Origin of the sequence: Gaetbulibacter sp. M235, assembly GCF_043876835.1 — a bacterium.
In the GTDB taxonomy this organism is placed as follows: Bacteria; Bacteroidota; Bacteroidia; order Flavobacteriales; family Flavobacteriaceae; genus Yeosuana.
This window is the reverse complement of record NZ_JBAWJZ010000001.1, coordinates 1-115,343: the sequence shown is the minus strand read 5'-3', so window position 1 is coordinate 115,343 and position 115,343 is coordinate 1. Positions and strand designations below refer to the sequence as shown.

Genomic DNA, 115,343 nt, shown 5'->3' with positions numbered 1-115,343 from the left:
TTCTTTGTCATATGGAGGTAATATCTCATCTGAAGGATGACCCGAAAGTAAGCGATTTGGATCAGGGATAGGTCCTCTTTCAGTCATAATTTTAGGAGAATGACAATGGTGACATCCACCAAAATCAACAAGGTATTCACCTCTCTTAATCATGTTGATCGAGTCTGGTGTTGCGGGTTCATAAAACGTTTCGTTATCTTTTTTCTCGTTATGAGAATTGCAAGAGTAAACAAAAATGCTTACTAGAATGAGTAATAAAATTTTGGTTTTCATTGGTTGGTTTGTTGGTTATTAATTAGTTAACTGCACTAAAATTAGTGAATTATTTGATTAAATTTTAAATTTGTTAAAAAAATTGGATTGAAGTACAAGTTCTGATATTCTTGTAAACAAAGGATTAATTGGTTTTGTAATCAATTATTTTTTTAGGCCCTTCAAGTGTATCCCGTATTATTTGTAGGGTGCCATCTTCTTTTGTTGAAATTTGCCATTTAATAAGTGTAATTTCACCATTTTCAATTTCTATACCAGTAATACTCCTAGGGTGCACACAACTGCCATCATTAAAAAAGGCAATCTCTCCTGGTTGAGAAAAACGTGGTCTATGTGTATGTCCAACAATGGTTATTAAATTATTGTTTTCAGCAATCCATTTTTTTGTTCTGCGTTCTACTTTAATAAGTTCTTTGTAGTTTTTAGCAGGACTTGTTGGATCTGCAATTCCCATAACATTTAAGGGTTTCCATAGAATTCTTACCATAAACCGGCTCCACTTCCAGAACAAATAATTCCACCAGTCTGCTTGATGCCCATGAGTTAAAAAAATTTCTTGTTGTGTTTCTTTATGTTTTAAAATGATACCTTCATGGTATTGGATGTTTTTAAATAACTCAACATCTTCACCAGTTTTTTCATCAAAATATGTTGATAAATGTTTGTTTACATAATTTGGGTTTTTATAAACCATATCATGGTTTCCCCATATTAAATGCAACCGGTTTTCTATATAAAATTGCTTCATCAACAAATACACATTTTTGTGGGCATCAAAAATGGAAGTAAATGAAAGGTTTTCCCATAGCTCATCACCATCACCAATTTCACAATATATAAAACCGTTGTAGTAATAATGCTTTAAAGCATGAAAGTAAATGTTTCGGTTATTAGCAAAATCATCAGCAAAACTGTTATCACCTCGATGGCAATCACTAAACAAAATAAATTTTGAAGTATCATCAAACTCAACAAGTTTGGCAGTCTTGTAAGCGTTATCTAATCGTTTTTTTGAAGTAAGCATAAAGTAAATGTAATAAAAAAAGTGGGTCATTTTTGAACCACTTTTTTTATTTATAAAGTATGAATTAGTTAAATATAATGCTATTTAAAAGCATTTAATCCGGTTATATCTAAACCTGTAATTAGTAAGTGAATGTCATGAGTGCCTTCATAAGTAATCACACTTTCTAAGTTCATAGAATGTCTCATAATGCTATATTCTCCAGTAATTCCCATACCGCCTAACATTTGTCTGGCTTCTCGAGCAATATTAATAGCCATATCTACATTGTTGCGTTTTGCCATAGATATTTGTGCTGAAGTTGCTTTACCATCATTACGTAAGGCTCCTAATCGCCAAGTTAGTAATTGCGCTTTTGTGATTTCGGTAATCATTTCTGCTAATTTCTTTTGTTGTAACTGAAATTGTCCAATTGGTTTTCCAAATTGCATACGCTCTTTGCTGTACCTAAGTGCTGTATCATAGCAATCCATAGCTGCACCAATGGCACCCCAAGCAATTCCATATCTGGCAGAATCTAAGCATCCAAGCGGCGCGCCTAACCCTGATTTGTTTGGTAATAAATTTTCTTTAGGCACTTTTACATTATCAAAAATAAGTTCTCCGGTTGCACTGGCACGAAGCGACCATTTGTTATGAGTTTCTGGAGTAGTAAAACCTTCCATACCACGCTCAACAATTAAACCATGAATACGTCCACTTTCATCTTTTGCCCAAACAATAGCAATTTGCGCAAATGGCGCGTTTGAAATCCACATTTTAGCACCATTCAACAAATAATGGTCACCTTTGTCTTTAAAATTTGTAACCATGCCTCCTGGATTACTACCATGATCTGGCTCTGTTAACCCAAAGCAACCCATCCATTCGCCACTAGCTAATTTTGGTAAATATTTTTGACGTTGAGCCTCATTTCCATATTTCCAAATAGGATACATAACCAAAGATGATTGCACAGAAGCCGTACTTCTAACACCAGAATCTCCACGTTCAATTTCTTGCATAATCAATCCGTACGACATTTGATCTAAACCAGCTCCACCATATTCCATAGGAATATAAGGGCCAAAAGCTCCAATGTCTGCTAAACCTTTAATTATTTGCTTTGGAAATTCTGCTCTTTGTGCATAATCTTCTATAATAGGAGAAACTTCGCGTTTCACCCATTCTCTGGCTGCATCTCTAACTAATTTATGTTCTTCAGTTAAAAGGTCATCTAAATTGTAATAATCAGGAGCTTCAAATAAATCTGGCTTCATAAGTTTGTTTTTATTGAAATACAAAAGTAACTAAAACGTTTGCGAGTAACAATATTTAGTTACATTTTCAAATAAAAATCTTTGGTAAGATTAATGTAATCTTGTGTGTATTGATGTCTTTCGTTTTCAATAATAAGCTCACTCATTTTTATATCACTTTCGCTGAAAGAAAATTCGATAAGGCTTCGCTTAATTTCTGAATTTGGATTCCCTTTTATTCTAAGAATGCGATTTGGATAAAGATTAATGAGACTCGCTTCTTCAATAATATTTTTTTCTTCTTTAAAAGGTGTCACAATGGAAAACTTGCCCTTTTTTGAGAGAAAATAAGCAACTGCAAAAATTATATGTTCTAATGGCATAGCATCACTAAAACGCGCTAAATTTCTTGCTTTATCATGAGTTTTATAGTTTTCTGAGTAAAAAGGCGGATTGCAAATGATGAGGTCGAACTTTTCATTAACAGCTTCAATATATTCTAGTATAGAGGCATGAAAGCAAAAAAGTTTGTCGTTCCAAGGGGAGTTTTCAAAGTTATCCACGCATTGTTCATAGGCTTCATCGTCAATTTCAATGGCTTCAATTTGCAGCGCATGGCTTCTTTGAGCAATCATTAAACTTAAAATGCCTGTACCAGCACCAATATCAAGGGCATTAAATGGATTGTGATTAACAGAGGTCCAAGCCCCAAGCAAAACGCTATCGGTACCAATTTTCATGGCACATTTGTCTTGCTCAACTGTAAATTGTTTGAATTTGAAGGGGTTCAAAATTAAAGGTATAAATCAATCAAACCTTCAGGGGTATTTACTAGAATGGTTTTTTTAGATCTGTCAACTTTTACAATAAATTGATCGTTTAAAGGAATTAGAATTTCTTTTTCATCCTTTTCAACTTCAAATAAGGCTTGTGCAGTTGAATCATTTATGGCTGTAATTGTTCCTACATGACCATAATTTACATCATCCATTCTAAATCCAATAACTTCATGAAAATAAAATTTATTTCCTTCAAGTTTAGGTAAAAACTCAAGAGGCAAATACACGTCGCTTTTTAATAATGAATCAGCTTCAGCCTCGGTAGTGACGTCTTCAAATTGCACGCGTAATAAATCTGATTTATGAAATTGTGAACTTTCAATAAAAAAGGGGATAAATGTGTTTCTGTAATCAATAAAAACAGCATCTAAGTTTTCGTAGAGTTCTGGTTGGTCTGTGTCTAATTTAATGAGTAACTCACCATTAAAACTATACTTTCGGACTATTTTGCCTAAATAAAAGCAATCTTCAATTTTCATCTGTTAGAATTTATTGTTTTAGAAGTCAGATAGAATGCCTTTGCAAAAAAAATTCGCAATGATTATCAAATTTACTATTGGGCATTTCATAATTTTTGAAATAAAAAACTCCGATAAAGCTATCGGAGTTTAAAAGTATAAAAAATATTATTTTTATTCTTCGTCTTTTGTTTCAGTAGTTTCTTCAACTGCAGCCTCTGCAGTTTCTTCAACAACGTCTTCAGTAGTTTCTTCAGCTGCAACTTCGGCAACTTCTTCTACAGTTTCAGTGGCAATAGCAGCTGCTGCTCTTGCTTCGTTAACTGCTTTTTCTGCTTCTAAAGCTTTAGCTTTAGCATCAGCTTGAGCCTTAGCTAAACCATCTGTTTTAGCAACAACTTTAGAACCTTTTTCTTCTAACCAAGCATTGAATTTTGCTTCAGCTTGCTCTTCAGTTAAAGCACCTTTTCTAACACCACCAGCAAGATGGTTTTTTAATAAAGCGCCTTTGTAAGATAAAATTGCTCTTGCAGTATCTGTTGGTTGTGCACCGTTTTGTAACCAAGTTACTGCACCATCAACGTTTAATTCAACAGTTGCAGGATTTGAGTTTGGATTGTAAACACCTAATTTTTCTAAGTATTTACCATCTCTTTTTGAACGTGAATCTGCTGCAACGATCCAATAAAAAGGTTTTCCTTTTTTACCGTGTCTTTGTAATCTAATTTTTACTGGCATAATAATTAATTATTTGAGGTTCTCGACCTCGGTTATTAATGAGAGCGCAAAGATACTATATTTTTTTTATTTGCAACATATTTTTTTATAACGAAAATTTGTGTGTAAAAGATTTGATTTTTAGAATAGTAAACATACAGGAGTAGGGGCTATAACTGAGTTTAAAAATGATAGCATTCCTGTTTTTGGATTTATTTTAAAAACAGAAATATTATCACTTTTTTGATTGGCTACCAATAAGAATTTTCCAGTTGGATCTATAGTGAAATTTCTTGGCCAATCACCATGAACTGAAATTGACTGGATTTTTTCAATGGTGCCATCAAGTTTATTTCTTTTAAAAACCACTATTGAATTTTCACCTCTGTTTGATCCATATAAATAAAGTTCATTCTTTGATAACTGAATTTCAGCACAAGCATTAGAACCTTTATAATCTTCGCTTAAAGTTGAATCATAATCAATTTGCTCAAAACCATTTTCTGTTTTTTTAACCGAAGTAACAGAATTGCCATATTCATTGATTATATATATAAATTGACCGTTTTTTGTTAAAGAAAAATGCCTTGGCCCAGGATTATTCGGCATTTCAACAATATTGGGCGATACAAGTTCATAATTGTTATTTTTTAATTTGTATTGATAAACAGAATTCATTCCTAAATCTGAAACAAATAGGTCGTCATTAAAAAACTGTGCAGAATGAGCATGAGATTTTCTGTCAGGTGAATTGTACTCAAAAATTTGAGATGCCTCACTAAGTTTTCCGTCTCTTGAAATGTTGTAAATAGAAACAGAACCACCGCCATAATTTGACACAGCCGCTTTATTCCCCAATTTATTTAAAGATACATGACAAGGCCAGTCACCATTACTGCTTACTTTATTTAAAAATTTTAGCAAGCCATTTTTTTCAGTCTTAAAAGAAGAAACACTTCCACTGCTTTCGTTTACAGCATACAAATATTGTTTATTACGTGAAAAAGTAATAAACGAAGGGCTTTCACTAGACGCTGCAAATTGTAAATTGCTAAGTTCTCCTGTATTTATGTTAAATTGAATTCTGTAAATGCCTTCGCTATTGCCATCGGTATAGGTTCCAATGTACATTGGTATATTTTGAGCTTTAGTATTAAATTGGCTTACCATAAGGCATAAAAAAAATAGTTTAAAATTCATATCATGGTTTATTTAAGTTATAAAAGTATGATATTTTAAACTATTTTTTATCTAAATAAGCTTGTGACCTATTTAATTTTTCAACATAGAAATTTCATTTGAAATTAAGTTGTCTATATCTTTTGAGGTTATTGAAATTTTGTTTTTAATCATTATTTTTTTCATCACTTGATTGGTTACCATAGTTACTTGAGAATCTTCTATGGTATTTTCAAAACGTGTTTTAACCTTATTGCTTATTGTTATTTTAAACTCTGCTAAAAGAGCTCTTAATGATGCACCTTGAAGCCATTCATTATAAGCATCAATTTCTTCTGAAATAATCAAATAAACTTCATCTGTTGCAGCCAATCGGTGCTCTTTAGTTTCTTCAAGTTCTACCGAAATTGAATCTAAATCATGAAAAACAATATGATTTTGATTGGCTAATTTTTTGTCGATGTTACACGGTACAGCTAGATCAATCAGTAATGTTTTTTTATTTGATTGAGGTATATTTTTAATCAAATTCGGGCAATTACTTGCAGCACTGATAATCACATCAAAATCATCAAAAGTATTATTTAAAATGTTTTCCCATGCATAGGTTTTACATTGATTATTTTGTGCTAAGATTATGGCTTTTTCTAAACTGCGATTTCCAATAAATATATTATTGAAATTAAATTTCGAATTATATTTAAACAATTGTTTTACAATGTCGCCGGCTCCAACAAACAATATTTTTTTCGATTTTACAGTATCTCTATCAAATGTTTGTCTTATAACTTTTAATGATTTATAAGCTACAGAAGTAGTTCCGTCTCTAAAATCTGTTTCGTTGCTAATTCTTTTGTGTGTTTTAAAAACTGCTTGTAAAGCACGCTCTAACAATGAACCTTGTAGTTGATGAGCCATTGAAAATTGATGTGCCTTTTTTATTTGAGATATAATTTCAGCATCGCCAAAAACGAGCGATTCTAAACCAGATGAAACTTCCAATAAATGTTTTATACTGCTTTTGGTATCATTGCTTAATTGAAAGATTTCTTTTTCAGTTGGTGAGTTTTTTATGGCTTTAAACTCAATTAAATAATCTATTATTGAGTTTGTTGATGTGGTAATAGATTCAAAATAAATCTCTGATCTGTTGCAAGTAGCCAAAATAAACAAACCTGAAATATCTTTAAAAGCTTCACAAATAAGTTGAGTTAATTGTTTTTTTTCTTCTTCTGAAATATGATATTTTTCTCGTTGTTCAGTATTTGCCGTTTTATGGGAAACACTTATATAGCGCAATGTTTTATTCATAAGTAGCTTAACTCTAAAGTCTTTAAAAATTATATAACTAAATAGATATAATGTCAAAGGTAGTTACAGAACATTAGATAGATAATGACTTTTATCATATTTTGTAACATATGTTACATTAAGAGATTTTTAAAAAAGTGAAGAAATTAAAGCTCAATTTAAGAATCTGTTTATTTTTCATTTTATGACTTTTGTCATATGATATTTGTATAAAATTAGATATGTTTGAAATAATTCATTATAAATATCCTTCCAAATTTTTGCCCAGTTTGTAATGTTATTTTATTAATTCTTATAAATGGAATTATAGCATTTACATGTGTTATACATTTTTGACGGGTTTTATTATTGTTGTTCTTAAAAGGTTTTTCTGAAAATATTCTTAAGAATGGCAATTAATAAATATGTACTCTTATTCAAAGGGTTTGTTTAGCCTAACAATGGCCACTTTAATTTATATAGTTGAAAACAGTCTATAAATACCTCCTATAGATTTATGTTTTATTTCAACGAGGACTAAATTTTTAAGACATGCCAAAAATTATTTTTCGATTATTACTTTCTTTCATCGTTTTTGTTACCATTTTTATAGTAATAAGGCAATTAGTGATACCTATTTCGTTTGGTGATTACGGCCATTATAGAGCTAATTCCATTGAGGACAATAAAGGAAGAACACTTTATTTTAAAGGAGATGAAAAATGCATTTCATGTCATCAAGATCTTGATGATTTAATAAATACAGATGTACATTCTGAAATAAGTTGCGAAACTTGCCATCCTCCAAAAATTGATGCAAATACAGATTGTAAAGTAAATCCACCAAAAGTTGAAGGAACCATTGAATTTTGTGCACAATGTCATACAAAGAATGCTGCAAGAGAAGCTATAGGTTTTCCAAATTTTGATATTAAGGAACACAAAGGAGATCAAAACTGTATTGAATGTCATAATCCACACGCGCCATGGGAACTAAAAGAATAAACAATAATAGAAGGAATTTTTTTAAAACTTCAGCAGCTTTTATTGGTGGAACTATTGCATTTTCAATTGTGAAACCTTTTGAGCTTTTAGGACAATCAAAAGTTGAAGATAAAAGCGATGATAAAGCTATCAAACCATTATGGGGAATGGGTGTTGATATAGAGAAATGCATTGGTTGTGGAAAATGTTCGGAAGCTTGTAAGATTGAGAATAATGTGCCAAAAGAACCTTTCTATTTTAGAACATGGGTTGAGCAATACACAGTAAAAAAAGATGGAGAAGTTAAAATAGAATCACCTAATGGGGGCATTGGAGGTTTAAAACAATCAGTGCCGGATGAGGATATTTTTAAGTCTTTTATGGTGCCTAAATTATGTAATCACTGTACCGATGCCCCTTGTGTACAAGCTTGTCCAGTAGGTGCTACTTTTATCAGTCCAGAAGGTGTTGTTTTGGTAGATGAAACCTACTGTATTGGTTGTAGTTATTGTATTCAGGCATGTCCTTATGGCGCTAGATTTATGAATCCGGTTACTAAAGTTGCCGATAAGTGTACATTCTGTTATCACAGAATTAGCAAAGGTTTGGAGCCTGCTTGTGTAGAGGTTTGCCCAACTAATGCAAGGGTTTTTGGAAATTTAAGAGACAAAAAAAGTGACTTAGTTAAGTTTTTGCAAAAAAATCCAACCGAGGTTTTAAAGCCTCATTTAAATACAAAGCCAAGAGTTTTTTATAACGGATTAAGTTCAGAAGTTAGATAATTATGGAAGAGCATTTTCAACATTTATACGAAGCCTTATCACAAGTTGATGGATATATTTATCCTAATGAAATAGACTTGCATTGGGGATTAATGATTGTATTGTATCCGTACATTACCGGATTGGTTGCAGGAGCTTTTATTTTAGCATCACTGGAGCGCGTTTTTCATGTTAAAGTATTAAAACCTACTTATGGGTTAGCTCTATTAACGGCATTAGCTTTTTTATTGGTAGCAACCATGCCTTTAGTAAGTCATTTACAACACCCTCTCAGGGCTTATGAAATTTTTATGACACCAAACTCAACCTCGGCAATGGCCATTTTTGGATTTGTGTATTTATGGTACTTAATGGTGGTTTTATTATTAGAAATTTGGTTTGATTATAGAAGAGATTTTGTTATTTGGTCTAAAACAAGCAAAGGTTTCAAAAAATATTTTTATAAAATAATAACCCTTGGAATTAATGAAACTGATGCCAAATCAGTAAAATTAGATGATAGATTAGGTTACTTTATTACTGTAATAGGAATTCCATCAGCCTTTTTGCTTCACGGCTATGTAGGTTTTATTTTTGGCTCTATAAAGGCTAATCCTTGGTGGTCAACAGTATTAATGCCAATTATATTTTTGTTTTCAGCAATGGTATCTGGAATAGCTTTGGTAATGGTTATTTATATGATAGTTAGTTGGATAAGGAGAGTGAAAATTGACATGAAATGTTTAGATACCATAGCCAGATACTTACTGTTTATTTTGATAATAGATTTCACCTTAGAATCCTTGGATCAAATCCATCGAATTTATGAGGCTGAAGAATCTTTTGATATTATTAAAGTATTAGTTAGTGGTAAACTTAACCTTACGCTATTTATAATGCAAATTGGTTTAGGAACGATAATGCCTTTATTCTTTTTAGGAATATTTCAATTTTATAAACCAGCTGAAAAAATTAGAAAAGCAGTTTATCTTTTTGTAGGAATATTTGTTCTTATTGGTATTTTCTTTATGAGATGGAATGTTGTAATTGGTGGTCAATTGTTTTCTAAAAGCTTAAGTGGTTTTACATCCTTTAGAGCTGTTTATTCTGGTTTAGAAGGCTATTTTATGGCATCAGTTTGGCTAATACTACCTCTCATTATTTTAACCTTTTTATTATGGTTAATGCCTCCTTGGAAAAAGATAGACGAACTTAAATAATAAAAAAAAGCCGAACATTTTGTTCGGCTTTTTTTTTATTATTTAAAAACGTTTAGTACTATTCTTTTAAACTTCTCATATAGTTAACAATTAACCATCTGTCTTCATCATCAGGTATTTTTTTAGTGTATTCTGGCATGTCATCTCTACCAAAAGTAGTTTTATAAAATAATTCGCCATCAGTTTGATTTTGGAATTCTTCAGATGAAAAATCACCTAAGTCACCTTTTAATCCAGCAGATTTCGTTCCATCTCCATAACCTTCTTTTCCATGACATGATTTACAGTGTTTGTCGTATAGAGCCTTACTGGTTGATACATCAGCTTTAGGGTCTGTTGGGTTCTTCATGGTTTTATACTTTGCAGGAACTACCCATTTGTCTTGTTCTACTTTTGTAAAAGCTACAAGTGCAATACTTATAACTCCAATAATCATTATTAGTTTAAGTGTTTTCATTATTAATTAATTTTGATGTTTATTTTTTAATTTTAGCATTAAGTTCTGCGCCCTCTTTTTTTATTTTGAATAAGTTTATTATGCTGTAAGCATAATTAGCCCAAACGCCCAATAATAAAATTGAAAGGACAACATACATCCAGATAGGAGCTACTTTCGACCAAAGTTTATAAGACTCTGTTTCTATTTTTTTATTGATTCCCCAATGGATGTTTTTTTTCTGAATAACATTACCAAATTCATCATTGTCTAAAATAGAAGCGATAACATCTACATTTCCGTTTATGTCTCCAAAGATATTTTCAGGAAATTCAAATTGAAATTCACCATTCTCAATAGTGCCTTGTTGTATTGGTCTGTTTGAAATAAATCCAGGAATAGAGAATTTTATTTCTGTTTCTTCAAGTGGTATTTTTGTGTTTAAGCTATCTAAGGTGTAAGCATTTAATAAAACTGTTTTTACACTATCAATTTCCTCTAGGTTTAGCTCAAGGATAACATCTCTAACTGCTAATTCTGCTTCTTCATAATCTAAACCATCAGTTCCGTCAAAAACAGCTTTTAAATTTATGTACCCTTCAGAGTCCGTAATATATTTTTGATTAGCTGGCACTGTTAATTGGGCAGTACCTTCTTTATCGGTTTTTGCTGTTCCTAAAAGTATTTCTTTATCATCTGCTACATTAAAAAAATTAATAGCGGCATCAAAAACGGGAACTCTGTCTTTTCGATCCTTCTTGTTGGTTGCAATGAAGCTTGTTTCTAAAATACGCGAATTATCAGGTTGCTTAATGTTGTTTAAACTAAAGCGAACTTTATAATTTTTTAAATCATTTTCTTGAGCAAAACTTTTAATATTCATTAAAAGTCCTATAGCTAATGTAATTACTAAAAACTGAATTATTTTAGTTCCCATATTGTTTAATTTTTAATTGATGCATCTTCTTTAGTTTTTGTTTCTCTTTCATGATTAATAATTTCAGACATAGAGATGACTGGAACAAATCTCATTATTAAAAGAAAGAATAACAGGAAAGCTGCTATACCAGTAAAACTTAATGCCCATTCTATCCAAGTAGCATTGTAATGAATGAATTCTGGTCTTGTGTCTTGAATTGGTATGTAAGGGGTTTCTAAAGTTGGTACTACTACTAAATATCTGTTTAGCCATAATCCTGAAACAGCTATTACTGCTGCAAATGAAATAGACTTTATAGTCCTTATTTTTTTTATTGATAAAATGATTAAAGGAAGTATAACACCAATATAATTGGCGAAAATGAATTGCCAGAAATAGTGACCGAATAAAGTGTTTAATAAATTTACATCAGCTGGTTTATGGCTGAACCATTTTGCGAAGTAATCACTAAATGTAAAATACCCGAATAGTAAGGATAACACTAGTAAAACATACCCAGCCATTACAAAATGTGACTGAATAATGTATTTTTCTAGTTTATAATACCTTCTAATGAAATACATGGCTATGATTATAACCCCTACTCCTGAATACAAACCTGAAAAAATAAAATCGGGTGCAAAAATGGTGCTATTCCAACCAGGTTGTAATGTTAAACTAAAAATCCAAGCAAGAACGGTGTATGCTACAATAGCCATTGCAATGACCATTTTAGACATGATACTAGTTATTTTATGCAGTCTTTTACGTTGTTCAGTTGTATCCTGGTAATTAATTGCTAAAAATTTGTATAATTTTTTTCTCCATTTAGGAATCTTTAAATTAGGGCTATCTCTTAAAATAGCAAAATCAGGGATGAATGTAAAATACAAGTATATAAAACATCCTACAAGGTCTGTGATAATTGCTATAATATCCCAGGTTATTGGAGACTGTATTCTTGGGTACATAAACAGATAATATATTCTGTCTAGTCTTCCAATACATAATAAAATAAATATAGGGCCAATCACTATTGAAAGAACAGTCATAATTTCAACTATTCTTGTAACAGAATTTTTCCAAGGAGTTTTAAAAAAATGTAAAATTCCAGAAATAAATGCTCCGGAATAACTCAACCCTACAAAAAAGATAAAATTGATGATATATACACCCCAAACAACATTATCTCTCATCCCTGTAATTTCATGACCATTGATTAATTGTAAATAAAAGGCATATAAACCAACGGCAATTATTGCAATTAATATTAATATCCAAACATTTGAGAAGAAACTTGATTTCTCTATCATTGGCGAAAATTCTTTAACCAATTCTTTTTTTCTACTATTTGTATCCATAATTAAGAGTTGTTAAGGTTAAATTTTGCCTTGTTCTTTTAAATTTTTAACGTATGGGACATTTAGGTATCTATCAATGATATCTTCATCAACATTGAAACCATCTTCTAATGGAACTTGTCTGTTTACTGCTGGTAAATAATACACGTTAGGTTTTGTTCCTAAATGTTCTAAATGTCGATAACCACCGCGATTATTAATTAGTTCAGAAAAACTAACTGTTTCTTCTCCATTAGTTACAATATCCTCATTTTTGTCTCCAAAATATATGACTCCCATTGGACAAGCTTGTGCGCAATGTGGAAGTTTGCCTTGTCTTAATAAGTCTGGACAGAAATCACATTTCATCACGGTGCCTTCTGCTGCTGGAACTTGAGTTTCTGGAGAATAAGGGATGTCTTTATTGTCAAACTTATCTTTGTGACCCCAATTAAAAATACGTGCAGAATAAGGACAACTTGTAATACAGAATTTGCATCCTATACAACGCTGATTGTCTATCAATACAATACCGTCGTCACGTTTAAAAGTAGCACCAGTAGGGCATACGGTTACGCATGGTGGTTCATCACAGTGAAAGCAAGGTTTTGGCATCCAGTGAGGAGCAACATTTTCATTGTCTTGAATTAGTTGGATTTTTAAAAACTCCTGATTATGATCCAATTGATGTGCTTTTTGGCAGCTTTCAACACATTTTCTTGCGTTTTTGCACTTAGCCAAATCTATAACCATTACAAATTTCCTATTTGGAATTCCTATTCTTGATTCGGCAGGAGTCACAAGAGCCTCAGGATATTTATTAATATTTGTGGCATCAACTTCTACCATTTTTCCGTCTGGTGTTAGAAGTCTTATTTTTTCTCCTGACGGTTTTTCTTCTTCTGAAGCAATGTTTTTAATTAATGTAGTACCTGCTAATGCCGTTACGCTTGACATTAACCCTAATTTCAAGAATTTCCGTCTATTGTTGGTACTATCTTTTTCAGAGTTGTTATTATTCATAATGTAAAAAATATAGAGCTAGTTTATATGCTAAAATCTATAATAAATGTATGCACCTACACTAGGTTATCCTATGACAAAAGTCATGTGGATTAAATATTTTTTACAAAAAAATAATGATAAAGTTAGTAACAATTGTTACATAAAATTGTAGTTATTTTTTGAATGTTTTTTAAAGTTTATTAAAAAAAAAGGCCGAACAATAAGTTCGGCCTTTTTTATAGAATTAGTTATAAAGATTACTCTTTTAAAGTTCTCATGTAGTTTACTATTAACCATCTGTCTTCATCATCTGCTACTTTTTTAGCAAACTCAGGCATATCATTTCTACCAAAAGTTGTTTTGTAAAATAATTCTCCATCAGTTTGTTTTTGGAATTCTGCAGTTGAGAAATCTCCAAGATCGCCTTTCATTTCTGCTGCTTTTGGACCGTCACCATAACCTTCTTTACCATGGCAAGATTTGCAATGTTTTTCATATAATGATTTACCAATCGCTGCATCTTGTTTTGCTGGTACAGGGTTTTTCATGCTGACATATTTTGCTGGAACAACCCATTTGTCCTGCATAATAGTGGTGAAAGAGAAGAATATAAAAGAAAATATTCCTACGATTGTAAAAATTTTAATTGTTTTCATTTTTTTTACTTTTTAAATTACGATTTTTTTAACTTGATTAAATTTAATATTAAATATATAATTATACCCCAAATCCCTAAAATTATTAAATTAGGAAATATTAGTAGGAATAAAGGTGTTTTGTTTCTTGGAGACCACATGGTTCTTTCATCAAAAGTTGATTCTTCAACTATTGGTACACCAATTGGAGCATTAACTAAGGCTTTCACTGTTCCAAAGTCATCACTGTCTTTAAGAACAACTTCAAATGTTAACTTTCCATCTACACCAGGTATTCCTTCTTCAATAGGTACAATAATAGTGCCAGTTTCATCAGTGCTATTAAATTCTTCACCAATTCTTAAGGGTCTGAATAATCGTTGCACTTGCACTCTTAGTAGTGCATCACTAACCACACTGTCTGTAGACTTATCTATTAGGGTTGCTGTTATATAATTAATACTATCTTTTGTAATTAACTTTGCTTCAATATTAGCATTTTTAAAGCTAATGGTTTTTGAAACTCTAGAAAAAGCATCGTTTCCATCAAACGAAATTTCTATATTATAAATATTTGTTGAATCAGGTTTTATGGCATTTATATCTTTTAGGATAAATTTGCTTTCACCATTCATATTGGTTTTGGTTTTACCTAATTCGATTTGATCGTCTACAACATTGTTATAAAGTGTTAACTCTATATTTGAAACATCAATATTTTGATTATCTACTTTTGAGGTGGCTTTTATGTCAAAATAAATTTCTGCATTCATTATTTTAACATACTCTGCTTTTAATCTAATCTTGTCTTTTTTTGCTTTTTGAGCAAAACCAGAAGTGCATAAAAAAACACTTAATACAACAAGAAAAATTTGGTGTGCTATAAATTTATTTTTCATGATTTAGTGTTTTTGTTTAATTCTAATTCTTCTTGCTCATCAAATGTTCTTTGAATTGGTATAACAGGTAAGTACCTAACTAATATTGTTATAATCAGTAAACACATAGCTAATGTAGCAAAGGTGATTAACCATTCGTGTACACTAGGAAAGTAATGATGCCAAGCTTCTGGAACTCCTTGAATTGGTAAGAATGGATGTAAAAGCGTTGGAGTTACAATTAAGTAACGTTTCCACCAAGAACCTAAAACAACTAGTAAACCAATTAAAAACATAGAAAGAGGTTTTCTTCCTTTTTTGAAAAACAAAACGATTATTGGAATTATTAAACCACCAACAATAACAAACCAAAACAATGGAGCATACTCACCTGTAACCAATACATTTAAATGTGTTATTTCTTCTTTTTTAGAAGTAAATTCAGGTATTAAATATTCATTAATATTAAAATACAGGTAAAGCAAACATGCCAAAGCTAAAAATTTACCTAATTTATCAAAATGAAATTCAGTTATGTAGTTTTCTAAATGGTAAGCTCTTCTAATTATATAAACAACAGCAACCAAAGCGCCTATGCCAGCAACAGCAGCTCCTGAAATAAAGTACGCACCCATATTTGTACTATCCCAACCAACCCTAAATAGGGTTGAAAATAACCATGCGTCTACGGTTTGCAACATAAACCCCGCTGGAATAATTAGAATAGAAATTAAATGGATGGCTTTAATATGAATAGATTTTTGTTTTTCACTTCCTGTCCAATTCAAGGACAAATTTCCATACCATTTGCTGAGTTTAGGTTGTTTATCTTTGAAATATTCTTTAAGAAGTGCAAAATCAGGAATTAATGGATAAAATAATAATAATAGCGCTATGGCCATAAATGTTGGTATTATTATAACATCCCAAATAATTGGTGATTGCATTCGACCATAAATAAATAAATTCATCAATCGGTCTGGTCTACCCATGTCAATCATAATGGTCAGTCCAGCCATGATAATAGCTGCAACAGATATAATTTCTGCAATTCTAACAATAGGAGTTCTCCAAGCATTATTTGTAAGTCTTAAAACGGCTACTGTAATTGTACTAACAAAACTTGTTGCAACAAAAAACACAAAGTTTGAAATATAAACACCCCATAAAGCATAATCACTCATATTGGTTACAACTTGACCTTTTATAACTTGATCAATATAAGCAATAATACCAGCTATAATTACGACTATTAATGCGGTAGTCCAAATAACACCTTTTTTTCCAAATTTTTGTGGTGCTAAATCATTAAGTAATGCATCGTAATTTTTCATGATTCTTCTTCGTTTTCAACAGATCTGAATTCTGTATAATTTTCTAAACCTTCTTCAAAATTTACTAATCTGTTTACTGGAGGTAAGTAATAAACACTCGGTTTTGTTCCTAGACCTTCCATAAGTCTATAACCATCTTTATCTTTCAATAATTTACTTAATCGAAGTGTTTCATCTCCATTTGTAACAGTATCTTCATATTTGTCACCAAAATAAAATACGCCGTTTGGACATGCAGTAACACAATGAGGAAGTTCTCCTTTGTCAATGGCGTGAGGACAAAAATCACATTTATCTACAGTACCTTTAACACTTGGTAAACCTGCAAATTCTGGAGAGTAATGAGTTTCTCCTTCCATATGCATATCCATACTCATGTCACCTTGGTCTGGATCATCCCAATTGAATACCCGAGTTGAATATGGGCAAGCCGCCATACAAAAACGACATCCTATACAACGCTCATTATCAATTAAAACAAGTCCATCTCTACGTTTAAATGTAGCGTCAACAGGACATACAGTAACACAGGCAGGGTGGTCACAATGCATACAGGTAGTTGGCATCCAATAAGGAGCTGTATCTTCATCTTCTTGCATTTTATAAACCTTAAGCCATGCATGATCACCTGTTATGTAATGGTGTTTGTTACAAGCACTCTGACATTTTAAAGCATTTTTACATTTAGCCAAGTCAATAACCATAACAAATTTTCTGTTAGGCATGCCTTCTCTAACGTTATACTTTGGATCTGTGTCGTGTGTGTGTTCAACTTCCACAATTTCAGATGAATCTACCTGAATTAAAGTGCCGTCTGTAGTCATTAATTCTACAAATTCACCAGTACTATTACTGGATTTTGCACTTAACTTGGAAATTTTTGAAATGGCTAATCCACCAACGGCGGCAGCTAACCCCAATTTGATGCCCTTATCAAGAAAATTACGTCTTGATTCATTATTTTTTTCTTCCATATTTATTGTTGGTTAATAAGGATTATAATTTTTTGTCAAGCCAATTAAGAAATGAAGAGTTTGATACGTTTTTCTTAACTACTTTCGACTTTTTTAATGCACTTACTTTAACCTTTACGGTAGTTCCGTCTGGTTTCAATAATGTTTGGTATTCTTCATCTTGAGGCGATGAAGTTTCATTATCTTCATTTTTTCCAAAACCTAGGAAGGGAATTAGAAATCCACTTCCTAGTATTGGTAAAATACTTCTTCTTGATATTTTTTTTTCGTTTCCAGATGGTTGGTCTTTCATGAATTTATTATTTATTAGGTTAGAAATTATATCTTCTTGTTATGTTGAATCCAATTAACATTCCTTTATGAAAAAAATCATTGGTATTCTTCATGGCATTCATTTGTGGAACGATTCCATTGTAGTTTGTTAAGAAAATTTGGAACGCATGGGCAGATGTTGAAAACTCTGCACCTATACTAATTCCAGGATTGTCATAACTAAGTCCTGTAGTAGGATCATCTTCAAAGCTAGTTATTGGCTGACTATAATCTAATATAATTGAAGTTTGTGGACTTATTTTATATCGTCCCCCAAAAGCTATTGAAATACGATCATTTTCAGTTCCATAATCTACAGCATTGTAGTGAGCTAAACTTGGTGCTATTTGAAAAGAAAAGTTAGGACTGAATCTTTTAGCAATGATTAATTGGTGGAAATAAGAATATCTATCTTGTTTTGTTAGAAAAACGCCATCATTGGCTTCTCCCGAACGACCATCTATTCCTACGTTTCCAAAATAAGTAACACTTAAAGGAATGCGCCCTGAACGGGTTTGATTTAAAAGACCAACTTTTAAGTTGAAATCGCTAATTCTATTCTTTTTAGTAATTCCATAACCTACAGTTACCCAATCTAAAATTGAGTATGATAATGCAATTCTAATGTTTGAATTTGCTCCATAAATACCAGCTAATGAATTTTCTTCATCTATTAAACCAAATCTATGTTGCATCATAACTTCTAAGGTGTTTTTATTAAATAACACGTTAGTTTGATTGTCAACAAGGCTTGAACTTTCAAACGCAGGACGTTCCGGTTTATCTACAATTGAATCCTTAGTTTTTTGTGAAAAACCAATTATTGGAACAATTAAGAAAGTAAACAGTAATATTTTATAATTTTTCATTTGTAACGTCTTTAAATTAGTTGTTTTCTGCACCGTCATCAATCCACTTTTTAATTAATGCAAGAGAATTTGCATCAACATTTCTGTGTCCATTAACTGCTAATTGAGTGTATAATCTACTACCGCTAGAATTGCCTGCTGATACATAAGCTGGAACCAGTGCGGCATATTCACTACCTGCAGTTAAATTTGGACTTTGTCCGCCAGTGTTGTGGCATTGAGTACAATTGTAAGTAACAAATATTGGTGTAATGTCATCTGCAAAAGAAATAACGGTATCTGGTGGAATCACTACTTCAACTTCTTCAGGAAATTCATCGTAATAACATGAAAAAAACAACAAAGTTATACTGCTAACGAGAACTATTTTTAATAGTTTTTTCATTTTGTTTTATTTTAATTTTGAACTTTTAACTTTAAATTTCTAATAGAAATTTTGTTAGCTATTTAATATACTAGGATTTGATTTTAAATAGCCCAGAAGTTTTACCTCCTGAGCTATTTTAAAATATCTAGCTATTAATTTTGTAAGTATTCAAGTGAATTTTTAAGTAAAGCAGTTGCATATTTTGGGTTATGCACACCATTACTTTTATCTTCTTCTAAAGTTTTATAGTTCCAAATAACTTGTGCATCTTTTACAGAATAAACACCAGGATTTGAAGTGCTAGCACGAGCTCCACTTGCTCCTAAAATATATCCACTTTCATCTATATATCCTTTGGCAACCAATAAATTATGTAAAGCTGTAAAATCTGTAGTAAATCCGGTTACTTCTGTAGGAGCGCCATTTGTATGGCAAGTAATACATGCTTCTTCATTTGGTGCCCAAGTATGTCCACCTTCTGTAGCAACTGTAGATTCTCCCATATGACAAGCAACACAAGATGCACCTTTTCTGTGACCTGAATCGCCATTAGCTCCAATTCCAGGATAAGCTGTTGATCCTGCAATGTTAGCGCCCATAATACCTTCAAATAAGGTAGATTGTGGGCCATGGTGAGGTCCATATCTGTAACTTGTTATAGTTACATCTTCAGTACCTGTTGGAACAGGATAACTAGGTCTAGGTTGGTGACAAGTCACACAAGCATTACTTAAGCCTAAAGGATCATTTGCGTTAGCTAAGTCAACAGATACTGTTGGGTCAATAACTAATTTAACAGGATCGATGTTTCTTAATGCATAATCATTTCCATCATTTTCAAAATCAAATGATCTGTGTGCATCATGACATCCAGTACAATTAATTGGGTTTGAAACTAAATACCCGTTTGGATTTGGCATTGGAATAGGATCTCCGTTAATGTCTAGAATTAAATCACCAAAATCAGGACTTGAAGGGTCTGTGATTGTTTGATAAAAATTACCAGACAAATAATCTATGTGACCTTCATTGTTGTGACATTGTGCGCAATCAGCACTTGTTCCTCTTGCCCAAGAAGTTCCAGTAGCGTGTCCAGAAGTTGCATAAGCGTTAATAATAGGGTCACGATGAGTTGATGAGTGACATGAAATACAAAGAGCGGCATTGGCATCAGAACCATCAACGCCGTCTACACCGTCAACACCATCTTTTCCGTCTGCTCCTGCGATTGGAGTATACTCACTGGTACATTGGAAAAACATAAAACTTGATGCTACTATGACCAAGTTTATTATTAATTTGAAATTTTTCATAATAACTGTATTTGATATTTTATTTAAAATCTTGGTGTAAAATTATGTAACATATGTTACTCAAAATATGATTTTTGTCATATATGAATTTATTTTAAAAAAACTTAAAAAGAGCAATTTTTAAAGAACTTTTTGTTTATAAATGATGATAAATTTAAAAAAATTAAATGCTTATAATTAGTAATTTTATCAATCCTATTTTGAGCTAAGAATAAATTTATGTATTTAATTTTTGATACCGAAACCACAGGTTTGCCTAAACGTTGGGATGCCCCCATTAGTGATACCAATAACTGGCCTAGATGCATACAAATAGCATGGCAATTACATGATGCTTATGGTAATTGTATAGAACATCAAGATTATTTGGTTAAACCAGATGGCTTTAATATTCCTTATGATGCAGAGAAAATCCATGGTATTTCAACAGAGTTGGCTCAAAAACAGGGTATTTCATTAATTGAGGTTTTACAAAAATTTAAAGAAACTTTAAATAAAACAAAGTTTATTGTTGGTCAAAACGTGAAGTTTGACTTAAACATTATGGGCGCTGAGTTTTTTAGAGAAGGATTAGATAATGTGTTGCAAGAATTACCTGTATTAGACACTTGTACAGAACATACTGCTGCTTTATGTCAAATACCTGGTGGGCGTTATGGTAAATTTAAGCTACCTACATTATCTGAATTGCATGAATTTTTGTTCGAGGAACGTTTTGTAGAAGCTCATAATGCTACTGCCGATGTAGAAGCAACAACACGTTGCTTTTTTGAATTGATTCGTTTGAATGAATTTACAAAAGAGCAATTAGATGTTGAGCAAGATTATTTTAAAGAATTCAACACTTCCAATCCAACAGAAATTCAACTTTTAGGTTTAAAACACATCAACCTGAAAAATGAAAGTGCGAAAATTCGCGAACAAATAAAAAAAGCGGTTTCAACAACAATCTCATCACAAGAGATTAAAGAAAACATAGCAGAATTAGCCGATGTCGATTTTGTTCATTTACATAATCACTCACAATTTTCCATTTTACAATCCACAATAAGCATTAAAAAATTAGTGGCTTCTGCAGCAAAATATAATATGCCTGCTGTAGCATTAACAGATCATGGAAATATGATGGGTGCTTTTCACTTTGTGAAAGAAGTATCTTTTCATAATAAAGTGGTAAAAACAAAAAATGAAGAAGCCATAGCGAAGGGAGAATTGCCAACTTTAAATGAAATTAAACCCATTTTAGGCTGTGAGTTTTTTGTTTGCGAGAATCATTTAGATAAATCTAGAAAAGATAATGGCTATCAAATCGTGCTGCTTGCAAAAAACAAAAAAGGGTATCATAATTTGGCAAAATTATCTTCAATAGCTTATACCGATGGGTTTTATTATGTACCAAGAATTGACAGAAAATTAATTGAAAGGTATAAAGATGATTTAATTGTACTTACGGGTAATTTATATGGAGAAGTGCCTAGTAAGGTTTTAAATATTGGAGAAAATCAAGCTGAAGAAGCTTTGTTATGGTGGAAAGAACAATTTAAGGATGATTTATATGTTGAAATTATGCGTCATAATCAAGAAGATGAAAAACGCGTAAACCCAACCTTAATTAAGTTGGCAGAACAACATAATATTAAAATCGTTGCTACAAATAATACCTATTATGCGGAGCAAGAAGATGCCAATGCACATGATATTTTATTGTGTGTTAAAGATGGCGAAAAACAGGCGACACCTATAGGAAGAGGACGTGGTTATCGTTATGGCATGCCAAATAAAGAGTACTTTTTCAAGTCTTCTGACGCCATGAAAAGCTTGTTTAAGGATTTGCCTCAAGCCATTTCAAATATTCAAGAAGTAGTAGATAAAATTGAGGATTATCAATTATCACGTGAAGTCTTGCTTCCTAAATTCGATATTCCTAAAGAATTTGTAAATGAAGAAGATAAAGTTGATGGAGGAAAACGTGGGGAAAATGCCTATTTACGTCATTTAACATATAAAGGAGCAGAAAAACGTTATGCCGATTTAACATCTGAGATAAAAGAACGTTTAGACTTTGAGTTAGAAGTTATTGAAAAAACAGGCTATCCGGGATATTTTTTAATTGTTGAAGATTTTATTCGAGAAGCCAGAAATATGGATGTGTCTGTTGGTCCGGGTCGTGGTTCAGCAGCAGGTTCGGTAGTGGCATATTGTCTTTGGATAACCAATATTGATCCTTTAAAGTACGACTTGCTTTTTGAGAGATTTTTAAATCCAGACCGTATTAGTATGCCCGATATTGATATCGATTTTGATGACGAAGGTCGTGGGCGGGTTATGGAATATGTGATTAAAAAATATGGTAGCAATCAGGTTGCACAAATTATTACTTATGGTACTATGGCTGCTAAATCCTCTATCAGAGATACAGCTAGGGTTTTAGATTTGCCTTTGTTTGATGCCGATAGAATTGCGAAGCTAATTCCAACCATGTCTAAACTGAACAGGATTTTTGGTTTAAGCGAAAAGGAATTAAACAGCACGTTCAGGGCTGAAGATTTAGAGAAAGTTAATCAACTATTAAATATTTCTGAAGGAGAAGATTTAGAAGCTGAAACTATAAACTTAGCCAAAACATTAGAAGGATCATTAAGAAATACGGGTATTCATGCTTGTGGAGTTATTATCACGCCAAGCGATATTACCGATTTTGTGCCAGTAGCTACAGCAAAAGATTCAGATTTGTATGTCACTCAGTTTGACAACTCTGTGGTTGAAGAGGCCGGATTACTTAAAATGGACTTTTTAGGATTAAAAACTTTAACCTTAATTAAGGATACGGTAAAAATTGTAAAAGCAAAGCATGGCATACTATTAGACCCAGATAATTTTCCTTTAGATGATGAGAAAACGTATGAATTATTCCAAAAAGGGGAAACAGTAGGAGTATTTCAATATGAATCTCCCGGAATGCAAAAACATTTAAAAGATTTAAAACCAACGGTTTTTGATGACCTAATTGCAATGAACGCATTATATCGTCCGGGACCAATGGAATACATACCAAGTTTTGTTAAGCGTAAACATGGTGAGGAAACCATTGATTATGATCTTCCGGCCATGGAAGAATACTTAAAAGAAACCTATGGCATCACAGTATATCAGGAACAGGTAATGCTCCTTTCTCAAAAATTAGCAGATTTCACAAAAGGTGAAGCCGATGTTTTGAGAAAAGCCATGGGAAAAAAGCAAATAGCAGTTCTTGATAAAATGAAACCAAAATTCATTGAACAAGCAGGAGCTAAAGGTCATGATAAAGATAAATTAGAAAAAATTTGGAAAGACTGGGAAGCCTTTGCAAGTTATGCTTTTAATAAGTCGCATTCCACTTGTTACGCTTGGATAGCATATCAAACGGCGTATTTAAAAGCACATTATCCTGCAGAGTATATGGCTGCGGTGCTTTCAAACAACATGAATGATATCAAACAGGTTACGTTTTTTATGGAAGAATGTAAGCGAATGAAATTAAATGTACTTGGGCCAGATGTTAATGAATCATATTATAAATTTTCAGTAAACAAAAACAATGCCGTGCGGTTTGGTATGGGTGCTGTAAAAGGTGTTGGTCATGGAGCAGTTAGAACCATAGTAGATAACAGAAAGGAAAACGGTCATTATAAATCCATTTTTGACTTAGCAAAACGTATAGATTTACGAGCAGCTAATAAAAAAGCTTTTGAAAATTTGGCTTTAGCTGGAGGTTTTGATTGCTTTACTGAAACTCACAGAGCTCAATATTTTCAAGATGAAGGTGACGGAATCACTTTTTTGGAAAAAGCTATTCGATATGGTAGTAAACATCAGGAAAACGAAAATTCTGCGCAGGTGAGTTTGTTTGGAGATGCCAGTGATATACAAATAGCAGAACCACAAGTGCCACCATGTGAAACATGGGGAACCATGGAGAAATTAGCAAGAGAAAAAGAAGTGGTAGGCATTTATATTTCAGGACATCCATTAGATGATTTTAAAACGGAAATGAATACCTTTTGTAACTCAAGTCTGGCAATGTTTAAAGATTTAGAAGCTTGTGTAAATAAAGAACTCACCTTTGGAGGTGTAGTTACAGATGTGCAACATCGTGTTACAAAACAAGGAAAAGGATGGGCCATATTTACTGTTGAAGATTATACTGATAGTTTTGAGTTTCGCATTTTTGGTGAAGAGTATCTTAAGTTCAGGCATTTTTTATTAAAAAATAGTTTTGTGTTTATTAAAGCCTTTGTGAGAGAAGGTTGGGTTAATAAAGAAACCGATAAGAAAAGCGATCCTCGATTGCAGTTTAATAATTTCCAGTTGCTGCATGATGTCATGGATAGTTATGCTAAAAAATTATCAATACAACTTAATATTAAGGATATTCAAAAAGATAAAATTAGTGCTCTAAATGAATTAATAAATATGCATCCTGGTAGTCAAATACTTAATTTTGTTGTTTATGATAATGAAGAAAGTATTAAGCTTAATATGCCAAGTAGAAAGAAAAAAATAAAAATATCTCAAGAGCTATTAGGAGAACTTGAAAATCAAGAAGTTTACTATAAGTTGAATTAATTTTACTTTTTTAGGTAGGAGATTTTATCATTTAAATGTTATATGTATAAACAACATATTACAAAATCCCATATCATGAAAAGTTTTAAAATTTTATTGTTTTTAGTTGCTTTTGGTTTTATTTCTTGCCAAAACGATACTGTATCAGAACCAATTACAAGTGAAGCAGCTGTTTCTGCTGAAGCCGTTATTGAAGAGTCAGAAAGTGTTTTAGATGATATTTCTATATACTCAGAAAGCTCTTTTGGAGTTGATATGACAACATCTGTAACTGGTAAAGATGCTACTTCAAAAAGTGAAACCGCCAGTAAATACGGACACTCTGGATTTTTTGGAGACTGTGCAGACATAGCAGTTTCAGTAGATGGAAACACAATTACAGCCACAATTACTTTTACAGGAGATTGCTTGGATAACGATGGAAATGTCATTACAGGAACTATTACTAAAGTTTGGTCGCTTACAGATACGAATGCAGAAAGAACCATTACTGTTGATAATTTAAGTATTAATGGTTACATCATAAATGGTACAAAAACCTATGTATTTACTTCAAGTAATGAAAATGGAAACCCTGAAATGACAGGTACTGTTGATATTACTGTTGAAACCGATGAAGGCACTTTTTCAAAGGTTGGTACAAGAACCGTTGAAATAACAACGGGAGGAGACACAGATTCTTGTTATGATGATGAAAAAACTATTTCGGGCTCTTTCGTTTATACAGATGCAAGTGGCGCTACTTTTAGTGTTGAAATCACAACACCACTAGTTAAACTAGCAGAATGTTTATATATAGCTTCTGGAGTTAAAGAATATACTACAGTTGAAGGAACTACTACTTTAGATTATGGGGATGGTACGTGTGATAATATTGCAACCAAAACTGCTCCAGATGGAACAGTTACAGAAATTGAATTAGGAAGAAAAAGACATCACTAATAAATAGCCCCATGTCTTTTTAAAGAGCTATCACATCCCAATGATAGCTCTTTTCCATTATTTATTAATCAATAATAAAATCAAACAATAAGATTATAAGTAAAACAAATTGCAAGCTTGTAAGCTTTAGAGAATTTTTTGACTAATTTTGCATAATATCTAGAAGTAAAACACAATTAAATTAAATATTATGGCATTAGAAATAACAGATGCATCTTTTGAAGAAACTGTTTTAAAAAGTGATAAACCTGTAATGGTTGATTTTTGGGCAGCTTGGTGCGGACCTTGTAGAATGGTAGGACCTATCATTGAACAAATAAGTGAAGAATACGCTGGAAAAGCTATAGTTGGTAAGGTAGATGTTGATGCAAATCAAGAATTTGCTGCAAAATATGGTGTACGTAACATACCTACTGTTTTAGTTTTTCAAAATGGTGAAGTAGTAGGTCGTCAAGTTGGTGTAGCACCTAAAAATGCTTATACAGAAGCAATTGATGCGCTTTTATAAAAAGTAAATGAAAAAGAAAACAAAAAGGTTTGCTGTAATGGTAAACCTTTTTTTATTTTAGTTAAAAATTAAATAGAATGAGTAATAAAATAAAAATTCAAGATGCTATTGATGCCAAATTTATAGAACAACGTAAAGTATTTCTTTGGGGTCAAGTTGATGATAAATCTGCAAAACATGTTATAGATAGACTTCTGTATTTAGATTCATTAGGCACAAACGACATCCAATTATACATAAACAGCCCTGGTGGTTATGTAACTTCAGGATTTGCCATTTATGATTGTATCAAGTCATTAAACAGCCATGTCTCTACAATATGTACAGGTTTTGCTGCTTCTATGGGGTCTATCATACTTTCTGCTGGAGAAAAAGGGAAAAGATTCATTCAACCTCATGCCAGAGTTATGATTCATCAACCTAGTGGAGGTGCTCGTGGTCAGGCCAGTGATATTGAAATTACAGCTAAAGAAATTATATTAACCAAAGAGTTAAGCGCTAAAATATTGGCTGAAAACTGTGGTCAGACATTTGATAAAGTAATGAAAGATTTTAACCGCGACCATTGGATGGGTGCAGAAGAATCTGTTGCTTATGGCATTGTTGATGGAATTATGTAAGGTTTAAAACAACTAAATGAATATTCAGCAGGAACTTAATAAAGTCAGTGGCTTTAAAAATCTTGAATTGCTTGCTAAACAAGTAGTTGAAGGTTTTATTGCTGGGATGCATAAAAGTCCGTTTCATGGTTTTTCTGCTGAATTTTCAGAACATAAAATTTATAATCAAGGAGAAAGCACAAGACACATAGATTGGAAGTTATTTGCAAAAACAGATAAGTTATACACCAAACGATATGATGATGAAACAAATTTAAGATGTCACATCATTATAGATAATAGTAGTTCAATGCATTATCCTAAAATGGAAACTATTAATCTTGATAATCTTAATAAAATTGCTTTTTCTGCACTTGCTGCTGCTTCATTAATGCATATTTTAAAAAAACAGCGTGATGCCATTGGGTTAAGTATTTATAGTGATACATATGACTACTATGCTCCAGAAAAAGGGAGTGAACGGCATCATCAAATGTTGTTAAACCAACTTAGTGAAGTGGTTGTTTCAAGACCATTAAAAAGAAATACAGACACTTATAAGTATTTACATGAAATCGCTGAAAAAATTCACAGAAGGTCGTTAATTTTTCTATTTACTGATATGTTTCAATCCTCAGTAGAGGAATCGAAGTTATTTGAAGCACTTCGCCATTTAAAATACAATAAACATGAAGTTGTTTTATTTCATGTATTTGACAAAAAGAAAGAACTAAGTTTTGATTTTGATAATAAGCCCCGACAATTTGTGGATGTTGAAACAGGTGAGTACATCAATATATATGCTGATACAATTAAGGAAAATTACAGTAAAGCGGTGAACAATTATTTTGAATCCTTAAAATTGAAATGTGCTCAATACAAGATTAAATATGAAGAGGCTGATATTAATAATAATTTTAATAACATTCTCACAACCTACATGATAGAAAGACAGAAATTCGCTTAGAAAAAATATTATTTAAAAAATAGCAAAAAACGTTTGACATATAAAAAAAGGCGTGTATATTTGCAACCGCAATAAAGCAACGGTCTGGTAGTTCAGTTGGTTAGAATGCCGCCCTGTCACGGCGGAGGTCGCGGGTTCGAGTCCCGTCCAGACCGCAAGATTGCTAAAAGCTCTAAGAGATTAGGGCTTTTTTTGGCAAGTTAAAGAAGTTGTGTTGTCTGATAGATGTAGTAGTCTATCAGTGGTTTAAGTAGTTAAACCGATGGAAAGCTTTCCTTTTTTCTTCGCAGAAGATTGGGATGCTTTTTTGCTTTGTAGATACATGCACTAACTACATTATGTATATTTTATCTTTCCAAAAGACCTTAAAATAGTTTAGTAGAATTATTGTTTAGTCTGTCATTATTATTCAGGGTATATTTAAAACAAAATTAATTAGTCTTTTAAAAATATGATTTTATATTGTGTAGATATGATCAATATTCAATCCTTCTGGAAGTGAACTATCAATAATAATAAGAGTTTTCTTGTTTTTCAGAGAGTTTAAGATTCCTTTAAAGTGGGAAACCGTTTCGCTATTAAGACCCTTAAAAGGTTGATCAATAATTAACAATGGTTTATTGGTTAGGAGCGCTCTACAGTATAATAATATTTTTTTTTGTCCATTTGTAAGTTTACTTCCTAAATCACCTATGGAATCATTTAACTCAAGTCTGTTATTTATATCTTCAAATTTTTGAAGCATTTTTAAAATTTTAAAAGCTTTCTCTTTTCTTTTTTCATTTCTGCTAAAAACTATAGCTTCATAAACTGACTTGCCATAAAGAGGTAATTCACTTGATATAATTGCTATATTTTTTCTGATAGTCTTTTCAGATAGTTCCTTGTGATTATGTTTCCCGTAATAAATATTGCCTTTAGTTGGTGAATATATCTTAAGTAATAGTTTGATTATGGTATTTTTACCAGAGCCTGAGTTACCAATTATAGCAGTTATTTTTTTTGGTAAAATAGTAATGTTTAAATCATTGAAAACAAAAGTTTTGGTATCTGGGTATTTAAAAGAAACATTATTTGTGATTATTTTTTTATTAGATAAATTTATTTCTTCAAAAGAGAGATTGTTTTCAGTTTCCAAATCAAAAAGCTTGAGTAATTTTTCAAATGAAATATTCCCTAATTTCCAAATAATGCTAACCCTTAAAGTGCGTCTTAGAATTGGAAGAAAAGAAATGATTAACAAAATTAAAATCAATATGGTAGACTTGTTAAAAGTAGCATTACTATTTATTTTTAAATAGTACACATACCACATTAGCAATCCAATCATTAAATAAGTTAAAAATGGAATGATAGATTGGATAAGACTAACTACTTTCTGGTATTTTTTACCAGCTGTATATAATTTTTCTGAACGTTTAATATATCTTTTCTCTTCGGGGCTATATTTATTAAATGCTTTTATAGATAGAATCGCCCTTAAACGTGTATTTACAAAAGATAGCATTCCAGACCTTTGATTTCTTCGGTTAACTGATATGGAATATAAAATAGTGTTAATAAAAAATAATATAAAAATGGTAAAACCAATGGATACTGCCACTATTGTGCCTAGTTTAATATCTATATAAGCTATAATAACAATTAAAAAAACAATTAAAATTAGGTCTTGCGAGAACAGAAATAATCCTTTAGTAATATAATTTTGAATACTCTTAAGGTCTCCACTATATCTAAGTAAATATTTTCCAATACCTTTTTCATCATATATAGAGCTGCTTATTTGAAGTTGGTGCTTAAACAGATCTTCTCTAAGAGATTTTGCGAATTTCTCTCCTATAATAGCAACAGAATACTTGTTGATATATTCTAAAGCAAAGCGAAAGAATATAAGTGCAATAAAAAATAAAAGGAATGATGAAAATCCCCTAATATTAATAAAAGGGACATCGCCTAACAGCTTTAATCTATGAGAAGAAAAGCCAAAGTTAAACTCATAAAACCTCCCAAGACTTATTGGAACTAATAATGTAAAAATGTTATAGAATAACCCACTTAAAAAAGCAACTATTACAAGAAATTTCTTTTGTCGTATAAAACTAACTATTAACTGCCATTTTGTTTTCAAATTTCAAGTATTTTAATTTTTTTTCTATAGTATTGATTATTTTCTTCGACATCAAATCTTCTCCAATTAAGACTGTGTAATCAGATTGTTGCTTAACTTCCTCAACCAATAATGGACTAGTTGTAAAAAGTCCAGTTACACCTATTACGTTGCATTTTAACTGTGACAACATGTTAGCCCCTGCTATGGCACTCATGCTATCTGCTGAAGAAAACAAAGCTCCAGAGACGTTGTTCATGAACTTGTTGTTGTGAATCAGGGCATGTGTTTCTCGTTGTAGAAGGCCGTCTGCTATCTCAATTATAATATAATCTGGGTTGTAAGGGTTTATTCTTTCCATCATTTTCTCATATAAATCTATAAGTTCATCCGTAGAGCACATATATGTTGATGGAAAACCAAAATCTGAAAAATCAAGTGAAACATTTGCACCATAGTCACGTACCATCCTTTTGTCTTTGGTATAAACAGTTCCTGTTAATTTAGTGAATGCCACCTTTTTTCTGGCCAGCTTTAATCCTCTTGCAAGAAATGCCGCAGAAGTGGTCTTTCCACTGTCCATGCTAGTCCCCAATGATAATATTATTTTTGGGTGTTTATTAACTGGAATGGATTTATCCAATGTAATCTCTTTATTTGAATTTTTAGTATTGATAACATGAGCCTCTTCATCAACAACATAACCAACCAAACCAAGCTTGGTAGGCCCAATAAGTTCAAATTTACTATGTATGCTTTTAAGTATGCCAATAGCACCACCTTGTCCTAAAACATGATATGTGGAATGATAAGAGTCAGGTACATAGCCTTCCATTTGTTCAGTTGCATATCTATTGCCAAAGGCGGCCATAATCAAATCTCCTGGCAAAATGTATTTATTAGTGCCATTGGTGGATTGGATAGACGTGTGCTTTCCAATTTCTTTTACTTTAAAAATGGCAACATCACCTGCTTTGGGTACGTAAAATTTCTTGATTTGCTTATTAATAGTTGTACTATTTACATTTTTACAAATGATAGTTTTTTTTATCCTGCTGGAATTAATTTTAGTTAGTATCATAATGACTTGGAGTTTATGTTATTAGGTTGATTATTTTATTTTAAACGACAAATTTGTTCCAATAACTGAATAATCATTGTCTGGTAGCTGATCTGTCTTAAATTCGTTTTGGTATATATAATAAATGGAGATTCCCATTGAGGAATTTTTGATAGGTTTAAAACTTATACCTGGTTTTAAACGGAATCGTTTAATTCCATTCGAAATAATACCTCCTTGATAATAATAAAACATACTTTCAATATAGGGAGACAAACTAGACCTTTTCACATTATAGCCCAACCTAGTTGAATATGTGGTTCGGGTTTTATATTTATCTAAATCAGGGAAGAAATACTGAAATTCAATTTCATGTGACAATGATAGACGCTTAACCAAGTCGTGCTTAAAAGAAAAACTCCCAGAAATACGGTCTACGGCCAAGGTGTTAAACCAACCAGAAGTTGCACCCTGATTTCTTAAAGAGTTAGAATCGTTAAAAAGACCTCTAACATATCCGCCCTCTACATAGATCCTTCTCTTAATTTTATATGATAAGGAAAGCTTTGTCTGGGAAAAGCTGTAGGTGGTAGGAGATGCATTAAAAGCAAATAGTTGGCTTAGTTTTCCAGTTAGGTTGTCATTAATGCCATAAGATACGTTTACACCTGACCATAGTTTTAAATTATTGGTAAGGTCTTGAGAGTTCATTGATAGGCTAAAAAATGAAAACACCACAATCGTGATTGTTTTTTTAATTTGAGATTTAGTTAAGTTCATTTAGTTTAATTTTTAGAATTACAAACATTCAAAGGCTTTTTAAATGCTTGGTGAAATACGTTTATTTTCTACAAAGTGAATTTTATTATAATATTTGAGATGATTTATTATATAACAACTTAATTCGCGAAATTCCTACTTTCAAAATAAAATTAATAGTTGTTTGCTTGTTTATGGTCATTTTAAGCTGTTCAATTAGGATAAAAAACTTGTTGGCTTTTTTTGGCAGTTTAGTACTTAATCAAAGGTTAGTGCAGTTTTGCTAACTTCTGATTTTCCTTCGGACACGAATGAAACGAACTGGCGAAGAAAAATCCTCAAATGCAAATACGCCTTTCCATATACATAAAAGTTGTACACCAGCTGAAAAAACAACAGAAATAAATGAAAAGTATAGAATTTAAAGTTGGAATAGTTCCAGAAACATCTGAAATAATTGAGGTTTATGATAGCTCTGGAATAAAAAGACCGACAAAAGATAGTGACAGAATAAAGAAAATGTATGAAAATTCTAACCTGATAATAACTGCGTGGTTGAATAATGAACTGATTGGAATATCTCGCTCGATAACAGATTTTTGTTATGCCTGCTATTTATCCGATTTAGCTGTGAAAAGTGAATATCAAAAAAAAGGCATTGGAAGTCAACTAATAAAATTAACAGAAAAAGAAATTGGAAAACAAACTGCAATAATTTTGCTTTCTGCACCATTAGCAATGGAATACTATCCGAAAATTGGATTTGATAAAATTGAAAATGGATTTATAATTCGTCGAACTGAATAATTACATTGAATTGAATTTAGAAAAGCAAAAAACCTGATGCATAACATTGTAAAAAAATAATTGCTCAATTTTGGCCTTAAACAAAGGTAGTAGCAAGTTTATTGTCTCTGATCTTCCTATGGAAATCCTCGCACATAAAACTACTACTATTCTACTACTAACCCATTGGACCGAGTAGAAAAAGAAAAATCATAACATTTAATATTTGGGAACTGGATAAAAGGGAGATTTTTCTATATATTTTAATGAATTTCAAAACATCAAACCGAATTAAAAGAATTGATTAATGATTCTTCTGATTTATTAGATAAAGGAGACATACTTCTTATCTAGTCAATAAACTTGTTGTCGATAAATTGGAAGCAGTATTCGATATTATTATAAGCCATGTGCTAAGACATCTTAATCAAGTCAAATAGGTGTTGAAAAATGACATTTTTTTTTACAGATCTAAAAAATTAGGGCTTTTTTGGGCAAGTTAAAGAAGTTGTGTTGTTTGACAGATATACTATTCCTTTTTTCTTTACAGAATGTTGGGAAGCTTTTTTGTTTTGGGAGTCTATTTTTAATAGTTGAAACACATTTTTGTTATTAAAAAAGGTGTTATCAAGCATATTTTTTCATTTCTGTGGTAATCATAGTTAACGCTTTTTCCCAGGCAATTATTAATTGGCCACTATAATAGTCGCCAAGTTCTTCTTTTATGGTTTCCAATAGACATGATAAAACAATCGGGTAATGCGCTTCGAGTACGCCATACCGTGCATGGCTTTCTCCAAGTAATTTCAGACCCAAAGTTAAGTGTTCTGGTCTGCTCATGGAGTAAACAGTACCTCCTAGCATATGTGTTAAAAGTTTGCCTTGAGAGGTCATGTTATTTTTAAATAGGGTTCTTACTTCAGGAGATTTTTCAAAGACCCGCGTATAGAATTTATTTGCAAAGTCTTCTTCATTTCTTAATAAATAATCAAGTGAACGTTGCAGTTCAAGTTGAATATCCATTTCTTTAAAACCCTTTAACTCGTATAGTTTTGTTTGATGCTCATGGCCTGCCATTTGGCTACTGAATTTTTTTCCTATCTCAATGGTGTTTTCTGGCATTCCTTTTAAAACAGAATCTGAAATTAAAATACTTGTCTCGGCTATTTTATTATAAGATTGAATTCTACTTGCCGTATTAACAGGATCTCCAACTACGGCAAACTGTTTATGCTTCGGATGTCCTAAATGACCTATATATGCTTTTCCAAAATTAATTCCAATCCCTAATTTAATTTTAACATCAAAGGCTTCCAGCTCCAAATGATTAAGCCTTTCAATGGCATATTGCATGCCTAAAGCAGCTCGCACAGCATCTTTGGAAGTTTTATCTCGCATGCCTCCAGAAACTCCAAAAAGACCAATAATTTCATCTCCAACATATTGATAAATAATGCCATTATTAGCTAATATAGGATCGCCAAGAACAGTATAAAATCTATTTAAAATATGCGCGACATCAAACGAACTGTTTTCTGATGTCATTTTAGTGAATCCACGAATATCACAAAATAGGATGGCAATGGCTCTTTCTTCGGCTGTGCCTTCTGGTAGTGTTTCTAACTGTAGTTTATTAATTTCAGAACTTGTCCAGACTAGGCGTTGGATACTCACATCGCCTTTTGCATAGCTTTGACAAGCTAGCCTAATAGACGGATCCCATTTTCTGGCACGAGCAATTTCTTGCTCTTTTACAGTTCTAGGATTTAAATTATGATGACCTTCCATAACCCGAATTCGACAGGTTGTGCAGAGTCCATTTCCTCCGCATTCATGAATATGAGGTATCTGGTTAGAGATAGAACAGTCCAGCAGTGTTGCATCTGGGTCATCATGTTCTACTTGTTGATTAATGCCAGTATATGTAATAATAGGTATTTTGACTTCAGGCATATTATTTTTTTATGGATATAGTATATAAAGTTAAAAAAAATAGGATAAATGAATTTATTAAAATGGAACAATTCAAATTTTCTTCATAGAATATTGGATGCTTTTTTGTTTAGGTTAGTTTTTGTTAATATTGTATTGAGCAAAATGTAATTTAAACCAATCGTTATGAAATTTAAATCTTCAATTTTAAAAAAAGCCCTAGCTTTTTTGTTATTAGTCTTAGTCTCTTCCATGTTTCAGTTTTGTAAATCTTCAAAAGCCGTAACAACCAATAGTAAAGAAATAGTAATATCTTATATTAAGAATATAGCCCCAATTATAGAAAGAAGTTGTTCTCCATGCCATTTTCCTGAAAATGGTAAAAAGAAATGGTTAAACACTTATGATGCTGTTAAGAATAATATTGAAGATATTTTAACTCGTGTTCAGTTACCTGCAACTGATGAAAAATTTATGCCTTTTAGAAATAAAAAACCTGCGCTAACAGAAGAAGAAGTTGCTTTATTTAAAAAATGGGTTGCACAAAAAATGGCAGAATAATTTATAAAAAAATTTTTGCAAGTTGATTTGCATTTGAAAAGTGTTTTTAAAAGTGAGTTTTAAATACTCAAATTAATCATGTAATCTTCTTTTAATTTTTTTCTGTTTATTTTTCCAGTATCATTCTTTGGAATATCTTCAATGAAAATAATTTTAGAAGGTATTTTAAACTTTGCTAATTTATTTTTACAGAAGTCTAACAACTCTTGTTCGGTAATTTGGGATTTCTTAACGATGATGGCTACTCCACATTCTCCCCATTTTTCGTGAGGAATACCAAATACTACAGCGTCTTTAACATCTTCATGTTGTCGTAAAACTCGCTCTACTTCAACTGGATAAACATTTTCTCCGCCACTTATATAAATATTCTTTTTTCTGTCAACAATATATAAATATCCTTCTTCGTCTAATCTAGCAACATCACCGGTTTTAAACCATTCTCCATCTTTAGACTCATTTGTTGCTTCAATGTTTTTCCAATAACCAGGTGTTACCATTGGCCCGGAAATTAATAGCTCTCCAGTCTCATTTGTTGCTGAATTTTTTCCTTTTTCATCAACCACTTTAATCTTTACATAAAAGTTTGGCTTTCCAATGGAACCTTGTTTTCTTTCTGCGTCATTTTGATGAAGTGACGTAAGATTTGGTCCCACTTCAGTGAGACCATAACCTTGACGTATGGGAACTCCTTTGTTATGGAATAACTTTATTAGATTTAAAGGCATGCTTTCTCCGCCGACAATAATATAATTTAGGCAACTAATATTTGCTTCAAGAAATTCGGGTAACTCAACCATCATTTTCAACATGGTTGGTACAGCCATGAAAAGATTTAATTTTTCCTCTATAATACAATTCAGTGTTTCTTTTGGGTCGAATTTTTTAAATAAAATTAAAGTGCCTCCATGATGTAATACAGGAGTTAATAACACGTTCCATCCCCCGGTATGAAACAAAGGCATGCAATTAAGAGTTACTGTATTATTGGTTATTATTAAGCTTAAAGACGTGTTTATGCTATTCCAAAATAACATTTTATGAGTGTATATTGCCCCTTTTGGAAACCCGGTTGTTCCACTTGTATAAAGGATGAAAATAGGGTCTTCTTCATTAAGATTTTCTGAAAACCCTGGTTTTGAATTTTCTTGTAACTGTTTTAATGATTCTATAGGTTCATAAAAAGTTTTATAGCTTAGAGTACTAATATCAAAACTTAAGCCATGACAATAAATTACTTTTGGAGTTGAATCGTTAAGCATATAATCAACTTCTTCAGGAGCCAATCTGTAGTTGATTGGAACCAAAATAAAACCCCCTTTTTGAGCAGCAGCAAAAAGAAATATCTGTTCTATATTATTTTCAGAAATTATACCAATTCTATCTCCTTTTTGTAGCTGAAATTTATTTTTTAAATGATAAACCAAAGTATTAGCCTTTTCATTTATATACTTGTAAGTTAGTTTTTCACCACAAGAAGCATCCTTAATCGCTATTTTCTCTGAATCATAATCAGCCCATTTTTTAAACCAGTCAAAAGTATTAATCATCATAAGTTAAAGTTACAATATAAAAGAATTAGCTGCAAAAGCAAGACCTCCACCAGAGCCTATAAAGAAAAGTGTATCTCCTTCTTTTATTTTATTTTGCGCCCAGGCTTCATGAAAAGCTATAGGAATGCATGCAGAACCAGTATATCCATATTGATGCATGATTGTATGAGCTTTGTTTTTATCTACTTCTAATATTTTTAGGGTCTCATGAATAGCATTAATGTTAATTTGTGTCATTAAAAACTGATCTACTTCAACAATATCCATTTTCATTTGTTTAGCAAGTTCAATGCTAAGGCTGCTCCACATTTGAGGGTTCAGTTCTGGAGGAAATTTTTTAACAAATTTCAGTTTATGATCATTGTTTTTAAGAACCGTTTCATTTAAAGGGTATTTGGTTCCTCCTGCATAAATTCCCATCCATTCGGCATATTGACCTTTCGAAATTAATTTACCTGCTTGATGTCCTTTGTTTTTTTCGTTGGTGGCAGTAAGAACTACAGCTCCAGCACCATCTGCAAATAAAGTTACCGTTTTTTTGTCTGCTTTATTTAAGTATTTGCTCATTCCATAGGCACCAATAACCAATGCGTTTTTAATGCCTCCACTACGGATAAAATGAGTCGCCGTTTCTGTAGCTGTTACAAAACCTGCACAAGCCGAATTTAAGTCGAAAGTACCGGAATTGATTGTTCCAATTCTATGTTGTAAAACAGAAGCTGTTGAAGGCGAAATGTATTCAGGTGTATCGGTAGCAACTATTAACAAGTCTATATCTTCTGCTTTTAATCCGGCATTTTTTAATGCTTCATTAGCAGCTTTTTCACATAAATCAACAGTAGATTCATTTTCATTGCACCATCGCCTGTTAAAAATCTGAACGTTTTCTCTTAACCACGTGTCAACATCTTCACCTAATAATTCGTTGAAATATGAGTTAGGTATTATAGTCTCGGGGACATACATCCCCGAGGAAATTATCTTTGCATTTGTCATGCGATATGTTTTTAGTTCAATATTTTTTAACTTAATCTAAATGAATTTTTGCTTCTAATAGATATAAAGCTCCTGTTGGTGGAGAAGCTGTGAATTCTCTCATTTCTGTGTTGAATAAGTTTGTGGCAGCAAATGATAGTGTAAGTGTATCATTTACTTTATAGCCAAAGTTTAAATCGAAAGTTACAAATCCACCTAAAGGACCGTAATTCCATGAATCTCCACTACGAGTGTTTTCTACAATTGGTAAACCGCGATAAGTGTATCCTGGCAAGGTTTCTGATGCAATTTGGTAGCTTGAAAAATAATTATATTCTTGTACCCATCTGCTAAAAATTGATCCGAAGAAACGGGTTCCTCCATAGTTAATTCCCAAGCCTCCTTTGTTTTTTGGCGCATTAACAAGAAAATCTAAAAAGTTAACTTTACCATCTTTATTAAAGTCGTTTTCGGTATTGTCTTCATCAAACGAATAGTCAAAATATGAATAGTTTGCTGTCATACTTACTTTTGGAGAAAAATTGTAGGTTAAACTAATGTCTGTACCATAAGTGTTCACTTTTCCAAAATTGATATAAGTAGCAACTAACCCATGGTAAAAGGCATAACCACTTTGTACTTCAGATATTGGAGTGTCTCCTCTTTCAGTAGCTACACCAATAACGGTTACTGGACTTAAAAAGTTTTTGTTAATGTTGTAGTAAGCATTGACATCTGCGTATAGGCTTTTAGATAGATTTCCGCGATAACCAACTTCAAAAGAATTTACCTTTTCAACATCTTGTGATTTTACTTTTGTGCCGTCTACAAGAGTAAATCCTTCGGCATTACCTAAAATTAAGCCAGAAAATAGATTGCCATATAAGTTAAGAATGGTTGGTGAAGCAATTCCTTGTCCGTAAGTAAATCTATAAGTTCCCGAATCAGTTTTTTTCAATAAACCAAATTTTGGAATAATGTTAGTTCCATATATTTCATGATTATCTACTCTGGCAGCTCCAAGTACTTCAAAACCTTTGCCCAAATCGTATGTTAAATGAGCATAACCGCCTATTTGATTTAGGTTGATATAACCATTATTATCAAGTAGATAACTTCCGTTACTGTTTGCTTTATCTAACTGCCATTGCACACCGGTTACAAATCCTAATTTACCAAATGTATTGTTGTATTGTGCTTCTGCATTCCACCTTTTAGAGTTGTCTTCAAATCTAGCAGCACTTGCATAAGAGAATTCTCCTGCCGCTTCTTCAGGTGTCATGCCTGCATCAATTCCTCTGTAATATTGTTTTGTTCTCTCATCAATAGAGTAAGTGTCGTCTGTTTTACTTGTTGTATAGTAAGTTTGAGCAAAGAAATGCTTGGTTTTATATTTAAGTTGGAAGAAGCTAATTCTCCAATCAACGATTTGGTTTCTACCAACGTTAGTAGGAGATAAATAAGTGCTGTTACTGTGACCGTAAGTTGCAATTAAATCATTACCAGCTTTTGGTGAAAAATAAGCGCTAACTTCAGTTTTAAAAAATTCCACTTTATTGTCTAATTGAAATTCTTCATAACCTTCTTTTACACCATCGGTTCCAGGGTTGCCATTGGCATCTTTTCTATCGATATATACAGAGTCCGCATACTTAAATTCGGTTGCTCGAGTATATTCGCCAGTAGCTTTGACTGCCCATTTTTCATTTAATTTTTTGGCAAAACGAATTCTGCCAGAATAGAAACCTTTGCCATCGCTATTAACACCTAAGTTAGTTGCTATTGTAGTTCCTTGGTATTTACGAGGGTCTTTTGTAATGGTGTTGATCAATCCGTTGTGAGCATTAGGTCCGTAAAGAGTTGCATTAGGACCTAAAATAACTTCCATTTGTTCAATATCTTCCTTGATTGCGGTAGTTAATGGACCCATTGGTAAACCAGTGGCGATAAGAGACGAAAGTCTGTCGTCAACAACTTGTAAGTTTTTTGAGTTAAAGTTTGAGTTAAACCCTCTGATATTGAATGCTGGTGTTGCAATTCCAGCTCTAAAGTAGTCCACTCCTTTTTTTCGGGATAAAAGTTCAGCTGGATTTCCTGCATACTCTTCTATTTCTTTAGGGCTTATAGCAATAACTGTGGATGGTGAATCTGTTATTTTTTCAGCTTTTTTAGAACCTGATACAATCATCACTTCACCTAATGAAACACCTGGTTCTAAAGAAACGTTTAGAGTTGTTTCTCCTTCTGTAATAGTTACCGATTGAGAGCTAGGGCTATATCCAACATAGGATATTTTTACTGCGTGATTTCCAACTGGTAATTCCAGTTTATAAGTACCATCTAAATCAGTTGTTGTACCAATTCCGTTTTCAGCAACATATACACTGGCTCCAGAAAGAGGTTCGCCCTCATTATCTGTAATTTTTCCAGTTAAAAAACCGTTTTGTGCATTTAATGTAAAAATGCCCAAGAACATTAGCATCGAGGTAATAAAATGTTTCATAGTTTAGAATGTGTTAATTAGTTAGTTAATTTTTAATTTCGTTGATAATAATAGTATTTATAGCCTCACTTTTGTCCCATTGTATAAAGTGGCCAGACTTGTCTAGTAGAGTGATTTCTACTTTTGGATAATCATTTTTTAGTTTGTCGGTAAGGTCAGTAAGTGTGGGATTTGGATGGAGTATTTTATTTGGAATAAGTAAATCATTTTGACCAAATATTACCTGTACAGAAACATTGATCGATGATATTTTATCGTAGATTGGTTCGTTAAGCATGGCATGTATGCATGTAACAATTGTATTGCAGTATTGTTTGTATTTATCTTCATTTTCTTTGATAAGCAACCTGTCTTCAAGCATGAAATTTGCGTCTTCAGGTAATTGTGCGCCGTAAAAGTTAACGTTGAAATTTTGTTTGATTTGTTCGTTTGTGAGATTCAAATACAAATCATTTGTTATTACTGAAGAAAACCAAGTTTTGTCACTATCAGAAAATGTTTCTATTCCTGCAGGAGAAAGTAATATAACGCTTTTTAGCCATTTAGGGTTTTCATTTATTGCTAAGGTTGCTACAATTTGTCCTCCCATGGAATGCCCAACTAAAATGACATTTTTAAGTTTTTTTTCTATTGCAAATTGACTAATTACAGATGCATAGTTTTTCATTCCTGGGATGAATCCTCCTAATCCAGATTCTCCAAAACCAGGTAAATCTATAGCAAACACATTAGCATGCTTAGCTAACTCATTAATATTCTTTAAGTATGCTTTTGAGTAACTTCCTAAACCATGAACCAGAACTATAGCTTGATTGTTTTTTTGATTTTCACTAGCCAAATAATGTAATTCTATATTATTGTTTGGAAGTGAAATAAATTCAGATTTAATGTCTTGTGCCATAGCCGAAAATGTAATCAATAAGATAAGACACAAGAGTCGTGTTTTATACTGTGTCTTAAATTGTGTTGAGTTATTAATTTGTAACCACTTCATTTTTTAAAGGTTTTATTAGATAAATAATGAGACCAACAGTAGTAGAAACAATAAGTGCTAAAGCAGAAGCTATAGCTGGGTTTTTAACATTTGTATTTTGCATATAAGGTGTTAATTCTAAATAGTAAACACTAAAGTGAGTAAGTACAGCTACAATTGAAGCTGTAATAGGGATCCATTTGTTTTGTGTTGAAGTAAAAATGCCAAAGAAAACTGGAACAAAAGCTGCTGAAAAAAATGCGTAAACTCCATTTTGGGCAAAAATACCAACACTTAAACTTGGACTTACTAATTGTTGATGTGATAGTATAATGGAAATAATTGCAACCAATACAGTCAAGGCCATGTTAATCTTAATTATCTTATAATTTTTTGGATTGATTTTATTTAAAATAGGAACAATTAAATCGTTTGTGATAGTTGTTGGAATTGATTGAATTAATCCTTCTAATGTTGAAAGTCCGGCCGCGAATAAGCCTAAAATAACTAGTATGCCCATATAAATAGGAAATCTTTGTACAACATAGGCAGACATGATCCCATCCATTTTTAAAGGAACTCCATTAAACATGAGGTCAGGAAAACCCAATCTCGCATAAAAACCGGTAAAAACAACCGAGAAGAATAATATTAAAATAAGTATTGTGTAAATTAAAAATCTATTTACTTGCTCTTCTTTTTTGATTAACAGTGATTTTGTTAAAATATGGGGTTGACAAACTATTGCGATACCTACAATAGCATTACAAATAAACACTTCAAAGAAGTCTCTGAAAAGCGGACTTTTATCATTGAAAGGTTTTATAAGTTGAGGATCAATGCTTTTTAATCTTTCAAAAAAACCAATATCATTATTAATTAAGTATTCTGATCCAGACCAGATAAGTATTAATGCAACTACCACCATTAAGATTGCTTGAATAGAATTGGTGTAAACCATGGCGTTAGCTCCACCAATCATCATGTATGAAAACACGATTACTACTAATGAAATTAATACGATCAATTCATTTACATCTAGAGCTTTTGATATCACTTTAGTAATCCCAACACAGATAAGAACAATAAACGTAATTAACAGAATGCTTAGAAAACCAAAAAACAGTTTTAAGAATTTAGAGTCGTAACGTTTACCGAGCCAATCTGCTATTGAAATAGATTTAACATTCATGCCGTACCTTCTAAATCTTTTTATAAAGATTACTAAAGCAAAGAAAATCGCCGTTGGCATTACAATACCAAAAGCTAAATAAGCACTTAAACCATATAATGAAATAAAACCTGGATTTATAATAAAGGTAGCTGCACTTGTTAAAGAAGCTGCTAAAGACAAGCTTACAGACAAAGAAGAAAATGATTTGTTTCCTACAGCATAAACTTCAATGTTATTTTCTTTTACCCTTGACTTAAGGGATAAATAAAATAGAATAGAAATGAAGAGTATTAAACTTAGAAAAGTAATAATGTTATAAATGTCTGTCATTAATTTGTTAGTTGATAATATTAGTGTTATAAAAGTGAGTATTTGTAAATATTAATACCAATTTTATGAAAAGCCCATAAATCAATATTAAAACAAACAATGTCTAAGAATTAAATTTAATTGAAATATTTTGATGTTGACTTTTTTGTTTAATTTTTTTAAAACTCCTAATTCAGATACTAAAAAATTGTTTTTTTATGAAAATTTTACTTTAAATTTTCTTATTTAAACATTTTAGGATAAAAAATATGAATTACATATTATTTAGTCAATATATTATAATATTTATGTAAAGTATAGTAAATCAATATATTATTAATATTTAAATATAAAAAGTCAATAGTATTAGATTTAATTTTATTAACTTTAGTTCGTTTAATTAACAATAGCTTTGATAAAAGATAAAAAATCAAAGTATGAACAGATTAGCCAATAAAGTCGCAATCATTACAGGTGGCGCTAAAGGAATAGGTAAGGCAACAGTAAAAACTTTTCTAAATCATGGAGCCACAGTTATCTGTTGGGATATTGATGAAATAGCTGGAAAGAATTTGCTTGAAGAGTATAAAGGTGAATCAATTTCTTTTTATAAAGTAGACACGACTAATAAAAACAATGTTAGTTTGGTTGTAGAAAGTATTGTTGAAAAGCATAAAAGAATTGATATTCTAATTAATAATGCGGGAATTACAAGAGATTCAACACTTAGTAAAATGACTGATGAACAATGGCAAAGCGTTATTGATGTTAATCTTACAGGTGTTTTTAATTGTACTCAATTGGTTTCAAAAGTTATGGTAGAGCAAGGTAGTGGTAGTATTGTTAATGCGGCATCTATTGTTGGTTTGTATGGAAATTTTGGACAAACAAATTATGTGGCAACAAAATCTGGAGTAATAGGCATGACCAAAGTTTGGGCTCGTGAGTTGGGAAGAAAAGGAATAAACGTGAATGCAGTAGCTCCAGGCTTTATAGCAACAGAAATGGTAAACACAATCCCAGAAAAAGTAATAAAAGACTTAGAAAGCAAAACGCCGCTTGGCAGATTAGGAAAACCAGAAGACATAGCAAATGCTTATTTGTTTTTAACTTCAGAAGAAGCAAGCTATGTTAATGGTACCGTACTTAGCGTTGACGGAGGTTTAGTGATGTAAATAAAATGAAATTAAAGAAGTTTATAAAATATACCGAATCCCTTTTACCACACGAAGTTGAATTATTAAATCAATTAAACCAATTTCAGGATGACGATAGGATCGATGTTTTTAAACGAATTTATCACAACACTTTAAACCAAGAAGAGAATAAAGATTTTGACGAAGGAATAAATAAACGAAAATATTCCCATCTCATGAATTGGATGCAGTCAAAATTGGATTCATATTGTACTGATAGTTATTATAAAAGGCTCAATTATTACGACAATAGAATAAAGACAGACACTATTTCTTCAGAAGAAGAAAATGAATTGTTGTCGTTAATAAAACATTACTCTGCACATCATTACCATTTTATAAGATTCTACGAGGTAGTTAAAAACTATCTCGTTTTTTTATTGGTTAGAGTAAGGCTTAATGATTATGAATTAATCAACCAATTTATCCATCAATATCACGACGATTATATAAGGTGTAAAGAAGTAAGTAACAGGATGACACAATCTGCTTCAGATATTGTGACAGATTATCACACTAATAAAACTTCTTTAAACTCCATGAAGTGGTTAAACTGGCTAAGACGTTTATATGCCGATAAAAGTCTTGATGGATATAACAGGTACCAGGCTCTCATTCTTCTTTCATACATTTCATTAACAGAAAATTCGCTTTTAGAAGAAGTGCTTTCATATTATAAGGATCTTGAAGAATATTTAATCGATGGAACATATTATTCAAGAAAATTGCTGCTGAACTATTATGGAAACAAGCAGTTAATACTTATGAAACTTCATAAATACGATTTTGCTTTATATTATGGTAAACTTTCTATAAGTGATCAAGGACATGATTATGTGATGTATTTAAGTAATTATTGTTTTAACCTTTTAAAGTTGGGCGAACCTAAAAGAGCTTTAATTCTGCTTAAAGAAGCATTGCCATTTGCCAGACAAATGTCGAATAAGTTTAATCGTACGCTATACATTTCATCTCTTATGAAATGCTATATAGATAATAGTCAATATAATAACGCCAAGCAATTTGCTGAAAATCAATTGGCATTACACGAAAAAGATATTATTGAGCATAATTGGAATAAATTTTTCAGGACGTATCTGGAATCTTTACTTCATTTAAGGGAATATTCAAAAGTTAAAAGAATTATTAAACGTTATAATCTGATTGAAAAGGAAAGCAGCTCTCTTAAAAACTATATTACTTTTCCATATTTTAAATGGTTTTTGGCTTTAGTAAACTTTAAGGAAGGAAACATAAGTCAATTTAAATTTTCAAGCTCAATTAAAAGGGAAATAGAAAGTCTGTCTAATACCTATAATATAAAACCGTCTGGAAAGATTATGTCGTTAATTGAAGATGCTGTGGTTAAATTGGTATAAAAAAGCAACCATAAAACTTCCTTTTTCTTTTTTAAAAATAAAACATAAACCTTTTTATAGTTCAATATTTATTGGAAATCTTCCTCAAAATGATTGAATTAAAGAAATTAGCTTTGATTTATGTCGATTTATTATATTTTTATTTGCTGTCACTTAAAATAAAACATATATTTATAACCATAAAGTTTAACCAAACCTAAAAGATAAAAAATTATGGAAGGATATTGCGTAAAATGTAAAGACAAAAAAGAAATTAAGGATGCTGCTGAAGTAACCATGAAAAATGGTAGAAAAGCCATGAAGGGTAAATGCCCAACATGTGGTACGGGCATGTTCAGAATTCTTGGAAAGTCTTAGTTTAAAATTGAATACATTATAAAAAGTATTGATAAGCTTTAGCTTATTATTCTTTAGTAAATTAAAAGACCGTTCTCTTTTTCTTTATAAGAAAAAGAGAACGGTCTTTTTGTTTTATTAGGATAATAAATATAATTAAATAAAAATAAGAAAAAGAATACAAAAAAAAAGTAAACATGCATTTTATCTATAAAACATGCATTTAAACGATAATTTTTATTATATTGCAGCACTTTTGAAATTAAATCAAGGATACTGCTGCATGAATGAAGTAAATTATCAGTACGTCAATTTGCAATCTTTAAAAGAGGATACTTTTGGTGATGAATCCATTTTAAAGGAAATTATGGGGCTGTTTATCGAGCTTATTGATGAATATACTTCCATTTTAAATAAAGAGTTACCACATAAAAATTGGCAAGCTTTGTTTCAAGCCACTCACAAAATAAAGCCAAACATTTTCATGTTTGGAATTTCAAGTTTAGAGAAAACCATTTTAGAATTAGATCTTAATTTTAGAAATGAGGTTAATTTAGAAACGGTTGATTGCCTTGTTGATTATGCTATATTGATTTTAGAAGAAGTAAAAAATGAATTAATAACTGAACTTAAATTAATGACTGATGAGTAAAAAGAAAATTGTCTTAGCTGAAGATAATACCACCCTTTCATTACTGTTGAAGTTTAGGCTTGAAAAGGACGGTTATGAGTTGTTTATGGCCACCGACGGTAAAGAAGCTGTCGAGCTTATTGAAAATCAAATACCGGATTTGATTTTAACCGATGTAATGATGCCTTTTATAAGTGGGCTTGAAGTGATCAGTCATGTTAGAAATAAGTTAGAATTAAAAACACCAATTATTGTATTTTCTTCGGCAGGACAAGAAGAAATGGTGCTGAAGGCTTTTAATTTAGGAGCCAATGATTTTATGGGAAAACCCTTTAGTCCTAATGAGTTGGTTATACGAGTAAAACGATTATTGAATATGTAACTGAACAAATTTTAATCTGAAATTAATTTTGCCCCAATGATTGATTACCAGAATATCTATGAGTATTACAATAGTTTTCCATTGCTAATTAAATTAGTATGGGTTTTAATAGGTGTATTAAGTTCTATTATACTTATACTCATTATATACCTTAAATTAATTCGCTTAACCTTAAGGAGTAAACACACAGAGGACATAAAGTTTAAAAGAGAATATGAAGCACTTTTGGTGCAATATTTATACTCAGGTGATGAAACGGAAACATTAACAAATCCACAAAATGAAATCATAAATCAATTAAAAGCCTCCATAAAAACGAAAGCAAGACGAAAAATAATTGTTTCGGTTTTATATGAGTTAATGAATGAAGTTTCTGGTGAAATGTCTGACTCCATTAAAATATTTTATAATGAAATAGGTCTTGTTAATTATGCTTTTGAGAGACTAAAGAGTAAAAAATGGAATGTTATAGCTAAAGGAATTGGAGAATTAAGGCGTTTTGGAATAGATGAAGCAAGCCATAAGATAGCACCATTTATCAATCATCCTAGGAGTGAGGTGAGAAATGAAACCCATATTTATATGGTTAATTTATTTCTATTTGAGGGACTTTCTTTTTTAGATGAGTTGAAGACAATTCTTTCCGAATGGATTCAAATACAGTTACTGGAAACATTACAAAAGTTTGATAATCAAGAAATATGTGATATCCGCCCATGGTTAAAATCAAAAAACGATTCTGTTGTGTTGTTCGCACTTAAACTGGCACAAATATATAATCAGTTTGAAGTTAAAGGAACCTTAATGGAATTGTTGTCTCATGCAAATAAAGAAGTAAGGGTAAATGCCATTGATGTATTGTCACATTTATACGGTATAGAAGCCAAAGAAATGCTTAAGGCTAATTTTAGAAATTTGAGTTTAGAAGAGCAAATTAGCTTCTTTGAATTATTGGAGAAATTAGTAGTGCCAGACGACGAACCTTTTGTGGAAGCTCACTTATTTCATAAGAATTTTGAAATTCAATTATTAGCACTTAAAATATTAAAAGAAATTAATATTGATAAATATATGGGACTAACAAAATTGTCTGAAGAAGAGAAAAGTCCCGCAATGATTAAATCGATAAACGTCTTATAAAATGAATACTAGTTCAGTTGATATCATATTACAAATATTGCATTACATATTTTTTGGGTATGCTTTTGCGGCAATTCTATCATATATTATTTTATCAGTGATTTCTGGAAAGGAAACTATTGAGTATATAAAAAAGAAGAGCTTTGTTAATTACAAGGATATTTTATCATCAACCATGTCGCCCTCAATAACTATCATAGCACCTGCTTATAATGAAAGTTTGAACGTGGTTGAAAATGTAAGATCCTTATTATCAAATCATTATGTAAATTATAATGTAATCATTGTAAATGATGGTAGTAAAGATAACAGTTTAGAGCTTCTTATTGAAGCCTATGATCTAGAGAGGGAAGACTACATTATAAACGAAAAAATAAAAACAAAGCCTTTGAGAGCTGGGATTTTTAAATCTAAAAATCCGGCCTTTGAAAAATTGATGGTGGTTGATAAAGAAAACGGTGGGAAAGCAGATGCCTTAAACATGGGGCTTAATATTAGCACTAACAAATATGTAGCATGTATTGATGTTGATTGTTTGCTACTTGAAGATGCACTTCAAAAGATGATTAAACCATTTTTGGAAGTTACAAGCTCAAAAGTTATCGCAACGGGTGGTGTTATTAGAATTGCAAATTCATGTGAAATAAAAGGAGGAAAACTTATAGATGTTAATCTGCCAAAAAACCTGCTGGTACAATCTCAAATTTTAGAATATTTAAGGGCTTTTTTACTTGGACGTATGGCATGGAGTAGGTTAAATGGCCTTTTGGTAATTTCTGGTGCCTTTGGGATTTTTGATAAAGAAATAGCTATTGCTGTTGGAGGATATGACACTAACACGGTTGGAGAAGATATGGAAATCATTGTCCGAATGCGTCGGTATATGGAAGAAAAGGGAGAAAAATATAAAGTCTCATATATTCCGGATCCATTGTGCTGGACAGAAGCACCCGAAAACTATAAAATATTTATTTCTCAACGAAACCGGTGGACACGAGGAACTATTGAAACTTTAAGAAAACATAGAAAGATAGGATTTAACCCAAAATACGGTTGGTTTGGCACGTTAAGTTATCCGTATTGGCTGATTTTTGAACGCTTAGCTCCAATTATTGAAACTGTAGGGTTACTGTATTTTATAATTTTAATGGTTTTAAGAGAGGTGCGTTGGGAATATGCCTTATCATTTTTTATTCTAGCCTATTTATTTTCTGTATTGTTTTCTATTACCGCATTATATTCTGAAGAGTTAACATTTCATCAATATAAAAAGAAGGGAACTGGCTATAAGCTAATTTTATTAAGTGCCATAGAGCCATTTGTATTGCACCCATTTATTTTGTATGCGGCGATTAGAGGAAATATTGACTATTATTTCAATAAGAATAAGAAATGGGGAGATATGGTTAGAAAAGGACTAACAACAGTATGATTTTTAAGTGTATAAATTATTTTAAATGAGATTTAAGTTACATAATAATAGTTATCAATATGCTTATTTAACATTAGCTTTAATTTGTGTCTTTTGGTGCATAAGTATTTTTGATATTATTCTTTCGCAAACTTCAGGGGTTATTATTTCCAACATTGGATTATCTATTTTATATAAATGTATTAATGATTTCTGGGCTGGTTTGATAATAGGATTATTGTTATTTCCATTTTACCTTTTACTCGATGTGTTTTTTAAAAGCAGAGCACTTCTTGTTATTAATATCCTTTTTGTGTTAATCGTTATTGCTCAATTTTCACTCGTTAAATACAGCTTAACAACTTTGGTTAATCTTGGGTCTGATATTTTAGGGTATTCTTTAAATGATATTTATAGAACTATAATGGCATCAGAGTCTTTTTCGGCTCTTTATTTTTTACCATTTATTGTGTTTCCTTTGTTGTTCTTTGTTTCCTATTCAATCATTAAAAAAAATGTAAACGGAAGAATGCTAATCGGGGTTTGGGTGGTTTTTGTACTGCTATTAGGAAGTTTAAAATTAATTGTTTCACGAGTTTCTGAAATTGAACAACAAAATAAATTAGCTTATTTAGCTGAGGATATTATTAAATTTCAATCTGAGAAAAACAATCTATATGGAGACAATCTGTTCAACAGAGAAGATTTTCCATTGATGAAACCATTTAGTGATTCACACGATGTGTTGGCGCCATTTTTTAATATAAATGAAGAAAAACCAAATGTAGTTATAGTAATAGTAGAAGGTTTAGGTAGTGAATTTATTGGTGATGAAGCCTATAGTGGTTTTACACCTTATCTGGATTCGTTGATTTCAAAATCGTTGTATTGGAAAAATTTTGTGAGTTCGGCAGGAAGAACCTTTGGAGTTTTACCATCATTATTAGCCTCGTTACCCTTTGGAGAAACAGGCTTTCTAGAGCTATCAAAAACACCATCTTATGTATCCCTAATTAGTGTGTTAAAAGCCAATGGATATACTACATCATATTATTCTGGAGACCAATCAAGTTTTGATAAAAAAATCAATTTTTTAGAATATAACGATATTGATGATGTCATTGATGAAAATAAGTATGGTTCAGAATATACTAAAACGGAAGCTAATTCAGGAGGTTTCTCTTGGGGATATCCTGATGCTGAAATTTTCAAAAAAACATTATCTACTTTAGATAACAAAAAAGAACCAAGATTGGATATTATAATGACACTTACCAATCATGAACCATTCACGTTTCCAGAAAAAGAACAATACGAAGCCAAGGTAGACAGTTTATTAAACTCAAATCAAAAATTTGATATTTCAAAAGAAGATATTTTAGCTAACAAAAGTATTTATGCAAGCTTAAATTATACAGATAATTCTATTAAAGATTTTATGAACGCCTATGCTAAGCGTAAAGAATACAATAATACCATATTTATAATAACAGGAGATCATAGGCTTATACCTATAGCTCAAAAAGATAAGTTGTGTAGGTATCATGTGCCATTGTATATTTTCAGCCCCATGTTGAAAAAACCTGAAACATTTAAGTCTGTGTCATCACATTGGGATATAACCCCAAGTTTATTGGCATTTTTAATGAACAATTACAAGTTTAATAAGCTTGAAGAAATAGCTTGGATGGGAGAGGGGCTTGATACAGTAAGACAATTTAGAAATATCCATAAAATACCCTTAATGCGTTATAAAGGCAGTATAAGTGATTTTATGTTTAAAGATTATTTGTATTCTGATGGAGAACTGTATAAGATAAATGAGAATTTTGGCACCTATAAGGTAAAGGAAGACGAACTTAAAGAAATCATGGCAGATTCTTTATTGAAATTCAAAAGGCTTAATGCTTATGTAACCCAAAGGAATAAGATTTACCCAGACTCATTAAACATCTACATTAAGCCAAAAGTAGAGTTTTCAGAAACCCAACAAGAAACAATTAATAAGCTAATAGAAGGATTAAACTTTGATCAATCTTTTCAAATAGCAAGGGAAGAGGCATTTAAAAAAGACTATAAAATAGCAAGACTTCTTTGTGATTATATTTTAAATGAATTACCAAATCACTCAGATGCCCGTACTTTAAAAGGAAGAACATTAGCTTGGGAAGGTGACTATATAAATGCTGAAACTGAGCTCCTTAATGTTATTAAAAGATCACCATATTACTATGACAGTTATTTGGCATTGTTGGATTTGTATTGGTGGTCAAATCAAGAAGAAAAATCTGAACAAGCATTTAAAAAAGGGTTGGCAAATGGTATCCAAGATCCAGTGTTGGGATTCAAAATGGCAAAAGCCTATGAGCGCATGAAAAAGGTGGTTAAAGCCAATCAAATTATGGATAGTATCATTAAAATATATCCAGATAAAAAAGAATATGTAACATTTAAAAATACTTTAAATTAAAGTTACCCAATAAGATGGAAAAACATATCTACATAATTATTTTTTTATTAAGCTTTTGCTCCTACGGACAGCAAATAACTTTTAAGGGTGATCCTGATAGAGCCTTTGAAGTTGCTAGAGAATTAGCTTTTAATGGGAAGCGTAAACAAGCACAGGATACGTTGCTATCAATACTTACAAAATATCCTAATTATAATGATATTCGATCTTTTTTAGCAAGCACATATTCTTGGGATGGCGACTATAAAAAAGCCAAAAAAGAATTTGAGAAAGTATTAAGAAACGATCCTGATAGACTTGATACTTGGGAGGCAGCTATTAAAAATGAAATGTATAGTGAAGAACCATATAGTGCTTTGGAATTGGTAAATAAGGCACTGAAAAGTTTTCCAAATGATGCTGAGATACTTTATTTAAGAGCTAGTGCAGAAGAGAAATCAAACAACAAGGAAGAAGCTTTGTTAACATTAGAGACTATTTTGAAATCCAATCCCAACCATGAAAATGCCTTATCGTTTAAAGAAAGTCTTTTAAAAGATTTAAGGCAGAATGACATTGGATTTAAAGCATCCGTTGATATTTATTCAGAAGTGTTTGATCCTATGCAATATTATTTGATTAAGTATAGTAGACGAACAAAATTTGGTAGTTTTCATACTAAAGTCAATATAAGTAACAGATTTAATTCTACAGGAGTGCAATTTGAGGTTGACCTTTATCCTAGAATTACGAAAGGTTTGTATGCCTATGCCAATTTTGGGTTAGCCAATACATTTTTGTATCCTGATATGAGGTATGGTGCAGAATTATATAAGTCTTTACCTTTTGGTCTTGAAGTTTCAACAGGGTTCAGAGCTTTAAAATATAGTTCTACAACAACCATTTATACAGGTTCTTTAGGCTGGTATACAGGAAATAATTTTTGGTCATTTCGTACGTATATAACACCAAGTGATTCTGGCTCAAGTAAATCAGGAACTCTAGTTTATAGAACATATAGAAGTGACTCGGAAAATTATTTTAGTATTGATGCCGGAATTGGATTTTCTCCAGAAACATATAGGTTTGAGTTTGAAGGTAAAGAAAATGCTATTGTTAAACTAAAATCACAAAAACTAAATTTCGGGTATTATTTTACTACTAAAAATAACAAAAATGCATGGGGTATCCAAACAGGAGTGTCACATCAAGAAATCAGCTTTGATCCAGGTGCTTATTTTTGGATTTATTCTCTGTCATTATCTTGGGATATGAGATTTAGATAATTTTTTCATAACATTTTAAATTGCTTACTTTTATGTAAGATGAAAAAAAGTTTACAAAATATTTCTTACTAAGTAGCTAATAAAGAATAATTTATTTAAAATCGTTAAAATTGAACAACTCTGTTATTAGTTTTTTGTTTTTAACAGGGATAATTTAATTAAATAAAGAAAAATAATGTAAAAAAATACATTTAATCGATTTTTTTTGCACTTTATCGTGATTATTTAAAATATTATATTACATTTGGAGGGTAAATTGTTTTAAATACTCTCTATAAATGAAGCATCTATTCCTTTCAACCTCTATTAAGATTGTTTATGCCTTAATTTTTTTGTTCTTTAACTTTATTGGCTTTTCGCAAAGCGACATACAAGTTGAAATTATTGGAGGCAACACGGTAGCTTATAATTCAACAATAGAAATTACAGCTGGAAATTCAATTTCGTTTAGAATCACTAATATAAGGACTGACTGTGATTTAGTAAAAATTGATGACATAAGCATCACTAACACAACTGATTTTAGCTTGTCTAACGACAAAGTGCCTAAACATGTGTACACAAATGATTGTAAAGGAAATCCTAAAAACATTGATTTTACAATTACCAACATAAGTGGTAATTGTGCAGCATTAACAGATATAAATATTGAGATTAAAAAAGATCCTAATTTTATTTTTACATTTTCTATAGAAGGATCGCCTGAAATAAATGTTTTAGGTGGTAGTCCTTCAGCAGATATTTTAGATGGTTCTACTACTACATCTTCAACAAATGGCACTTATTTTGGAGTTGTTGATGGAGGAGCATCAGTAAATAGATATTTTATTATTGCAAATACAGGTAGTTGCCCTCTTGATATCTCTTCTATAACTAGTTCGTTGAGTGATTTTACAGTGCCACCATATGTTTTGTTGCCAAATTACACACCTTCTTTTTTTACAACAACTATAGATGCAGGAACTTATGTTATATTGCCAGTTACATTTTTGGCCCCAATAGGCGGGTCTGGCACTTTAACATCAACAATAACTGTTACAAATACAGCAAATACAACTTTTACTTTTGATGTGAGTGCTGAAATGTTCAATTATAATATACCAGGGCCTGGTGGTATTACTGCCGATTTTAGACTTTGGTTAAAAACTACCAGAGGTATAACAAAAGATGGAAGTTCAAAAGTTTCTAAGTGGGCCGATATTGGTACCAATGCTAAAGATGCTATAGCAGATTCTGGTAAAGAACCAACATATCTGGACAATGTGGCTTCTAACATCAATTTTAACCCAGTTATTAAATTTGAAAACGATGGAAGTACTTTAAATCAGTATTTATATAATAACGATAATGGTTTTTATAGTCAAGATATCTTTATTGTAATGAAATCAGATGTTGATGTTACTTCATCAACTGGAATGACAATATTTTCAGGATCTATTTCTGACATTATTGCTTCAGAAAACTATGTAGATGATGTGAACGATGTTACAGGTATAGGTATGGGAGACTTTACTTCTAATTTAACAGGAGAGCTTTTGTGGTACAATCAAGGTTCTTCAGCATCAAATCCTTATTATGCATTGCCTGCATCATCAAGTAGGACATATGATACTGCTGGGATTGTTAATGCTGGAAATAAGACAAATACAGTGTCTGATGGAATGAGAATACTCTATAATAGTATTGACGATGCTTTATCTTCAACCAAAAACATATCAACTTTTGAAAATGTGGGTTATGTTGACACTGTTCCATATCCAGATGTAATTTATGGAACACCTTATATAATAGGTAAAAATGCTAACGCCACATTCGGTAATCTTAATGGAAGTGTTGCCGAAATTTTTACGTTTGCTGAACGTGTTTCTGATGCTGATAGACAAAAAATAGAATCCTATTTGGCAATTAAATATGGTATAACGCTAGGAGGTTCAAATGAAGCTGAAAAAGATTATATTAATTCGTTTGGAACCAAGATTTGGGATATTTCGGCGAATTCAGGATATAATTATCATGTTGCTGGTATAGGTAGAGATTCTATCTCAGATTTAAACCAAAAGCAATCAAAAACATTAAATACTACTAACGAGGTAACAGTTGGGTTAAATGGCATATTTACAACCAATAGCTCAAATACTAACGAGTTTAATGAAGATGGAGACTTTTTAGTTTGGGGTTCTAATAATGCTTCCTATACAGGGTTAAATACAAACACTGTTTCAATAGCTTCTGGAATTACAACATCATTAACAAGAATTGATAGAAAATGGAAAATAGTAGAATCCAAAGAATCAGTTTCAGGAGGCGATGTTGGAAATGTCTATGTTTCAATTCCAAGTGATGCTTTTAGTGGTTTTTCGTTGGGAACAGATGAAGAATATGTTTTGATTGTTGCTGATAACGATGGCTTTGGAAATAATGATATTATAGATGTTTTACCATTAAAATCTTACAATGGAACTGATTTACAAACTTGGTACGATTTTGACGGTACCAAGTATTTTACATTTGGTAGAGCCGCAAAACTGAATCAAGTACATAGTATTAATATAGCTTCTGGAGATTATTTAGTTGGTGAATCAGCATTAAATTTAAATATTAACGATTTTACAATTTCTGCTTGGGTTAAGAGTGCTTCAAATGCTAGTACAAGAACAATTATGGCTAAAGGAACCAAGTTGCAATTGAGGTTAAATGTTTTTGATCAAGTAGAAGTTATGGTAGATGATGATATAACACCAGAGTTTACTTCAACTATGGAATTGAATGATGGGAAATGGCACCAAATAACCTTTGTGTATAATAGTGGAACAATTTTCTTGTATGTAGATGGTGTATTAGATAAATCTGAACTAAATGTTGTAGCTCCCTCTCCAAATTACAATAATTTTTCAGTTGGTGCTTTGTATGTTGATAAGAATACTATTACTAATCCTTTTATGGGTGATATAGATGAGGTTTATGTATGGGATCAAGGTTTAGATGAAAATCAAGTGCGATATCTGATGAATCAAGAAGTGGAAAAAGGAACAGGCGATTTCGTAACTGGTAAAATTATTCCACAGTCTTCATTGAGTAATGAAGTAGCAACGATTCCTTGGAGTAAATTAAGAGCTTATTATGATTTTAACTCATATTGTGGGTCAACTGTTGAAGGTTTGTCAGACAACAATAACTTTTTAAGGATAAAATATTTAAATAAAAACAAAGAGATTGTTGAAGATCAAACAATAGCACTTCCATATATTTCAGCTTCTAACGGAGCTTGGGATGATGCTGGAACTTGGATGTATGGTACAGATAATGTTTTGCCTAATTCACTTAGCTTAGATGGTGTTACTTATATAGATTGGAATATTGTTGAAACAAACCATGATATTTATTCTGGAGATAGGGATATTACACTTCTAGGATTGATAAATAATTCAGGAACTATAACTATTGCCGATCCATTGCCATCTCCACAAGATGAAACAAATTCAGGTCATTCATTAACTATAACAAACTATTTAGAGTTGGATGGAGTAATAGATTTGGTGGGTCAATCTCAATTGATACAAACCGAAGGGAGTATTTTAGATGCCGATAGTGGTGGATATATTGAAAGGGATCAACAAGGAACGGCTAATGGTTTTAATTATAATTATTGGACATCGTCAGTAAGTCCTATTTCTGGCAACTCATCTACTAATGGTATAGGTGTTTCCAGCTCTAATCCAAATTATACTATTTCAAGTGTTTTATTTGATGGAACATCATCATCTTCTTATCAAACCATCACATTTAATTCAAGTTCCAAGGCTGCCGATTCAAATACACCTACAAGTCCTATTACGATAAGTACCTATTGGATGTATAAATTTTATGGCCCTACCAATAACTACAATTCTTGGATTAAAATTAATCAAAACACGTCTCTTAAAGCTGGAGAAGGTTTTACAATGAAAGGAAGTTCTGGCTCTGCAGTAATTTCAAGTGATCAAAATTACGTATTTAAAGGTTTGCCTTATAATGGAGACATTAAACTAAAATTAAATAAAAGTTCTGGTGAAGTTGATCGTTTAATTGGAAATCCATACCCATCAGCAATTGATGCGACCGAGTTTATATTAGATAATTTAAGTGTAGATGATGGTGGAAACAATACAAGTGGAACTGTTTTTAATGGAGCTCTATATTTTTGGGATCATTTTGGTCAAACAAACACTCATGTTTTAAATGGTTATGTAGGAGGTTATGCAACTAGAAACTTAACAGGAGGAGCTGTTGCAATATCAAATGATAGTAGAATTAATGATAATCTATCTACAGGAACAAAAATTCCTGGTCAATACATACCTGTAAATCAAGGTTTCTTTGTGTCAACTGCTCTTGACGGTTTTTATAATGATAATGATCCTCCAACAGAAATATTAACTGTTGATGGGGGTGATATTATTTTTAAAAATAGTCAACGTGTTTTTGCTACTGAAGATGGTTCAACATCTGTATTTATGAAGTCTTCATCAAAGAAAACATCAAAAACAACAACAGAAACAAATAAAAATGATAATCCAGTAATTTGGTTAATGTATGATTCACCATTGGGCTATCATAGGCAAATTACTATTGGTGCAAATGAAAAGGCTTCAAAGGGATTTGATTTAGGATACGATGCGTTTATGGCCGATGTTAATGAAGAAGATATGTATTGGAATTTTAATGGAGGTAAGTTTGTGATTCAAGGAGTTGGTGATTTTAGTGATACACAGGAATTTTCATTGGGTCTTGTCGTAAAAAAAGGTGGATTAGTAAGAATAAAGTTGGATGCTCTTCAGAATATTGATTCTTCTAAAGCAATATATATTAAAGATTCAATAACGGGAGAAATCTATCAAATTAACAATGAGCCTTTTAGTATGCATTTAGATGCTGGTAAATATAATGATAGATTTAAACTTGTTTTTAAATCTTCTTATCCTAATAGTAAAAATTTGCTACAGACTAGCAAACCAGATTTAGCTAAATTAGCTTCTGTTTTTTATAAATTTGAGTCTTCTAGCTTAACCATTAATATGAAATCAGGAACGATAGTTTCAGAAGGAGTACTAATTAATTTAATGGGACAAAAAATAGCATCTTTTAATGGATTTTCAAATACACTTTCAATACCACTTCACGTTAGTACTGGAGCCTATATTATCCAATTAAAAACAGATATGGGAATTATTAATAAAAAAATCATAATTAAATAGAGTAATTATATAGTTATGTAACAAATGTTACACAACTATATAATTGTTAATTTTAATTTTACAACTTTAATTCTAAGTTTAAGTATTATTAAGATTAATAGCTAAAAAAGTGCTTCTTTTTAAAGAAGCACTTTTTATTTTTTTTAAATAATTTTCTTCAAAATAAATTAATTTTAAACTTTTACTTTTCTTATTTATAAACTAGGTTTTTTAGTAAATTGCGGGTATTAAATCAACGTGTTAATAGTATGGTAACCTTAAAACAATTAGCAAAAGAGTTAAATGTCTCAATATCCACTGTTTCAAAAGCATTAAATAACAGTGAAGAAATTGGAGAAGAAACTGTTAAACGCGTAAAAGAGTTAGCGGCTCTTTACAATTATAAGCCTAACAAAGTAGCGTTGAGTTTAAAGCAAAACAAAACACAAACCATAGGTGTTATTATTCCAGATATATTAAATCATTTTTTGGCAAAAGTTTTGTTTGCTATAGAGCGAGAATCTACAAACAATGGGTATAATATTATTACTTGCATATCCAATGAATCGTTGGAAAAGGAAATAAGTAGTTTGCAATTATTAGCAAATGGAAGTGTTGACGGATTTATTTTAGCGGTTGCCCAGGAAACTCAAATTAAAAATGAAACGTCTCATTTTGTTAAAGCAATTAATCAAGGTTTGCCAATCGTTATGTTTGATAGGGTTGCAAATGATGTGTTGTGCGATAAGGTTATTGTTGACGATTATGAAGCAACCTATAATGCAACTAAAAGTTTAATAAATGAAAATAGAAAGCATGTAGCCTTTTTTAGCAGTATTGACGATTTAAGTGTGGGTAAGTTAAGGGAGAAAGGCTATTTAAAGGCAATAGCAGAAGAATCTAATATGAAGCCTTATATTTTAAGAGTTAGTAGATTTGATGATATTCAGAAAAAGATAAATGAATTTCTAAAAGAAAATAAAGATATTGATGGTGTGATATCTGCCGATAGTTCTTCAGGTGTTATTGCGATTAACGTTGCTTTAAATATTGGGCTTAAAGTTCCAAAAGATATTTCGGTTATTGGGTATTCTAGTAATGCAATGTCTAATCACTGTATTCCAAAATTAACGACTATACGTCAGCATGCAAAAGATATTGGAGCATGTGCTGCTCAGCTACTTATAAAAAGACTGACAAATAAATCTCAGAGTGAACAAGATTTTTCAACTAGGATAATAAAAACTAGTTTAATTAATGGAGGTTCTACGCTATCTTAATGTTTTTTAAAAGTGCATTTCGTCGATTATTTTACGATAATAAATGATTAAAAATACATTTTATCGATAAAATAATACATTTAATCGTTTAAATTTTTGTTTGCTATGTATTTTGTCCTATATTAGCAGTCTTAATAAGCGCAAAAATTATTCCCTAAGTTTATTAAGAAAAATTAATCCATTTATAGGCAGCAATGTCAATCCCTCAAAAAATATTTTATAAAAATCTGTATGTGCTTTTGTGCATTCGATTTTAAATTAATTATCCATTTTCCCTCTGTTAAGATTTTGATTTCAAAGTCTTTAGTGTATTTAAATTATTTAAAAAAAATTTTTTAACAGAAAAATTGTATAACCTTAAAATTGAATAGATATGAAAGCCCTAAAAATTACCTTAATCTTAGCTGTTGTTTTAGCAACTCTTTCTTCATGTACAAAACAAGATTTAAATGAAGATGATGTATTAATAATTCCAACCGATAACACAACTACCTTTACTGGAGGTGGTATTGATGAAACAGGAAGATAATAATTTAACTTATCAAAATATTTTAAAAAGCTCTTTACAATAATGTGAAGAGCTTTTTATATTTATAAAAATTAAAAAATTATAGATACATTTGAGATTATATATTAATTGAAAGTCATTGAATATAAAATCTCCTTTTTTAATATTACTAATTTGCAGTCTAGCTTTTTTGTCTGTTCATGCTCAATCCAAGCTAGAAGCGGACAGTCTACAAACATATCTTTTAAAATCAAAAGACGGGGACAAATATAGTAATGAAGATAGGTTGACATATATTTTAAAAGCTAAACAAATTGTATTATCTAATAGAATAGATTCTTTAATTATAAAAGTTAATTTACAATTGTCTTCAATATATTATGAAAATAGACAACTTATTTTATTTAAAAAGATTAATGATGAAAATTTAAAAGTTGCTTCTAAAATAAAGGATTCTTCAGCATTGGCTGAAATAAATTTTAATTTAGGAGATTACTATAAACTTTTCAACAAGAGTGATAGTGCTTATTATTACTATCATAAGACTGAAAAGTTGTTTAAATCATTAAAAGATGATTATAACACAACAATGGTTTTATTAAATATAGCCGTTCTACAGAAAAATGAAAAAGACTTTATAGGTAGTGAAGTAACCTCTGTTGAAGCTATTTCCCATTTAAATCAATTAGAAGAAATAAATAGTGTTATAAAGCTTAAATCGTATATATATAATAACCTCGGATTAGTTTTTGATCAACTCGAACAATATGATGAATCTATAAAGTACCATAAAAAAGCTATTGAATTAAAAAAGAGGTTAGAAGGAGATAATCAGGCAACTATTGAGAACTCATTAAATAATTTAGCACTTGCTTATAAAAGTGCTAGACAATATAAATTAGCTTTAGAAAATTATAATCAAATTTTACAAAATAAAGATTTAGTAAAAAGCAGGCCAGATGTGTATGCTACAATACTTGATAATTATGCAAATACTTTATACTTATCAAAAAACTATAATGAATTACCAGGTCTATATTTAAAAGCTTTAAAAATATGTGATAGTATAGGTGCAAGTTATAATTCCATTATAATTAACCAACATTTGGCCCAATATTATGATGACTATAATAAAAAAGATTCAGCTAAATATTATGCTTATAGAGCTAAGGATATTTCAAAAGCCTACCATAATGATGATTTATTAAAATCTCTTCTATTACTTTCTAAAATAGAGGATGATAGTATAGCAGTAAAGTATTATAATGAATATATAAAGCTTAATGATAGTTTGGTTAAAAACGAACGAACCATTAGGAACAAATTTGCTAGAATCCGTTTTGAGACCAAGGAAATCGAACAAAAAAATATCCAGATTGTCAGAGAAAAACTATGGCTTACAGTCATCTCGATTATTTTATTGATTTCAGCTTTATTGATTTATATAATCATCACACAGCGAGCTAAAAACAATGAGCTGAAATTTGTGCAAAAGCAGCAAGAAGCCAATGAAGAAATTTATAACCTCATGCTTACGCAACAAGAAAAAATTGAAGAGGCAAGGATTTTAGAAAAGAAAAATATCTCTCAAGAATTACACGATGGTGTTTTAGGTCGCTTATTTGGTACTAGATTGAGTTTAGATAGTTTGAATATGGCTTCAAGTGAAGAGGCTATAAAGACAAGAAGCAGATACATTCAAGATCTTAAAAATATTGAAAACGATATTAGAAAAGTTTCGCATGAATTAAATACAGATTTTATATCAGGATCGGGCTTCTTGGATATCGTTAAATCATTGTTAGAAACTCAAACCAAAGCATATGAGTTAGACTATGAATTTGATTGTAAAGATTCAATAAATTGGGATGATGTTTCCAATAAAAATAAAATTCACATGTATAGAATAATACAAGAATCATTGCATAATATTTATAAACATGCAAAAGCATCTTTAATTAAAATTTCGATTGAACTGAAAAATAATGTAATTTTATTATCGATAAATGATAATGGTTCAGGCTTCGATGTTAATAAAGCAAAAGCAGGAATAGGTTTAAAAAACATGAACTCTAGGGTCAATGAAATTAATGGAGAACTTAGTATTGAGTCTAAAAAAGATGAAGGAACTATGGTTCAAATAAAAATCCCAACCTAACTTATTAATGGCAATGAGTGAAACCATAAGAATATTAATGATTGATGACCATCCAATGATTATTGAAGGGTATCAAAACACATTGCAATTCACCAAAAAAGAAAGTCAGATTTTAGATATAGACATTGCAAATAATTGTGATGAAGCCGTTGCTTTTATGGATAAATCTGTTAAAACCAACAGACCATATCAAGTGCTTTTTGTAGATATTAGTTTGCCACCATCAAAAGACGGACTAATGAACTCTGGTGAAGATTTAGCAATTTATGCTCGAAAAATTTTGCCAAAAGCAAGAGTAATCATTTTAACTATGTTTGATGAATCTTATAGAATTCACAATATAATAAAGACTATTAATCCTGAAGGATTTTTAATAAAGAGCGATTTAACTTCCAGTGAATTAGCAAGTGCATTTCAGGCAGTACTCCATAATCCACCTTTTTATAGTGGTACTGTAAACAGTCATTTAAGAAAAACCAATGAAAGTGATATTGTGATTGATGACAAGAATAGAAAGATACTTTATTTATTGTCGCAAGGAGCGAAAAATAAAAGCCTTGCAGCTCATTTAGATATCTCTTTAAGTGCCATTGAAAAACGAAAAAAACAACTCAAGGAAATTTTTCTTATTGACGATGGTCAGGATGAAACACTTATAAAGGAGGCCAGAAAAAGAGGATTTATTCTTTAAAAAATCAAAATTCTTAGCGTACTTATTACCTTACAAATATTTTCAATTAAAATGTTTGGTTACGGTTTTACCGTACTTTGAATTGGAATAAAAGGTTTAATTTTGTAAAGTCAACACTTCAAATTAATTAATCCCTCAATTTATTGTTGGCAATAGCAATTTACATTGACCCTGTGGAGGTGAGAGACCCACAGGGTTCCTTTTTTTAAAAAGTAAATATACTTTCTCTATATTCCCAGATAGTATTGATGTAAATTCCTAAAAAAATTATTGAAACAATAAATTTTATAAATGTTGATGCAATAAAACCTATGAATGATCCAAAGGCAGCTTTAATTGCTGATTTAGAATCATTTTTATTTATCATCTCACCAATAAACGCTCCAATAAATGGGCCTAAAATAATTCCTCCTGGTATTGGACTTACTAATCCAACAACCAATCCAATAGATGTGCCAATCATTCCTGCTTTACTGCCGCCAAACTTTTTGGTTCCTACAGCAGGTATAATATAATCTAAAACAAAAATGATAATAGCTATAATTCCTGTTATTATCAACAAAGTAGTATTCATTTGAACCGCTTTAGTAAGATGCAGAATTAATAGGCCTAACCAACTTAAAGGTGGTCCGGGAAGAATTGGTAAAACACTTCCAAACAATCCTAGTAAAATAAATAATGCTGAAATGATAATAAGAATAATATCCATGTAAAATTTAAAATGTTGCACCTATTGGTCTAAGGTATTAAATGTTTGTTACAGTTTTTAACTAAAAAATTAGTTTAAACTAAATATTTAGTTATATTTGAATAATTAAACTAAAAACTTAGTTGAATAGATGTTGAGATTTATTCAATGATTTCAAAAGCAAAAAGTATCAAATGATAAATAGAATTCAGGTAATATTAATTACTGCCCTTATTGTTTTTTTCCAACAAAAGGCGAGTGGACAAGCAAGCAAGCATTATTTATATAAAGTTGGTGTTTTGGATAGCTTATACTCAAAAGTGCTAAAAGAATCAAGAGAAATTTATGTTCAAGTTCCAACTAGTTACAACCCTGAAAAAAACCAAAAATACCCTGTAGTTTTTATTTTAGATGGCGAAATGTTTCTGCCCACTGTTAGCAATGTACATGATTATTACAGTGGTGGATATATGCCAGAAATGGTACTCGTTGGCATTTCTAATGTTAAGAATAGAACGAGAGATTTAACAACATCTACTATAACAACTAAATATGGGATGCCATTTAATGAAGTTAATGGGGAAGCTGCTAACTTTAGTAAATTTTTAGAGAAAGAACTAATTCCTTTTATAGAAACCAAATATTCTGTGACTAATTTTAGAACTTTAATCAGTCATTCTTATGGTGGTTTATTTGCTATTTACACTTTAATCAATAAGCCAAAGTTATTTGATAACTATTTGGTAATAGATCCGAGTTTGGATTGGGATGAGCAAAAATTATTAAAACAGACTGAAGATTCACTTGCAACTATGAATTTTGAAAACAAAGCAATGTTTATGTCTTTGAGTGGGCAGTTACATATGCAAAATTCAAAAATCACTATAGAAAATGTAATGCAGGACACTACTGATTTTACTTTGTTTGCTCGATCAAATATTGCTTTTTCAAATGCGGTTAAAAGCAATAAAAAAAATGGATTGTCTTTTGAATGGAAATTTTATCCTAGAGATATACATGGCACTATTCCTATTCCATCTATTATGGATGGTTTAATTTCTCTTTTTCAATGGTATCAAATGGAGAATACCGATAAAATAAATTCATTTGATACTCCAAAAGAGGAGTTGTTAAGTATAATAAATTATAGAGCAAAAAAGCTTAATGATCATTTTGGATATCAAGAGCCTCCATATCCAGAGGAACTACTAAACATGTCCGGGTATATGAATATGGATATGGAACAATCAGAAAAAGCAAAAATGTACTTTGAAAAGGCCATTCAATATTACCCATCAAGTGCCAATGCCTTTGATTCAATGGCAGATTTTTACGAATCTCAAAAGGATATTGAAAAAGCATTACAATTTGTAACAAAGGCTTATGAATTGAGTGGAAATGATATTTATAAAAAAAGAATGGAAGATCTTAAAAATAAATAAAAATGAAACAACTTACAAAAGCAGAAGAAGATATTATGCAAATACTTTGGCAACTTAAAAAAGCCAATGTAAAGGACATTATAAAAGAATTTCCAATACCAAAACCAGCTTACAATACGGTTTCAACAATTGTTAGAATTTTAGAAAGCAAAGGGTTTGTAGGTTATGAAAAAGAAGGGAAAGGGCATATTTATTTTCCATTAGTTAAACAACAAGATTATAGCAACCAATCCATAAATAAGTTGGTAGACAATTATTTTCAAGGTTCTTTTAAAAGTATGGTATCGTTTTTTGTAAAGAAGAATGACATTAGTTTAAACGAGATGGAATCCATATTAAAAGAAATCAATAAAAAAGAATAAGTATGCTACATTATATTATACAAACCATAGCCTTTCAGATATTCTTTTTATTAGTGTATGATACATTTTTAAAGAAAGAGACTTTTTTTAATTGGAACAGATTATATCTTCTTTCAACGGCTGTATTATCTATTGTGCTGCCTTTTATTAAAATAGATGGTTTTAAGGATGTTGTTCCACAACAATATATCATAAACCTGCCAGAAATATTTATTGGGAATCAACCACAACTTAATGCTAATCAGATACAAATAGAAACTATTAGCACACAAACTCAATCAGGTTTTTCATGGGATATTTTATTTTACATTGGAGTCTTGATTGCTACCTTATTATTGATTTTTAAAATCACCAAAATTGTATGGTTATTATATAAAAACCCAAAGAGTAAAATTGGACTTTTTAATATTGTTAGTCTAATAAATAGCTCTGCGGCTTTTTCGTTTTTTAATTATATCTTTCTAGGAGAGCGTTTAAGTGAACAAGAAAAGGAATCTATTTTAAAGCACGAAATAGTTCATGTTACTCAAAAGCACACACTCGATTTATTGTTTTTTGAAGTATTGCGTATTGTGTTTTGGTTTAATCCATTAGTGTACATGTATCAAAATAAAATAATGGTGCTCCATGAATTTATTGCAGATGCAAGCGCTGTAAAACATCAAAATAAATCAGAATACTATCAAAATTTGTTATCTCAGGTTTTTGAGACCAAAAATATATCATTCATCAATCCATTTTTTAAACAATCATTAATCAAAAAACGAATCATTATGTTGCAAAAAACGAAATCAAATCAAGTCAATTTATTAAAGTATGCGCTATTAATCCCTATGGTTTTAGGAATGTTGGTTTACACATCTTGCGTTCAGAATTTATATTCGCAAGAAAAGAAAATCCAGCCTGAAAGTAAAATAGTTCAGGATAGCCCATTAATCCAAAAAATAAAAGCCGTTAAAAGCCAAATTCAAGTACAAGGAAATACTAATGAAGAGGAAGATAGAGGTTTAAATTTATTATTGAAAATAGCTAAGCAAAGTGATTTGGATATGGATTTAGTTAATGAAGTACAAGCCTATACTTCTAAAGAACCAAAAACTGACTTAACGAAAAAAATAAGTGATGTTTTTGAGCAAATTCAAATGCAAGGAAGTATTTCTGAAGAAGAAAACAAAACTTTAAAAGAATTATTGATTTTAACCAGTGATAATGGATTTAATGATCCATTTTTTGCAGACGTTGAATCTAATGTAGAAGTGCCTTTTGGAGTTGTAGAACAAGTTCCTATTTTTCCAGGTTGTGAATCATTAACTTCCAACATAGAACAAAAAAAATGTATGTCTAATGAAATTTCAATGTTTGTAAATAAGAACTTTAATACAAGCATTGGAAAAGAAAATGGGTTGGTAGGCAGACAACAAATTAGCGTTATTTTTAAAATTAATCAAAATGGTGATATTGTTGATGTACGTTCAAGAGCACTACATCCAGCATTAGAAGCCGAAGCTATTCGGGTTATTAAAGCGCTTCCTAAAATGATTCCTGGTAAACAAAAAAGGAAAGTTGTTACGGTACCTTATTCATTGCCAATTGTTTTTATGGTTGCAGAAACAACGAAAGAAAAAAAATAGTTCTTTTAAAAATATTATAGATTAAAAACCGAAGTCATTCTTCGGTTTTTAATTTTAAAAGTTAAAAAAATCTAAAAAAATTGTACTTTTCGGTTTCAGTTTTAATCCATGAAACAAATTTGTGTTTTTTTGTCCCTCTTAACGCTCATGTCTTGTGAGTATTTTAAAGTAAAAAAAACATCTTCTGAAGCTATTTTAAAAGAAGAATTACAAACTTTTAATTGGAATGAGGTAGATGAATATCCTTCATTTTCTGTATGCGATTCTTCTGCTACAAAACAAGAAAGAGAACAATGTTTTGAAACTTTTTTAACAACTCATATTACTAATTCTTTACAAAAAGACACGATTGTTGTGTCTCAAGATATCAAAGATACTTTGTTACTTCAACTTCAAATCTCAGAAACGGGTGTTTTATCGTTGGTAAATTTAAAAATGGATTCTTTAACAAATCAAGAAATACCAAACATTAAAGAACTATTGACTAATGGTTTAGATTCGTTGCCTAAAATTTTTCCAGCGCTAAAACGCGGACAACAGGTTAAAACAGAATTCACATTGCCAGTAATTATTAATGTAAATTAAATTACAGTTCAAATTTGTAACCTAAGTCAAAATCAAGAAAAAAATAAACAAAAGCTTTTTACTTTTTATAGCTTCTGTCTTTCCATTTAAAACCTTTAAATAATGATAAAAAAGCAACAAAAACACTAAAAAAAGAATAAACAATAAATGCGAAAAAGAAACTTTTTAAAACCCCTTTTTGCTTATAAAAAGTAGCAGGTTTATATATTAAAAGAACATCAATATTAAATTTAATAAATAGAATGTAAAAAAGAATCTTTGGATTTAATAATGATGTAAGCGTTAGTATGATGTCTATAATTATTATTGAATTCATAAGAAGAACAACGAAGCCAGTAAGCTTACCAAACCAATTATTATATGAACTTGTTTTGGCTGCCCATCTAATCCTTTGAGCTAATAACTCTTTCCAGGTTCTTTGGGATAATGTTTTGACAATCGCTTTTTCACATTTTAAAAAGTGAACTTGTTTTGGATGCTTTTTAACTATTTTTTCAAGTAAAAAAATATCATCACCACTAGAAATATTAGTATTGTTTTCAAAACCATTGACTTCGAAAAAAGTGTCTTTTCTATAAGCAAAATTAGCGCCATTACACAAAAAAGGATGGTTTATGCCAAAACCACCAATAGTAGCTCCTTGTAAACTTAAAAAATCGAGTGCCTGAAATTTGTTTAAGAATGTGTTTTCTAATTCATAACTAACTGGAGCTGCAATACAATAAGTGTTTGTTTGTTGAATAAATTCATCAAAACTGTTTAACCAAAATACAGGAAGTATGCAATCGGCATCAGTAGTAATTATCCATTCATTTTTTGCATAATTTATTCCTGTTGTAATAGCATCTTTCTTAGGAGAATTTGTGATTCTTACATTGTTAATCAGCGTAATGTTGTGTTGTTTCTCATTTGCTTTTATGGAATTTGTATTGAGGAAGTTTTTAATAATTGCTTCTGAATCGTCTTCAGATTCATCATTAACAAGAATAATTTCATAAAGGGTTTTTGGGTATTGTAAATGATTGATTGATTCCAACAATTCTGATAAATTTTCAGCTTCATTTCTAAAAGGAATAATAATTGAAAACGTAGTTTTTGATAGGAGATTGATTAATTTAAATCCTTTTACTTTTTCAAAACCATAAACAAAGCTTCCAATTAAAAGGACATAAATAATAGAAATAAGACTTATGGTTAAAATCATCTTGCCAGAGTTGGTAATTTAAAACGAATGACAAAATAGCTTCCTAAAATACTTGGTAGCACAAAATTAAATATCCACATAATTGTTACAATACTTAAAATAACTAGTTCGGTAACACCTATTAATGAAAATAAAAATACAGCTATGCTTCCTTTTACAACTACATCAAAAATAAATATGGAAGGAATTATTGAAGCTAAAAAATACATGCTCGTAACAAATGTCATAGCATTAAAATAGCTTATTTCGCAACCAAAAAGAACTAATAAATAATAAAACTGAAATGAAAAAATAGCATATCTAAATAATGAAAATAATAAGCCTAGAGCCACACTTTTTTTAGAGAAATTCGACATGAAATTTTTCAATTTTTCAAAAGAAAACCCTTTAAATGAATAACGATTTCTTCTAATTATCAAGATAATTGATGTTGTTAAAATAACACTGACCAATAAAATCATAGGCCATTTATTCATGCTAATTTCATGAGCTTGATCAAGAAAAAACAATCCAATAATTCCAAAAATGCAGGTAATGCTCATTTGCAATAAATTACTAATCAGATTAACTAGCATAATTTGTTTTCTATAACCCTTGGTGTAATATAAAGCTTTAGCACCATATTCGCCAATTCTGTTAGGAGTGAATAACGAAGCTGTTAATGATCCAAGGCATTGTTCAAAAGCTTTTTTAAAAGAGATTTTTTTAATAGATGACACTAATTCTTTCCATTTTAAAACTTCAAAAAACCAATTAAAAATGGTTAAAAAAGACAAAAAAAACATGTGTTTTATTAAAAAAACATCGTTTTTCATTGAAATTTGACCAAAAATAGAAAATTCTAAATCAGTGTTTTTTGTTAGTTTTTCATATATAAAATAAAAAGCAACAACAACAATGCTTATTTTAATAAGCACAAAGAAGAAATGCTTATTTTTGTTTGAAAGTCCCTCAAAACCCATAACGCAAATTAAATCATTAATATGATATGGCCTCAAAATTTAAAACGAAAAAGTTCAAGTTGTTTTTGGTGTTTATTTCAATGTCAGCCTTAGTATTTGCACAAAACAACGATTACAAATGGAGATTACAGTTAGCTATAGGTGTTAATAATCCTATTGATAATGGCGAATATCCAGGGTATTATACCAATTACATTAATTTTCCATCAATAAATGCAGGTTTACAATATATGTTTTTAAATAACTTGGGAATAAAGTTAGATGCTGGGTTTAATAGGTCATCAAGTGCTCCAGAATCTCAGGAATTCAAGCTAAATTATTCAAGGGTAAATGCACAATTGGTTTACGATTTTTCAAATACCTTTGGTTTTTTGCCAAAACAAATAGGTGTGGTGGCACATGCGGGTCCTGGTATCAGTTTCACACAACCTTCTGGAGATTATTCTGATAATCATCTTTCATTTGTAAACGTTTTAGCAGGTGTAGAACTTCATTATGCAATTTCTGAAACACTTACAGTGTATGGAGACATTTCATATGCCTGTTCATCTTTAAAAATGGGAACTTATGATGAAGATTATCCGGAATATTCATTTTATGGCGATTTACTTTACGCCTCTGTTGGCTTATCATATTCTTTTGGACGTCGTGGTGGTAATAACTGTTATTGTTATAGATGAGTAAAGAAAAAATAATATTGGGTATTGACCCGGGAACAACCATTATGGGTTTCGGAATCATAAAAGTGGTTGGGAAAACTATGTATTTCATGCAACTTAATGAGTTGGATTTAAAAAAGTATGATGACCATTACTTAAAACTGAAACTCATTTTTGAACGTACCATAGAACTTATTGACACACATCATCCTGATGAAATTGCCATTGAAGCACCTTTTTTTGGAAAGAATGTACAAAGTATGTTAAAATTAGGTAGAGCTCAAGGTGTTGCTATGGCCGCAGGATTGAGCCGTGAAATTCCAATTACCGAATATTCTCCAAAAAAAATAAAAATGGCCATTACTGGTAACGGAAATGCCAGTAAGGAGCAGGTCGCAAAAATGCTTCAAAGTTTATTAAACTTAAAAACCTTGCCTAAAAACTTAGATGCAACCGATGGTTTGGCAGCTGCGGTTTGTCATTTTTACAATCAAGGTAAAGTAGAGATTGGTAAAAGCTATACAGGTTGGAGTGCGTTTGTTAAACAGAATGAAGATAGGGTAAAAAAATAATGTCTGGAATTTACATTCATATACCATTTTGCAAGCAAGCTTGTCACTATTGTGATTTTCATTTTTCTACTTCTTTAAAAAAGAAAAAGGAACTTGTTGACGCATTGATTAAAGAATTGTTTTTAAGGAAAGATGAATTTAATAACCAAACTGTTGAAACCATTTATTTTGGTGGAGGAACACCTAGTTTACTAAATATTGACGAATTGCAATTGTTGATTGATGCGGTTTATAAATATTATAAAGTTGTAGATAATCCTGAAATTACCTTAGAAGCAAATCCAGATGATTTATCATCAGCTAAAAATGAAAAAAGGACAATTTTTCAGGACTACAAAGCATTAGGAATAAATCGTTTAAGTATTGGTATTCAATCTTTTTTTGAAGCAGATTTAAAGCTTATGAATCGCGCTCACAATGCTGAGGAAGCGAAAGCATGTTTACAGGAAGCCACAAAACATTTTGATAATATTTCGGTTGATTTAATTTATGGAATTCCGGGCTTGAGCCATTCTAATTGGATAAAAAATATTGAAACAGCTTTAAGTTATAATATTCCACATATTTCAAGTTATGCGCTAACGGTTGAACCAAAAACCGCCCTAGATAATTTCATTAAAAAAGGAATTATTAATAACGTTGATGATGATTTGGCACAAGAACAATTTCATATGTTAATTGAAAAATTGGAAGCTTCCGGATTTGTACATTATGAACTTTCAAATTTTGGAAAACCAGAGTTTTTCAGCAAAAATAATTCAGCTTACTGGCTTGGTAAACCTTATTTGGGAATTGGACCTTCAGCACATTCATTCAATGGTAATGAACGTAGTTGGAACGTGAGGAACAATTCAAAATATATTAATTCAATAGAGCAAAATATATTGCCTTCAGAAGCTGAAAAATTATCTTTAACAGATAAGTATAATGAGTATGTGATGACAGGTTTAAGAACCGTTTGGGGCGTATCGTTAGAAAAGGTTGAAGAGGATTTTGGAATTGGTTATAAAAATCATCTTTTAAAGCAAGCAGAGCATCATTTGAAAAATGATTTTTTGTATCTTGATAACGACAAATTATTAGTCACAAAAAGAGGAAAATTCTTGAGTGACGGAATTGCTTCAGATCTATTTAAAATAAATTTATAATGCTAGCGACAATACAATATAATTCAAAAAAATATCAAATTAATTTATTAGAACCATTAGATGTTTCCATTCCGTTAAGAGCATCAAAATCCAATGTAAATGCTTGGTATATTGATGAGCCCAAAATAGAGCCAGTAAGAGATGGCGAATGGATTGCAAGTGTTGTAGAAGGTGCTTGTATTAATTTCAATAACATCTATTTTAATCCGCATGGTCACGGAACACATACAGAATGCGTAGGACATATTACTGAAAAAGTGCATTCTATTAACGAACATTTAAAACAGTTTTTCTTTTTAGCTGAAGTTGTAACAATTCCACCGGAAAAAATTAACGGTGATTTTGTGATTTCTAAAAAACAATTGCAGTATGCTTTGGGTAATAAAAAAAGAGATGCCATTGTAATAAGAACGATTCCAAACACAAAGGAAAAACTTTCAATGCAGTATAGCCATACTAATCCGCCGTATATAAATGAAGAAGCTGCGACTTATTTGAAAGAAAAAGACATTAAACATTTGCTTATAGATTTACCAAGCGTGGATAAAGAAAAAGACGATGGTGAATTGTTAGCGCATAATGCATTTTGGAATACTAGTGGGAAATTACGAATGGATGCAACAATAACCGAGTTTATTTTTGTGCCAAACTCTGTTGATGACGGCACTTATTTTTTGAACCTTCAAATTGCGCCTTTTGAAAACGACGCAACGCCTAGTAAACCTGTTTTATATAAAATTATGGAATAATTGAAAACGACACTGAAATTAGAAGAATTAGGAATGTTTGTATTAGGTATTTACCTTTTTTCAGGATTGCACTTTAGTTGGTGGTGGTTTTTAGTGCTGATTTTAACTCCCGATGTAAGCATGTTAGGGTATATAGTCAACTCTAAAATTGGTGGATTCACTTATAATTTGTTTCATCATAAAGGGATTGCAATTTTAGTTTATTTATTAGGGATTTATTTTAATAATCAATTAACCCAACTCTTTGGTTTAATATTATTTTCGCATGCTTCTTTTGATAGAATATTTGGATATGGATTAAAATATAGTTCTTCATTTCATGACACACATTTAGGAAAAATCGGTAAGAATGATAGAAATTTCAACAGATAAAAGTAAACTTCAAGTAGAAGTTATTCATGCGTTTTTAACTGATTCTTATTGGGCAAAAGGGAGAACTATTAATGAAGTTAAAAAAACAATAGAACATTGTTTGTGTTTTGGAGTTTATTTAGATGGCAATCAAATCGGTTTTGCAAGAGTCGCTACAGATTATACAGTTTTTGCATACTTAATGGATGTTTTTATCCTTCCTGAAAATAGGGGAAAAGGCTACTCAAAACAATTAATGAAAGCAATTATTGAAGAACCACAATTAAGCACATGCAAAGTTTGGATGCTTAAAACAAAAGATGCTCATAATCTGTACAAGCAATTTGAATTTACAGAATTAAAGCATCCTGAAAAATTAATGGAAAGACTTTTATAATGGATATAGAGCAACTTAGAGATTACTGTCTTAGCAAAAAAGCCGTTACGGAAGAGTTTCCTTTTGATGCAGATACTTTGGTTTTTAAAGTTTTAGGTAAAATGTTTGCCTTGTTTCCTCTGGAAAAATGGGAAGCAGGTGAAGGATGGGTTAACTTAAAATGCGATCCAGATTATGCCATTGAGTTACGTGAGGAATATGAAAGTATTCAACCAGGTTGGCACATGAGCAAAACAAATTGGAATTCTGTTTTAATTTACAAAGGAGAGCTTTCTGCTAAGCTCATTTTAAAGCTTATAGATCATAGTTACGATATGGTTGTTAAATCGATGCCCAAAAAATTAAGAGATAATTTAATTTAGTGCGTTAATTCCTAATATAATATAAAAAATCCAATTTTTATTTGTATATTTAAAAATACACAAACTCTCGCCCCAATTCAATTAGATTAATAGTATAGTTAAGGTTTCCCCAAATCTGTAAAGTTGTATTTTATTTTAACCAATATATTAACTTAAATTTTAAACAGATTATGAAAACAACCAACCGTTTTTTTACCGCAATAGCTGCTATGCTTTTGCTATTTAGTTCTTTTACTTTTTCACAAGAGAACCAACCAAAACCAAAGTATTATACAGTAACAACCATGCATTTTAATTTGGACAATGATTCTGATGCAAACTGGGTTGATGTTGAAAAGGAGTATTTAGACAAAGTCACCATGAAAAATGAATACATTATGGGTGTTGGTTTTTATACACATCTTTATACATCAAACAGCACTGATGTAAAGTACGTTCAAGTTTATGATAGCTGGGAAGCAATTGATAAGGCAGCGGCAAGAAATACTGAACTTGAAAAAGAAGCTTGGCCAGACGAGATGGCAAGGGATAAGTTTCTTAAAACACAAGGCAATTTTTATACTCACAAACATTCAGATGAGATTTATAGGGTTTTACCAAATTCAAAACCATTTTCGGGAAAATTCACAGATAACTCAATTGTTTATGTAAGAACAAGTCATTTTTCTTATCCTGAAAACACAGTTCAAGGAGAGCTTTCTAAATTACATATTGAGTATGTTGAAAATGTAATTAATAAAAATGATCTTATAAAAGCATATTATCCTCATAGACATTTTTGGGGTCATAATAGCACGGAATTTTTGGAAGCATTTTTCTTAGATTCCATGGATGATCTAGCTAAATTATCTGATAAAAACAGAGAATTAATTATGGCACATTGGGCCGATCCAGAAGCGAGAAAAACTTTCTTTCAAAGTTATAATAAATATTTTACAGGAATTCATGGAGATGAGATTTATAGTGTAATTCCAAGTTTAAGAAAATAGACACAAAAACTTCATCGATAAAAAAGGATACTCACGGGCATCCTTTTTTTATTGTCAAAGTTGTTCTTGTCTCTATTATATTTTAAATGTACTTTTGCCAAATCTAAAAAACAAACCATGAGCGTATTACAAACACTACAAGAAAGAAGTAACAAAACCTGTGAACTTTGTGCATCAACAGATAGCTTATCACAATACATTATTCCGCCATCATTGAACGAAAATGTTGATAATAGTTTGTTGGTTTGTAATACTTGTTTGAGTCAGATTGAAGGAAATTCAGAAATGGATGTAAATCACTGGCGTTGTTTAAACGATAGTATGTGGAGTGAATTTGTAGCAGTACAAATTATGGCTTGGAGAATGCTACAAAGATTGCGCAATCAAGGTTGGCCAAAAGATTTGTTGGATATGATGTATTTAGATGATGAGGCTTTGGCATTAGCAAGAGCTACAGGCGAACACGAAGATGAAGCAAATAAAATTGTTCATAGAGACATTAATGGGGTAATTCTTGAGGCCGGAGATTCTGTGGTTTTGGTAAAGGATCTTAAGGTAAAAGGTTCTAGTATGGTTGCAAAACAAGGAACTGCCGTAAGAAATATTCGTTTAGACCCTGAAAATGCTGAGTATATTGAAGGTAAAGTTGATGGACAACAAATTGTAATTATTACCAAATATGTGAAGAAGACCTAATTAGTTAGTGTCATCACCTTTATTCTTTCTAAAAAAGCTGAATCCAAAAGGTAATATTAAAAACAAGAAAAAGAACTTCCCAGTTATTAGTCCAATAAGGGTAATAATAAGAGCAATTCCTAAAATAATATAAAGGTATTTTTGTTTCATATTACAGAGATTCTTTTCTAAAATTATTAGGAGAAGTTTTCTTTATCATTTTAAATTGTCGGTTAAAATTTGACATGTTTTTAAAACCAGAATTGTAAGCAATATCGGCAATGGTTAAATCTTTTTTGTCTATTAATAGTTTACCGGCGTGTTCAAGTCGTAATTCGTTTAAAAATCTAAAATAGGTTTTATTAGTTCGTTTTTTAAAGTATTTACAAAAGGCATTTTTTGTCATGTTGGCAATCTCAGAAATGGTTTCCAATGAAATATCATGCTCAAAGTTTGTCATGGTATATTCAAAAACATCTTGCATGCGCTTACCTTCAATTTCAGTGAATTTTTTTTCATATATAAATGAAGATAGACTTTTGTAATTGCATTGTGATGTCTTTTTTAGTAATTCTAAAAAGATCAAAAAGCGCGATAATTTTGAACTGTTTTCAAGCTGATTAAAAAGTGTGGACAAATATTTTTTTGAAGAGGTTACCTTAAAGCCATGTGAAGCTCTTTTAAAAAAAGGCGATAATTCTTGTAGTTCTTCCAATTCAAAAAACTCAGAACCAAAGGAATTTTTAGCGAAAAATAAGGTAAGCATTTTTGACTCTTTGCCATAACTCACGTTGCTTTTAAACACATGAGGTAAGTTGCTGCCAATAATTACAATGTCTTCCTTTTCATAATAATTAACCTTATCTCCAACTATCAATGCACCTTCACCTTCAACTATAAAACTTATTTGAATTTCTTCATGCTGATGAAGCTTATCATAAAACACCTCACCAGAATCTACTTGAAAAACAAGCGCGTCATTTAAAGGTTTTGGTATTTTAAAAGGAAAAATTTTCATCAATACTATTCAATTTCACTAATAATCAACAAATATAGGATAATATAGTATCAAAATTGGATAACAATATGAGATAAATTTACTTAAGGTAAAAGTAATTTTGCTTCATAAAAATATAACAATTATGAGTATTAAGTGGGAAGGCGTTATGCCAGCGGTAACAACACAATTCACATCAAATGATGAATTGGATCTTGAGTTCTTTAAAGTTAATATTAAAGCTCAGTTAGATGCTGGAGTTCATGGACTTGTTTTAGGTGGTACACTTGGTGAAGCAAGCACCTTAAGTGATGAAGAAAGAAGAATATTAACTAGAGAAACTGTTGCATTTGTGAATGGTAAAGTGCCAGTGTTGATGAATATAGCTGAACAAACTACCAAAGCAGCCATTAATTTAGCTAAGACAGCCGAAGAAGATGGAGCTGAAGGACTTATGATGTTGCCACCTATGCGTTATAAAGCAAGTGATGATGAAGTGGTAGAATATTTTAGAGCGGTTGCCAATAGTACATCATTGCCTATAATGATTTACAATAATCCTGTAGATTATAAAATTGAAGTAACCTTAGACATGTTTGAGAAACTGTTAGAAACCTGTCCAAACATCCAGGCTGTAAAGGAATCTACAAGAGACACAACCAATATTACCAGAATTAAAAACAGATTTGGAGACCGATTAGCAATCATGACTGGTGTTGATACCTTGGCTTTAGAAAGCTTACTTATAGGAGCAGATGGTTGGGTTGCTGGTTTAGTAGATGCTTTTCCAGCAGAAACAGTTGCGATTTATGAGCTTCAAAAAGCAGGAAAAATTAAGGAAGCCATTGCTATTTACAGATGGTTTATGCCTTTGTTAGAGTTAGATATAAATCCTAAATTAGTACAATATATAAAACTGGCTTCGGCATACACAGAAATAGGTTCTGAATATGTTAGAGCTCCAAGATTGGTGTTAGAAGGTGAAGAAAGGAAAACCATCGTAAAAATTATTGAAGATGGTTTAAAAACAAGACCAACCTTACCAGATTATAAAAATTTAAATAATTAGGGCGTTACTACGCATGCGTGGGTCTGGCTTTCGGTTAAATCTTTTGCTAAAAAACAAAAGGATGCCACCTCAAATGTTACTCATTCACGATTTCCAATTTATTAAAATAGAAATCTGAGAGTAAACCCTAACACAAATAATAAAGTGATGATCACAGGAAAAAACTATCTAGGAAATAAGCAGTTGGACAAAGGAACAAAAACCTATAAAACATTCAATCCTCTATTAAACATTGAAAATGAATTCGTTTTTGTTGAGGCTACTTCAGAAGAAATAGATGAAGCTGTACATTTGGCGTCAGAAGCTTTTAAAGTTTTCAGAACTATTTCTGGAGAAAAAAAAGCAGCTTTTTTGAATGCCATTGCCGATGAAATTTTAGCTTTAAATGATGAGCTTATCCAAACCTATTGCAAGGAATCGGGTTTGCCAGAAGGTAGAGCAAAAGGAGAGAGAGGAAGAACGGTTTTTCAGTTACGTTCATTTGCCGATTTAGTAAAAGAAGGATCTTGGGTTGAAGCTAGTATTGATACAGCGCAACCAAATAGAGAACCATTGCCAAAACCAGATTTAAGAAAATTATTGATTCCGTTAGGACCAGTTGTTGTTTTTGGAGCGAGTAATTTTCCATTGGCATATTCAACTGCAGGAGGCGATACTGCAGCGGCTTTAGCAGCAGGTTGCCCTGTAATTGTAAAATCGCATCCAATGCATGCCGGAACAGGTGAATTGGTAGCTTCAGCTATTATAAAAGCAGCAGAAAAAACGGATATGCCTAATGGTGTGTTTTCTAATTTAAATAGTAGTGGAGTTGAAGTTGGGACGCAATTGGTGAAACATCCAGAAGTTAAAGCAGTAGGGTTTACAGGAAGTTTAAGAGGTGGTCGAGCTTTATATGATTTGGCTTCACAAAGAGAAGAACCTATTCCCGTTTTTGCAGAAATGGGTAGTATCAATCCAGTTATTATGTTGCCAAATGCCTTAAAGAATAGAGCAGAGGATTTAGCAAAAACCTATGCAGGTTCAATTATTTTAGGCACGGGTCAGTTTTGTACAAAACCGGGGTTATTATTGGCAATTAAAAGTGATGCATTAACTCAATTCATTTCAATATTATCGAAAGAAATTGTCAAGATAGAACCAACTTGTATGTTGCATCCAAATATTATTGGTGCTTATGAGAATAATAAATCCAAAATGATTTCTCAGGCTGGTTTAAGTGTTGTTTCCGATTTCGAGAATGATGTTCAAACAAATTATGCAAAACAAGCTATAACTACAGTTGAAGGACAAACTTTTTTAGAGAACACTAACTTACATCAGGAAGTTTTTGGACCATTTTCAATGGTGGTCCAATGCCAAGACAAAGAACAACTGGAATTGATTATCTCAAAATTAGAAGGACAATTAACAGGAACTTTAATCGCAGATAATGAAGCTTCAGAATACCCAGGATTAATCTCTGCGCTTCAAAACAGAGTAGGAAGAATTATCTATAACGGTGTTCCAACAGGTGTTGAGGTTTGTCCTTCTATGGTACATGGTGGACCATATCCAGCCTCAACAGATAGTCGATTTACGGCTGTTGGAATAAATTCTATAAAACGTTGGGTTCGTCCGTTTAGCTATCAAGACTGGCCTAATGAATTATTGCCAGACGAATTAAAAAACGAAAACCCTTTAGGCATTTCTCGTTTAGTTGACAACAAACAAACAAATGATAGTATATGAGCTATCTAAAAGTTATATCACTTTTTCTTTTGTTTCTAACTTTTGGTTGTAAACAAAAAAATGAAGTTAAAAAAGCATCATTAGAATCTATAATTAGTAGCTATCAAAATCACAAAGGATATGATGAAAAGGCATATCCTTTAGGTCTTTTTACAAAATATTATTATAAATCTGAAGCCGATTATGCTCAAACAGTTTTAGATAAATTAGCGAAAATTGATAAAAATAAATTAGAAGAAACTGAAAGAATTTCTGCTGAACTTTTAGCTTTTGTATTACAGGATAAAATTGATTATTATAAGTTCGAGCAGTACTTAAACCCAATACTTTCAGATGCTGGATTTCACAGTGATTTAACTTATGAAGTGAAAGCTTTAGCAAATTATAATCAAGTTAAAGGCTATTTGAATAAACTAAACGCGATACCGGAGTTTGTAAATCAGCATCTAACAAATTTGCGTGAAGGTTTAGAGAAAGGAGTTTCTCAACCATTGGTGATTTTTAAAGGATATGAATCTACTTACAACCACAATATTGTGAATAATTTTGAGGATAGTTTTTATTATTCGCCATTTAAAAATTTACCAACAGATTTAAGCGAATCACAAAAAGATTCTGTTTTATTGGCTGCAAAAATAGTTATTGAATCCAAAGTAACTCCTCAGTTTAAACGTATAAAAACCTTTTTTGAAACTGAATACTATCCAAAAACAAGAACTAGTTTAGGTGTTTCAGAGACGCCAAATGGAAAGGAATTTTACCAAAACCGAATAAATTTTTATACGACAAGCACAGAATATACGGCAGATGATATTCATCAAATAGGACTAAAAGAAGTAGCTCGCTTAAAAGCTGAAATGGAGCAAATAATTAAAGATTTAAACTTTAAAGGAAGCTTTGCCGGTTTCTTCCATTTTTTAAGGACCGACGAACAATTTTATGCTAAATCTCCAAAGGAATTATTAATGATTGCTCGAGATATATCAAAACAAATTGATGCGCAATTGCCACGATTTTTTAAAACTTTGCCTAGAAAACCTTATGGTGTTGCAGCAGTTCCAGATGCCATTGCACCCAAATACACTGGCGGTCGCTATATAGGAACATCTAAAGAAAGTACAGGACCAGGTTATTATTGGGTGAACACCTATGATTTACCTAGCAGAACATTGTACACATTACCATCTTTAACTGCGCACGAAGCAGTTCCAGGCCATCATTTACAAGGAAGTTTAAATAACGAATTGGGAGATAGCATTCCTCAATTTAGAAAGGATTTGTACTTGTCTGCTTATGGTGAAGGTTGGGGACTGTATGCTGAGTTTTTGGCCGATGATATGGGAATTTACACAACACCATACGAAAAATTTGGACAGCTAACTTATGAAATGTGGCGTGCTTGCAGGTTGGTTGTTGATACAGGAGTCCATGCAAAAGGGTGGACACGAGACCAGGTTGTTGAATATATGTCATCAAACACTGCATTGTCATTGCACGAAATTAATACAGAAACAGATCGATATATTTCATGGCCAGGGCAAGCGTTATCTTATAAAATTGGAGAATTAAAAATTCGAGAATTGAGGAAGAAAGCCGAATTAGCTTTAGGTACAAAATTTGATATTCGTGAGTTTCATGAAATCATTTTAGAACAGGGCACCGTCACTTTGGCTATTATGGAAGAAAGAGTTAATAATTACATTCAGAAAATAAAAAATGAGTAAAAGCACTTTTGTTTGTATTGACGCACATACCTGCGGAAACCCTGTAAGAGTTGTTAAAGAAGGAGTTCCTAATTTAGTTGGGAATACTATGAGCGAGAAGCGTCAGCATTTTTTGAAATATTACGATTGGATAAGAAAAGGCTTAATGTTCGAGCCACGTGGACATGATATGATGAGTGGAAGTATGCTATTTCCTCCACATAATCCTGAAAATGATTTTTCCATTTTATTTATTGAAACATCAGGCTGTTTACCAATGTGTGGTCATGGTACCATTGGTACTATAACAATTGCCATTGAAGAAGGCTTAATTCAACCTAAAATTCCTGGTAAAATTAAAATGGAAGCGCCTGCAGGATTGGTTGAAATTGAATATCAACAAACCGGACAAAAAGTGGATTGGGTAAAGCTTACCAATGTTAAAAGTTATTTAGCTGCTGAAGGTTTAACAGTAGATTGCCCAGAATTAGGAGAGATAACCTTTGATGTTGCCTATGGCGGAAATTATTATGCTATTGTAGATCCACAGATAAACTTTTCTGGAGTTCAGGATTTTTCAGCTTCAAAAATTATTCAATATTCTCAAGTGGTTCGTCAAAGTATCAATGAAAAATATCCAAACTTGTTTATTCATCCTGAAAATGACACTATCAGGGATGTATCTCATATGCTTTGGACAGGAACTCCAATTGACCCAACGTCATCAGGTAGAAATGCCGTATTTTATGGTGATAAAGCTATCGATAGAAGCCCTTGCGGAACAGGGACCTCTGCAAGATTGGCACAATTATACGCTAAAGAAAAATTAAAAATTGGAGAAGATTTTATTCACGAAAGTTTTATAGGAAGTAAATTTGTTGGTAGAGTGGAAGAAGAAACTACCTTAAATGGAAAATTGGCAATTATCCCTAGTATTAAAGGGTGGGCAAAAATTTATGGTCATAATACCATCACAATCGATGAAGAAGATGACCCTTATGCACATGGTTTTCAAGTGATTTAATATGAGTAAAAATATAGTTATTATAGGTGGCGGAATTATAGGATTAAATTCTGCTTATTATCTTCAAAAAGAAGGGCATCAGGTTACAATTGTTGACCAATCAAATATAGATAGCGGAGCATCTTACGTAAACGCAGGTTATTTATCACCAAGCCATATCATTCCATTATCGGCACCAGGTGTTATGAAAAAGGGAATCAAGTGGATGTTTAATTCTGCGAGTCCTTTATATATAAAACCACGGTTGGATTTAGATTTTTTACAATGGACTTTGGCATTCAATAAATCTTGTAATGCTAAGCATGTTGAAAAATCTATTCCAGTTATAAAAGAAATTGCCGTATTAAGTCAGGAATTATATGAAGACATTCATAGAGTTGAAGGCTTTAAATCCCACTATGAAAAGAAAGGTTTGTTAATGTTATGTCAAACAGACCATGCTTTAGAAGAGGAAGTTGAATTAGCTCATTTGGCCCAAAAAGAAGGATTGGATGTTGTTGAATTAAATCTTGAAGAATTAAAAACCATTGAGCCCAATGTAAAGCTTAATGTTAAAGGAGCAACCTATTTTAAATGTGACTCGCATTCTACTCCAAATGAATTTATGGATAGCATGAAAATGTATTTAAAAGGAGTTGGAGTTCAATTTTACCTAAACGAAACAGTAGAAGATTTAGAAATTGAAAACGGAAAAATAAAGGCAATTAAAACCAATAAGCAAACTTTAAAATCGGATGAGTTTGTTTTAGCTGCTGGTTCCTGGAGTAATTTGTTAAGTAAAAAATTAGGGTTAAAATTATTGCTTCAGGCAGGGAAAGGATATCGAATTAATACAAGTCAAGAAACAAGCATTACAATACCATCTATTCTGGTTGAAAAAAAAGTAGCCGTAACCCCAATGAATGGATTTACTCGTTTTGCAGGTACTATGGAAATTGCCGGAATTAATCATGATATCAGAAAAGAACGTGTTGAAGCCATTGCAAATGCAGCGACACAATTTTATCCTGAAATAACTTTAACTTCAGAAGAGAAAAGTCTTGCAGCTTGTGGATTGCGTCCTGTTTCAGCTGATGGATTGCCATATATAGGAAAATCATCAAAATGTGATAATTTAACCATAGCAACAGGGCATGCCATGATGGGATGGAGTATGGGTTCAGCAACTGGAAAGTTAGTTTCTGAAATTATATCGAATAAGAAACTATCTATGAATTTAGATATGTTTCAACCTGATAGAAAATTTTAAATTCTACCTAAAATTTTATCCATAATCCAAGCTGTATGAAGAGCAGTTTCTCCAGTTGATGGATGTTTTTCAATACCATTTAAGTGTTTTTTCATAGCCTGAACGTGATATAATTGAATGTTTTCCGGATGTTTTATATTTAAGCTTATGGTGTCTTTAGAAGTAATGAGTTGAATAGGGTTTTCATCAAAAACTGAAAATATAATTGAACCTTTACTTCCTACTATTTCTACCTTATCTTCTCGTTTCCAAGAGCCAAAATTCCAAAAAGCAGAACCTGTAACACCGTTTTTATGAATCCATGAAGCAGATAATGCATCTTTAGCGGAATATAAATGTTGCTGATTTGTTGTGCATCCGTTAACCGATTCGAATTCACCTAATATGAAATGGAAAAAGTCTAAACCATGAGAGGCTAAATCATCAAAATAACCACCTAATGCAATAGCTTCATCGGTTCTCCAATTATAGTTTCCAGATAAATCAATATCATTGGCAGGTTTGCTTAATGCCCAGTGAATATGCCTAATATCACCTATTTCTTTGTTGTCTAGCCATGTTTTAATTTGCAGAAATCTAGGTAAACATCTACGATAATAAGCAACAAAAAGAGGAATGTCTTTTTCTTTAAAAGTGCTTTGCATGGTTTCACATTCTTTAAATGTTACTGCCATTGGTTTTTCAACACAACAAATTTTACCAGTTTCAGCAACCTTTAAAGCATAATCTAAATGAGTGTCTGGAGGTGTTGCAATATAAATTGCGTCAATCTCTGGGTTATTAATCAACTCATCTGCATTATCAGAATAGATTTCAATATTGTGACGCTTTGAGAAGTCTTTTGCTTTGTTAAAGTCTCTTCGCATAACAGCTTTTAAATGAAAACCTTTTGTTTTTTGATAAGCTGGACCGCTTTTTTTTTCACATACATCACCTACGCCAACAATGCCCCAGTTTATAGTTTTATCATTCATTTTGTGTGTTTTTAATCAAATTCTCTTTTTAGGATGTAGATTTTATTTTTCTAAATTATAATCATTTATATTGAATCTCATGTTTATCATATGCTTCTTAAATCCTACTTTTTCATAGGCTTTAATTGCAGCTATATTGTCATCATAAACATCTAATCTGATTTCAAAAACACTTCGCTCTTTGCACCAATTTAAAAGTTCATTAATAATCAATTTATTTAAACCTTGACCTCTATGTTCTTTATGGACAAACATAAAACCCAGATATCCAATTCTATCATGTTTTAAATAATGTCTATCACCTTTAATTTTTGCATAGCCAGATGCAACTATTTGATTGTTTTTTTCAACAACAAAAACTTCAGAAGCATCATTATTTATCAATTCTGCTATATTGTAGTAAGAAATTTGACCATCTTGAATAGTTGGATCAAAAGGACGTTCGGCTTCAATGATGCCTTGTTCAAAATCTAATAATGTTGGAATATCTTTTAATGTTGCTTTTCTAATAAAATAAGTCATTGTTGTTAACTAGATGTATCGGCAATTATTTTCCATTCACCTTCAATTCGTTTAAAAATAATCATAAAAATACCTGTAGCATTTCCTACATTTCTTTTTAAATGATATTCTCCCATTACATAATATGCATCTTCAGTTATTTTTGAAATATCATTTATTTTAAAGCTTAAAGTGCCTGTGTGTTCTGCTGTTGGATAGGCTTGTTTGTAGCGTTCTAAAGTATTTTCCCAACCATAAGTAACACCATTACTACCATAAAATTTAAGAGAATCATTTTTCCAATAACCTTCCATAAATTTTTCAATATTATTGTCAGACCAAGCTAAACGTTGAGCTTTTAATACTGCTTTTATAGCTTCTTTATCTTGTTGTTCAGTAGTTTGAGCAATACTGGCTTGACTAATTAAAATGGCACATATAATTAAAATATATTTTTTCATGTTTTTTTATTAGGTGAGTAAAAATAGCAAAAACTTGTTTTAAAAATGTTAAGCAGCGATTATTTTGACATGAAAATATTTTTAGACGAAAGTAAGTTTATATTCATCGAAAAAAAACTAAAAAACGTATTTAATTTTCTATATTTATATGGTAGTCAAATGATTAATAGCCCAAGTTTATCGTTTAACCTTTTTATTATGTTATTATGAATCTCAAAATTACTAGTAGCAACAACTTTTTTAAATTAAAAGGAATTCTTGACAGAAATAGTTTAGACTTGTTTCAACATGAATTTAAAAATATTTTTGAAAAAGTAAGTACACTTACAATAAGTATTGAAGAAGTGGAATGGATGGATCGTTATGGTGTAAAAGCTATGACAGGACTTCATAATGAAGCCATCATGAAAAACAAAAAGCTATCTATTATTGGTTTAGGTTGTAAAGAGTTATATGAACATTTTAAATATAAAACAACAGCTTAATTATAAAGCGTTTTTTTGATGTTTGTAAAAAGCATCAGCTTGTAATTGCATCAGTTCTCTTGCTTTTTTACGTTTGTAAGTGTAAAGTTCGTCTTCGTTTTCTATATCACTGTAAATTCGATCGTTAATGGCATAATCTGTTTTTCGCATAGTTTCTCTTTGATTATTATTTTGAAGAACAATTGTTTTTACAACCATTTCCTGGTCTTCTAGTTTGAAATCGTATGAACTTTTAGGGGATAATAATTTGGCTAAAATTGGTGAGGTTTCAATTGCTAAAAAAAGTAAAAAGATAAAAAATGAAGGAAGCCAAGGTAATTTTCCTAATGCATTTACACGAGCCATTAACCCATCAAAATTATTGATGATAGGTTGTGAGTCTACAACTTTGGTCTCATAATCACCTTTAAGAGCGGCTATTTTTGTTTCAGCCTCAGCAATCTTATCTTTATTATCAATTTTTAGTTGTTGTAATTCGGCTAGTAGGGCATCATGTTTGTCTCTCTTTTCTTTGTAAACGGGACCTTTTCCTAATAATTTTGTTCCTGCAGTTCCTTCTGCTTCTGCAATGTACGTGTCATAAAGTGCATTAACTTCGGTTTCTTTGGTGGTTATTTCTTCTTGCAATGATTTAATTTCTTTATTCAAATTGTCAATCGATGGATTGAATTGTTCAGCAATTTGATTTTTATTGGCAAGTGTTAATTCGTTTTTTTGTTCTAATAATACCTGATTGATTTCTTTTTCAAAAATCTTTAATTCCAGTGGTTTTGAAATTACTATAGCTATAATTACAGCCAATAATATTCTTGGTGATGCTTGAATAAGTTCGTCAATAAAATTTCCTGTTTTTTTTATGGTGGACACAATATATCTATCTAAATTAAAAATAAGTAAACCCCAAATAAGTCCGAAAAATATAGAGGTATACAAATTATCAAAAACCGTATAAAGAGCATAACTAGCAGCAATAAAAGCCATAACGGCCGTAAAAAAAACGGTGGCACCAATGCCTGCATATTTATTTTGTTCGCCAACAGAACAGTTTTCTAAAATAGATGTATCCGATCCTGAGCAGATAATGAAGAATTGCTTTAACATAACTTAATTGATTTTTGATTGATTGACTATTAGAACGTTAAAGTTTAATATTTGTTACATAGTTAGTGAAAACATATTAAATTTTTGATTGATTTATGCTCTCCTAGACCTAATGCTTTCAATAATCACCGTTGTCAAAATCAATGAACCTCCAAAAAATGTATGCCATGTTGGAATTTCTTTTAGGAAAAAGAAGGCCATAATGATTCCAAAAATAGGTTGTAAGCTATTTATAATACTGGCAGTGCTTACTGAAAAATATTTTAAACTATGTATAAACATGGAATGACCAATAGCCGTTGTAAGCAAGGCTAAAATTATCACGTAAGGATATTGAGTTGTAATATTACCAACATCCATTATAAATATCACCGGTAACAATAATATCGATAAAATGAAAATTTGATACATCATAAGTGTAGTCCCGCTGTATTGGCCAATATGTTGTTTTAAAATTAAATTACGTAACGCATAACAAACTGCTGAAAATAGACCTAATAAAATGCCCTTTACTTGAGAACTTTCAAAGTCAAATTCTGGAGCAAGTATATAAATACCTAGCAAAACTAAAAGTCCCAAGAAAATATGAATTGGATTTAATTTGGTTTTTATGAACAAAGGCTCTAACAAAGCTGTAATAACAGGAAACGTAAAAAGCGATAACATGCCTAAGGCAACATTTGAAAATTTTAAAGCATAGAAATAAGTTATCCAATGAACACCTAAAAATAAAGAGCTTAAAAAAACAGTTGAAAAATCTTTTCTTGAATTTATTTTTATGTTGAATTTTTTTATTCTACTAAAACCATATAAAAATAAGGCTCCTAATGCACATCTGCACCAAATAATAACAGGTGTAGGCAAATCAATAAATTTTCCTAATACTCCAGAAGTACTAATAAAAAGGGTTCCAACTAAAAGTTCAATAAGGTGGTTGGTATGATGGTTTTTCATTTATTTAGAAAGCTCAGCAAAGTATTTATAGAAATATGGAATGGTTTCTATCCCTTTATAAAAATTAAAAAGTCCAAAATGCTCATTTGGTGAATGTATTGCGTCACTATCTAACCCAAATCCCATTAAGATTGTTTTACTTTTAAGTTCTTGTTCAAATAAAGCAACTATAGGGATACTGCCACCACTTCGCTGTGGAATTGGCATTTTTCCAAAGGTTTCTTGGTAGGCTTTTGATGCAGCTTTATAACCAATATTATCAATAGGTGTTACATAACCTTGTCCGCCATGATGAGGTTTTACCTTAACGGTTACTCCTTTTGGAGCGATGCTTTCAAAATGTTTGGTAAATAATTCTGTGATTTCTTCCCAATCTTGATGAGGTACTAAACGCATAGATATTTTTGCAAAAGCCTTACTTGCAATAACTGTTTTGGCACCTTCACCTATATAGCCTCCCCAAATGCCATTTACATCTAAAGTTGGTCTTATGGAATTGCGTTCATTTGTTGAATAACCATTTTCTCCATAAACATCTTCAATCTGTAATGCCTTTTTGTATTTTTCTAAGGAAAATGGAGCTTTTGCCATTTCTGCACGTTCTTCAGCTGAAAGATTTTCAACTTTATCGTAAAATCCTGGAATAGTAATATGATTATTTTCATCATGAAGGGATGCAATCATTTTCGTCAAAACATTGATTGGGTTTGCAATAGAGCCGCCATACAGACCAGAATGTAAATCTCTATTTGGGCCAGTAACTTCAATCTCTACATAGCTTAATCCACGTAATCCTGTAGTTATTGAAGGAACATCATTTGAAATCATTCCAGTATCTGAAATTAAAATGACATCATTTTTAAGCTTCTCTTTATTTGCTTTTACAAATTTTGACAGATTAACACTTCCAACTTCTTCTTCTCCTTCTATCATAAACTTAACATTACAAGGTAATTGTTTGGTTTTTGCCATGAATTCTAAAGCTTTAACATGCATATACATTTGACCTTTATCATCGCAAGCTCCACGAGCAAAAATGGCTCCTTCAGGATGTAAATCAGTTTTCTTAATCACAGGTTCAAAAGGAGGAGAAGTCCACAATTCTAATGGATCAGCAGGTTGTACATCATAATGCCCATAAACAAGTACTGTTGGTAAATCAGGATTAATAATTATTTCACCATAAACTATTGGATTGCCATCGGTTTTGCATATTTCTACGGAATCGCAACCAGCGCTTTCAAGACTTTTTTTAACTACTTCAGCAGTTTTTAAAACATCATTTTTATAGGCTGAGTCTGCACTTATTGAAGGAATTTTAAGGAGTTCTAAAAGTTCATTTAAAAAGCGATCTTTGTGTTGTTGAATATAGTTTTGAATAGTTTCCATGATAAAATTGTATTTGCTTCAAAAGTAATAAAAATTGAAGGTTTTTAAAGGGATGTGTTTGCAATTTAAAAATCTTGATTATATTTGCAAACCTTTAGCGGGCGTGGTGGAATTGGTAGACACGCTAGACTTAGGATCTAGTGCCGCGAGGTGTGGGAGTTCGAGTCTCCCCGCCCGCACAACTAAAGGAAAAAGCTTCTTGGAAATAAGAGGCTTTTTTTATTCAAAAGATTGACTTTTTTTGGCTGGGAATAACATAGGTACAACGTTTTGTATTTTTGTTATTAATAAAATCACATCTTATTTTAAAATTCTCTATACTATATTATACGTCTCTGTAATATGTTTAAATTTATGCAATTTTTGTTTCGGTAGGAATTAGAATGTTTTCTAACGGTCTTCTTATTAACAGGTTCGGCCAATATACTGTAAGTGTTGGTTCAAATGAATTCAAAGTTATTACGGAAGTCTATGGTTGCCGCCGTACTTAGTCTATACGGTTTTCTAAGTAAAAAAACATAACACTACATGGGGAGAATTAGTCTTAACTTGAGAAATTTATAGCCCTTTACCTCTATTTCTATTTTCATTTTTTATGTGGAAACTAAAAACGAAGTAAGAAGTATAATTTTAACTATCGATATTAATATTAGAAATAATTCTCTTTTTTTATTTATTTTAATTTGACTGTAATTTTGTCATTTGAAATCTCATTTTCAAACTCAAATTGATTTCTTTCATTGAACATAACATTTTCCTTTGTAAGAATATCAATAGGAAAATATATTTTATTTTCAGGTAGTTTCTTTTTAAGTAAGAGGTCTTTCATGATGCGAATAGATTCATAACCTTGATCAAAAGATTTTTGTGATATTAAAAAAGAAATGGAATTGTTTTTTAGACAATCAATATTCTGTGGTGTGTTGTCAAAACCTATCATTTGCACCCTTTTCAAATAAATATCTATCAAACAATCTACAATTGTAGATATTCTACTTGATGGGACAAATATTCCATTAATTGATTTGTGAAGTTTTAAATATGAATTTATCTTTTGACGGTTATCTTTTGAATCATTAAGATTTTCAATTTTAAGATTTAATGTTTCATTCTTAATATTATTTCTAATAAAATAGTCTTTAAAGCCTTCAATTCTTTTTGATATAGCATTGTTGTCAGTAATATTGTGCCTAGATTGGATTATTAAAAAAGTAGATTTCTCAGGTAAACATAAATGCATGAGCTTTCCTGCGATGTACCCAGCTGTATAGGAATCTTGACCAATGAAAATGGTATTTTTAAACCTTTCAATATCCACATTTAAAAACATATATTTGATTTTTAATTTGCGCAACTGATTGATGATTTGATTGGTTTCTTTGAAAAATAGCGGAACAAATATGATCCCTGAAGGGTTAGTTTTTAATAATTCTTTAAAAGAGTTTTTATAGGAGTTTGGATTATATTGGTCAAATTTAAAACAATTGACTTTAATGCCAAGATTTTTGATTTCCTCTATACCTTTTAAAATTCCTAAATAAGGAGATTTCCAGAATATGTCTGCATCACTGTATTCTGGAATCAATACAGCAATATTGTATTTGCTTTGCATGGCAAGCGCACTAGCAATGGGGTTTAAGTTAAAGTTATTGTCTTTAATGATTTTTTTAATTTTCTCTTCCGTTATTTTTGAAACTCCGCCTCTGTTATGTATAACCCTATCAACGGTTCCTTCAGATACATTAGCTTCTTTGGCGATATCTTTGATTCTTATCATTTTAAAATTATATAATATGGCTTCATTTTTTTACTCGACCTGTGAGTTATCTGAGCAATTTAAACATAAATTTCAATAAAATGTGTACGCACACTATTTTTTATTACATTTGCGTGTACGCACACGATTGTATATGAAAATGATATTATAAAATTTACAATTAATAAAAACAAATGAGTAAAATAGTCGTATTAACAGGAGCAGGAGGCGTATTGTGTAGTACGCTTGCAAAAGCATTAGCAAAACAAGGTCATAAAATAGCGGTCTTGGATTTGAAGTTTGAAGCGGCAGAAAAAGTAGCTGATGAAATTAAAAGAGAAGGAGGTGTCGCTATAGGTGTTATGGCAAATGTTTTAGAAAAGGGTTCTTTAGAAACAGCTAAGGCAGAAGTCAATGCCAAATTAGGAAGCTGTGATATTTTGATAAACGGTGCAGGAGGAAATCACCCTTTGGGAACCACTTCCAATCCACATTTGTTAGAAGAAGATTTAATGAATACAACCGAAGGGTTTAAAACATTTTTTGATTTAGATACCGAAGGGATAAAGTTTGTTTTTAACTTAAACTTTATAGGAACCTTATTACCAACTCAAATATTTGCAAAAGATATGGTTGGTAAAAAAGGATGCAGTATTTTAAATATTTCATCTATGAACGCCTTTACACCACTTACAAAAATACCAGCCTATAGTGGTGCAAAAGCAGCAGTTTCTAACTTTACACAATGGTTGGCAGTGCATTTTTCAAAAGTAGGTATTCGTGTGAACGCCTTAGCTCCAGGATTTTTCTTAACAGATCAAAACAGAACCTTATTAACTAATACAGATGGGAGTTTAACAAAAAGAGGGCAACAAATTATAGACCAAACACCTATGGGTCGTTACGGAGAACCAGAAGATTTAATAAGTACCACTTTGTATTTATGTGATGAAACGTCTTCTTTTGTAACAGGTGTTGTGATCCCAATTGATGGAGGCTTTTCTGCTTATAGTGGTGTTTAATTGAAATTTATAAATTATGGAACAAACATGGCGTTGGTACGGATCCAATGATCCCGTATCGTTATCAGACATAAAACAAGCAGGAGCAACAGGAGTAGTATCGGCATTACATCATATTCCAAACGGAACCGTTTGGACCATTGATGAAATAAAAAAAAGAAAAGAAACCATTGAAAGTGCAGGACTTACATGGAGCGTTGTAGAAAGTGTTCCAGTACACGAAAACATTAAAACACGTTCAGGAAATTTTAAGCAGTATATTGAAAATTATAAACAAAGCATTCAAAATTTAGCTGCTTGTGGTATTCACATTGTGTGTTATAATTTTATGCCTGTTTTAGACTGGACACGTACCGATTTAGCTTTTGAAGTGGAAGATGGCTCAAAAGCCTTGCGTTTTGATGTCACTGCTTTTGCTGCGTTTGAATTGTATTTATTACAAAGACCAGGCGCTAAAGACTCATATTCTAAAGAGTTACAAGCAGAAGCTAAGGCTTATGTTGATAAACTTACCGAAGAAGAAAAACAAAAACTTGTTAGAAATATCATAGCTGGTTTGCCAGGAGCTGAAGAAGGCTATACGTTAGAGCAATTTCAAACCATTTTAGATACTTATGCAGCTATTGATGCGCAGAAATTAAGAGAAAATTTGGCTTCGTTTTTAAAAGAGATTGTTCCTGTAGCATCACAAAATGGTGTTTTAATGTGCATTCATCCAGATGATCCGCCGTATCCTATTTTAGGATTACCAAGAGTTGTTAGTACCGAAGCCGATTATGCATATTTATTCGAGCAAGTTTCAGACAGATCAAACGGAATTACATTCTGTACGGGTTCTTTAGGAGTAAGAGCAGATAATAATCTGGTACAAATATTTAAACGCTTTGCAGATCGTGTTCATTTTATTCACTTAAGAAGTACTCAGAGTGATGAAAAAGGTAATTTTTACGAAGCCAATCATTTAGAAGGCGATGTTGATATGTATGGTGTGGTTAAAGAAATTGTTTTCGAAGAACGAAAAAGAAACGCTGCCGGCATGAAAGATAAATTAATACCCATGCGTCCAGACCATGGCCATCAAATGTTAGACGATTTACAAAAAAAAACAAATCCTGGCTATTCAGGTATCGGAAGACTTCGTGGTTTGGCTGAACTGAGAGGATTAGAATTAGGAATTTCAAAAAGTTTAGTATAAATGACACTAATAAAGTCAAAAACCTTTATTACCGATAATTTTTTATTGAACTCAGATGTCGCTGTAGAACTATATCACAACTACGCGAAAGATATGCCAATAATTGATTACCATAATCACTTGTCACCAAAACTCATTGCCGAAAACCAACCTGTAAAAAACATAACAGAAGCTTGGTTGAAAGGTGACCATTATAAATGGCGAGGTATGCGAGCCAATGGTGTTGATGAGAATTTTATAACAGGTTCAGCCTCTTTAAAAGACAGATTTTATAAATGGGCAGAAACCGTGCCTTATACTTTAAGAAATCCGCTGTTTCACTGGACCCAATTAGAATTGAAGCGTTATTTTGATATTGATGATATTCTTCAGCTAAGTACTGCCGATGCAATCTATGAAAAGGCAAATGCCATTTTAGAAAATAAAACACCTGCACAGTTATTAGAGCACATGAAGGTTGAAGTGGTTTGCACTACAGACGACCCAACAGAAGATTTACAATATCATAAAGCCATTGCAAAAGCAGGTTTTTTTACAAAGGTCTATCCAACGTTTAGAGCCGACGAATTGTTTTTTATAGGACAAGATAAGTTTTTACCTTATATAAACAAATTAGAAACGGTAGTAAAATTTGAAATAAAAACCTATTCAGATTTCTTAAAAGCTATTGATGACAGAATTCTTTATTTTAATGAAAACGGATGTCGTTTATCAGATTTTGGTGTTGGAGAAGCATTAGTTATTGAATATTTTACAGAAGATGAAGTTTCAACTATTTTCAATAAAAAATTAAAAGGAGAATCGCTTTCAACCTTAGAAATTAATAAATACAGATCTAGTCTTTTCATTCATCTTGGTAAAAAATATCACGAATATAATTGGGTACAGCAATACCATTTAGGCCCCATTAGAAATAACAACAGCCGATTAGTAGAACAAATAGGGTTAGATGCAGGTTGCGATTCTATAGGCGATTTTCCTATGGCAGAATTTATGTCTCAACTTTTTAACACGCTTAATGCAACAGATCAACTTGCAAAAACAATTACCTATAATTTAAATCCCTCGCAGAATGAAATCTTCGTGACAATGATGGGAAACTTTCAAGCTGGAGGCACACCAGGTAAAATGCAGTGGGGTTCTGGCTGGTGGTTCTTGGATCAGAAAGACGGTATAGAAAAACAATTAAATGCTATGTCAAATATGGGATTATTGAGTAGATTTATTGGAATGCTTACAGATAGTCGTAGTTTTTTATCTTTTCCAAGACATGAATATTTTAGACGCATTTTGTGTAATTTATTAGCAGAAGATATTAAGAAAGGATTAGTACCTAATGATATTGAGTTTTTGGGTAACATGGTTCAGGATATCTGTTATAACAATGCAAAAAATTATTTCAATTTCAATTGAATTAAAATAAACTTAAAATTATGAATGAACCAAAAAAAATGGGAACATATAGATACAGGATATTAGCGCTTTTAGCTTTTGCAACGACCATAAACTATTTCGATAGGAGTTTAATGGGAATTATGTCTCCAGAATTAATTGAGTGGTTTGATTGGACTAAACAAGATTATTCCTTTATAATAGGTTCTTTCCAATTGGCATACATGTTTGGTTTATTAATAATGGGAGGACTAATAGATAAATTAGGAACTAAAAAAGGATATGTTCTTTCAATTGGAATCTGGAGTCTATTTGGTATGCTGCATGCAGCTGTGGGCAAAGGATTCAGTTTTATAGGATTTATAGGTGCCCGTTTTGGTTTAGGAGTTGGTGAGGCAGGTAATTTTCCAGCAGCTATCAAAACAACAGCAGAATGGTTTCCTAAAAAGGACCGTGCCTTTGCTACGGGTATTTTTAATGCAGCAACAAGTTTAGGTGCTATTGCAGCTCCATTTGTAATTGGAGGAATTGTTTACTGGACTGGAGGTGAAAGGGGTTCAGGAGATTTAAAGTTATGGCAAATACCGTTTTTAATCACAGGATTGTTAAGTGCGATATGGGTTTTTTTATGGTTACGCACTTATAAAAAACCAGAGGCTCATCCAAAAGTTTCTAAAGAAGAGCTAGCCTATATATTAAGTGATTCCGAAGTAGAAAGTGAAGATCGGTTACCTTGGAAAAGTGTTTTAAATAAACGTCAAACATGGGCTTTTTCGCTAGCAAAAGTGACCGATGCCGTTTGGTGGTTTTATTTATTTTGGGGAGCCATATTTTTAGCTGAAAACCATGGTGTGAAAATCAAAGAAATGGGTATGCCTTTTTTAGTGATTTATCTTTTAGCTGATAGCGGAAGCATATTAGGAGGATGGCTTTCTGGTGCATTTATGAAAAGAGGCTGGTCCATTAACAAATCACGTAAATTAACCTTGTTAATTTGTGCTATTATTATTTTGCCAGTTTGTTTTGTTGCTTTTACCGAAAGTAAATGGGTAGCAGTATGTTTAATAGGTCTAGGAGCAGCAGGGCATCAAGCTTGGTCTGCTAATATTTTTACTTTAGTTTCGGATATTTTTCCAAAGAAGGCAACCGCTTCTGTAGTTGGTATAGGCGGTATGGTTGGTGGTTTTGCTGGATTTGTAAGCAGTTTAGCTTTAGGCTCAGTACTAGATACTACCCAAAAAGCAGGTTTCTTTTGGGCATTCCTCATTGCAGGTTCCAGTTATTTAATCATCCTTGGTCTGGTACATTTATTAATGCCAAAAATGATCCCATTAGACGAAAATTTAAAACCAATAAAAAAGTAATTAATTTAAAAGCTGAATAATAGGACAATAAAATGAGTAGAGTAGTCACATTTGGAGAAATCATGTTGAGGTTAGCACCACAAGGATTTTTAAGATTTTCACAAGCAGATAATTTTGATGTAGTGTATGGAGGTGGAGAATCCAATGTAGCGGTATCCTTAGCAAATTATGGTATTTCGGTTGATTTTGTAACACGATTACCAAAAAATGATATAGGAGAGTGCGCTATGATGGAGATGCGTAAACGAGGAGTAGGTGTAGACAAAATAGTTTGGGGCGGTGATCGTTTAGGGATTTACTTTTTAGAAACAGGAGCAGTTAGCAGAGGTAGTAAGGTAGTATATGACAGAGCTCATTCAGCTATGGCCGATATACGGCTAGGAATGGTGAATTGGGAAGAAGTTTTTAAAGGCGTAGAATGGTTCCATTGGACGGGCATCACACCAGCGATATCACAAAGTTCTGCAGACGTATGTTTAGAGGCAGTTAAAACAGCCAACAAAATGGGCATTACTATTTCAACCGATTTAAATTACAGAGCCAAGCTTTGGAAATATTGTGATACAGCAAAGCGAGTGGAAATTATGACAGAGTTGACATCATACTGTGATGTTGTTTTAGGGAATGAAGAAGATGCAGAAATGCACTTTGGTATCAAACCAGAAGGATTAGCTGTTCAAACACATGGACACGATGTAAAGGCAGAAGCGTTTTTGTCTGTTTGTCAACAAATGATGGCAAAATTTCCAAGAGCCAAAAAGGTAATAACAACCCTTAGAGGCTCTATATCAGCATCACACAACACTTGGGCAGGGGTTTTATATGATGGCAAAAGGATGTTGGAAACTCGTCAGTATCAAATCACAGACATTGTAGACAGAGTTGGAGGAGGCGATAGTTTTATGGGAGGATTAATTTATGGCTTATTAACTTATCCTGACAATGATCAAAACGCTTTAGACTTTGCAGTTGCAGCATCGTGTTTAAAACACACTATAAAAGGAGATGCCAACTTAGTCACAATAGATGAAGTAACCAAACTAATGGGCGGTGATGCTTCTGGTAGAGTTGCAAGATAACATAACAAAAAGAGTTAAAATAAAATGGCACAATTCACAAGAATAGAAGTGGCACAAGCCATGAAAGAAACAGGAATGATTCCGTTATTCTTTCATAGTGATATAGAATTAAGTAAAAACATCCTTAAAGCCTGTTATGATGGTGGGGCTCGTTTAATGGAGTTCACGGCACGAGGCGATTTCGCTCATGAGGTTTTTGGAGAATTAACCAAATATGCTATAAAAGAATTACCAGGTATGATTATGGGAGTAGGCTCTGTGACAGATGCAGCCGCTGCCTCTTTGTATATGGCATTAGGAGCAAACTTTATAGTAACACCAGTATTAAGAGAAGATATCGCCATTGTATGTAACCGTAGAAAAGTACTATGGTCATCAGGGTGCGGAACTTTAACAGAGATAGCAAAAGCAGAAGAATTAGGATGTGAGATAGTCAAGTTATTTCCAGGAGATATTTATGGGCCACAATTTGTAAAAGGTATCAAAGGCCCACAACCATGGACTAGTGTGATGCCAACCGGAGGTGTATCACCAACAGAAGCGAACCTAAAAGGATGGTTTGATGCCGGAGTAACCTGTGTGGGCATGGGCTCTCAATTGATTTCGAAAGAAATTATTACTAACAGGGATTACACTAAACTGAAAGAGGATGTTAAAAAAGTCCATGACATTATTAAAGAAGTAAGAAATTTAAATTATAAACCATTGCAATAAAACGTAAATGGAAAGGCTGAAAAAATGACAAAAGTTGTTTTAGAGATATTTTTTATCAGGAGTAATCTTATTTAAAAGAGTTTAAAATTACATAAACAGGCAAATGATGGATGGATATTTCAAATCTTTAAGTTTATTGTTTTTCGATATAAAATATAGTCAATTAATCTTGTTATTGGTTTGTTATGTTCAAAATTGTTAAAAGTTCCTGAAGAACCAAAAGGTTTTTCTTCAGAAACAATTCTATTGTCATTCATTTGTTTTCTTAGTGAAATAACTCGTTGAGTAGTCGGTTCAGAATTAAAATCACCCATATGGTCTAAATGAGTATTAAAAACCCAAAAGTTTTTTAATCCTAAAACAAAGAGTAAGTGCGTATTTTGTTTAATGTAGCATCCCTTCCTTTTGAAATGGTATCGGGTGTTTCAGAGAGTCAAAACGTATTTGTTTCTTTAAGAATAAGCCGACCTTTTTTATAATAGATATCAGATTCTTTTTCTTTGCCAACACCATCTCTGTCTTTTCCAACATAATTATATTGTGGCAGAGCTGTTTCAATATCAACAACTTGATTTGGTTTTGCCTCTTGAATGCCAAAAACATTGGGTTTATAAAATTGTATTTGAGAGTTAAAAAATTATTTTTAAAATGGCTAAGCATTTTCTCCATCTAAAGCTAAATATAAACGGATATTGTAGGTCATAACCTTTAGTGTTTGTGTATTAGAAATTAGTCATATCTATAAAAAACAAGAAAAATATACTATGCGCTATATGAATAGCTTGTCTCATGAAGTTTATACTAAAAAAATCATTTACCTTAATGATAAGTATGACAATTTAAGAAGTTTTTTTATTTATTGGTAATAAATCATTCATCATTAATTGGCTTTTACAATTTTTAAAGTGCCCTCTTTTTCAGTCGTAGTTATGGTAATGCTAAGGACACCTTTATAAAGTATTTTATAGTCTGTAAGCAACTTATCATTCCAGTAAACTTGGTAATTGTTTTGTGGATTCATGCATGCAATAACAGAAAACGAACTGTTTTCATCATCAAATATCTTTAATGTTGCAAAAAAAGAGCTTTTGTCTTCGTTAAATTTTTTGTCTTGTATCCAAATATTAAAACCAGTGGTAAATGAACCTATAGCGTAATAAGCATTAAACCATGATAGGACAGGGTTAGACAACCCGCTAAATTGATGCCATCCGGCACCTCTGCCCGTTTCAATCACAAAATGCTCAAAGCAATTATAGGTGTTCTCTACCTCTCTTTTCCAAACGTCAAGGGCTTTACTGGCTATTTTAAAGGCGAAATCTGCCTCACCCAAGTCAAGCATGGTTTTCCAGAAAAACCATTGATGGGGCATCCAAACGGTGCCATTCCAGTAACCGTCTTTAGCGTAATAAGGGGCAGACTGATCCACAGCTGATAGACCTACATCTGACCACAATTCGCCTTTAGTTTTTAAATGATTTAACAGAATGTTTTTTTGTTCAGGGGTGCAAATGCCAGAAATCAATGGAGACGCTCCATCCATACCTTTATTAAAATTAATAGTGTCGTTGTATTTTAAGATTTGTATTGGCTCTCCTTTTTCATTGTGTTCAACATATCCAAAATAACCTGATTTTTCGTCCCAGGAATCATCTTGCAATGCTTTGCCCAATTGTTGAATATCATTATTGTACTCAATGATATCGTCTTTTAAATTGAGATAGGTAGCCGTCATTTGTAAAATTTTGGCGATTCGTATTTGGTGTGCAGTATTAACAACTGGAGTCACGCTTTGCTCGAGTTTGCTTTGATGTACAAAACGTTGAGGAGGATAGTCATCCCAACCGCCAGAATTGTAAAAATAATCCCAAGTGCGTATCAATCCCGATTCTAGGTTTCTGGTTGTTGACCCAGAAATGCGACCAGCCAAAAATTCGTAGTATCGTTTTAATTTAGGATAGTAATTTTCTAAAAACTCTTTGGACTGTGTTTTGTTCCAAAGTTCCTGATATAAATAATGTTGAACTGGCAATGGGGTGCCATGGTGGATAAAAGCTGATTGTTCATCGGTTTCATTAAGATATGCATTAAGGTTTTCTATGCCTCGTTGAATATTGAGTTGACTTAGACCAATACCAATAAATCCAGCATCCCAAGTATATAAGCAGTCCCACCAGCGTCCAGGGGCATGATGTTTTATGTATTGACGTTGTGTGTAAACAGGATAAACAATATCTGTAATAGTATTGGCTTCCATACGCTTTTGGCTAAATAGATATTTTTCTCCTGCAGGAACAATTTCCTTGTTTACAAGATTCTCTCTAGCCTTATTATAAACTAGTTCAAAACTGCCTTTTTTTACATTTTTCAATCGGTATTCAACGTTCTTCAAACTACCGGAGCAAATTAATCCATAAATATTTAAAGAAGAATTAGGTTTCATGTTTATAGGTCTTAAAAAAGCGTTGGTGTAATGCCCTTTGGTACCATCATAAAACGTACTTTTTGTATGACCGTTTACTTCTTTCCTAAAGCCATCTCCTAAATTTTTGTAAAACCATTCCCTTATCTCAAAATCTGGATAATCCCAATAAAGCCCATAATAGTTATCAATGTTTTTATATTTGAGTATTATTGAGTTTTTTAAGGGGCTATTTAATACTTCAGGAATATAGTCCCAGGCTACAGATTCTATTTTGATAGAGTCTATTTCATTTTTATTTATTATTACAAAACCATCTAAAATAATGGGCGCATTTCCTTTTGATACTATAGATAAATGATGATTACCAGTTTTAAGCTGGTTTAATCTGATTTGTTTTATTGAAAAATCCGCGTCACCATTTAATACTATTTTTTCATTGCTTAAACCAGAAAGCTGAAGTGTGGTAGAAAAATCTTTTTCCATTTTATAACGTATCAATAAAACAGCATCTTCCAATCTTTCTGTTACGTTAAATTCATATTCAATCTGGTCGCCAATTTGATTTCCAAATCCGTTTCCTATGCCAGAACCGTTCACCAACCCATGATCTCTAATCTCACCTCTTAATTTTCCATCATATACCAAATGATCAGTAGGGGCAGGTTTGGCAAATTTTATTTTAGTATAATTCAAGGCATCAATCCAATGGGTATTTTCTGGTAACTGTATCGTACTGTATTCTAAAGGTGTATCGGGATCATATTCCTTTATAGATGGGAAATTAATGGATGCCATCATGTGCAAGACAATACTTTGGGGTAGGTTAGTATTATTAACACAATTAATACGGATAAGTCTGGAATTTTCATCCCACTCAGAATACGAGATATCTGTATAAACTTGATCTTTCCATTCCAATTCGTGTCTAAATGAAAAGTATTCAAGATTTGGAGAGGCTTCCCAAGGGTGAAAACCTGATTCGTATAATGCACTGGGTAGTTCAACCTTTCTTCTGTAAAAACCCGGAAAAACACTTAAGTCAAACCGGATTCCTTTTTTTATATCAGGGATATTTGAAACCCCAATATACTTTTTTGTATATGGTCCCCAATTTGGTAAATTTAGGTCGTGTTTGTACTTTAAAGAATTATAATAACTAGTATCTGTTACAGATTGAGAAAACGTTTCAATGGAAATAATTATTAAAAGAAAAAAAAGGGGAATATGATTTTTCATTAGTGAATTAACTCTGTATTTAACGTGTTGCTATTTTAATATTAAGGTTTGATTTATACTTTGTGGATTTATAAAAACACCTAAAGTTTTATCCTTTTCGTTCCAAAATACCCCATCTTTATTATTGGTGCTCTTTTCATGTGAGCTCAATAACTTCAACTTTTTGTTATTCAATCTTAGTTTTTTTATACCATCTGTACCATGAAAATAGATTTGATAACTTCGGTTTGAAATGGCATCGTCATAAGTTCCTTCAGAAGGGTAAATGGTGAGTTTATTACCAAGCTCCTGATAGATTATTTTAGTAGTTCTTTTTTCATTTTTAGTTCTGAATTTCTCTGTAACCCCATCATCTTCATACAGTGTAAATTCTCCGTCTTTTCCGACATAAACATGAATAATTAGTATGGAAGGATCTAGTGTAAAGGTGCTTTGTGCATAGGGGTATTCTGGAATAATTGCACCTTGTTTTATAAATATGGGTGTTTCGTCAATTTTTGATTGGTGTTTAATTACTTGACCACCTGCTACCAAGTTATCCGTCCAATAGTCATACCAATCTTGACCAGAAGGCAACCAGATTTCTGAAGTCATATCATTTTCAGAACAAATAGGTGCTATTAACAACTCATTTCCCCACATATATTGCAAATCATATTTCCAAGCTTCGGGTTGACTTTGATAATCTATTACCATACTTCTGGCCATAGGCATACCAGTAGCATAAGCGTTATAGGCTTGGGTGTAAATATAGGGCATCATTTGATATCTCATTTTGCCATATTTAAGTGCAGCAGCTTGACAGGTTTTATCCCTGTCCAATGGCCATCTTTGGTTTTTACCGGGACCATGTGGCCTCCAAATGGGGGTTAAGCTACCAAATCCCATAGCCCATTGAACATAAAGATTATCGTCAGGTCCAGGTTGGCGAAACCCTCCTGCGTCGTGATTGAAATAAGGAAATCCACCTAATCCAGAGTTCAACATAGCTCTAATACTATATTTCATAAATTCACATGTTGAAGGGATATCTCCCGACCAATATGACGCATATCTTTGGGCTCCAGCAGCAGTACTTCTTACCCATACAAATGGTCTTTTGGACTCTCCTATTCCTTCAGGTATATTGTTATTTTCATTATCCCAACCTTCTCCCACAATACCTTTGGCTATTAAAAAAGGGTAATAGTTTTCGTTTTCGGCCCAACTTCTTCCATTGGCGCAAATCACAGAATCATTGAGCTCATATAAATCATCGGTTTCATCTATCCAAAGCGCATCACCTGGATAATTTAGTTCAGGATTAAATGATTTGTCCCAGAACATTTTCCATATCCAATTCCGCATGTTGGGATTGGTATAATCAGGAGCGCTGTTAGGATATTTTACAACACCTTCGGTTTGAGGTAGGTTGTATTCTGGTTTCCATCCTTCGCAGTCAGCAATAGTGTTGCGATTGAGATCCAAGGTCATGGTTACGTTATTGTCTTTACACCATTGGTTATATGCCTTGGGGTTAGGATATCGGATTGAGTCCCATTCAAACCATGAGCCGGCCCAGGCTCCTGAACCTGCACGCCATCGGTTATCATTTACTATATGGTCAAACGGGAATCCTGCTTTGCGATGCTCTTTAATTTTATTTGTCCACCAGTCCATACCATCATTTTCAGGGTCTCCTTTATCAGAAAGTTGTAGCCCAAACATAGAAAGTTGCGGTAATCTTGGACGACCAGTGAGCTGTGTATAATTATTTATAATAGTTTTAAATTCTGGACCATAGATGAAAAAATAATCCATTTGTCCGTTAAACCCTTTTGTGTCAATACTGAATCCGTAAGTGTTGTTTTTTCCAAAATTGAAACTGTGGTGGAAGGTGCTATTTAAAAAAATCCCATACCCTTTATTGGAAAGATAAAAGGGTACTGTAAGCACAGCTTGTGCACTCCAATCATTCCGGCCTTCTCCATAATTGGAACTTACTATTTTCCCCTTTAAATCAATAGATTCAACCATTCCGTACGCTTGATGTCCTAATCCACAAAAATGCTCAGTAGTGTCTACAGAAAAATTATTGCTTATTTTCTGATTTTCCCAAACAATTCCTTTATTTTCTTCCAATAAAGGGGAAACACTATCCTGTGAAAGTATTTTATATCGCATTGGATTTTTTTCAAGTACAATATGCATCTCTTTTTTTTGTCCAACAGTAATTTCAAAAGCATCTGTTTTATCTTCAATAGTGTATGTCCCTGAGAGTGTATGGTCTACTACGGTTTCGTAGTGATTTTTTGGAAAGAAGTCTTCACCTTTTTTAATCCATTGTACTCTGATGATATTTTCAGAGTAAAATTGGAATCTTAATTTATTATCTGAATCTGATTCAAATATTAATTCATGCTCATTTTGATTATAAGTTTTGAAATTTCCGCTTTGGCCTTTGGCTTGAAAGCAAACCATTATAAATAATGTCCAAAGAAATACAGGTTTTAATACAATCATGGGTTTTATTTAAATTATTATAGATGCTTATTCTTATCAAAAAGAATTTAAAGCTTTATAAGTTTAGTTGTTTTTTGATTTCCTGAACTACTTAAAGTTTTTAAAAAATAAATATTTGAACTTAAATCGGATATATTATATTCTTGATTCAAACCAAATTTACCATTAAATTCTTTTACTAGTTTTCCAGTAATATCATAAATTTTCAATGAATGGATTGCAATATCAGTTTTGAAAGTACTTGTTACTGGATTAGGGAAAATAAATAACGTATTGTTAAAATTAAAACTTTTATTGCTTAAAGTAATTGCATAAGTGTATTCTGTAGCTGGTTTCCAATAAATATTGGCATTTGCAGACCCATTCCAATCATCAGCCAAGTAAATAGAATAACCCGTAATATTGGTATTGTTTAATGTAATATTAAACGTTTCAGCCTCATCATTTATGGAGACTGTCATGGTATTTTCGGTATCCAATGTGAATTTGAACTTGTAATCTGCATATGAAGTTGAACCGACAATTGCTGAAGCATCTATAGCACCTCCAGCAGAAACAATTTCCCAAGGCATAAAAACACCTCCAACTCTATTTAAATTTACTTGTACAGCATAGTTGTTGATTCTATCTGCCCATGAAACTTTTGAAGAGGGACTTGAAAGTAGCGCTAAACCAATTTGAACCCAAGCACGCGTAGCAGAAACGGTAATTGTAAAACTATCTCCCACGGCCATTGTGGAAGGTATTCCAGTTGTTGTGCCGTCTTCAGTAAAAGATCTCCAAGCAACGGATTGCTTTGCTGTACCACCGCCATTTGCCCACATACCAAAGTTGTCAGTGCCATCATTAAATTTTCCGCCACCGGCCGAAAAAAAAGTGTCATAATTAGCAACACGTTGCGGATAGGTAACCTTTGTTTGGGCATTTAAAATAAATGCAGTCATTAAAAATAATAACAGGTAAATTTTTTTCATTGTTTTAAAGTTTAGTTAATAATTAATCGTTTAGAAACAGAAGTAGAATTATTAGTTTTAATATTTACAATGTATATACCTTGGGATATACTAGAAATGTTGAATTCGTGATACTTTTGAAAACCTCCTTTAAATTTTAAAATTAGTTTTCCTGTAATATCATATATAGAAACTGTATCAACAGGTTTGTTTATTTGAAATGAGCTCGTTGTTGGGTTAGGATACAAATTAAAATCATTTGCAAATACCACATCATTATTGCTTAATGTAGAAGATTGATTTCCATATATCTTAAACGCTCCAGCACTAAGATTAATTGGACTAGCTGTATTGGTTACATTAATTGAAGTATTTCCTGTCTCATCTATTAAATCATACCAGGTTCCTGTATAAGGAAAATCGGGTGTTACATTTTGGGCTGTTACATCAAAATTTGCCAAAATGACCACATTTTTTAAATTGGGTAAAGCATTGTTCCATATATAGATTTTTGGAGTGAGTGTACTTGTGGTAATTGAATAATCTCCTTCAAACACATCTTCATTGATTTTCAAATCGATCATTCGTGACCAATCACTATATATCTGGCTTCTTATGGGATCTCCCAACCAATTATCTCCCCATTGCGGCTGCGGTTTTGTTGCTAACTTACAATCACCATTGCTACCACTGGAATCATTTACTGATCCATCTGTACAAGTAAAGATAGAATTTTCCATACCAAGTTCAGCAAAATGCCATAACATTTTTGGACCAGGAATAGGTATTGTTATGGCTCCCAAAGCAGGCATTCTTGTTAATGCCGTATTTAAATCTTTAACGTTATGAGATACATTTGCACTGTTCCCATAAGTTATATTTTTATACATTAAACGTTCTTCATCATGACTCTCGGCATAGCCCATAACACGGTTTCCTGTAAATCCTGCATGCGCTTTATATCCCATTCTACCAATATTGGAATTAGACGAAAATCCCATTGTCAATTGGTTATATTGATCTGTCATTTTTGCCCACATCATTACCCCTTTGCCTTCATTGAACCTGTAATTGGCCCATTCCTTCTCTTCGGTGTCAGAGCCTAAGTGTTCAAAAATGGCATAATGGGTAGGGTCCAAGCTCCAAGAATAATCTACATATTCTTTTAAGATATCCACACGATCTTGTTGGTATGAACCAGTACAGTTAGTGTCACTTGCCGAACAGTTTTGGGTAAATCCTTTAGTTAAGTCCCATCTAAATCCATCAATTTTAAAATCCTCGATCCAATGCTTTACGACGCGTTTTACGTAATCTTTAGTTCTGGGATTGGAATGGTTAAAATCAGAACCAACATTATAGGCATGCTTTGCCACCGTGTTAAAATAAGGATTTTCTGAGGTTGGACTTCCAAAGCCATTACCGTCAGGATCGTCCATCCACATGCGTACCATGGGGTTTCTGCCAAAGGCATGGTTTAAAGCAATGTCCAAAATTACAGCAATGCCATTTTGATGGTAAATGTCTATGAGTTCTCTAAATTTATCCTCTGTTCCATAAAATTTATCTAAAGCCATGTGAAATGCTGTATTATAGCCCCAACTTTCATTACCCTCAAACTCCATGACAGGCATGAGCTCTATGGCATTAATGTTTAAGTTTTTGAAATAATCAACTTTGTCAATGAGATCTTGAAAATTTCTATCGGCATCAAAATCCCTTACTAAAACTTCATAAACGATTAAATCTTCTTTTTTGGGTTTGGCAAAATTGGTTACTTGCCAGTTATAAGGTGTTTGTGCGGTTTGTAAAACCGATACCTCGAACTTATTTCCAGTATTTGGATAAGCAGGCAAGTTAGGATAAGAGGTTGTGGGAATTCCAGAATCGTCATATGAACTTAACACTAACGTTGAATAGGGATCTGCTACTTTTACTAAAGTTGGTGAGCCTGCTAATGGGGTTTTGTCGATTACCCAATATTGGTAGGTTTCCAATTGTCCAGGTATAAGTCCTGTTAATTTGACCCAAAATTTATTGTTTCTTGTAGGATCTATCTTCATGGCATAACTACTGTCTGGTTGCCAATTATTAAAACTACCAGCAACATAAACAAAATCCTTACCTGTGGCATATAATACCAAAATAGCTTCGGTATCATTTAAATAGGTAATTCCGTCTTGATATGTTGTTGGCATAACACTATAAACTTTTCCAGGGTCTGTAATAGTACTGAAGGTTTTTGTTTTAGTAACACCGTTCAAGGTAACTTCAAGTGCATAATTTTGGTTTTGAGTAATATTATTATGAGTATATGAATATGAAGATATATTATTTTGGGTATCAATTGTAAAACCATTTGCCTTTAATACATAATTGGCATTTCCACCGGAATTTGAAGCAGATATGTTTAAATTATCTCCTGTATTTAATATTGTTGATGAACTTGCTGGTGCTGTTAAAGACACTTGAAATAGCCCTACATCAACTAAGATGTCCTGTGACTTTTTATCTCCGGTTCCATTTTTGGCTTTAATAAGAAACCCTATTCTGCCAATTCCTGTTCTGCCATAAAATGTTGTAGGCACAAAAGAAATGGTATAAGTATCCGTTCCCGCATTATAGGTCAAACGACTGGCTTCATTGGAATTGTCCCACGTTCCCCTAAAAGGCGAGCCTTGGGAATTTTCTAAATTTAAGTCCCAGGACCAGGCCCAAATATATAGAGCATTGTCTGCAACTCCCCATGTTGCTTCATTTATAGAGTTCCCATTAAAGGTTATGGTGATATTATCCGTCTCTTCAAATGGTAATGGGGAAACTGAATAAGTGGCGGTTTGCTGTTGTCCAAAACTAATTGCAGAAATTAAATAGATGTATATGTGTATTATTTTTTTCATAACTATTTATCAAAAAGGACTGTTCAATATAATGAGCAGCCCTTTTCATGTTTAAATTAAAATATTTTACGCTTAATTTATTGGGCCATTTTATAGCTGCCATTTACTAAATCAAGAAGGATTCTAGTGTTTGCACCCGCTGTAACAGCAATATTATCACCACCGGCATCTAGAGTCCCATCGGCCCCCGTGTCGCCAAAATTAATATCCCAAGCATCATTTACACGGAACTTCATTTCTCCATCAACTAGAGGTACTAATTCAGCAATCCAAATTCCTTCGTTTACTTGAGTGAATCTAAAATCTGGCCCATTCCATCCATTAGGAGTCGCAGAGCCTACAAGGCCCCATACGTTTCCAGCTTCAAGGGTATAAGCGTTGTTGTTGAGATCTAAAGTGATATTGTAATAACCAGCAGTAACAACAATATTGTCACCTCCAGCTTCTAAAGTACCATCTGCTCCAGTATCACCAAAGTTGACATCCCATGCATTATTCATTCTAAATTTTATTTCACCATCTATTAACTGCACACCAACTTTAAAGGTGTCTGTTGTGTAATCATAATAAAATCTAGCATCTGGCCCGTTCCATCCATTAAGCGTAGCAGAACCTACAAGTCCCCATGAGAACACTTCTTTAGTATAAGTGGCATCATTGGTATTAAAGGTTATTTTATACGTGCCTGCAGTAACGGGAATATTGGCTCCTCCAGCGTCTAATGTGCCATCATTACCATTATCTCCAAAATTGCTGTCCCAAGCATTGTTCTCTCTAAATTTAATTTCACCATCAATCAACGTAACGTAAGTTACAAGAACTCCAGGAGTGCCTGTTGTATAAAATACGGCATCAGGGTATGAGCCTCCCCAACCAGCATATCCAGAGCCTTTAACACCCCAAGTTGATTTTTCAAGACCGCCACCACCTCCGGTACTTTCTTCCGGCAAGAATAGGGTTAAAGTCTGTGCTACGGAATAAACTGGCAATGCATCAATACCAATAGTTGCTTTTAATCTGAAAAAAACGTTCCCTCTATCAGGTTTTTCAGGACTGTTAGGGTCATTATCAAGGCCAATTGCATCAGCAATAGATAATAATTCTCCTATTGTTACAGCTATTTCATTTCCATTGGGTTCCTTAGGAAATTTTACAGCATCAGAAAAATCACCAATAATAGACCATTCAAGTTCGTATTTTACTAAAGCTGGAGCTCCATAATCTGCATCTTTCCAAGTGAAACGTTCACCCAAGTTATTAGTAGCTGCTGGGATTAGTACATATTCTTCTAAAAAAGAATTTGAAAAGCTTAAGCTTTGCGGTTCTTGTGCTGTAAACACAAAATCATTATTTGTATCACATGAATATAAGCCAACAATGGCTATAAGCAATATTCCTAAGTTTTTTATATTTTTCATTATTTCTAGTTTAGTTTTTAACTTGTTAAAATCCTGGGTTTTGAGTTAAATTAGGATTAGCCAATAAAGCTGTTGATGGAATTGGAAATAATTTATAACTGTCTGGAATTGAAGTCCCATTTGCCACACCACCTTTCCATGGCCATAAGTAATTGCCTCCCGTGAATTTGCCAAAACGAATTAAATCTGTTCTTCGGTGTCCCTCTAAATTTAATTCTCTGGCACGTTCATCTAAAATAAAGTCTAAAGTTAAATTAGATTGGGTTATTGAAGTTGCATGAGAGCGTGTTCTCACATCATTTACATATTGGACCGCTGTATTCATATCTGCACCAGCAGCGCCTCTTATAGCACATTCTGCATACATTAAATAAGCATCTGCCAATCTATACAGAGGGAAATCTGTACTGGAAAAATATGAAATAAGCGATTCTCCCACAAATTTTGTGTTTCTAAATTTAATGGAAGGATAACCATCTGTCCACTTTTTATAGTCTGCCATTTCATATTCATGACCTTCAGTCCAAAATAATTTGGATCTGTCATCTGTTGAAGTTTCTAGATCTCCATATAACCCATACCAAGTTTTAATGGCCCTGTGACCTCCCCAACCTGCAGTAGTGCCAAATTGGGCCAATGGGATGGTTTCAGCTCTTAAGCAACCGTTTACAAGGTAAGTAGTATTACCATAACTCTGACTTACTTGGGAATCTGCAATCAATGGGAAAATTATTTCATTTGCAGCACTTGTGGCATCATTATCAGCAGAAAAAAGACTGACAAAATCAGAGGCCAGTGAATATGGGCCAGCTATAACTTTATTAATATAGGTTACGGCATCATTATATCTGGGCGTACCGGTAAAGACTTCAGCGTTTAAATATAAATTGGACAATAACATTTCGGCAGCTCCTTTAGTGGCCCTTCCATAAGTATTGGTAGCAGGCAATAGGGGTTCTATTTCCAACAATTCTGCCTCAACAAAAGCAAATAGCTCTTGTCTGGAAGCCTCAGGTAGCGGATCTGTTTGACCATAATTTACTTCTGTTGCCAATACGCCTTTTCCAAAAACATTAATGGCATAATAATACGCCAATGCCCTTATAAATCTAACCTCTGAGGTGGTTGCCTCTTTGTTTTCAATATCTACATTTGGTAGGATAGATAAAAGGTTATTGCATTGAGGAATTGTAAAGTAAATTCTATTATACAAATATCTAAAGAACTTATTTTGATCTGTCCAATCTGTTGTTGTTGTCAATTGGTCTAAACCATTATCTCCCCAACGATTTTTCATGCCATCAGCGGTTAAATCCTCTAGATTTATAAGCCCTCTTAAAAAGGGGGATTCCCCGGCATCATCACTGATGTCTGAACTTTTAGGGCCGTCTGCACCAGATAACGCAAAAGTGGAGTAAAGTCTTGCTAAAATGCCTTCTACGGCATTAGGGTCACGAGCCAAAAGCTCTTCTAACGATAGTTCTACTTTGGGTTTAGTGTCTAATTCATCAGTACATCCTGTTACTGATAAGAGAACCAAGAAACCAAATAGAAATTTTAAAATGCTATTTTTCATAGTTTATATTTTTAACAATTAATAGAGTCATTATTTTTTTAAAAGTCAAGATTTATACCTAGGTTATATACTGTGGGACGTGGATAAAAATTAGTGTCAATACCATTAAAGTTCTCAGGATCCTGACCACTATATTTAGTGATGATAAAAGGATTATTGACACCTGCGTATATTTTAAGGGTGGTATTTTTAATGACATCTTTTAAGGTATGGCCTAAAGTGATGTTTTCACACCTCATGAAAGAAGCATTCTCAATGTAATAATCTGAAAACTGAACAGGGTCAACAATACTAGGAAATCCTGAATAGGCTTCACCGGCGTAAAAGTCCAAAACATTGTTTATAGAGCTTCCGTCTTGGGCCAACGCATTAATTGGAAACCCATGTGTAAGTTTTCTTGCGTTATAGATTTCTCCATCTAATTGTCCTCTGAAACTAGAACTTAAGTCCCATTTTTTGTAATTAAAAGTAACCCCAAAACCAAAGGTCCAGTTAGGCTGAATAGCTCTATAATATCTGTCTTCATCTGTAATTCTTCCATCATTATTTCGATCTACAAAAGCACCGTAAATAGGTTTTCCAGAAGTATCATATACTTGCTTAAGCACCCAAGCAGAACCCGCTTCTTCTCCAAGGGCATGAGCAAAAATAAAGTTCCCAGTACCTGTAGGTAGTCTGGCACCAGTTGTAATATGGTCCGCACCATATAAATCTTTAACTTCAGTAATATTATAAGATAAGTTGCCGTTTAATGATAAAGTTACTTTATCATTTTGTATAGGTTTCAAATCTAAATTTAATTCAAACCCTTTACTGTCTGTAGCTCCAACATTTTGAATTAAACGGTCACTTAAAGCTTGTCCCGGTGGCACATTGGTTAAAACCAATAAATCGGTAGTTTCTCTTTTAAAGATATCAAATGAACCAGAAAGAACGCTATTTTTGAAGAAGTCAAAATCAACCCCTAAGTTATAAGTAGTTGTTTTTTCCCAAGTTAAATCAGGATTGAACTCTTTTGCATTATACAATGTGATGCCCTGAATATATTGGCTCTCAGGTGAACCAATTTCAAATAACGGTATTGAAGGGAAAAATCCAACGGAACCAGAAATATCTTGTTGTCCAGTTTCTCCCCAGCCAAAGCGTATTTTAAAATCATTTACAAAATTAACATCTTTTAAAAAGGACTCTTCCTTAACTTTCCAGGCCAATGCTGCCGCAGGGAAATAGCCCCAGCGGTTTTCTTTGGTGAAGAATGAAGAACCATCAGCCCTAAAGGATAGGGTAACCAGATATTTATTGCCTAAATTGATGTTTGATCTACCAAAGAATGATTGAAGGTTTAAAAGGCTATAATATCTATTATTAGGATTTTCATCATCTATGTTAGGTATTCTTACTCCTGTAACGGGATCGTTTTTATATTGGTCTTTATTACCGTCTTTTTTAAAGTTTTGATAAGAATAGCCTCCTTGAATATCAAAGGAATTTAAAAATCTAGAATCAAATTCTTTTCTATATACTAAATAAGATTCCCAAGTGGTATTGGTTTTGGTTTGTCTTTCAGCATAACTTTTCCCTGGATTAAAAATATAAGTACCTGTCGGTACATTTGGGTCAGGCACCAATGTGTAAGTAGCAATGGCGTTTTCGGCAAAAGTCTCATTAATGGTTGCTTTTGAAGCTTCAAGCCCAACATTAGTAACGGCTCTTAACTCAGGTAAAAAATGGAACTGATAATCAAGTTCAAGATTAGCAAGTAAACTATTTACTTTATGGGGTCTATCCCTTTGTTGTAGCAAAGCTAATGGATTGCTTGCCCCAATTCTTTGATTAGGATTTAAAGGATCATTAGCGGGACGTACTTTACTATAAAAACCACCGAATATTGAATTTTCATCGTATATGGGTTTGGTAGGATCCATAGAAACCGCGCCGCCTAGAGCTCCTCCTTCATCAACGGCGTTTTTATCAACCATACTTCCCTTGGCATTAAGGTCGATTTTTAAATGATCACTAAAAAGTTTAGGTGATAACCTTAAGGCGGCAGTGACTCTTTCGTAGTCACTCTTTTTTACAACACCTTCTGTGTTATTGTATCCTACAGAAGCTCTTATAGGTATTTTATTCAAAATATTAGCCCTTGCACTAAACGTGTAATCTTTACTTATGGCTGTTCTATAAATAACATCTTGCCAATCTGTGTTATAAATGGCTCTATCTCCATCTGGAGTACTTATAATTTGACTGACAGGCTCGTTAGTGATTACTGAACCAATTGGAACACCAAGTACTCCTATGTCATCAGGGAAAAATTCTTGAGCAAATCTAACAAATGATTTGCTGTCCATGACTTGAATTTGGTCACTGCTGCTCACATTGTTGAATGATGTTCTAGCTGAAAAATTAAACTGAACATCTTTACCAGAGGTCCCTTTTTTAGTAGTAATGATAAGGACTCCGTTAGAAGCACGAGAACCATAAATAGCCGTTGCTGAGGCATCTTTTAAAACCGTGAAGCTTTCAATGTCATTTGGATTTATCAAAGACAAAGGGTTGCTAACACCAGCTATTCCTTCATTGTCTACAGGAACTCCGTCAATCACTATAAGAGGACTACTGTTTGCGGTAAGTGAAGCGCCACCACGAATACGAATATTAGGGGATGCATCAGGTTGACCACCAGCGTTTGTAATCCTTACACCGGCAATTTTACCTTGAAGTAGTTGATCAGGAGAAGTAATAGCCCCTTTGTTAAAATCTTTTGAACTGATAACATCCACTGAACCTGTTAAATCTTCTTTTTTAACGCTACCATAACCAATAACAACCACTTCGTCTAATTGGGCTGCGTTTTCAACAAGTTGTACATTTAAAGTTGTTTGACCTGAATAAGTAATTTCTATAGGATTATAACCTACATAAGAGAATACAATAATTTCTCCATTTTTTAAGTTGATTTGATATGCACCATCAAAATCTGTTGCCGTTCCAGTTGCAGTGCCTTTGATTATAACATTAACACCTGGGAGTGGTATTGATGTTGATTGTTCTGTTACTGTTCCTTTCACCGTTGTTTGCCCAAAAGAACATATTGGGACAAAAAACAATAAAACCAGCAAGCTAGTAATAGTTGTTTTCATAAAAAGTTTTTAAGTTAAAGTATTACGTTTAGTTTGTTATATTTTCACTTCTCGGGTTAAATACAGGATAAACATAATGTAAAATTTTAAAAATAATTTCTGACAATCAAGGTGTAAACGTTTACATGTTAACAACTTTTGTAAAAATTTTAATGTAAACGTTTACATGTTAACAACTTTTTTTACTTGAATAGATTAGGGGAAAAGTGCTAAATTAGCTCAAACTAAAAAGACTACTAAAATGTAAGTTTACATTAACATTTTTATAAATATTGTATGAAACAAAAAGTAACTCTCAAACAAATGGCAAAAGAACTAGATGTATCCATAGCAACAGTTTCCCGTGCTTTAAGAAATTGTAAGGAAATTGCAGAAGAAACACGCCATAAAATTCAAGCCTTTGCAAAGTTTTATAATTATAAGCCTAACAATATAGCTCTTAGCTTAAAAAACAGGAAAACTAAAACGATTGGGATTCTTATACCTGAAATTGTACATCATTTTTTTTCAACGGTTATTAGGGGTATTGAAATTGTTGCTAATCAACGTGGTTATAATGTTATCATTGGATTGTCAAATGAATCCTTTAGTAAAGAAGTAATTAATATGGAAATGCTTGCTAATGGAAGTATTGATGGATTTATTTTGTCAATTTCTAAAGAAACCTTGTTACAACAAGATTATCACCATATTAAGGAAACTATAAGACTAGGGATTCCAGTAGTTATGTTTGACAGAGTTGTGAATGAGATTAACTGTGATAAAGTCATTGTTGATAGTTTGATTGGCTCTGTTAAAGCTGTCAATAAATTGATATCATCTGGCTGTAAAAATATTGCTCTTATAACCACTATGGATCATGTAAGTGTTGGTAAGCTAAGAACACAAGGATATTTGAAGGCCTTGCAAGATAATCAAATAAATCCTAAGGCAAGTTTGATTTTAAGATTAGAAGATAACTTGTCTTTAGAAGAACAATTCGAAGTATTAGAAAAAGAAATAGAACAACTCTTTAAAAGAAATGATAAAATTGATGGAATTTTTGGGGTTAATGAAATTTATGCCATTGCTGCCATGAAAGTAGCCAGAAAATTAAATTTGAATGTTCCAGAAGATATTCAAATTATTGGGTTTACTGATGGTGTTTTATCAAAACACGCAAACCCAGGTTTAACTACGGTAAGTCAACATGGACAAAGAATGGGAGAACAAGCAGCTAATTTGCTGATAGATAGATTAGAACTTGATGATAATGAAGGAGGTGTAGAAGATGTTGATTTTGAAAGAGATATGAAATTTGAAACGGTAATTATAGAAACCGAATTAATTGAAAGAAACTCAACCAAATAAAAATATTTATTAGGACAAATAGAATTATTTTATATCTTTGAATCATTCAAAACTTATATTTTCACTTCTCTAAATTAAGTTTTGATAAGTTTTATGCTTATCAAATAGTAATAATTTAATTTACTATTTATGGAAAAGCGTAGGTTAAGTTTCTGGGAAATCTGGAACA

General features: G+C 32.0%; 99 protein-coding genes and 2 tRNA genes (1 of these 101 running past the window's edge). 52 read left to right on the top strand and 49 right to left on the bottom strand.

Features of this window, described 5'->3' with window-relative positions; genetic code table 11:
• The 8 genes from V8G69_RS00505 to hemA form a co-directional block, all read right to left on the bottom strand.
• A protein-coding gene (locus V8G69_RS00505) for a diheme cytochrome c-553 (RefSeq protein ID WP_394879702.1) crosses the window boundary here: on the bottom strand, positions 1 to 273 show its 5' end (the start). The gene continues 309 nt to the left of window position 1, outside the view; the window shows 273 of its 582 coding nt (coding positions 1-273); its start codon is at positions 271 to 273; its stop codon lies beyond the left edge, outside the window.
• A gap of 124 nt (positions 274 to 397) precedes the next feature.
• Positions 398 to 1,297, bottom strand: a complete 900-nt coding sequence (locus V8G69_RS00500) for a metallophosphoesterase (RefSeq protein ID WP_394879701.1) — start codon at positions 1,295 to 1,297, stop codon at positions 398 to 400.
• Positions 1,298 to 1,377: 80 nt separating this feature from the next.
• Positions 1,378 to 2,556: an acyl-CoA dehydrogenase family protein gene (locus V8G69_RS00495; protein ID WP_394879700.1), complete on the bottom strand. Its 1,179-nt coding sequence runs from the start codon at positions 2,554 to 2,556 to the stop codon at positions 1,378 to 1,380.
• A 59-nt stretch (positions 2,557 to 2,615) separates the two neighbouring features.
• The gene (locus V8G69_RS00490) at positions 2,616 to 3,275 is read right to left on the bottom strand and encodes a tRNA1(Val) (adenine(37)-N6)-methyltransferase (protein ID WP_394879699.1); all 660 of its coding nucleotides are present in this window, start codon (positions 3,273 to 3,275) and stop codon (positions 2,616 to 2,618) included.
• 53 nt (positions 3,276 to 3,328) lie between these two features.
• The gene (gene rimM / locus V8G69_RS00485; RefSeq protein ID WP_394879698.1) at positions 3,329 to 3,853 is read right to left on the bottom strand and encodes a ribosome maturation factor RimM; all 525 of its coding nucleotides are present in this window, start codon (positions 3,851 to 3,853) and stop codon (positions 3,329 to 3,331) included.
• A 153-nt stretch (positions 3,854 to 4,006) separates the two neighbouring features.
• On the bottom strand, positions 4,007 to 4,570 hold the full coding sequence (locus V8G69_RS00480) for a 30S ribosomal protein S16 (RefSeq protein WP_394879697.1): 564 nt from the start codon (positions 4,568 to 4,570) through the stop codon (positions 4,007 to 4,009).
• A gap of 120 nt (positions 4,571 to 4,690) precedes the next feature.
• A complete protein-coding gene (locus tag V8G69_RS00475; protein ID WP_394879696.1) occupies positions 4,691 to 5,749 on the bottom strand; it encodes a lactonase family protein in 1,059 nt (352 codons plus the stop codon).
• 72 nt (positions 5,750 to 5,821) lie between these two features.
• On the bottom strand, positions 5,822 to 7,039 hold the full coding sequence (gene hemA, locus V8G69_RS00470) for a glutamyl-tRNA reductase (protein WP_394879695.1): 1,218 nt from the start codon (positions 7,037 to 7,039) through the stop codon (positions 5,822 to 5,824).
• A gap of 531 nt (positions 7,040 to 7,570) precedes the next feature.
• Here hemA and V8G69_RS00465 point away from each other — a divergent pair.
• Genes V8G69_RS00465 through nrfD (V8G69_RS00455) form a run of 3 tightly spaced genes read left to right on the top strand, consistent with a single transcriptional unit; the run spans position 7,571 to position 9,983 of the window.
• Positions 7,571 to 8,023 (top strand): hypothetical protein, encoded by a 453-nt coding sequence (locus tag V8G69_RS00465; protein WP_394879694.1) that lies wholly within the window; start codon positions 7,571 to 7,573, stop codon positions 8,021 to 8,023.
• Positions 8,005 to 8,784: a 4Fe-4S dicluster domain-containing protein gene (locus V8G69_RS00460; protein WP_394879693.1), complete on the top strand. Its 780-nt coding sequence runs from the start codon at positions 8,005 to 8,007 to the stop codon at positions 8,782 to 8,784. Before V8G69_RS00465 ends, V8G69_RS00460 begins: the two co-directional genes overlap by 19 nt.
• A gap of 2 nt (positions 8,785 to 8,786) precedes the next feature.
• Complete coding sequence (gene nrfD / locus V8G69_RS00455; RefSeq protein WP_394879692.1) at positions 8,787 to 9,983, top strand: NrfD/PsrC family molybdoenzyme membrane anchor subunit; 1,197 nt, start codon at positions 8,787 to 8,789, stop codon at positions 9,981 to 9,983.
• Between the two features lie 58 nt (positions 9,984 to 10,041).
• On the opposite strand, the gene V8G69_RS00450 is transcribed toward nrfD (V8G69_RS00455), so the two are convergent.
• From V8G69_RS00450 to V8G69_RS00395, 12 genes are all read right to left on the bottom strand, one after another.
• Positions 10,042 to 10,440, bottom strand: coding sequence for a c-type cytochrome (locus V8G69_RS00450; RefSeq protein WP_394879691.1), 399 nt, complete (start codon positions 10,438 to 10,440; stop codon positions 10,042 to 10,044).
• A 19-nt stretch (positions 10,441 to 10,459) separates the two neighbouring features.
• Positions 10,460 to 11,356, bottom strand: coding sequence for a hypothetical protein (locus V8G69_RS00445; RefSeq protein WP_394879689.1), 897 nt, complete (start codon positions 11,354 to 11,356; stop codon positions 10,460 to 10,462).
• Positions 11,357 to 11,361: 5 nt separating this feature from the next.
• Entirely contained in the window at positions 11,362 to 12,699 is a 1,338-nt protein-coding gene (gene nrfD, locus V8G69_RS00440; protein ID WP_394879688.1) for an NrfD/PsrC family molybdoenzyme membrane anchor subunit, read from the bottom strand.
• An 18-nt stretch (positions 12,700 to 12,717) separates the two neighbouring features.
• A complete protein-coding gene (locus V8G69_RS00435) occupies positions 12,718 to 13,701 on the bottom strand; it encodes a 4Fe-4S dicluster domain-containing protein (RefSeq protein WP_394879687.1) in 984 nt (327 codons plus the stop codon).
• A gap of 239 nt (positions 13,702 to 13,940) precedes the next feature.
• Positions 13,941 to 14,339, bottom strand: a complete 399-nt coding sequence (locus V8G69_RS00430) for a c-type cytochrome (RefSeq protein ID WP_394879686.1) — start codon at positions 14,337 to 14,339, stop codon at positions 13,941 to 13,943.
• A 17-nt stretch (positions 14,340 to 14,356) separates the two neighbouring features.
• Positions 14,357 to 15,217 (bottom strand): hypothetical protein, encoded by an 861-nt coding sequence (locus V8G69_RS00425; protein WP_394879684.1) that lies wholly within the window; start codon positions 15,215 to 15,217, stop codon positions 14,357 to 14,359.
• Complete coding sequence (gene nrfD / locus V8G69_RS00420) at positions 15,214 to 16,530, bottom strand: NrfD/PsrC family molybdoenzyme membrane anchor subunit (RefSeq protein WP_394879683.1); 1,317 nt, start codon at positions 16,528 to 16,530, stop codon at positions 15,214 to 15,216. The genes V8G69_RS00425 and nrfD (V8G69_RS00420) overlap by 4 nt, the downstream gene beginning before the upstream one ends.
• Positions 16,527 to 17,504, bottom strand: coding sequence for a 4Fe-4S dicluster domain-containing protein (locus V8G69_RS00415; RefSeq protein ID WP_394879681.1), 978 nt, complete (start codon positions 17,502 to 17,504; stop codon positions 16,527 to 16,529). The genes nrfD (V8G69_RS00420) and V8G69_RS00415 overlap by 4 nt, the downstream gene beginning before the upstream one ends.
• 22 nt (positions 17,505 to 17,526) lie before the next feature.
• Positions 17,527 to 17,796, bottom strand: coding sequence for a hypothetical protein (locus tag V8G69_RS00410; RefSeq protein WP_394879680.1), 270 nt, complete (start codon positions 17,794 to 17,796; stop codon positions 17,527 to 17,529).
• Positions 17,797 to 17,815: 19 nt separating this feature from the next.
• Entirely contained in the window at positions 17,816 to 18,685 is an 870-nt protein-coding gene (locus tag V8G69_RS00405) for a DUF5777 family beta-barrel protein (RefSeq protein ID WP_394879679.1), read from the bottom strand.
• A gap of 16 nt (positions 18,686 to 18,701) precedes the next feature.
• A complete protein-coding gene (locus V8G69_RS00400) occupies positions 18,702 to 19,070 on the bottom strand; it encodes a hypothetical protein (protein WP_394879678.1) in 369 nt (122 codons plus the stop codon).
• Between the two features lie 134 nt (positions 19,071 to 19,204).
• Positions 19,205 to 20,365 (bottom strand): hypothetical protein, encoded by a 1,161-nt coding sequence (locus V8G69_RS00395; RefSeq protein ID WP_394879677.1) that lies wholly within the window; start codon positions 20,363 to 20,365, stop codon positions 19,205 to 19,207.
• A 219-nt stretch (positions 20,366 to 20,584) separates the two neighbouring features.
• Between V8G69_RS00395 and dnaE the strand changes: the two genes are divergently transcribed.
• From dnaE to V8G69_RS00365, 6 genes are all read left to right on the top strand, one after another.
• A complete protein-coding gene (dnaE, locus tag V8G69_RS00390) occupies positions 20,585 to 24,970 on the top strand; it encodes a DNA polymerase III subunit alpha (RefSeq protein ID WP_394879676.1) in 4,386 nt (1,461 codons plus the stop codon).
• A 75-nt stretch (positions 24,971 to 25,045) separates the two neighbouring features.
• Entirely contained in the window at positions 25,046 to 25,912 is an 867-nt protein-coding gene (locus tag V8G69_RS00385; RefSeq protein ID WP_394879675.1) for a hypothetical protein, read from the top strand.
• 190 nt (positions 25,913 to 26,102) lie between these two features.
• Positions 26,103 to 26,420, top strand: a complete 318-nt coding sequence (gene trxA, locus V8G69_RS00380; RefSeq protein WP_394879674.1) for a thioredoxin — start codon at positions 26,103 to 26,105, stop codon at positions 26,418 to 26,420.
• 77 nt (positions 26,421 to 26,497) lie between these two features.
• On the top strand, positions 26,498 to 27,040 hold the full coding sequence (locus tag V8G69_RS00375) for a ClpP family protease (RefSeq protein ID WP_394879673.1): 543 nt from the start codon (positions 26,498 to 26,500) through the stop codon (positions 27,038 to 27,040).
• A 16-nt stretch (positions 27,041 to 27,056) separates the two neighbouring features.
• Positions 27,057 to 27,986, top strand: a complete 930-nt coding sequence (locus V8G69_RS00370) for a DUF58 domain-containing protein (RefSeq protein ID WP_394879672.1) — start codon at positions 27,057 to 27,059, stop codon at positions 27,984 to 27,986.
• A gap of 81 nt (positions 27,987 to 28,067) precedes the next feature.
• Positions 28,068 to 28,141: transfer RNA gene (locus V8G69_RS00365), tRNA-Asp, on the top strand.
• 302 nt (positions 28,142 to 28,443) lie between these two features.
• Here the strand turns inward: V8G69_RS00365 and V8G69_RS00360 are convergent.
• From V8G69_RS00360 to V8G69_RS00350, 3 genes are read right to left on the bottom strand one after another with little or no spacing between them, the layout of a single operon-like run.
• On the bottom strand, positions 28,444 to 30,114 hold the full coding sequence (locus tag V8G69_RS00360; RefSeq protein WP_394879671.1) for an ABC transporter transmembrane domain-containing protein: 1,671 nt from the start codon (positions 30,112 to 30,114) through the stop codon (positions 28,444 to 28,446).
• On the bottom strand, positions 30,086 to 31,174 hold the full coding sequence (locus V8G69_RS00355) for a hypothetical protein (protein WP_394879670.1): 1,089 nt from the start codon (positions 31,172 to 31,174) through the stop codon (positions 30,086 to 30,088). The genes V8G69_RS00360 and V8G69_RS00355 overlap by 29 nt, the downstream gene beginning before the upstream one ends.
• A 30-nt stretch (positions 31,175 to 31,204) precedes the next feature.
• Positions 31,205 to 31,933, bottom strand: a complete 729-nt coding sequence (locus tag V8G69_RS00350) for a DUF2490 domain-containing protein (RefSeq protein WP_394879669.1) — start codon at positions 31,931 to 31,933, stop codon at positions 31,205 to 31,207.
• A gap of 384 nt (positions 31,934 to 32,317) precedes the next feature.
• On the opposite strand from V8G69_RS00350, the gene V8G69_RS00345 reads away from it, so the two are divergent.
• Positions 32,318 to 32,719: a GNAT family N-acetyltransferase gene (locus tag V8G69_RS00345; protein ID WP_394879668.1), complete on the top strand. Its 402-nt coding sequence runs from the start codon at positions 32,318 to 32,320 to the stop codon at positions 32,717 to 32,719.
• 606 nt (positions 32,720 to 33,325) lie between these two features.
• Here V8G69_RS00345 and V8G69_RS00340 read toward each other — a convergent pair.
• Positions 33,326 to 34,651, bottom strand: coding sequence for an adenylate/guanylate cyclase domain-containing protein (locus V8G69_RS00340; protein ID WP_394879667.1), 1,326 nt, complete (start codon positions 34,649 to 34,651; stop codon positions 33,326 to 33,328).
• A 165-nt stretch (positions 34,652 to 34,816) separates the two neighbouring features.
• Between V8G69_RS00340 and V8G69_RS00335 the strand changes: the two genes are divergently transcribed.
• Entirely contained in the window at positions 34,817 to 35,191 is a 375-nt protein-coding gene (locus V8G69_RS00335) for a hypothetical protein (RefSeq protein ID WP_394879666.1), read from the top strand.
• Positions 35,192 to 35,250: 59 nt separating this feature from the next.
• Here V8G69_RS00335 and V8G69_RS00330 read toward each other — a convergent pair whose 3' ends face one another.
• From V8G69_RS00330 to V8G69_RS00310, 5 genes are all read right to left on the bottom strand, one after another.
• On the bottom strand, positions 35,251 to 36,744 hold the full coding sequence (locus tag V8G69_RS00330; protein WP_394879665.1) for an AMP-binding protein: 1,494 nt from the start codon (positions 36,742 to 36,744) through the stop codon (positions 35,251 to 35,253).
• A 9-nt stretch (positions 36,745 to 36,753) separates the two neighbouring features.
• Positions 36,754 to 37,740, bottom strand: coding sequence for a 3-oxoacyl-ACP synthase III family protein (locus tag V8G69_RS00325; RefSeq protein WP_394879664.1), 987 nt, complete (start codon positions 37,738 to 37,740; stop codon positions 36,754 to 36,756).
• 31 nt (positions 37,741 to 37,771) lie between these two features.
• The gene (locus V8G69_RS00320) at positions 37,772 to 40,222 is read right to left on the bottom strand and encodes a TonB-dependent receptor domain-containing protein (protein WP_394879662.1); all 2,451 of its coding nucleotides are present in this window, start codon (positions 40,220 to 40,222) and stop codon (positions 37,772 to 37,774) included.
• Positions 40,223 to 40,247: 25 nt separating this feature from the next.
• Positions 40,248 to 41,123 carry an alpha/beta fold hydrolase gene (locus V8G69_RS00315; protein ID WP_394879661.1) on the bottom strand — a complete coding sequence of 292 codons (876 nt, stop codon included), beginning with the start codon at positions 41,121 to 41,123 and terminating at the stop codon, positions 40,248 to 40,250.
• 73 nt (positions 41,124 to 41,196) lie between these two features.
• Positions 41,197 to 42,699 carry a sodium:solute symporter gene (locus V8G69_RS00310; protein WP_394879660.1) on the bottom strand — a complete coding sequence of 501 codons (1,503 nt, stop codon included), beginning with the start codon at positions 42,697 to 42,699 and terminating at the stop codon, positions 41,197 to 41,199.
• Positions 42,700 to 43,115: 416 nt separating this feature from the next.
• Between V8G69_RS00310 and V8G69_RS00305 the strand changes: the two genes are divergently transcribed.
• From V8G69_RS00305 to V8G69_RS00240, 14 genes are all read left to right on the top strand, one after another.
• A complete protein-coding gene (locus tag V8G69_RS00305; RefSeq protein WP_394879659.1) occupies positions 43,116 to 43,853 on the top strand; it encodes a beta-ketoacyl-ACP reductase in 738 nt (245 codons plus the stop codon).
• Between the two features lie 5 nt (positions 43,854 to 43,858).
• Positions 43,859 to 45,253: a hypothetical protein gene (locus V8G69_RS00300; RefSeq protein ID WP_394879658.1), complete on the top strand. Its 1,395-nt coding sequence runs from the start codon at positions 43,859 to 43,861 to the stop codon at positions 45,251 to 45,253.
• A gap of 213 nt (positions 45,254 to 45,466) precedes the next feature.
• Positions 45,467 to 45,610, top strand: a complete 144-nt coding sequence (locus V8G69_RS00295; protein WP_157804943.1) for a DUF5679 domain-containing protein — start codon at positions 45,467 to 45,469, stop codon at positions 45,608 to 45,610.
• A 196-nt stretch (positions 45,611 to 45,806) separates the two neighbouring features.
• On the top strand, positions 45,807 to 46,241 hold the full coding sequence (locus V8G69_RS00290) for a hypothetical protein (protein ID WP_394879657.1): 435 nt from the start codon (positions 45,807 to 45,809) through the stop codon (positions 46,239 to 46,241).
• A complete protein-coding gene (locus V8G69_RS00285) occupies positions 46,234 to 46,602 on the top strand; it encodes a response regulator transcription factor (RefSeq protein WP_394879656.1) in 369 nt (122 codons plus the stop codon). The genes V8G69_RS00290 and V8G69_RS00285 overlap by 8 nt, the downstream gene beginning before the upstream one ends.
• A 36-nt stretch (positions 46,603 to 46,638) precedes the next feature.
• A complete protein-coding gene (locus tag V8G69_RS00280; RefSeq protein WP_394879655.1) occupies positions 46,639 to 47,742 on the top strand; it encodes a hypothetical protein in 1,104 nt (367 codons plus the stop codon).
• Position 47,743: 1 nt separating this feature from the next.
• Positions 47,744 to 49,174 (top strand): glycosyltransferase, encoded by a 1,431-nt coding sequence (locus V8G69_RS00275; RefSeq protein WP_394879654.1) that lies wholly within the window; start codon positions 47,744 to 47,746, stop codon positions 49,172 to 49,174.
• Between the two features lie 25 nt (positions 49,175 to 49,199).
• Complete coding sequence (locus V8G69_RS00270; protein WP_394879653.1) at positions 49,200 to 51,623, top strand: sulfatase-like hydrolase/transferase; 2,424 nt, start codon at positions 49,200 to 49,202, stop codon at positions 51,621 to 51,623.
• A 14-nt stretch (positions 51,624 to 51,637) separates the two neighbouring features.
• A complete protein-coding gene (locus tag V8G69_RS00265; RefSeq protein WP_394879652.1) occupies positions 51,638 to 52,888 on the top strand; it encodes a YaiO family outer membrane beta-barrel protein in 1,251 nt (416 codons plus the stop codon).
• A 278-nt stretch (positions 52,889 to 53,166) separates the two neighbouring features.
• Positions 53,167 to 58,122: a LamG domain-containing protein gene (locus V8G69_RS00260; RefSeq protein ID WP_394879651.1), complete on the top strand. Its 4,956-nt coding sequence runs from the start codon at positions 53,167 to 53,169 to the stop codon at positions 58,120 to 58,122.
• Between the two features lie 248 nt (positions 58,123 to 58,370).
• The gene (locus V8G69_RS00255; RefSeq protein WP_394879650.1) at positions 58,371 to 59,381 is read left to right on the top strand and encodes a LacI family DNA-binding transcriptional regulator; all 1,011 of its coding nucleotides are present in this window, start codon (positions 58,371 to 58,373) and stop codon (positions 59,379 to 59,381) included.
• Positions 59,382 to 59,754: 373 nt separating this feature from the next.
• Positions 59,755 to 59,910, top strand: a complete 156-nt coding sequence (locus tag V8G69_RS00250) for a hypothetical protein (RefSeq protein ID WP_394879649.1) — start codon at positions 59,755 to 59,757, stop codon at positions 59,908 to 59,910.
• Positions 59,911 to 60,028: 118 nt separating this feature from the next.
• A complete protein-coding gene (locus tag V8G69_RS00245; protein WP_394879648.1) occupies positions 60,029 to 62,047 on the top strand; it encodes a tetratricopeptide repeat protein in 2,019 nt (672 codons plus the stop codon).
• A gap of 13 nt (positions 62,048 to 62,060) precedes the next feature.
• Positions 62,061 to 62,738, top strand: coding sequence for a DNA-binding response regulator (locus V8G69_RS00240; protein ID WP_394879647.1), 678 nt, complete (start codon positions 62,061 to 62,063; stop codon positions 62,736 to 62,738).
• Between the two features lie 205 nt (positions 62,739 to 62,943).
• Here the strand turns inward: V8G69_RS00240 and V8G69_RS00235 are convergent, their stop codons facing one another.
• Positions 62,944 to 63,447 carry a DUF456 domain-containing protein gene (locus V8G69_RS00235; protein ID WP_394879646.1) on the bottom strand — a complete coding sequence of 168 codons (504 nt, stop codon included), beginning with the start codon at positions 63,445 to 63,447 and terminating at the stop codon, positions 62,944 to 62,946.
• A 173-nt stretch (positions 63,448 to 63,620) separates the two neighbouring features.
• Between V8G69_RS00235 and V8G69_RS00230 the strand changes: the two genes are divergently transcribed.
• From V8G69_RS00230 to V8G69_RS00215, 4 genes are all read left to right on the top strand, one after another.
• Positions 63,621 to 64,868, top strand: a complete 1,248-nt coding sequence (locus tag V8G69_RS00230; RefSeq protein ID WP_394879645.1) for an alpha/beta hydrolase-fold protein — start codon at positions 63,621 to 63,623, stop codon at positions 64,866 to 64,868.
• Between the two features lie 2 nt (positions 64,869 to 64,870).
• Complete coding sequence (locus V8G69_RS00225) at positions 64,871 to 65,230, top strand: BlaI/MecI/CopY family transcriptional regulator (protein ID WP_394879644.1); 360 nt, start codon at positions 64,871 to 64,873, stop codon at positions 65,228 to 65,230.
• A gap of 2 nt (positions 65,231 to 65,232) precedes the next feature.
• A complete protein-coding gene (locus V8G69_RS00220; RefSeq protein ID WP_394879643.1) occupies positions 65,233 to 66,861 on the top strand; it encodes a M56 family metallopeptidase in 1,629 nt (542 codons plus the stop codon).
• 108 nt (positions 66,862 to 66,969) lie between these two features.
• Complete coding sequence (locus tag V8G69_RS00215) at positions 66,970 to 67,446, top strand: hypothetical protein (protein ID WP_394879642.1); 477 nt, start codon at positions 66,970 to 66,972, stop codon at positions 67,444 to 67,446.
• 58 nt (positions 67,447 to 67,504) lie between these two features.
• On the opposite strand, the gene V8G69_RS00210 is transcribed toward V8G69_RS00215, so the two are convergent.
• Positions 67,505 to 68,650 carry a glycosyltransferase gene (locus V8G69_RS00210; RefSeq protein ID WP_394879641.1) on the bottom strand — a complete coding sequence of 382 codons (1,146 nt, stop codon included), beginning with the start codon at positions 68,648 to 68,650 and terminating at the stop codon, positions 67,505 to 67,507.
• Positions 68,647 to 69,612 (bottom strand): lysylphosphatidylglycerol synthase domain-containing protein, encoded by a 966-nt coding sequence (locus V8G69_RS00205; RefSeq protein ID WP_394879640.1) that lies wholly within the window; start codon positions 69,610 to 69,612, stop codon positions 68,647 to 68,649. The genes V8G69_RS00210 and V8G69_RS00205 overlap by 4 nt, the downstream gene beginning before the upstream one ends.
• A 26-nt stretch (positions 69,613 to 69,638) precedes the next feature.
• Here V8G69_RS00205 and V8G69_RS00200 point away from each other — a divergent pair, with 26 nt between their 5' ends.
• From V8G69_RS00200 to V8G69_RS00160, 9 genes are all read left to right on the top strand, one after another.
• Positions 69,639 to 70,292, top strand: coding sequence for an outer membrane beta-barrel protein (locus V8G69_RS00200; RefSeq protein ID WP_394879639.1), 654 nt, complete (start codon positions 69,639 to 69,641; stop codon positions 70,290 to 70,292).
• A complete protein-coding gene (gene ruvC / locus V8G69_RS00195) occupies positions 70,289 to 70,843 on the top strand; it encodes a crossover junction endodeoxyribonuclease RuvC (RefSeq protein ID WP_394879638.1) in 555 nt (184 codons plus the stop codon). The genes V8G69_RS00200 and ruvC overlap by 4 nt, the downstream gene beginning before the upstream one ends.
• Positions 70,843 to 71,991, top strand: coding sequence for a radical SAM family heme chaperone HemW (gene hemW / locus V8G69_RS00190; protein WP_394879637.1), 1,149 nt, complete (start codon positions 70,843 to 70,845; stop codon positions 71,989 to 71,991). Before ruvC ends, hemW begins: the two co-directional genes overlap by 1 nt.
• Positions 71,991 to 72,740 (top strand): cyclase family protein, encoded by a 750-nt coding sequence (locus tag V8G69_RS00185; protein WP_394879636.1) that lies wholly within the window; start codon positions 71,991 to 71,993, stop codon positions 72,738 to 72,740. The genes hemW and V8G69_RS00185 overlap by 1 nt, the downstream gene beginning before the upstream one ends.
• Entirely contained in the window at positions 72,741 to 73,112 is a 372-nt protein-coding gene (locus V8G69_RS00180; protein ID WP_394879635.1) for a DUF4260 domain-containing protein, read from the top strand.
• Positions 73,090 to 73,488: a GNAT family N-acetyltransferase gene (locus V8G69_RS00175; RefSeq protein WP_394879634.1), complete on the top strand. Its 399-nt coding sequence runs from the start codon at positions 73,090 to 73,092 to the stop codon at positions 73,486 to 73,488. Before V8G69_RS00180 ends, V8G69_RS00175 begins: the two co-directional genes overlap by 23 nt.
• Positions 73,488 to 73,850 (top strand): MmcQ/YjbR family DNA-binding protein, encoded by a 363-nt coding sequence (locus V8G69_RS00170; RefSeq protein ID WP_394879633.1) that lies wholly within the window; start codon positions 73,488 to 73,490, stop codon positions 73,848 to 73,850. The genes V8G69_RS00175 and V8G69_RS00170 overlap by 1 nt, the downstream gene beginning before the upstream one ends.
• Positions 73,851 to 74,020: 170 nt before the next feature.
• Positions 74,021 to 74,839, top strand: coding sequence for a hypothetical protein (locus V8G69_RS00165; protein WP_394879632.1), 819 nt, complete (start codon positions 74,021 to 74,023; stop codon positions 74,837 to 74,839).
• Between the two features lie 117 nt (positions 74,840 to 74,956).
• Positions 74,957 to 75,535 (top strand): PhnA domain-containing protein, encoded by a 579-nt coding sequence (locus V8G69_RS00160; RefSeq protein ID WP_394879631.1) that lies wholly within the window; start codon positions 74,957 to 74,959, stop codon positions 75,533 to 75,535.
• On the opposite strand, the gene V8G69_RS00155 is transcribed toward V8G69_RS00160, so the two are convergent.
• Complete coding sequence (locus V8G69_RS00155; protein WP_394879630.1) at positions 75,536 to 75,685, bottom strand: hypothetical protein; 150 nt, start codon at positions 75,683 to 75,685, stop codon at positions 75,536 to 75,538.
• Between the two features lies 1 nt (position 75,686).
• A complete protein-coding gene (locus V8G69_RS00150; RefSeq protein WP_394879629.1) occupies positions 75,687 to 76,532 on the bottom strand; it encodes an AraC family transcriptional regulator in 846 nt (281 codons plus the stop codon).
• 124 nt (positions 76,533 to 76,656) lie between these two features.
• On the opposite strand from V8G69_RS00150, the gene V8G69_RS00145 reads away from it, so the two are divergent.
• The 5 genes from V8G69_RS00145 to V8G69_RS00125 all read left to right on the top strand — a co-directional run bounded on the left by V8G69_RS00145 (position 76,657) and on the right by V8G69_RS00125 (position 83,284).
• Entirely contained in the window at positions 76,657 to 77,580 is a 924-nt protein-coding gene (locus V8G69_RS00145; RefSeq protein ID WP_394879628.1) for a dihydrodipicolinate synthase family protein, read from the top strand.
• A gap of 147 nt (positions 77,581 to 77,727) precedes the next feature.
• Positions 77,728 to 79,308 carry an aldehyde dehydrogenase (NADP(+)) gene (locus tag V8G69_RS00140; protein ID WP_394879627.1) on the top strand — a complete coding sequence of 527 codons (1,581 nt, stop codon included), beginning with the start codon at positions 77,728 to 77,730 and terminating at the stop codon, positions 79,306 to 79,308.
• On the top strand, positions 79,305 to 81,032 hold the full coding sequence (locus tag V8G69_RS00135) for a DUF885 domain-containing protein (RefSeq protein ID WP_394879626.1): 1,728 nt from the start codon (positions 79,305 to 79,307) through the stop codon (positions 81,030 to 81,032). Before V8G69_RS00140 ends, V8G69_RS00135 begins: the two co-directional genes overlap by 4 nt.
• Positions 81,025 to 82,035 carry a 4-hydroxyproline epimerase gene (locus V8G69_RS00130; protein WP_394879625.1) on the top strand — a complete coding sequence of 337 codons (1,011 nt, stop codon included), beginning with the start codon at positions 81,025 to 81,027 and terminating at the stop codon, positions 82,033 to 82,035. The genes V8G69_RS00135 and V8G69_RS00130 overlap by 8 nt, the downstream gene beginning before the upstream one ends.
• Position 82,036: 1 nt before the next feature.
• A complete protein-coding gene (locus V8G69_RS00125) occupies positions 82,037 to 83,284 on the top strand; it encodes an NAD(P)/FAD-dependent oxidoreductase (RefSeq protein ID WP_394879624.1) in 1,248 nt (415 codons plus the stop codon).
• Here the strand turns inward: V8G69_RS00125 and V8G69_RS00120 are convergent.
• From V8G69_RS00120 to V8G69_RS00110, 3 genes are read right to left on the bottom strand one after another with little or no spacing between them, the layout of a single operon-like run.
• On the bottom strand, positions 83,281 to 84,258 hold the full coding sequence (locus V8G69_RS00120; RefSeq protein WP_394879623.1) for a Gfo/Idh/MocA family protein: 978 nt from the start codon (positions 84,256 to 84,258) through the stop codon (positions 83,281 to 83,283). The two genes, V8G69_RS00125 and V8G69_RS00120, sit on opposite strands and share 4 nt — an antisense overlap.
• Before the next feature lie 42 nt (positions 84,259 to 84,300).
• Positions 84,301 to 84,780 carry a GNAT family N-acetyltransferase gene (locus tag V8G69_RS00115; protein ID WP_394879622.1) on the bottom strand — a complete coding sequence of 160 codons (480 nt, stop codon included), beginning with the start codon at positions 84,778 to 84,780 and terminating at the stop codon, positions 84,301 to 84,303.
• Between the two features lie 5 nt (positions 84,781 to 84,785).
• Positions 84,786 to 85,220 carry a YybH family protein gene (locus tag V8G69_RS00110; RefSeq protein ID WP_394879620.1) on the bottom strand — a complete coding sequence of 145 codons (435 nt, stop codon included), beginning with the start codon at positions 85,218 to 85,220 and terminating at the stop codon, positions 84,786 to 84,788.
• A 206-nt stretch (positions 85,221 to 85,426) separates the two neighbouring features.
• Here V8G69_RS00110 and V8G69_RS00105 point away from each other — a divergent pair, with 206 nt between their 5' ends.
• Positions 85,427 to 85,705, top strand: coding sequence for a hypothetical protein (locus tag V8G69_RS00105; protein ID WP_394879619.1), 279 nt, complete (start codon positions 85,427 to 85,429; stop codon positions 85,703 to 85,705).
• On the opposite strand, the gene V8G69_RS00100 is transcribed toward V8G69_RS00105, so the two are convergent.
• The 3 genes from V8G69_RS00100 to V8G69_RS00090 form a co-directional block, all read right to left on the bottom strand.
• Positions 85,706 to 86,806: a DUF4407 domain-containing protein gene (locus V8G69_RS00100; protein WP_394879617.1), complete on the bottom strand. Its 1,101-nt coding sequence runs from the start codon at positions 86,804 to 86,806 to the stop codon at positions 85,706 to 85,708.
• Positions 86,807 to 86,899: 93 nt separating this feature from the next.
• On the bottom strand, positions 86,900 to 87,760 hold the full coding sequence (locus V8G69_RS00095) for a DMT family transporter (protein WP_394879615.1): 861 nt from the start codon (positions 87,758 to 87,760) through the stop codon (positions 86,900 to 86,902).
• On the bottom strand, positions 87,761 to 89,149 hold the full coding sequence (locus tag V8G69_RS00090; RefSeq protein ID WP_394879613.1) for a dipeptidase: 1,389 nt from the start codon (positions 89,147 to 89,149) through the stop codon (positions 87,761 to 87,763). It abuts the gene before it with no gap.
• Between the two features lie 97 nt (positions 89,150 to 89,246).
• Here V8G69_RS00090 and V8G69_RS00085 point away from each other — a divergent pair.
• Positions 89,247 to 89,328, top strand: a tRNA-Leu gene (locus V8G69_RS00085).
• Positions 89,329 to 89,822: 494 nt separating this feature from the next.
• On the opposite strand, the gene V8G69_RS00080 is transcribed toward V8G69_RS00085, so the two are convergent.
• The gene (locus V8G69_RS00080) at positions 89,823 to 90,926 is read right to left on the bottom strand and encodes a substrate-binding domain-containing protein (RefSeq protein WP_394879611.1); all 1,104 of its coding nucleotides are present in this window, start codon (positions 90,924 to 90,926) and stop codon (positions 89,823 to 89,825) included.
• A gap of 173 nt (positions 90,927 to 91,099) precedes the next feature.
• Here V8G69_RS00080 and V8G69_RS00075 point away from each other — a divergent pair, with 173 nt between their 5' ends.
• Genes V8G69_RS00075 through V8G69_RS00050 form a run of 6 tightly spaced genes read left to right on the top strand, consistent with a single transcriptional unit; the run spans position 91,100 to position 97,671 of the window.
• A complete protein-coding gene (locus V8G69_RS00075) occupies positions 91,100 to 91,927 on the top strand; it encodes an SDR family oxidoreductase (RefSeq protein ID WP_394879610.1) in 828 nt (275 codons plus the stop codon).
• 16 nt (positions 91,928 to 91,943) lie between these two features.
• On the top strand, positions 91,944 to 93,122 hold the full coding sequence (uxuA, locus tag V8G69_RS00070) for a mannonate dehydratase (RefSeq protein WP_394879608.1): 1,179 nt from the start codon (positions 91,944 to 91,946) through the stop codon (positions 93,120 to 93,122).
• On the top strand, positions 93,123 to 94,535 hold the full coding sequence (gene uxaC / locus V8G69_RS00065; RefSeq protein ID WP_394879606.1) for a glucuronate isomerase: 1,413 nt from the start codon (positions 93,123 to 93,125) through the stop codon (positions 94,533 to 94,535).
• A gap of 20 nt (positions 94,536 to 94,555) precedes the next feature.
• Complete coding sequence (locus tag V8G69_RS00060) at positions 94,556 to 95,878, top strand: MFS transporter (RefSeq protein WP_394879605.1); 1,323 nt, start codon at positions 94,556 to 94,558, stop codon at positions 95,876 to 95,878.
• Positions 95,879 to 95,910: 32 nt separating this feature from the next.
• Entirely contained in the window at positions 95,911 to 96,957 is a 1,047-nt protein-coding gene (locus tag V8G69_RS00055) for a PfkB family carbohydrate kinase (protein ID WP_394879603.1), read from the top strand.
• A gap of 24 nt (positions 96,958 to 96,981) precedes the next feature.
• Positions 96,982 to 97,671 carry a bifunctional 4-hydroxy-2-oxoglutarate aldolase/2-dehydro-3-deoxy-phosphogluconate aldolase gene (locus tag V8G69_RS00050; RefSeq protein WP_394879602.1) on the top strand — a complete coding sequence of 230 codons (690 nt, stop codon included), beginning with the start codon at positions 96,982 to 96,984 and terminating at the stop codon, positions 97,669 to 97,671.
• A gap of 119 nt (positions 97,672 to 97,790) precedes the next feature.
• Here the strand turns inward: V8G69_RS00050 and V8G69_RS00045 are convergent, their stop codons facing one another.
• The 8 genes from V8G69_RS00045 to V8G69_RS00010 form a co-directional block, all read right to left on the bottom strand.
• A complete protein-coding gene (locus tag V8G69_RS00045; RefSeq protein ID WP_394879601.1) occupies positions 97,791 to 97,985 on the bottom strand; it encodes a hypothetical protein in 195 nt (64 codons plus the stop codon).
• Between the two features lie 566 nt (positions 97,986 to 98,551).
• Positions 98,552 to 101,332, bottom strand: a complete 2,781-nt coding sequence (locus V8G69_RS00040) for a hypothetical protein (protein WP_394879600.1) — start codon at positions 101,330 to 101,332, stop codon at positions 98,552 to 98,554.
• Between the two features lie 30 nt (positions 101,333 to 101,362).
• Complete coding sequence (locus V8G69_RS00035; protein ID WP_394879599.1) at positions 101,363 to 103,834, bottom strand: TIM-barrel domain-containing protein; 2,472 nt, start codon at positions 103,832 to 103,834, stop codon at positions 101,363 to 101,365.
• Between the two features lie 47 nt (positions 103,835 to 103,881).
• Positions 103,882 to 104,808, bottom strand: a complete 927-nt coding sequence (locus tag V8G69_RS00030) for a T9SS type A sorting domain-containing protein (RefSeq protein ID WP_394879597.1) — start codon at positions 104,806 to 104,808, stop codon at positions 103,882 to 103,884.
• Positions 104,809 to 104,819: 11 nt separating this feature from the next.
• The gene (locus V8G69_RS00025) at positions 104,820 to 107,687 is read right to left on the bottom strand and encodes an alpha-amylase family glycosyl hydrolase (protein WP_394879596.1); all 2,868 of its coding nucleotides are present in this window, start codon (positions 107,685 to 107,687) and stop codon (positions 104,820 to 104,822) included.
• A 77-nt stretch (positions 107,688 to 107,764) separates the two neighbouring features.
• Positions 107,765 to 109,105 (bottom strand): SusE domain-containing protein, encoded by a 1,341-nt coding sequence (locus V8G69_RS00020; RefSeq protein WP_394879594.1) that lies wholly within the window; start codon positions 109,103 to 109,105, stop codon positions 107,765 to 107,767.
• A gap of 25 nt (positions 109,106 to 109,130) precedes the next feature.
• Positions 109,131 to 110,681 carry a RagB/SusD family nutrient uptake outer membrane protein gene (locus V8G69_RS00015; RefSeq protein ID WP_394879593.1) on the bottom strand — a complete coding sequence of 517 codons (1,551 nt, stop codon included), beginning with the start codon at positions 110,679 to 110,681 and terminating at the stop codon, positions 109,131 to 109,133.
• A 38-nt stretch (positions 110,682 to 110,719) separates the two neighbouring features.
• Positions 110,720 to 113,824, bottom strand: coding sequence for a SusC/RagA family TonB-linked outer membrane protein (locus tag V8G69_RS00010; protein ID WP_394879592.1), 3,105 nt, complete (start codon positions 113,822 to 113,824; stop codon positions 110,720 to 110,722).
• Between the two features lie 276 nt (positions 113,825 to 114,100).
• Between V8G69_RS00010 and V8G69_RS00005 the strand changes: the two genes are divergently transcribed.
• Entirely contained in the window at positions 114,101 to 115,174 is a 1,074-nt protein-coding gene (locus V8G69_RS00005; protein ID WP_394879591.1) for a LacI family DNA-binding transcriptional regulator, read from the top strand.
• Positions 115,175 to 115,343 lie beyond the last annotated feature (169 nt).

What these genes read in the sequence shown, in the direction of transcription:
- V8G69_RS00260 (WP_394879651.1), top strand. Translation starts at nt 53,167, where the DNA reads ATGAAGCATCTATTCCTTTCAACCTCTATTAAGATTGTTTATGCCTTA.
- V8G69_RS00330 (WP_394879665.1), bottom strand. Translation starts at nt 36,744, where the DNA reads ATGATGATTAATACTTTTGACTGGTTTAAAAAATGGGCTGATTATGAT.
- V8G69_RS00165 (WP_394879632.1), top strand. Translation starts at nt 74,021, where the DNA reads ATGAAAACAACCAACCGTTTTTTTACCGCAATAGCTGCTATGCTTTTG.
- V8G69_RS00135 (WP_394879626.1), top strand. Translation starts at nt 79,305, where the DNA reads ATGAGCTATCTAAAAGTTATATCACTTTTTCTTTTGTTTCTAACTTTT.
- V8G69_RS00125 (WP_394879624.1), top strand. Translation starts at nt 82,037, where the DNA reads ATGAGTAAAAATATAGTTATTATAGGTGGCGGAATTATAGGATTAAAT.
- V8G69_RS00495 (WP_394879700.1), bottom strand. Translation starts at nt 2,556, where the DNA reads ATGAAGCCAGATTTATTTGAAGCTCCTGATTATTACAATTTAGATGAC.
- V8G69_RS00025 (WP_394879596.1), bottom strand. Translation starts at nt 107,687, where the DNA reads ATGAAAAAAATAATACACATATACATCTATTTAATTTCTGCAATTAGT.
- V8G69_RS00220 (WP_394879643.1), top strand. Translation starts at nt 65,233, where the DNA reads ATGCTACATTATATTATACAAACCATAGCCTTTCAGATATTCTTTTTA.
- V8G69_RS00210 (WP_394879641.1), bottom strand. Translation starts at nt 68,650, where the DNA reads ATGATTTTAACCATAAGTCTTATTTCTATTATTTATGTCCTTTTAATT.
- V8G69_RS00500 (WP_394879701.1), bottom strand. Translation starts at nt 1,297, where the DNA reads ATGCTTACTTCAAAAAAACGATTAGATAACGCTTACAAGACTGCCAAA.
- V8G69_RS00275 (WP_394879654.1), top strand. Translation starts at nt 47,744, where the DNA reads ATGAATACTAGTTCAGTTGATATCATATTACAAATATTGCATTACATA.
- V8G69_RS00370 (WP_394879672.1), top strand. Translation starts at nt 27,057, where the DNA reads ATGAATATTCAGCAGGAACTTAATAAAGTCAGTGGCTTTAAAAATCTT.
- V8G69_RS00395 (WP_394879677.1), bottom strand. Translation starts at nt 20,365, where the DNA reads ATGAAAAATTTCAAATTAATAATAAACTTGGTCATAGTAGCATCAAGT.
- V8G69_RS00290 (WP_394879657.1), top strand. Translation starts at nt 45,807, where the DNA reads ATGCATTTAAACGATAATTTTTATTATATTGCAGCACTTTTGAAATTA.
- V8G69_RS00150 (WP_394879629.1), bottom strand. Translation starts at nt 76,532, where the DNA reads ATGAAAATTTTTCCTTTTAAAATACCAAAACCTTTAAATGACGCGCTT.
- V8G69_RS00095 (WP_394879615.1), bottom strand. Translation starts at nt 87,760, where the DNA reads ATGAAAAACCATCATACCAACCACCTTATTGAACTTTTAGTTGGAACC.
- uxuA (WP_394879608.1), top strand. Translation starts at nt 91,944, where the DNA reads ATGGAACAAACATGGCGTTGGTACGGATCCAATGATCCCGTATCGTTA.
- V8G69_RS00345 (WP_394879668.1), top strand. Translation starts at nt 32,318, where the DNA reads ATGAAAAGTATAGAATTTAAAGTTGGAATAGTTCCAGAAACATCTGAA.
- V8G69_RS00145 (WP_394879628.1), top strand. Translation starts at nt 76,657, where the DNA reads ATGAGTATTAAGTGGGAAGGCGTTATGCCAGCGGTAACAACACAATTC.
- V8G69_RS00295 (WP_157804943.1), top strand. Translation starts at nt 45,467, where the DNA reads ATGGAAGGATATTGCGTAAAATGTAAAGACAAAAAAGAAATTAAGGAT.
- V8G69_RS00435 (WP_394879687.1), bottom strand. Translation starts at nt 13,701, where the DNA reads ATGAATAATAACAACTCTGAAAAAGATAGTACCAACAATAGACGGAAA.
- trxA (WP_394879674.1), top strand. Translation starts at nt 26,103, where the DNA reads ATGGCATTAGAAATAACAGATGCATCTTTTGAAGAAACTGTTTTAAAA.
- V8G69_RS00375 (WP_394879673.1), top strand. Translation starts at nt 26,498, where the DNA reads ATGAGTAATAAAATAAAAATTCAAGATGCTATTGATGCCAAATTTATA.
- V8G69_RS00020 (WP_394879594.1), bottom strand. Translation starts at nt 109,105, where the DNA reads ATGAAAAATATAAAAAACTTAGGAATATTGCTTATAGCCATTGTTGGC.
- ruvC (WP_394879638.1), top strand. Translation starts at nt 70,289, where the DNA reads ATGAGTAAAGAAAAAATAATATTGGGTATTGACCCGGGAACAACCATT.
- V8G69_RS00350 (WP_394879669.1), bottom strand. Translation starts at nt 31,933, where the DNA reads ATGAACTTAACTAAATCTCAAATTAAAAAAACAATCACGATTGTGGTG.
- V8G69_RS00170 (WP_394879633.1), top strand. Translation starts at nt 73,488, where the DNA reads ATGGATATAGAGCAACTTAGAGATTACTGTCTTAGCAAAAAAGCCGTT.
- V8G69_RS00315 (WP_394879661.1), bottom strand. Translation starts at nt 41,123, where the DNA reads ATGGCACAAGACATTAAATCTGAATTTATTTCACTTCCAAACAATAAT.
- V8G69_RS00325 (WP_394879664.1), bottom strand. Translation starts at nt 37,740, where the DNA reads ATGACAAATGCAAAGATAATTTCCTCGGGGATGTATGTCCCCGAGACT.
- hemA (WP_394879695.1), bottom strand. Translation starts at nt 7,039, where the DNA reads ATGAATAAAACATTGCGCTATATAAGTGTTTCCCATAAAACGGCAAAT.
- V8G69_RS00090 (WP_394879613.1), bottom strand. Translation starts at nt 89,149, where the DNA reads ATGGAAACTATTCAAAACTATATTCAACAACACAAAGATCGCTTTTTA.
- V8G69_RS00265 (WP_394879652.1), top strand. Translation starts at nt 51,638, where the DNA reads ATGGAAAAACATATCTACATAATTATTTTTTTATTAAGCTTTTGCTCC.
- V8G69_RS00050 (WP_394879602.1), top strand. Translation starts at nt 96,982, where the DNA reads ATGGCACAATTCACAAGAATAGAAGTGGCACAAGCCATGAAAGAAACA.
- V8G69_RS00015 (WP_394879593.1), bottom strand. Translation starts at nt 110,681, where the DNA reads ATGAAAAATAGCATTTTAAAATTTCTATTTGGTTTCTTGGTTCTCTTA.
- V8G69_RS00040 (WP_394879600.1), bottom strand. Translation starts at nt 101,332, where the DNA reads ATGAAAAATCATATTCCCCTTTTTTTTCTTTTAATAATTATTTCCATT.
- V8G69_RS00445 (WP_394879689.1), bottom strand. Translation starts at nt 11,356, where the DNA reads ATGGGAACTAAAATAATTCAGTTTTTAGTAATTACATTAGCTATAGGA.
- V8G69_RS00120 (WP_394879623.1), bottom strand. Translation starts at nt 84,258, where the DNA reads ATGAATGATAAAACTATAAACTGGGGCATTGTTGGCGTAGGTGATGTA.
- V8G69_RS00110 (WP_394879620.1), bottom strand. Translation starts at nt 85,220, where the DNA reads ATGAAAAAATATATTTTAATTATATGTGCCATTTTAATTAGTCAAGCC.
- V8G69_RS00405 (WP_394879679.1), bottom strand. Translation starts at nt 18,685, where the DNA reads ATGAAAAATTATAAAATATTACTGTTTACTTTCTTAATTGTTCCAATA.
- V8G69_RS00385 (WP_394879675.1), top strand. Translation starts at nt 25,046, where the DNA reads ATGAAAAGTTTTAAAATTTTATTGTTTTTAGTTGCTTTTGGTTTTATT.
- V8G69_RS00400 (WP_394879678.1), bottom strand. Translation starts at nt 19,070, where the DNA reads ATGAAAAAACTATTAAAAATAGTTCTCGTTAGCAGTATAACTTTGTTG.
- V8G69_RS00475 (WP_394879696.1), bottom strand. Translation starts at nt 5,749, where the DNA reads ATGAATTTTAAACTATTTTTTTTATGCCTTATGGTAAGCCAATTTAAT.
- V8G69_RS00430 (WP_394879686.1), bottom strand. Translation starts at nt 14,339, where the DNA reads ATGAAAACAATTAAAATTTTTACAATCGTAGGAATATTTTCTTTTATA.
- V8G69_RS00205 (WP_394879640.1), bottom strand. Translation starts at nt 69,612, where the DNA reads ATGGGTTTTGAGGGACTTTCAAACAAAAATAAGCATTTCTTCTTTGTG.
- V8G69_RS00140 (WP_394879627.1), top strand. Translation starts at nt 77,728, where the DNA reads ATGATCACAGGAAAAAACTATCTAGGAAATAAGCAGTTGGACAAAGGA.
- V8G69_RS00305 (WP_394879659.1), top strand. Translation starts at nt 43,116, where the DNA reads ATGAACAGATTAGCCAATAAAGTCGCAATCATTACAGGTGGCGCTAAA.
- V8G69_RS00250 (WP_394879649.1), top strand. Translation starts at nt 59,755, where the DNA reads ATGAAAGCCCTAAAAATTACCTTAATCTTAGCTGTTGTTTTAGCAACT.
- V8G69_RS00010 (WP_394879592.1), bottom strand. Translation starts at nt 113,824, where the DNA reads ATGAAAACAACTATTACTAGCTTGCTGGTTTTATTGTTTTTTGTCCCA.
- V8G69_RS00320 (WP_394879662.1), bottom strand. Translation starts at nt 40,222, where the DNA reads ATGAAACATTTTATTACCTCGATGCTAATGTTCTTGGGCATTTTTACA.
- V8G69_RS00425 (WP_394879684.1), bottom strand. Translation starts at nt 15,217, where the DNA reads ATGAAAAATAAATTTATAGCACACCAAATTTTTCTTGTTGTATTAAGT.
- V8G69_RS00115 (WP_394879622.1), bottom strand. Translation starts at nt 84,780, where the DNA reads ATGACTTATTTTATTAGAAAAGCAACATTAAAAGATATTCCAACATTA.
- V8G69_RS00225 (WP_394879644.1), top strand. Translation starts at nt 64,871, where the DNA reads ATGAAACAACTTACAAAAGCAGAAGAAGATATTATGCAAATACTTTGG.
- V8G69_RS00335 (WP_394879666.1), top strand. Translation starts at nt 34,817, where the DNA reads ATGAAATTTAAATCTTCAATTTTAAAAAAAGCCCTAGCTTTTTTGTTA.
- V8G69_RS00490 (WP_394879699.1), bottom strand. Translation starts at nt 3,275, where the DNA reads ATGAAAATTGGTACCGATAGCGTTTTGCTTGGGGCTTGGACCTCTGTT.
- V8G69_RS00130 (WP_394879625.1), top strand. Translation starts at nt 81,025, where the DNA reads ATGAGTAAAAGCACTTTTGTTTGTATTGACGCACATACCTGCGGAAAC.
- V8G69_RS00215 (WP_394879642.1), top strand. Translation starts at nt 66,970, where the DNA reads ATGAAACAAATTTGTGTTTTTTTGTCCCTCTTAACGCTCATGTCTTGT.
- uxaC (WP_394879606.1), top strand. Translation starts at nt 93,123, where the DNA reads ATGACACTAATAAAGTCAAAAACCTTTATTACCGATAATTTTTTATTG.
- V8G69_RS00185 (WP_394879636.1), top strand. Translation starts at nt 71,991, where the DNA reads ATGCTAGCGACAATACAATATAATTCAAAAAAATATCAAATTAATTTA.
- V8G69_RS00080 (WP_394879611.1), bottom strand. Translation starts at nt 90,926, where the DNA reads ATGATAAGAATCAAAGATATCGCCAAAGAAGCTAATGTATCTGAAGGA.
- V8G69_RS00055 (WP_394879603.1), top strand. Translation starts at nt 95,911, where the DNA reads ATGAGTAGAGTAGTCACATTTGGAGAAATCATGTTGAGGTTAGCACCA.
- V8G69_RS00255 (WP_394879650.1), top strand. Translation starts at nt 58,371, where the DNA reads ATGGTAACCTTAAAACAATTAGCAAAAGAGTTAAATGTCTCAATATCC.
- V8G69_RS00410 (WP_394879680.1), bottom strand. Translation starts at nt 17,796, where the DNA reads ATGAAAGACCAACCATCTGGAAACGAAAAAAAAATATCAAGAAGAAGT.
- V8G69_RS00030 (WP_394879597.1), bottom strand. Translation starts at nt 104,808, where the DNA reads ATGAAAAAAATTTACCTGTTATTATTTTTAATGACTGCATTTATTTTA.
- V8G69_RS00465 (WP_394879694.1), top strand. Translation starts at nt 7,571, where the DNA reads ATGCCAAAAATTATTTTTCGATTATTACTTTCTTTCATCGTTTTTGTT.
- V8G69_RS00200 (WP_394879639.1), top strand. Translation starts at nt 69,639, where the DNA reads ATGGCCTCAAAATTTAAAACGAAAAAGTTCAAGTTGTTTTTGGTGTTT.
- V8G69_RS00340 (WP_394879667.1), bottom strand. Translation starts at nt 34,651, where the DNA reads ATGCCTGAAGTCAAAATACCTATTATTACATATACTGGCATTAATCAA.
- V8G69_RS00045 (WP_394879601.1), bottom strand. Translation starts at nt 97,985, where the DNA reads ATGGGTGATTTTAATTCTGAACCGACTACTCAACGAGTTATTTCACTA.
- V8G69_RS00035 (WP_394879599.1), bottom strand. Translation starts at nt 103,834, where the DNA reads ATGATTGTATTAAAACCTGTATTTCTTTGGACATTATTTATAATGGTT.
- V8G69_RS00460 (WP_394879693.1), top strand. Translation starts at nt 8,005, where the DNA reads ATGGGAACTAAAAGAATAAACAATAATAGAAGGAATTTTTTTAAAACT.
- V8G69_RS00160 (WP_394879631.1), top strand. Translation starts at nt 74,957, where the DNA reads ATGAGCGTATTACAAACACTACAAGAAAGAAGTAACAAAACCTGTGAA.
- dnaE (WP_394879676.1), top strand. Translation starts at nt 20,585, where the DNA reads ATGTATTTAATTTTTGATACCGAAACCACAGGTTTGCCTAAACGTTGG.
- V8G69_RS00240 (WP_394879647.1), top strand. Translation starts at nt 62,061, where the DNA reads ATGAGTGAAACCATAAGAATATTAATGATTGATGACCATCCAATGATT.
- V8G69_RS00100 (WP_394879617.1), bottom strand. Translation starts at nt 86,806, where the DNA reads ATGTTAAAGCAATTCTTCATTATCTGCTCAGGATCGGATACATCTATT.
- V8G69_RS00075 (WP_394879610.1), top strand. Translation starts at nt 91,100, where the DNA reads ATGAGTAAAATAGTCGTATTAACAGGAGCAGGAGGCGTATTGTGTAGT.
- V8G69_RS00480 (WP_394879697.1), bottom strand. Translation starts at nt 4,570, where the DNA reads ATGCCAGTAAAAATTAGATTACAAAGACACGGTAAAAAAGGAAAACCT.
- V8G69_RS00060 (WP_394879605.1), top strand. Translation starts at nt 94,556, where the DNA reads ATGAATGAACCAAAAAAAATGGGAACATATAGATACAGGATATTAGCG.
- V8G69_RS00270 (WP_394879653.1), top strand. Translation starts at nt 49,200, where the DNA reads ATGAGATTTAAGTTACATAATAATAGTTATCAATATGCTTATTTAACA.
- rimM (WP_394879698.1), bottom strand. Translation starts at nt 3,853, where the DNA reads ATGAAAATTGAAGATTGCTTTTATTTAGGCAAAATAGTCCGAAAGTAT.
- V8G69_RS00310 (WP_394879660.1), bottom strand. Translation starts at nt 42,699, where the DNA reads ATGACAGACATTTATAACATTATTACTTTTCTAAGTTTAATACTCTTC.
- nrfD (WP_394879692.1), top strand. Translation starts at nt 8,787, where the DNA reads ATGGAAGAGCATTTTCAACATTTATACGAAGCCTTATCACAAGTTGAT.
- V8G69_RS00450 (WP_394879691.1), bottom strand. Translation starts at nt 10,440, where the DNA reads ATGAAAACACTTAAACTAATAATGATTATTGGAGTTATAAGTATTGCA.
- V8G69_RS00355 (WP_394879670.1), bottom strand. Translation starts at nt 31,174, where the DNA reads ATGATACTAACTAAAATTAATTCCAGCAGGATAAAAAAAACTATCATT.
- V8G69_RS00105 (WP_394879619.1), top strand. Translation starts at nt 85,427, where the DNA reads ATGAATCTCAAAATTACTAGTAGCAACAACTTTTTTAAATTAAAAGGA.
- V8G69_RS00175 (WP_394879634.1), top strand. Translation starts at nt 73,090, where the DNA reads ATGATAGAAATTTCAACAGATAAAAGTAAACTTCAAGTAGAAGTTATT.
- V8G69_RS00300 (WP_394879658.1), top strand. Translation starts at nt 43,859, where the DNA reads ATGAAATTAAAGAAGTTTATAAAATATACCGAATCCCTTTTACCACAC.
- nrfD (WP_394879688.1), bottom strand. Translation starts at nt 12,699, where the DNA reads ATGGATACAAATAGTAGAAAAAAAGAATTGGTTAAAGAATTTTCGCCA.
- V8G69_RS00280 (WP_394879655.1), top strand. Translation starts at nt 46,639, where the DNA reads ATGATTGATTACCAGAATATCTATGAGTATTACAATAGTTTTCCATTG.
- V8G69_RS00005 (WP_394879591.1), top strand. Translation starts at nt 114,101, where the DNA reads ATGAAACAAAAAGTAACTCTCAAACAAATGGCAAAAGAACTAGATGTA.
- hemW (WP_394879637.1), top strand. Translation starts at nt 70,843, where the DNA reads ATGTCTGGAATTTACATTCATATACCATTTTGCAAGCAAGCTTGTCAC.
- V8G69_RS00155 (WP_394879630.1), bottom strand. Translation starts at nt 75,685, where the DNA reads ATGAAACAAAAATACCTTTATATTATTTTAGGAATTGCTCTTATTATT.
- V8G69_RS00285 (WP_394879656.1), top strand. Translation starts at nt 46,234, where the DNA reads ATGAGTAAAAAGAAAATTGTCTTAGCTGAAGATAATACCACCCTTTCA.
- nrfD (WP_394879683.1), bottom strand. Translation starts at nt 16,530, where the DNA reads ATGAAAAATTACGATGCATTACTTAATGATTTAGCACCACAAAAATTT.
- V8G69_RS00415 (WP_394879681.1), bottom strand. Translation starts at nt 17,504, where the DNA reads ATGGAAGAAAAAAATAATGAATCAAGACGTAATTTTCTTGATAAGGGC.
- V8G69_RS00235 (WP_394879646.1), bottom strand. Translation starts at nt 63,447, where the DNA reads ATGGATATTATTCTTATTATCATTTCAGCATTATTTATTTTACTAGGA.
- V8G69_RS00230 (WP_394879645.1), top strand. Translation starts at nt 63,621, where the DNA reads ATGATAAATAGAATTCAGGTAATATTAATTACTGCCCTTATTGTTTTT.